Annotated in this window: 75 protein-coding genes; 41 read left to right on the top strand and 34 right to left on the bottom strand. The window is 59.3% G+C overall.

The genetic code is table 11. From position 1 onward, the window contains the following. The 6 genes from KQ940_RS17045 to KQ940_RS17020 form a co-directional block, all read right to left on the bottom strand. The coding region (locus KQ940_RS17045) for a tripartite tricarboxylate transporter permease (RefSeq protein WP_217414998.1) at positions 1-338 on the bottom strand (338 nt) is incomplete at its 3' end. A gap of 2 nt (positions 339-340) precedes the next feature. Beyond that, positions 341-862 (bottom strand): tripartite tricarboxylate transporter TctB family protein, encoded by a 522-nt coding sequence (locus KQ940_RS17040; RefSeq protein WP_217414997.1) that lies wholly within the window; start codon positions 860-862, stop codon positions 341-343. A gap of 95 nt (positions 863-957) precedes the next feature. Next, positions 958-1950 carry a tripartite tricarboxylate transporter substrate binding protein gene (locus KQ940_RS17035; protein WP_217414996.1) on the bottom strand — a complete coding sequence of 331 codons (993 nt, stop codon included), beginning with the start codon at positions 1948-1950 and terminating at the stop codon, positions 958-960. 289 nt (positions 1951-2239) lie between these two features. Further along, the gene (locus tag KQ940_RS17030; RefSeq protein WP_217414995.1) at positions 2240-3064 is read right to left on the bottom strand and encodes a sugar phosphate isomerase/epimerase family protein; all 825 of its coding nucleotides are present in this window, start codon (positions 3062-3064) and stop codon (positions 2240-2242) included. Positions 3065-3128: 64 nt separating this feature from the next. Continuing rightward, the gene (locus tag KQ940_RS17025; RefSeq protein ID WP_217414994.1) at positions 3129-3746 is read right to left on the bottom strand and encodes an NIPSNAP family protein; all 618 of its coding nucleotides are present in this window, start codon (positions 3744-3746) and stop codon (positions 3129-3131) included. A 12-nt stretch (positions 3747-3758) separates the two neighbouring features. Beyond that, a complete protein-coding gene (locus KQ940_RS17020; protein WP_217414993.1) occupies positions 3759-5480 on the bottom strand; it encodes an FAD-dependent oxidoreductase in 1722 nt (573 codons plus the stop codon). A 266-nt stretch (positions 5481-5746) separates the two neighbouring features. Here KQ940_RS17020 and KQ940_RS17015 point away from each other — a divergent pair, with 266 nt between their 5' ends. Both KQ940_RS17015 and KQ940_RS17010 read left to right on the top strand, forming a co-directional pair. Continuing rightward, positions 5747-6580 (top strand): shikimate dehydrogenase family protein, encoded by an 834-nt coding sequence (locus KQ940_RS17015; RefSeq protein ID WP_217414992.1) that lies wholly within the window; start codon positions 5747-5749, stop codon positions 6578-6580. A 93-nt stretch (positions 6581-6673) separates the two neighbouring features. Further along, positions 6674-8422 carry an FAD-dependent oxidoreductase gene (locus tag KQ940_RS17010; RefSeq protein ID WP_217414991.1) on the top strand — a complete coding sequence of 583 codons (1749 nt, stop codon included), beginning with the start codon at positions 6674-6676 and terminating at the stop codon, positions 8420-8422. A gap of 120 nt (positions 8423-8542) precedes the next feature. Here the strand turns inward: KQ940_RS17010 and KQ940_RS17005 are convergent, their stop codons facing one another. From KQ940_RS17005 to KQ940_RS16970, 8 genes are all read right to left on the bottom strand, one after another. Beyond that, on the bottom strand, positions 8543-9334 hold the full coding sequence (locus KQ940_RS17005) for an IclR family transcriptional regulator (protein ID WP_217414989.1): 792 nt from the start codon (positions 9332-9334) through the stop codon (positions 8543-8545). Between the two features lie 73 nt (positions 9335-9407). Further along, on the bottom strand, positions 9408-10319 hold the full coding sequence (locus tag KQ940_RS17000; protein WP_217414988.1) for a helix-turn-helix domain-containing protein: 912 nt from the start codon (positions 10317-10319) through the stop codon (positions 9408-9410). 61 nt (positions 10320-10380) lie between these two features. Then, positions 10381-11667 carry a TRAP transporter large permease gene (locus KQ940_RS16995; protein WP_217414987.1) on the bottom strand — a complete coding sequence of 429 codons (1287 nt, stop codon included), beginning with the start codon at positions 11665-11667 and terminating at the stop codon, positions 10381-10383. After that, positions 11664-12176: a TRAP transporter small permease gene (locus tag KQ940_RS16990; RefSeq protein WP_217414986.1), complete on the bottom strand. Its 513-nt coding sequence runs from the start codon at positions 12174-12176 to the stop codon at positions 11664-11666. The genes KQ940_RS16995 and KQ940_RS16990 overlap by 4 nt, the downstream gene beginning before the upstream one ends. A gap of 25 nt (positions 12177-12201) precedes the next feature. After that, positions 12202-13224 carry a TRAP transporter substrate-binding protein gene (locus tag KQ940_RS16985; protein WP_217414985.1) on the bottom strand — a complete coding sequence of 341 codons (1023 nt, stop codon included), beginning with the start codon at positions 13222-13224 and terminating at the stop codon, positions 12202-12204. A 103-nt stretch (positions 13225-13327) separates the two neighbouring features. Beyond that, entirely contained in the window at positions 13328-14323 is a 996-nt protein-coding gene (locus tag KQ940_RS16980; RefSeq protein ID WP_246590150.1) for an aldo/keto reductase, read from the bottom strand. A gap of 108 nt (positions 14324-14431) precedes the next feature. Next, on the bottom strand, positions 14432-15385 hold the full coding sequence (locus KQ940_RS16975; RefSeq protein ID WP_217414984.1) for a Gfo/Idh/MocA family oxidoreductase: 954 nt from the start codon (positions 15383-15385) through the stop codon (positions 14432-14434). 228 nt (positions 15386-15613) lie between these two features. Next, positions 15614-16837: a LysR family transcriptional regulator gene (locus KQ940_RS16970; RefSeq protein WP_217414983.1), complete on the bottom strand. Its 1224-nt coding sequence runs from the start codon at positions 16835-16837 to the stop codon at positions 15614-15616. 229 nt (positions 16838-17066) lie between these two features. Here KQ940_RS16970 and KQ940_RS16965 point away from each other — a divergent pair, with 229 nt between their 5' ends. The 7 genes from KQ940_RS16965 to KQ940_RS16935 all read left to right on the top strand — a co-directional run bounded on the left by KQ940_RS16965 (position 17067) and on the right by KQ940_RS16935 (position 23809). After that, entirely contained in the window at positions 17067-18074 is a 1008-nt protein-coding gene (locus tag KQ940_RS16965; protein WP_217414982.1) for an amidohydrolase family protein, read from the top strand. Positions 18075-18104: 30 nt separating this feature from the next. Next, positions 18105-18782 (top strand): 4-carboxy-4-hydroxy-2-oxoadipate aldolase/oxaloacetate decarboxylase, encoded by a 678-nt coding sequence (locus KQ940_RS16960; RefSeq protein WP_217414980.1) that lies wholly within the window; start codon positions 18105-18107, stop codon positions 18780-18782. Next, positions 18775-19851, top strand: a complete 1077-nt coding sequence (locus tag KQ940_RS16955) for a 4-oxalomesaconate tautomerase (protein WP_246590149.1) — start codon at positions 18775-18777, stop codon at positions 19849-19851. Before KQ940_RS16960 ends, KQ940_RS16955 begins: the two co-directional genes overlap by 8 nt. An 18-nt stretch (positions 19852-19869) precedes the next feature. After that, positions 19870-20745 carry an amidohydrolase family protein gene (locus tag KQ940_RS16950; protein ID WP_217414979.1) on the top strand — a complete coding sequence of 292 codons (876 nt, stop codon included), beginning with the start codon at positions 19870-19872 and terminating at the stop codon, positions 20743-20745. A 70-nt stretch (positions 20746-20815) separates the two neighbouring features. Beyond that, positions 20816-21184, top strand: a complete 369-nt coding sequence (locus tag KQ940_RS16945; protein ID WP_217414978.1) for a protocatechuate 3,4-dioxygenase — start codon at positions 20816-20818, stop codon at positions 21182-21184. Further along, positions 21177-22022: a class III extradiol dioxygenase family protein gene (locus tag KQ940_RS16940; protein ID WP_217414977.1), complete on the top strand. Its 846-nt coding sequence runs from the start codon at positions 21177-21179 to the stop codon at positions 22020-22022. The genes KQ940_RS16945 and KQ940_RS16940 overlap by 8 nt, the downstream gene beginning before the upstream one ends. A 218-nt stretch (positions 22023-22240) precedes the next feature. Continuing rightward, the gene (locus tag KQ940_RS16935) at positions 22241-23809 is read left to right on the top strand and encodes a sensor domain-containing diguanylate cyclase (RefSeq protein WP_217414976.1); all 1569 of its coding nucleotides are present in this window, start codon (positions 22241-22243) and stop codon (positions 23807-23809) included. A 48-nt stretch (positions 23810-23857) separates the two neighbouring features. Here KQ940_RS16935 and KQ940_RS16930 read toward each other — a convergent pair whose 3' ends face one another. The 3 genes from KQ940_RS16930 to KQ940_RS16920 form a co-directional block, all read right to left on the bottom strand. Next, on the bottom strand, positions 23858-25681 hold the full coding sequence (locus KQ940_RS16930; protein WP_246590148.1) for an SLC13 family permease: 1824 nt from the start codon (positions 25679-25681) through the stop codon (positions 23858-23860). Between the two features lie 148 nt (positions 25682-25829). Next, a complete protein-coding gene (locus tag KQ940_RS16925; protein WP_217414974.1) occupies positions 25830-26144 on the bottom strand; it encodes a DUF1840 domain-containing protein in 315 nt (104 codons plus the stop codon). 179 nt (positions 26145-26323) lie between these two features. After that, the gene (locus KQ940_RS16920; RefSeq protein WP_217414973.1) at positions 26324-27163 is read right to left on the bottom strand and encodes an SIR2 family protein; all 840 of its coding nucleotides are present in this window, start codon (positions 27161-27163) and stop codon (positions 26324-26326) included. Between the two features lie 452 nt (positions 27164-27615). Between KQ940_RS16920 and nifH the strand changes: the two genes are divergently transcribed. The 7 genes from nifH (at position 27616) to KQ940_RS16885 (ending at position 33847) form a co-directional block, all read left to right on the top strand. Then, positions 27616-28491 (top strand): nitrogenase iron protein, encoded by an 876-nt coding sequence (gene nifH, locus KQ940_RS16915; protein WP_217414971.1) that lies wholly within the window; start codon positions 27616-27618, stop codon positions 28489-28491. Positions 28492-28615: 124 nt separating this feature from the next. Then, complete coding sequence (gene nifD / locus KQ940_RS16910) at positions 28616-30097, top strand: nitrogenase molybdenum-iron protein alpha chain (RefSeq protein WP_217414970.1); 1482 nt, start codon at positions 28616-28618, stop codon at positions 30095-30097. A gap of 98 nt (positions 30098-30195) precedes the next feature. Continuing rightward, a complete protein-coding gene (gene nifK, locus KQ940_RS16905) occupies positions 30196-31767 on the top strand; it encodes a nitrogenase molybdenum-iron protein subunit beta (protein ID WP_217414969.1) in 1572 nt (523 codons plus the stop codon). Between the two features lie 130 nt (positions 31768-31897). Continuing rightward, the gene (gene nifT / locus KQ940_RS16900; RefSeq protein WP_217414968.1) at positions 31898-32107 is read left to right on the top strand and encodes a putative nitrogen fixation protein NifT; all 210 of its coding nucleotides are present in this window, start codon (positions 31898-31900) and stop codon (positions 32105-32107) included. A gap of 12 nt (positions 32108-32119) precedes the next feature. Next, entirely contained in the window at positions 32120-32836 is a 717-nt protein-coding gene (locus KQ940_RS16895) for a dinitrogenase iron-molybdenum cofactor biosynthesis protein (protein ID WP_217414967.1), read from the top strand. After that, positions 32833-33108, top strand: coding sequence for a DUF6129 family protein (locus tag KQ940_RS16890; protein WP_217414966.1), 276 nt, complete (start codon positions 32833-32835; stop codon positions 33106-33108). The genes KQ940_RS16895 and KQ940_RS16890 overlap by 4 nt, the downstream gene beginning before the upstream one ends. Beyond that, on the top strand, positions 33098-33847 hold the full coding sequence (locus KQ940_RS16885; RefSeq protein ID WP_217414965.1) for a 4Fe4S-binding leucine-rich repeat protein: 750 nt from the start codon (positions 33098-33100) through the stop codon (positions 33845-33847). Before KQ940_RS16890 ends, KQ940_RS16885 begins: the two co-directional genes overlap by 11 nt. A 64-nt stretch (positions 33848-33911) precedes the next feature. On the opposite strand, the gene KQ940_RS16880 is transcribed toward KQ940_RS16885, so the two are convergent. The 3 genes from KQ940_RS16880 to KQ940_RS16870 form a co-directional block, all read right to left on the bottom strand. Further along, positions 33912-34838, bottom strand: coding sequence for an electron transfer flavoprotein subunit alpha/FixB family protein (locus KQ940_RS16880; protein WP_217414964.1), 927 nt, complete (start codon positions 34836-34838; stop codon positions 33912-33914). Between the two features lie 15 nt (positions 34839-34853). Next, on the bottom strand, positions 34854-35618 hold the full coding sequence (locus tag KQ940_RS16875; RefSeq protein WP_217414962.1) for an electron transfer flavoprotein subunit beta/FixA family protein: 765 nt from the start codon (positions 35616-35618) through the stop codon (positions 34854-34856). Between the two features lie 88 nt (positions 35619-35706). Then, entirely contained in the window at positions 35707-37758 is a 2052-nt protein-coding gene (locus KQ940_RS16870; protein WP_217414961.1) for an NADH:flavin oxidoreductase, read from the bottom strand. 203 nt (positions 37759-37961) lie between these two features. Between KQ940_RS16870 and KQ940_RS16865 the strand changes: the two genes are divergently transcribed. From KQ940_RS16865 to nifS, 13 genes are all read left to right on the top strand, one after another. Then, entirely contained in the window at positions 37962-38591 is a 630-nt protein-coding gene (locus tag KQ940_RS16865) for a TetR/AcrR family transcriptional regulator (RefSeq protein WP_246590147.1), read from the top strand. A 355-nt stretch (positions 38592-38946) separates the two neighbouring features. Continuing rightward, positions 38947-40380 (top strand): nitrogenase iron-molybdenum cofactor biosynthesis protein NifE, encoded by a 1434-nt coding sequence (gene nifE / locus KQ940_RS16860; protein WP_217414959.1) that lies wholly within the window; start codon positions 38947-38949, stop codon positions 40378-40380. Then, positions 40373-41755: a nitrogenase iron-molybdenum cofactor biosynthesis protein NifN gene (nifN, locus tag KQ940_RS16855; protein ID WP_217414958.1), complete on the top strand. Its 1383-nt coding sequence runs from the start codon at positions 40373-40375 to the stop codon at positions 41753-41755. The genes nifE and nifN overlap by 8 nt, the downstream gene beginning before the upstream one ends. Before the next feature lies 1 nt (position 41756). Next, on the top strand, positions 41757-42230 hold the full coding sequence (locus KQ940_RS16850) for a NifB/NifX family molybdenum-iron cluster-binding protein (RefSeq protein ID WP_217414957.1): 474 nt from the start codon (positions 41757-41759) through the stop codon (positions 42228-42230). Positions 42231-42291: 61 nt separating this feature from the next. After that, positions 42292-42759 carry a NifX-associated nitrogen fixation protein gene (locus KQ940_RS16845; protein WP_217414956.1) on the top strand — a complete coding sequence of 156 codons (468 nt, stop codon included), beginning with the start codon at positions 42292-42294 and terminating at the stop codon, positions 42757-42759. 30 nt (positions 42760-42789) lie between these two features. Continuing rightward, positions 42790-42996 (top strand): CCE_0567 family metalloprotein, encoded by a 207-nt coding sequence (locus tag KQ940_RS16840; protein ID WP_217414955.1) that lies wholly within the window; start codon positions 42790-42792, stop codon positions 42994-42996. A 29-nt stretch (positions 42997-43025) separates the two neighbouring features. Then, positions 43026-43325, top strand: a complete 300-nt coding sequence (gene fdxB / locus KQ940_RS16835) for a ferredoxin III, nif-specific (RefSeq protein WP_217414954.1) — start codon at positions 43026-43028, stop codon at positions 43323-43325. A gap of 43 nt (positions 43326-43368) precedes the next feature. After that, entirely contained in the window at positions 43369-43692 is a 324-nt protein-coding gene (locus KQ940_RS16830; protein ID WP_217414952.1) for a (2Fe-2S) ferredoxin domain-containing protein, read from the top strand. A gap of 63 nt (positions 43693-43755) precedes the next feature. Beyond that, a complete protein-coding gene (locus KQ940_RS16825; RefSeq protein WP_217414951.1) occupies positions 43756-44130 on the top strand; it encodes a hypothetical protein in 375 nt (124 codons plus the stop codon). A 10-nt stretch (positions 44131-44140) separates the two neighbouring features. Then, complete coding sequence (locus tag KQ940_RS16820) at positions 44141-44548, top strand: hypothetical protein (protein ID WP_217414950.1); 408 nt, start codon at positions 44141-44143, stop codon at positions 44546-44548. Between the two features lie 256 nt (positions 44549-44804). Further along, the gene (locus KQ940_RS16815) at positions 44805-45128 is read left to right on the top strand and encodes a HesB/IscA family protein (RefSeq protein WP_217414949.1); all 324 of its coding nucleotides are present in this window, start codon (positions 44805-44807) and stop codon (positions 45126-45128) included. A gap of 38 nt (positions 45129-45166) precedes the next feature. Then, positions 45167-46069, top strand: a complete 903-nt coding sequence (gene nifU / locus KQ940_RS16810) for a Fe-S cluster assembly protein NifU (RefSeq protein WP_217414948.1) — start codon at positions 45167-45169, stop codon at positions 46067-46069. A 2-nt stretch (positions 46070-46071) separates the two neighbouring features. Continuing rightward, positions 46072-47295 (top strand): cysteine desulfurase NifS, encoded by a 1224-nt coding sequence (gene nifS, locus KQ940_RS16805; RefSeq protein ID WP_217414947.1) that lies wholly within the window; start codon positions 46072-46074, stop codon positions 47293-47295. 77 nt (positions 47296-47372) lie between these two features. Here the strand turns inward: nifS and KQ940_RS16800 are convergent, their stop codons facing one another. Further along, positions 47373-47828: an Lrp/AsnC family transcriptional regulator gene (locus KQ940_RS16800; RefSeq protein ID WP_217414946.1), complete on the bottom strand. Its 456-nt coding sequence runs from the start codon at positions 47826-47828 to the stop codon at positions 47373-47375. Between the two features lie 124 nt (positions 47829-47952). Between KQ940_RS16800 and KQ940_RS16795 the strand changes: the two genes are divergently transcribed. Further along, complete coding sequence (locus KQ940_RS16795) at positions 47953-49053, top strand: PLP-dependent cysteine synthase family protein (protein ID WP_217414944.1); 1101 nt, start codon at positions 47953-47955, stop codon at positions 49051-49053. A gap of 14 nt (positions 49054-49067) precedes the next feature. Here KQ940_RS16795 and KQ940_RS16790 read toward each other — a convergent pair whose 3' ends face one another. Next, on the bottom strand, positions 49068-49628 hold the full coding sequence (locus KQ940_RS16790) for a ZrgA family zinc uptake protein (RefSeq protein ID WP_217414943.1): 561 nt from the start codon (positions 49626-49628) through the stop codon (positions 49068-49070). Between the two features lie 344 nt (positions 49629-49972). On the opposite strand from KQ940_RS16790, the gene KQ940_RS16785 reads away from it, so the two are divergent. Next, positions 49973-50584 carry a TetR/AcrR family transcriptional regulator gene (locus tag KQ940_RS16785; protein WP_217414942.1) on the top strand — a complete coding sequence of 204 codons (612 nt, stop codon included), beginning with the start codon at positions 49973-49975 and terminating at the stop codon, positions 50582-50584. Next, positions 50577-51185 (top strand): DNA-3-methyladenine glycosylase I, encoded by a 609-nt coding sequence (locus KQ940_RS16780; RefSeq protein WP_217414941.1) that lies wholly within the window; start codon positions 50577-50579, stop codon positions 51183-51185. Before KQ940_RS16785 ends, KQ940_RS16780 begins: the two co-directional genes overlap by 8 nt. A gap of 100 nt (positions 51186-51285) precedes the next feature. On the opposite strand, the gene KQ940_RS16775 is transcribed toward KQ940_RS16780, so the two are convergent. The 6 genes from KQ940_RS16775 to KQ940_RS16750 form a co-directional block, all read right to left on the bottom strand. Then, positions 51286-51468, bottom strand: coding sequence for a hypothetical protein (locus KQ940_RS16775; RefSeq protein ID WP_217414940.1), 183 nt, complete (start codon positions 51466-51468; stop codon positions 51286-51288). A gap of 493 nt (positions 51469-51961) precedes the next feature. Beyond that, complete coding sequence (locus tag KQ940_RS16770; protein WP_217414939.1) at positions 51962-55138, bottom strand: NAD-glutamate dehydrogenase domain-containing protein; 3177 nt, start codon at positions 55136-55138, stop codon at positions 51962-51964. Positions 55139-55316: 178 nt separating this feature from the next. Continuing rightward, positions 55317-56624, bottom strand: coding sequence for a TRAP transporter large permease (locus KQ940_RS16765; RefSeq protein ID WP_217414938.1), 1308 nt, complete (start codon positions 56622-56624; stop codon positions 55317-55319). Beyond that, positions 56624-57142 carry a TRAP transporter small permease gene (locus KQ940_RS16760; RefSeq protein WP_217414937.1) on the bottom strand — a complete coding sequence of 173 codons (519 nt, stop codon included), beginning with the start codon at positions 57140-57142 and terminating at the stop codon, positions 56624-56626. Before KQ940_RS16760 ends, KQ940_RS16765 begins: the two co-directional genes overlap by 1 nt. 57 nt (positions 57143-57199) lie before the next feature. Then, complete coding sequence (locus tag KQ940_RS16755) at positions 57200-58171, bottom strand: TRAP transporter substrate-binding protein (protein ID WP_217414936.1); 972 nt, start codon at positions 58169-58171, stop codon at positions 57200-57202. Between the two features lie 255 nt (positions 58172-58426). Beyond that, positions 58427-59332, bottom strand: coding sequence for a LysR family transcriptional regulator (locus KQ940_RS16750; protein WP_217414934.1), 906 nt, complete (start codon positions 59330-59332; stop codon positions 58427-58429). 124 nt (positions 59333-59456) lie between these two features. Between KQ940_RS16750 and KQ940_RS16745 the strand changes: the two genes are divergently transcribed. The 4 genes from KQ940_RS16745 to minE all read left to right on the top strand — a co-directional run bounded on the left by KQ940_RS16745 (position 59457) and on the right by minE (position 61635). Next, positions 59457-59678 carry a hypothetical protein gene (locus KQ940_RS16745; protein ID WP_217414932.1) on the top strand — a complete coding sequence of 74 codons (222 nt, stop codon included), beginning with the start codon at positions 59457-59459 and terminating at the stop codon, positions 59676-59678. A 79-nt stretch (positions 59679-59757) separates the two neighbouring features. Further along, positions 59758-60516, top strand: coding sequence for a septum site-determining protein MinC (minC, locus tag KQ940_RS16740; protein WP_217414931.1), 759 nt, complete (start codon positions 59758-59760; stop codon positions 60514-60516). Positions 60517-60568: 52 nt separating this feature from the next. Beyond that, a complete protein-coding gene (minD, locus tag KQ940_RS16735; RefSeq protein WP_217414930.1) occupies positions 60569-61381 on the top strand; it encodes a septum site-determining protein MinD in 813 nt (270 codons plus the stop codon). After that, on the top strand, positions 61381-61635 hold the full coding sequence (minE, locus tag KQ940_RS16730) for a cell division topological specificity factor MinE (RefSeq protein ID WP_217414929.1): 255 nt from the start codon (positions 61381-61383) through the stop codon (positions 61633-61635). Before minD ends, minE begins: the two co-directional genes overlap by 1 nt. A gap of 11 nt (positions 61636-61646) precedes the next feature. Here minE and astD read toward each other — a convergent pair whose 3' ends face one another. Together astD and KQ940_RS16720 are read right to left on the bottom strand one after the other, a co-directional pair. Next, the gene (gene astD / locus KQ940_RS16725) at positions 61647-63122 is read right to left on the bottom strand and encodes a succinylglutamate-semialdehyde dehydrogenase (RefSeq protein WP_217414928.1); all 1476 of its coding nucleotides are present in this window, start codon (positions 63120-63122) and stop codon (positions 61647-61649) included. Positions 63123-63133: 11 nt separating this feature from the next. Then, entirely contained in the window at positions 63134-64366 is a 1233-nt protein-coding gene (locus KQ940_RS16720; protein WP_217414927.1) for an aspartate aminotransferase family protein, read from the bottom strand. Positions 64367-64544: 178 nt separating this feature from the next. Between KQ940_RS16720 and KQ940_RS16715 the strand changes: the two genes are divergently transcribed. Next, the gene (locus tag KQ940_RS16715; protein WP_217414926.1) at positions 64545-64862 is read left to right on the top strand and encodes a hypothetical protein; all 318 of its coding nucleotides are present in this window, start codon (positions 64545-64547) and stop codon (positions 64860-64862) included. Positions 64863-65018: 156 nt separating this feature from the next. Here KQ940_RS16715 and KQ940_RS16710 read toward each other — a convergent pair whose 3' ends face one another. Together KQ940_RS16710 and KQ940_RS16705 are read right to left on the bottom strand one after the other, a co-directional pair. Next, positions 65019-66605 (bottom strand): methyl-accepting chemotaxis protein, encoded by a 1587-nt coding sequence (locus tag KQ940_RS16710; protein WP_217414924.1) that lies wholly within the window; start codon positions 66603-66605, stop codon positions 65019-65021. Positions 66606-66838: 233 nt separating this feature from the next. After that, positions 66839-69094 carry an arginine/lysine/ornithine decarboxylase gene (locus tag KQ940_RS16705; protein ID WP_217414923.1) on the bottom strand — a complete coding sequence of 752 codons (2256 nt, stop codon included), beginning with the start codon at positions 69092-69094 and terminating at the stop codon, positions 66839-66841. Positions 69095-69274: 180 nt separating this feature from the next. Between KQ940_RS16705 and KQ940_RS16700 the strand changes: the two genes are divergently transcribed. The 3 genes from KQ940_RS16700 (at position 69275) to KQ940_RS22780 (ending at position 73477) form a co-directional block, all read left to right on the top strand. Continuing rightward, positions 69275-71038 carry an acyl-CoA dehydrogenase family protein gene (locus KQ940_RS16700; RefSeq protein ID WP_217414922.1) on the top strand — a complete coding sequence of 588 codons (1764 nt, stop codon included), beginning with the start codon at positions 69275-69277 and terminating at the stop codon, positions 71036-71038. A gap of 254 nt (positions 71039-71292) precedes the next feature. Beyond that, positions 71293-72978 (top strand): S8 family serine peptidase, encoded by a 1686-nt coding sequence (locus KQ940_RS16695; protein ID WP_217414921.1) that lies wholly within the window; start codon positions 71293-71295, stop codon positions 72976-72978. Between the two features lie 142 nt (positions 72979-73120). After that, a complete protein-coding gene (locus KQ940_RS22780; RefSeq protein WP_343222674.1) occupies positions 73121-73477 on the top strand; it encodes a reverse transcriptase domain-containing protein in 357 nt (118 codons plus the stop codon). Here the strand turns inward: KQ940_RS22780 and KQ940_RS16685 are convergent. Both KQ940_RS16685 and KQ940_RS16680 read right to left on the bottom strand, forming a co-directional pair. Continuing rightward, entirely contained in the window at positions 73455-73832 is a 378-nt protein-coding gene (locus KQ940_RS16685) for a hypothetical protein (protein ID WP_217414920.1), read from the bottom strand. The two genes, KQ940_RS22780 and KQ940_RS16685, sit on opposite strands and share 23 nt — an antisense overlap. A gap of 35 nt (positions 73833-73867) precedes the next feature. Continuing rightward, positions 73868-74434 (bottom strand): tetratricopeptide repeat protein, encoded by a 567-nt coding sequence (locus KQ940_RS16680; RefSeq protein WP_217414919.1) that lies wholly within the window; start codon positions 74432-74434, stop codon positions 73868-73870. 253 nt (positions 74435-74687) lie between these two features. Between KQ940_RS16680 and KQ940_RS16675 the strand changes: the two genes are divergently transcribed. Next, a partial coding sequence (locus tag KQ940_RS16675) for a hypothetical protein (protein ID WP_217414918.1) occupies positions 74688-85774 on the top strand: 11087 nt, incomplete at its 3' end.

The following is an 85774-nucleotide window of genomic DNA, read 5'->3' as shown; positions in this document are numbered from 1 at the left end:
ACCGTGGACAGGCCGATGGCGCGCCCGGCTTCGCCCTTCTGCGCCATCGGGTAGCCATCCAGCGCGGTGGCGATGGCTGAGGGCGCACCGGGAATGTTGAGCAGGATCGCCGTGCGCGAACCGCCGTACACCCCGCCCATGTAGACGCCGACCATCAGGCACAGGGCGTTGTTGATATCCCAGGAGAAGGTGAACGAGATCAGGATTGACACCGCCATGGTGACCGACAGGCCGGGGATGGCGCCGACATAGATGCCGAGGAAGGTACCCAGGGCGGTGAGCACCAGCAGCTGCGGCGACAGCCAGGCCATGGAGAAGTATTGCAGTGCCTCAAGCATGCTCAGTGTGCTCCCGTGTTAAACAGATCGGACAGCGTGGCCAGGATCTCGCGCTCGGGGATGATCCCTTCCGGCAGCACCACCTTGAACACCAGGCGGAACACGACATAGATCAGCACCAGGATCATCAGCGACAGCAGGGCGGTGCGGATGACGCCGCCGCGATGCAGGAACTTGATGCTCAGGAACAGGAAGCCCAGCGCGGTGGGGATGAAGCCGAGGGTGTTGAGCACCACGGCGAAGATCAGGATCACCGCGATCATCAGCGCCACCACCGGCGGCAGGATCTCCTTGAAGAACCGGCCCTGCACTTCGGAGGGCAGGCGCAGATTCTGCACGCAGGCGATACAGGCGGTGATCACCATCAGCGCGGTGGCGGCCAGCGGGAAGGCGCCGGGCGAGCTCAGGGATTCGAAACCGGCAATGTTGTAGGCCTGCCAGAACAGAAACACGCTGAGGGTCACCATCAGGAAGCCGAACAGGGTTTCGCCGGGCTTGGTGTAGCTATGCTGGGTATGTGACATGGTGATGGATTCACTCTCGTTATAAGCGGTTGGAAAGCGCAGCCAACCGGTGGATCGGGTAACCAAAGCCGGGCCAAAGCCCGGCACCGGTTGGGTTATTCCGGACGCTTGATGCCGAACTCCTCCGGCGAGTGCTTGGCGAAGCCGGCGTCGTAGACGATCCAGGAGGAGACGGAGCGGTAGCTGTCGAGGAACTTGGCCGCTTCATCACCGGAGATGTTCATAATGGTGAAGCCGCGCTTGTCCATCAGATCCTTGAAGTCCGGATGTTCAGCCGCTTTGGCGTAGGCTTCGACCAGCTTGTTGACCGCCTCATCGGGGGTTCCCTGCTTGACGAACACACCGAAGAACGGGCCCCAGGGCAGGTAGCTGTTGAAGCCGGGGAACGCTTCGGTGATCGGTGCGGTATCCGGCAGCAGCGGGTTGGCCTTGGTGTCGACCAGGCCGATCACCTTCATCCGGCCGGCCTTGATGTGCTCGATGGCGGCGCCGAGTACCGCCGGCATGATATCGATGGCACCACCCTGCAGCGCGGTCAGTGCCGGACCATCACCGTCGTAGGGTACGCCGGTGATCTCGATATCGGTCTGCGCCTTGAGCATGGCCAGTACGATGGAGGTTAGGCCGCCAGGGCCGGTGGAACCGGTTTTCAGTTCGCCTGGGTGGGCCTTGGCGTACTCGACCATCTCGGTCATGTTGTTGTATGGAGCATCGTTGCGCGCCACGAAGATCGGGATGCCGCGGGCGAGGACGTTGATCGGAATCATATCGCCGTAATCGATGTCGGCCAGACCCAGCACCTTGTACATCTGCGGGTTCTCGGCGCCCATCAGCAGGGTGTAACCGTCGGCCTTCATGGCGTTGACGTACTTGGTGGCGATGGCGCCGACGCCGCCGGTCTTGTTGGTCATGATCACATCGCGGCCGAGCACTTCCTCGGCGTGAGGGGTTACCGAGCGCATGACGGTATCGGTCGAACCCCCGGCACCCCACTGGATGATCCCCTGCAGATCCTTTTCCGGAAATTCGGCGTAGGCCGTAGCCGAGAGGGTAAGGGCGGCAAGGGCGGTTATTATTGTTTTCTTCATCTCTAGTCACTCCGTTTTATGAAACCCCTCAAGGGGGCGGCGCGCGCACCGGGCGTCGCTCCTGTTTCAGTTTAGGTGCAGATTCCGCTTTCTCCATCGCTATCGTAGATCGATTTCAACAAGATAGCGGGAACTCTTTTAATATCTGCTAAGTGATATCTAATTTAACTAATCCTACTTATAGGCTTTTGACGGTTCTGTTGGTAGTTGTTTTTTTCTCTCTGTTATAAGTTTTTGAGGTAGCCATTGAATGGCTCCAGGTCGACAAATGCTCAAGTCGTTCTGGTGGCTATTCGCGATCGATATGGCGGCTAAACCAGGATTTGGTTGCTTCCAGCGCCAAGCGGGCCCGGTTTCCAGCGTCTCCCAGGTGAGGCGATGGGATCTCGACACAGACCGGCATCTCCTTCGGCAGGCGGCTGAATATCGCGTCAAGCGGTATTCCACCCGCTCCAGGCAGTAGCCGCTCCTCTCGCGCCTGACGAATCACCTCCGCTTCGCTGCTCGGTTTCTCGGCCGGCGCGTCGCAGATCTGGGCGTAGTGCAGCTGCTCGACGGGAATCCGTTGGATATCGCTGACCAGGCTGTGGGAGCGGTCGAAGTGGATCGCATCGATAAGCACCCCCGCATTGGGACGGTTGATGGATGCGACGATATTCATCGCCTGGCGCAGATCCTTGACCTCGGTCCAGGGCATGAACTCCAGGTTGGGTTTCATACCGTAGGGCTGGCAGGCATCGCAGAATGCGGCGAAGTTATCACTGAAGCGACTAAGGTCCGGGTCGTCACCGGCCACCAGGACGCACTGCGCGCCCAGCTCGGCACCGGTATCGAGAAAGGCCTTATAGCCATTGGCGTCGAACTGCTCGTTGATCCGCACTATCTCCAGATCGTACACCCGTACACCGGTCTCGCTCATGCATTGCAGCGTGCGTGCGAGCAGCTGCTTGTCCTCGATCAGCGGATGGTAGATACCTCCGGGTGTGGAGGGTAGCAGGCGCAGGCCGACGGCATCATACCCGGCATGTGCTGCAACCGAGATGATCTCCGGCGCGCTGAGCTCAAGTACCGTGAGCGGGCCGAGGGTATAAGAGCGGATATTTGAATTCGACATCGCTGTCTCCGTAAAAGAGCAGCTGCGGCGGAGGTCGCTCCGCCACAGCTGCCAAGAGGCGAACTTACTTCAGCGGCGATACCGCAGTCGGTACCGCAACCGTGGATCTCATATCCAGCTCCAGCCAGTCAGGTCCGCCCACCGGCGGCCAGGCACCGGCCTTGACCGATTCGGTACGCGCTCTGGTGCGCTCCTCCAGCGACTTGTAGGGCCAGATGTGCGTGATGCGCTGGCTGCCATCGACCGCATACATGCTGATCGTCAGAGGCGAGAATTCGCTGCGCTTGGGCACCGCCTTTTCCCAGGCCGCAATGGTCGGTTCCAGGCCGCCCTGCTTGAGCTGATAGGTGCGGATCTCGTAGATCGGACCATCTTCGGCCGGGGTTACCGGCGGCAGGAAGGGGAAGGGCGCGTAACTTTCCAGTGACATATCGGTCATGAACTCGCCACAGCCGAATGGGTTGCTGCTAAGGCGTACCGCTTCGCGCTCCGCTTCCAGCGCTTCGACGCTGTTGAAGCCGCGGAAGATGATCAGCTGATTCAGCTGGCCGATATCGGAGAACCAGCAGCCGAGCAGGGTACCCTTGCTCTCGGCCGAGTCGGTATAGGTCTTGACCGCCTCGGCGGCTTTGGCGGTGGTGCCCATATAGATGGTCAGCGTCGCGATTTCATAACGTAGCATCTTGATGACTCCTCAGATCCTGTTCTTCGATTGCAGTAGTGATGCGACGTGGTTCGCCGCAATATAGCCAAAGGTCATACCGGGGCCGAGGTTGATGCCGCCGGCCGGATAGGTACCGCCCATGATGCTGGCCATGTCGGTGCCGACGGCGTAGAGACCGTCGATCGGTTGTTTCCCGGTATCCAGAACCTGGGCATGCCGGTTGGTCTGCATCCCCGCGAAGGTACCCAGGCTGCCCTGCTCGACACGTATGGCGTAGAAGGGGCCCTTCTCGATCGGACGTACGCAAGGGTTGGGCTGGTTTTCCGCATCGCCCTGGATGCGGTTGTAGAGCGTGTCGCCGCGCCTGAACAGGGGATCCTCTCCCCGCTGCGCATGGCGGTTGTACTCGGTCATTGTCTGCTCCAGCGCTGCGGCATCGATACCGCAGCGCCCGGCCAGCTCGCGCAGGGTTTTGCCGCGCTTCAGATAGCCGGCGCGAATATGGCCGGAATAGGGCAAGGGGAAAGGCTTGACGTTGCCGAGACCAAAGCGACGCAGGAATTGGTGATCGCAGATCAACCAGGAGCTGCAGGGCTTGCCCTGCTCGGTCGCGGCCAGTTGCGCGCAGGTATAGTCGTGGTAGGACCCCGCCTCGTTGACGAAACGCCGGCCGTTGGGCAGCACCGCAATGACGCCGGGCTTTGCACGCTCCAGCAGGTGCGGAAAGTGTGCGATCTCGCCATCCGGTCGACGCACCAGGGATACCGGCGCGTAGGCAGCTGCGGCTTTAAGGCCGGTATTGATCCATGCACCAACCGATTCACCCAGGCGCAGGCCATCGCCGGTATTGGTTTTCGGTGCCGCGGAAAAGTGCTCCGTGCCGGTCGGGCAGTGCGGCAGTAGTGCCTTTAGGCGCTCCTTGTCGTGGGGGAACCCGCCGCAGGCCAGTACCACGCCACCCTTGATATCGATCGCCAGCGGTGTGCCATCTTGCTGCTGCACGCTGACCGAGCTGACGCGCCCATCGGTGTTACGGGTTAACGCGCTAACTGAGGTCGACAGACGCAGATCGACACCCAGATCCAGTGCAGACTTGGCCAGTCGGGCAACCAGGGCGTTGCCGTTGACCAGGGTCATGCCGCGGCCGTGGATCAGCAGGTCGAGCAGGTGGCGGGTAACTCGCTTACAGACATACCAGGTGGAGCTCGGTGTGCGCAGGAATTTGAGAAAGTGCGCCAGGTCCTGTCCGGAGGCAATACCCATGCCCCAGAACGAGATTTCACGCAGAGGCTTACGCAGTTGTTTGACCGCCTTACCCAGTGCGCGTGCATCTAAGGGTTCGGCGGTCACACTGCGACCGCCGGTGCCGGCATTGATCTGGTCACCGTGAAAGTCGGGTATCGCGTTGCCGGGCAGAAACTGCAGTGAGGTATTGTCGTGGAAGAACCGTACCATCTCCGGGGCGGTATCAAGGAAGGCGTCGACTCGCGACTCATCAAACTGGTCGCCCAGCTCGGCTTGCAGGTATCCCTTGGGTAGCGCTTTCTCCTCGATGATGCCTGCGGCCTGGGCCAAGTGGTTGCGCGGTATCCAGAGCCAGCCGCCGGACCAGGCCGAGGTTCCGCCGAATACGGCTTCTTTCTCGATCACGATCACCTTGAGTCCCAGCCAGGCGGCGCGCACGGCAGCGGCAAGCCCCGAAGCGCCGGAACCCACCACCAGCAGATCACACTCTGTCCGTTCAATGCTCATCTTGTTCTCTACTTCTTGAATTGACCCGTTTGCTCGTCGCTGCCGCTCCGGTTGGGTGGTACAGACAAAAGACTGTTCCGGGCTGCGAGTTGTAAAAAAGATAACACTCTTCAAAATGGAATAAAACATAAAACTTGAACAAAGTTCTAAATAATATCATTATTCAATTCGTTCACGGCTGCCTGGCCCCGCTGCAGATACCGGGGTCTGGCTGCCTTGTTAAGGCATAGGTTTCTGAAAAATAAGTAGTTTTGTGGAGGGTTGAGATGACATCTATTGATGCAGGTGTGCAGAAACTGAGCATTCAGTTGGATGGAGCCACTGAGTTGATTCCAATCGTGGGCTCCCCTATCGCTCAGGTTCGCTCTCCGGCAGGCATGACGGAGGCGATGCAGGCTAATGGGCGCAACGCCATCATCGTCCCGTGCCATGTATTGCCTGAAGACTGTGCCGAGTTCTTCAGCCTGATGCGCCGCATGCCCAACGTCAGCGGGATTATCGTTACCGTTCCGCACAAGATTCCCGCCGTCGAGGCCTGTGATGAAGTGTCTGAGCGCGCCCGCCTGCTTGGCGCAGTGAATATCATGCGCCGCAGCGAAACAGGGGGCTGGTATGGCGACATGTTCGACGGCGCAGGCTACGTAGCCGGATTGCAAGAAAATGGCTGCAAGTTGGAGGGCCGGCGCGCGTTGCTGGTCGGAGCCGGCGGTGCGGGTATCGCCATCGCCCATGCGCTGCTGCTGGCCGGTGTCAGCGAGTTGAAGGTGTTCGAGCTGGATAAACAGCGGCTGGATTCGCTGTTGGCGCGACTGTTGCCCGGGTCAGATCGTTTGCAGGCGTCACCATCGTCTGATCCCGCCGGTATGGATCTGGTGATCAACGCGACACCCTGCGGTATGCGCGAATCCGATCCGATACCGGTGGTTGCAGAGAACCTCAGTTCCAGCATGTTCGTCGGCGATGTGATCACCAAGCCGCCGGTGACGCGTCTACTGCAGATGGCTCAAGAGCTGGGCTGCGGCACCCAGACCGGCGCTGACATGTATCGTGGCGTGCAGAAACTGATGACCCGTTTTCTGTTGGGCGAGACGATCGGCTGAACAGTCGGCGAACGAGTGCAGACGAATCTCGTTTAACGAGGCAAATATTTGAACAAGCAGGCGCGTCTGAATAGGTCTGCAGGAGGATGGGCGATGGCAGCTGATGCCGATACATTCATTCATGGGCTGGTCAAAGGCACCGAATACGATCTGGTGGTGGTCGGTGCCGGCGCCGCCGGTATGGCGGCGGCACTGTATGCGGCGCTGGAAGGTGCTCGCGTATTGTTAGTCGAGCGCACCCCCTATCTCGGCGGCACCTCGGCGCTGTCCGGCGGTACCACCTGGGTACCGCTCAGTCAGTATGCCGAGCAGGGCGAAGACAGTTATGACAATGTCAGTGCTTTTCTCGACCGCGCGGTCGGCGAGCATGCGCCGAAGGCGATGCGGGAGGCGTTTCTAAAGGCCGGACCGGAGGCGATCAGCACTCTGACCGCCAACACCGATGTGGCGTTTCGCAAGTGCGCCTTTCATCCCGACTATATGGCGGATCTGGAGGGCGCTACGCGCTGTGGGCGTGCGCTGGAGCCGATACCTTTTATTACCCGTCATCTGGGCCGGAAGTTGAAGCTGCTGCGACCGCCGATTCCGGAATTTACGGTGCTGGGTGGGATGATGATCAATCGCGAGGATATCGGTCATCTGCTCAACCGCTTCAAGTCGCCGAAATCCTTCCTCTACACCGTCAAGCTGGTGCTGCGCTACGCCTACGACCGCTTGGTCCACCGTGCGCCGGCGCGCAGTGTTATGGGCCATGCACTGATCGCGCGGATGTTCTCCTCGGCGCTGAAGCTGGGTGTCGATATCAGCGTGGAAACCGAGCTGACCGAGATCACCCCGCTGGGGCAGGGGCGTCACCGGCTGCGGCTGAAGCAGGGGGCGACAGCGCGGGAGGTGATCGTCAACGGCGGCGTCGTACTGGCAAGTGGTGGCTTCGGCCGGGATCCGCTGAAGCGGGCGACGCTCTATCCGCAGGGTATGCCTCCCTACAGTCCGACGGCACCGGGCCATACCGGCGTGGCGCACCGGCTGGTGGAGACCCTGGGCGCCTACTACGGCGACGGCGAAGACCAGCCAGCGTTCTGGGCACCCTGTTCGATCCGGAGGCGCAAGGATGAGAGCCTGGCGGTGTTTCCCCATTTCGTGTTCGACCGCAGCAAGCCGGGCACGGTCTGTGTCGACCAGCAGGGCAAGCGTTTCGTCAATGAGAGTCTCTCCTACCATGAGTTCGGCAAGGCGATGCTCAGCAGTGGTGGCACGGCGAATCCGGCCTACATCATCACCGATGCCGCTGCGATCCAGAAGTATGGGCTCGGCCTGGTGCGTTTGGGGGGCGACAGGCTCGAGCCCTACATTCGAGACGGCTACCTGATCGAAGCGAACTCTATCGAGGCTCTGGCACAGAAGCTGGGTATGAAGCCGGAAAACCTTCAGGCCAGCATCGCGCATATGAATGCGGCAGCCAAGAGCGGGATGGATAGCCAGTTCCACCGTGGCGAAACCGTCTATCAACGAGCCAACGGGGATCCTGCGCATGGGCCCAATCCGACGCTGGGGCCGATCGCGACCCCACCATTCTATGCCGTCGAACTCTATCCGGCCGACATCGGTACGGCCAAGGGGTTTATGGCCGACGAGAATGCGCAGCTGGTGACGTCCAATGGCACGCCTATCGAAGGTATCTACGCGGCGGGCAACGATCTTAATTCGATCATGGGCGGCACCTATCCCGGACCGGGTATCACCATCGGGCCGGGCATCGTGTTCGGCTACCTGGCTGCCAGGCATGCGGTTGCCCGCAGCAGAAACGCGCTTGTCGAGTCAGAGAGGTCTGCCGTGGCCTGAGAATTCGGCGCAGGAGGGGGAGTCCTCCATTATTCCCGGCCTTACATGCTGTGCCGGGTATCACCTTTGGCGCGTCCTTAAAGGCGCGCCTTTTTTGCGCCTGCGTCGTACGGTCGGAGATTACGCTGGGGGATGGCGCAGGTACTCGGACAGGTGGCTGAGCTGACTCAGGTTGTACGCGCTCTCCTTCAGCGCATCGAGATGTTGGCGGATCTGCTCTTCTGCCAGGCGGGCGGTGGGCGCGCCGATCACCAATGAACCGATGCAGTGCTCGCCGCCGCGGTCGAACACCGGTACGGCAACCGCGGCCATCCCCGGAGCCGACATATCGCAGACGTAACAGTAGCCCTGCGTTCGCGTCTTTTGCAGGTAGGGCAGGATCTCAGCGGGGGTCGCCAGCAGGTTGGGGCCTCTCAGCGTGCTATCCATGGGGCCGTCTGCCGCGATTCTGGCCAGCGCCTCTTCATCATCGAAAGTGGACAGCCAGGCGAAGGCGGTTGCGGTACAGTAGAGCGGCACCTTCTCATAGGGCTCCGGGTCGTAACGAAGTCCGGCTCTCATCCCTTGGGCCTTGGCGACGAAACTCAGCCCCTGGCCCTCGGCAACGGCAAGACGTACCAGTTCGCCGCATTGAGCAGCCAGCTTATCCAAGTGCGGCTGGGCCACATCATTAGCACCGCGATCGGCCAGGTAGCGCATCGCCATGGCCGATAATCGAGTGGTCAGCAGGAAACAATCGCGGTGGCTGTCGTAGGCGACATAACCCAGCTCTTCCAGCTCATTCAGTAACCTCTTGGCACCCACCTTGGGCATGGGGAGCTGCTGTGCAAGGGCGTTGAGCGTTATACCGCCGGAGGCTGAGGAGAGCAGCTCAAGTGTGTTAAGTGCCCGTTGCAGGAGGCTGGTGGCCATGAACTATGATCCGTACGAAATTGAACGTTGTTCAGTATTTGGCCTTAATCATATCATTAATGCAAGACCTGATTCAGCCGCGATCGCGCATCTCGCGAAAGCTGCTCGGTGCTGTGCCGGTACGCCGCTTGAAGAAGCGCGAGAAGTAGGCCGGGTCGCCGAAGCCGAGATCGTAGGCGATCAGCGATACGGGTACGGAGGAGTAGATCAGCATCCGCTGTGCTTCCAGCGTCAGCCGGTCGTGCAGCAGTTCGCTGACGTTCTTGCCGGCCACGGACGAACAGGCGCGGTTCAACGAAGTGGTGGTGGTATGCAGCTGCTCTGCATAGAAGGTGGCCGGTTTGTGCTCCCGGTAGTGCTTCTCAACTAGCTGGCTCAATCGGCGGTAGAGACGCTCGTAGTGATCCTCCTCCCGCGTGCGATGGCTGGCGTGGACCCGGCGGCCCACCTTCAGCAGCAGGGCATAGAGCAGCCACTCGAACATCTGCTTCTTGCCGGTACGGCTGTCCCGGTACTCCTCTTCCAGTTGGGCGATGATCTGTTCAATGACACGGGTGTCTTCAGGATGGCGTTTGAGCGATAGCACCTGTGCCGTACGCAACATCTCGTCACCGAACGGAAAGTCGCGCTGGAACTGCTCATCCAGCAGCACCAGCTGGGAGACGGTGACCACCGAGCCATTGGTGTTCTCCTGCCCGAACTCGAAGCCGTGGACCACCGAAGGCGGGATGGTGATGATACAGGGGGCTTGTTCGGTCCGCTCCTCACCGTCGATATGGATACGCACATGGCCGCTTCGCACATAGATCAGCTGATACATGCGCGGATGAACGTGGATATTGATAGTCCAGTCGAACAGGCGCGCGCGAGAGCGGATATCCTCGATATGGATAAACTCAGGGTCGTCGGCCGACTGCGCTTCACTGTACAGCGCGTAGTTGGAGATACCGCGGGAGGAGGGTTTGCCGATCGCTGTTGATTTCATCCGCTGCAACCTGCCGATGGGCCGGACGTCAACAGACGCCCGGCCGACTCACTAGCCGGGATCAGAGCAGTCCCAGCGCCAAAACCGGGAAGGAGATGATCAGCGCCAGGCGCACCAGGTCGGAGATCACAAAGGGCATAACCCCCTTGTAGATCGAGCCGATCGAGATATCGGGCGCGAACGCCTTGATCACGAATACGTTCATCCCCACCGGCGGGGTAATCAGCCCCAGTTCCACGGTGATAACCGCGATTATACCGAACCATACCGGATCAAAACCCGCCGCTTCTATCAGCGGATAGACCACCGGCACCGTCAGCAGCAGCATCGCGAGGCTGTCCATGACGCAACCCAGCAGCATGAACAGGATCAGAATGCTGATCAGCACGGCGAAAGGCGTCATATGCAGGCTGTCGACAAAGCTTACCAGTTCGAACGAGATACGGGACACGCTGAGGAAGTAGCCGAAAATCTCGGCACCGATGATCATGAAAAAGATCATGATCGAAGTAACAAGGGTTTCCTGCAGCGACTCGCGGAACTGGGCGAAGTTCATGCCGCGTACGATGGCGATTACCAGTGTGGCAAAGGCGCCGATGGCGGCGGCTTCGGTCGGTGTGAACAGGCCGGTGTAGATGCCGCCGATGATGATCACGAACACCCCGGTGAAGGGGATCAGCCCCTTGAGACCGATCAGCTTCTCCTTCAGGTTGGTGGCATCGCCCGGGGTTGCCAGTTCCGGCTTCCACTTCACCATGATGCTGATCGTTACACAGTAGAGCACCAGGCCCAGCAGGCCCGGAACCAGGCCGGCGATGAACATGTCACCCACCGACTGCTCGGTGATCAGTGCGTAGAGCAGCAGCGCGATCGACGGCGGAATCATGATACCCAGCGTGCCGCCGGCGGCCAGCGTACCGGTGGCCAGGGAGTCGGCATAGCCGTGCTTTTTCATCTCCGGCAGTGCCACTCGTGACATGCTGGCGGCGGTTGCCACCGATGAGCCGGAGATGGCGGAGAAGATGCCGCAGGAGAGGATCGCCGACAGCGCGATACCGCCGCGCCAGGCGCCGAACAGGGTGCGGGCACCGGAGAACAGCTGATCGGACATCTTCGCCCGCGAGGCGAATACCCCCATCATGATAAACATCGGGATGGGGCTGAAGCTATAGTTGGAAAGGGTCTCGAACGGACCGCTCTCAAGGATGGCCATGGCCGGATCGAAGGCGATGATCCAGGCAAAGCCGAAAAAGCCGATGGCCGCCATCGACAGCGCGATAGGTGCGCGCAGGGCCATCATGACCAGCATCAGTCCGATGCAGACCAGTCCTATCATCGATGAGCTCATGCCTTATACCCCATGGCTGTGCACAGACGCTGCTTGGCGACCAGCAGTGAGCGGATGGCGAGCACTGCGGTCGCGAAGGTTGTCAGTACGTAGATATAGTTCATCGGGATCAGCAGATCCTGCGTGGTTTCACCGCTCATCGCGGCGTTTCCGATCGCATGGTAAAAGCGAATTGTCATACCGGTTCCCAGCACCGCATAGCCGACAAAATAGATGCTTTCCAGAAAGGCTTTCTTCGGATCGGTCAGCTTCTCGGTAAACAGATCGACCACGACCTGAGATTTGTCGACACAGTAGGGCAGGGCGAACAATACGGTGAACAGCAGGCCGAATTTGATCAGCTCGATGCCACCGATAAAGGTGAGGTCGAGGCCGCCGTCGGTCATCCTGAACAGGGCGCGAGAGGTGACGTCCAGCAGGACCGTCACCATCATCGACACGAGCAGCAGGCCACTGATCAGCTGCATATAGGAGCTGACGGCGTCCACCAGGCGTGTAATCTGTTTCATCACAAACTCCGCTTACAACGAGGTTTTACTGACACAGTTTCGACAGCTCAAGCGTGCGCTTGTAGACGTCGCGTGCCGGCAGTCCCTTGTCCTCGAGCTCCTGCAGGTAGCTTTCGGTTGCCGCATCCAGAACCGGTTTCCATTTCGGGTTCTCGGCACCGCCTTCGATGGTCACGATGGTGTGGCCTGCTGCAACGGCATCCTTGCGGCCTTCGCCGTCGATCTGGTCGAACACCGCTCCGGTTTTATTAGCCCAGACCATGCCCGAGTTTTCATCGATCACCTTCTTCAGGTCATCCGGCATGCTGTCGTAGACACGCTTGTTCATGGTCACGATGAAGGTCAGGCTGTAGAGTCCGCCGACCTCGGTATGGGTGTTGGCCAGCTCATTCAGACGGAAGGATTTCACCCCTTCCCAGGGCAGGGCCACACCGTCGATAACGCCACGCTGCATCGCCTGGTAGGATTCCGGGGCCGGCATGCCGACCGGCTGAGCGCCCAACCCTTCAAGCAGTTTGCCGACCACGGCGGTGGGGCGGCGAATGCGCAGTCCAGCCAGATCCGACGGCTCCTTGACCACTTTGTCGGTCAGGTTCAGGTGGCCCTGACCGTGGGTGAACAGGAACAGCGGATGGGTCTCCTTGAACTCATCGGCGATCACCCCCTCTTCGTAGAGCTTTTCGACCACGCAGGAGCCCTGCTGGGCATCCTTGACCACGCCCGGCAGCTCCACGATCTGGGTCAGCGGGAAGCGGTTGGCGGTATAGCCCAGAACGGTGGTGGTCATATCGGCGATACCGTTAACCACGGCATCGTACTGCGCCGGCGGCTTGGCCAGCGTACCACCGGGATAGATCTGCACCTCGATACGGCCGTCGGAGGCTTTGCTGACCGACTCCGCCCAGGCTTCGAACACTTCCTTATGCACGGAGGAAACCGCTGGCCAGAAGTGAGCGAATCGGAGGGTGTAGTCGGCTGCCTGAGCGGGGGCACTGATCGCTGCCGAAATCAGGGTGCCGAGAGCTGCTGCCTTGAGCGCTTTTTTCATTCGTTGTCGCCTCGTGTCACTGTCGTTATCGTTATGGTTATTGCTTTTGTATTAGTTGGAGTTGTTGCTTTTTCAACGTTTTGTCGGCGGAGCCGCCATCGGTTCAGGCGAACTCCTCGGTATCGATCTCGGCCTGCTGAGCACTGCTGTAGCGCGGGCCGTGAACGGTTTTCTGGTTGATCAGTTCATCGAGTTTGCCTAGCGTCTCGCTGTCCAGTTGGACGCTGGCGGCGGAGAGGTTCTCCTCCATATGTTCGATGTGGCGTGTACCCGGGATCGGTACGATGTGGCCACCGCGTGACTTCAACCACGCCAGGGCCATCTGGGCCGGTGTACAGCCGGCGGTCTCCGCCAGTGTCAGGTATTGATCCAGCAACTGCAGATTCCGCGGATAGTTGTCCGCATTGAAACGCGGCATGTTGTTGCGGATATCCTTCGGCTCCAGTGCCGAGATATCGCGCAGGCCGTTGGCCAGAAAACCGCGTGCCAGCGGGCTGAATGCGACGAATGCCGTACCGCTGTTTCTGGTCGCCTCCAGCACGGCAATTTCGGCATTGCGCGACCAGAGCGAGTATTCGGTCTGCAGCGCCGCGATCGGGGCCTCTATCTGGGCGCGCGCCAGGGTGGTGGCTGATACCTCGGACAGACCGATAGCGCCGATCTTGCCCTCTTGGACCAGATCGGCCAGTGCGCCGACGCTCTCTTCGATGGCTACATTGGGATCAAGGCGGTGCAGGTAGTACAGATCGATATGGTCGGTCTGCAAGCGGCGCAGGCTGGCCTCGCACTGGGCCTTGATGCGGTCCGGGCGTCCGTTGATCTCTTTTTGGCCGCTCTCCTGGCTGATCGCCATGCCGCATTTGCTGGCCAGGAATAGTGAGCTGCGCTTCTCTTTCAGCGCCTTGCCGACCAGAGTTTCGTTTTTTCCGCCGCCATACAGGGTGGCGGTATCGAAGTGGCGATAGCCCATATCGAAGGCGGCATGCAGTGCCTCTATCGCGTCCGGCTCGGCCAGAGGGGAGCCGTAAGCGTGGGACAGGTTCATGCAGCCGAGGCCGATGCCGGGGCTGTTAAAGTAGTTGTTGAGAGCAGTTGCCATCGGTTCTGACCTCGTGTCGCGTATTCAAATCACCCTGCAGATGAGGGGTGAGCCAGCCCGGGGGAAGGCTGGCTCCGGGGACTAAAGCCCCCAGGATGAAGTACCGGATCAGGCGTTGGCCTGCAGGCACTGCTCCAGTTTGTTCAGGGTCTCCATAGCCGGTAGACACTGCGCAACGCTGGAGTTGGGCTCACGACCTTCGCGGATGGCCGCGATAAACTCGCGGTCCTGAAGCTCGATACCGTTGTTCGATACCGCGACACCGCTCAGATCGATCTTGTTGTCATGACCGTCGAACAGGTCGTCATAACGGGCAATATAGGTGCCGTTGTCGCAGATGTAGCGGAAGAAGGTGCCCAGCGGACCGTCGTTGTTGAACGACAGCGACAGGGTACAGATCGCGCCGCCCGGTACCTTCATGCCGATGCTCATATCCATGGCGATACCCAGCTCCGGATGGGTCGGGCCCTCCAGTGCCTGAACGCGGCTGGCGGTTTCGCCGGTCTGGTACTGGAACAGGTCAACGGTATGGCAGGCGTGGTGCCACAGCAGGTGGTCGGTCCAAGAGCGCGCCTGACCCAGGGCGTTCTTGTTGGTGCGGCGGAAGAAATAGGTCTGCACATCCATCTGCTGAACCTTCAGTTCACCGGCCAGGATCTTGTTGTGGATCCACTGGTGGCTGGGGTTGAAGCGGCGGGTGTGGCCTGCCATGGCAACCAGACCGGTGCGCTGCTGGGTCTCGACCAGCTTGCGGGCGTCTTCGATATTGTCCGCCATCGGAATCTCGACCATGACATGCTTGCCCGCTTCCAGGCATTGGATCGCCTGCGAGGCGTGCAGTTGGGTCGGAGTGGCCAGGATCACTGCGTCGACATCATCGCGAGCCAGGGCTTCGGCCAGGTCGGTGGTGTAGTGGCCGACGCCACGCTCTTTAGCGAACTCGCGGATTACATCCTCCTTGGTGCCGACAACCGAGGTCACTTCAGCACCGTCGATGGCGCTGATGGCATCCATATGTTTCATGCCGAATGCGCCGGAAGCGCCTGCTACACAGAGTCTCATTATCCTCTCTCCATTCTTATCGATTCGCTAAACCTTATACCCGGGGTGGTGGGAAAAGGGGGCGGGCCCTTCTAATCCTGATGCGTCAGGCTGCAAATACCTGTCAGCGGATAGAGAAACGGCCAGTGCTATTCGTTTTCAGTGTATTCAATGTAGCACCGGCGATCTGGGTTGGATAATTGAATAACCATTTGGGGTATTCAATTTTTGAAATTTGATTTTTGGTGGTCAGAGGTCTGCGTAGTTCTGTGCTGCTTCACGCAGCATGTCGAGGAAGGCTTTCTGTGTTGGCGTGGCCTGCCAGTTGCGGCGCAGGGTGATGCCGATAGGCCGTCTGGTGTGGCTTAGAGCGAAGGGGATCACTCGGAGCAGACCGAGGGCGCGCTCATATTCGATCTGGTGACTGGAAATCAGTGTCAGTCGATCACTGCCGAGAAGCAGCTCCCGAATAAGTATTTGCGAACTGGTCTCTACAAGTCCGGTCGGGATCGGGATGCCGTTGTCACTGAACAGGGTATCGAAATATGTGCGGGTGGGTGTGCCCAGGCGGGGTACAACCCAGGGATAGCGGGCGAGTGTTTTAAGGTCGAGATTCTGCTCGTACTCCAATGGGTGGCCGCGACGCGCAACGATCGCCAGCGGCGGTGCCAATAGCTCCTCCTGGACGATGTCATCGACGGGTGGCGGAAAGCGCAGGGCGCCGATCAGGAAGTCCAGATCGCCATGGCGCAGGTGATGCAACAGGTCGTTGTAGGGGGCGTCGACGATATTGATACCAACCTCGGGGTGCTCCTTGGCAAAGCGGTTGATAACGCTGGGCAGTATGGAGGTGCGTGCCAGCGGCATACTGCCGACGACGATCTTGCCCACCTCTCGAAACTGCAGCGCGCTGATCTCGAAGTAGCCCTGATGAATCTCGGAAAAGCCGAGCTTGGCCGCGCGAGCCAGTGCCTTGGCTGCCTTGGTGGTACTGATGCCGGTGCTGGTTTTTTCGAACAGGCGCACCTCCAGTAGCTGTTCCAGCTCACGGGCGGCGCGGTGCAGCGAGGATTGTGAGACGCCAAGATTGCGGCTGGCGATGCTGAAGTTTTCCGCTTCTGTCACCGCGATCAGGGCACGCAGCTGGGTGGTGGTCAGCATCGGCAGGATGTTGGTCTGGGCGCTTTGCGTGCGGGCGGGGCTGTTGCGCAGAGCTTCCCGTGCCCCCTGCTCGATATAGTCGATACAGCGCTGGATACGGTTGTACCAGACATTGCCTGCCGGCGTCGGGTACATGCCATCGGTATGGCGCTCGAACAGCTCGGTACCGAGCAGCTTTTCCAGCTTGGCGATTGCTTGGGTAATGGCTGGTTGCGAGAGGAATACTCTCGGCGCAGCCTGGCTGATGCTTTTGCAATCGGCGACCTCCAGGAATACGCGCAGATGTCGCAGATTTGGAATGACAAGCTGCATTTGAGATCGCCTCCTGTATTGGTGTTCGTTCCGGTAGTTATTAGGTGCTATATCAAAATCTAATAGGGTTTCGGCGAAATTGAAATAGCCAACTTACAGGGGCAGGACAATACTGTAGCCATGTCAAAAGCGGGAAACTGTCTGTTTCACGGCCGATTCCGATGCGGTTAAGCCGGCGTCAGCCGAACCGCGGCAACCTCTAACAAGCGTAAATAAAAAGGTTCAAGCAATGATAATCGACTGCCATGGCCACTACACCACCACGCCGCCCCAGGTGGGCGAGTACCGTGAAAAGCAGAAAGCGGCGGTAGCCAAAGATCCGAACTTCGTCGGTGAAAAGGGCAGTATTGTCATCAGCGATGATGAGATCCGCGAGTCGATCGAGAAGAACCAGCTGCGCCTGCAGCAGGAGCGCGGCACCGACCTGACTATCTTCTCGCCCCGTGCCAGTTGGATGGGGCACCACATCGGTAACGAGCACACCAGCCAGTTCTGGACCGAGCATCAGAACGACCTGATCCGCCGTGTCTGCGATCTGTTCCCGCAGAACTTTGTGCCGGTGGCGCAACTGCCCCAGTCTCCGGGTGTCGATCCGGCCAAATCGGTGCCGGAGATCGTACGTACCGTCGAGCAGATGGGCTTCATCGGTATCAACCTGAACCCGGATCCCAGCGGTGGCCACTGGAACGGTTCCTCCCTGGCTGACCGCTCCTTCTATCCGATCTACGAGAAGATGGTCGAGTACGATATCCCGGCGATGGTGCATGTCAGCGCCGCCTGTAACGACTGCTTCCACACCACCGGCTCGCACTACCTGGGCGCGGACACTACCGGCTTCCAGCAGTTGATGATGTCTGACGTGTTCAAGGACTTCCCAGAACTGAAGATCATCATTCCGCATGGCGGCGGTGCGGTGCCCTACCACTGGGGCCGTTTCCGCGGTCTGGCGCTGGATCAGGGCTTTGACCTGGAAGAGCGTGTGCTGAACAACATCTATTTCGACACCTGCGTCTATCACCAGCGCGGTATCGACCTGCTGCTCGACATCATCCCGACCAAGAACATCCTGTTCGCCTCCGAGATGATCGGTGCCGTGCGCGGTATCGACCCGGAAACCGGCCACTACTTCGATGACACCAAGCGTTACATCGACGGCAACACCGTACTCTCCGCCGAACAGAAGCAGCAGATCTTCGAAGGCAACGCACGCCGTGTATTCAGCCGTATGAAGGTCTGATGCCAGCGACAGGAATTCAGGGGTAAAACGATGAAAGAGACAGTTGTTGTACAGAATATCGAACGTGCCGACCAGGCGGTGATCGACGGCCTGGCCGAGTGCGGTGTGGCGACCATCCATGAAGCCCAGGGCCGCGTCGGTCTGCTGGCGCATTACATGCGCCCGATTCAGCAGGATGTGGCGGTCGCAGGCTCCGCCATCACTATCTCCGGTGCTGCCGGCGATAACTGGATGATGCATGTAGCGATCGAGCAGTGTAAGCCGGGCGACATGCTGGTGTTCGCACCGACCTCGCCGTCGGTACACGGCTTCTTCGGCGATCTGCTGGCGACTTCCGCCCAGGCGCGCGGCGTGGTTGGGCTGGTGATCGACGGCGGTGTTCGCGATACCCGTGACCTGCGCAAGATGAACTTCCCGGTCTGGTCCAAGGCGGTGTTCGCCGAGGGTACGATCAAGGAGACCGTGGGCTCCGTCAACGTGCCGCTGGTGTGTGCCGACGAGTTGGTCAATGCCGGGGACGTGATAGTCGCCGATGACGACGGTGTCGTTGTCGTGCGTCGCGAACACGCCGCTACCGTGCTGGAAAAAGCCCGCAAGCGTATGGAACTGGAAGAGGCCAAGCGCGTGCGTCTGGCCAACGGCGAGCTGGGTCTGGATATCTACGACATGCGCCCGCGCCTGAAAGAGAAGGGCCTGAAGTATGTCTGATGCCTTCGGTGAAGGGATCCGCTGCATGTGGATGCGCGGCGGCACCTCCAAGGGCGGCTACTTCCTCGCCGAGGATTTGCCGGTCGACACCGCCGCGCGTGACGCCTTCCTGCTGCGGGTGATGGGTTCGCCCGACCCGCGCCAGATCGACGGCATGGGCGGTGCCGACCCGCTGACCGCCAAGGTGGCGGTGGTGAAGCGTTCCGAACGTGACGATGCCGATGTGGACTATCTGTTCCTGCAGGTGTACGTCGATCAGCCGATCGTCACCGACGCGCAGAACTGCGGCAACATCCTCGCCGGCGTCGGACCCTTTGCCATCGAACGCGGACTGGTCGAGGCCAACGACGGCGAAACCGATGTGCGCATTTTTATGGAGAACACCGGGCAGATCGCCACAGCGCGGGTCTGCACACCCAACGGCAAGGTCAGTTATGTCGGCGATGCCCGCATCGACGGCGTGCCGGGTCATAGCGCACCGGTGCCGATCACCTTCGAGGACACGGCAGGTTCCAGCTGCGGATCCCTGCTGCCGACCGGCAACACCGTCGACCTGATCGACGGCGTCGAAGTGACGATGATCGATAACGGCATGCCGGTGGTGATCATGCGTGCCAGCGATATGGGGATCAGCGGAAGCGAAACCCGCGAAGAGTTGGAAGCCAATGACGCCTTGCGTGCCAAGCTGGAATCGATCCGCCTTCAGGCGGGTCCGCTGATGAACCTGGGCGACGTCAAGGACAAGTCGGTACCGAAGATGACCATGGTCAGCCCCGCCACTAACGGCGGCGCACTGTCCACGCGTACCTTCATACCGCACCGCTGCCACGCCTCCATCGGGGTGCTAGGCGCGGTCAGCGTGGCCACTGCGGCGGTGCTACCCGGCTCGCCGGCGGCGGCGGTGGCGACTGTACCTGAAGGCACACGCAAGACGCTGGCAGTAGAACACCCGATCGGTGAGATGACCGTGATTCTCGACGTAGATGAAGCCGGAAAGCTGGGCCCGGCAGCTTTGCTGCGCACCGCGCGCAAGCTGTTCGACGGTCAGGTTTTCGCGCACGATAACTAATTACACAGGTACTGCAAGATGATGGATCCCGATTACCTTCCTTTTCACCCGAACCCAAGCAAGCCTGAGTTCAAGGCGCCTGCCGGTGCCGTTGATGCGCACTGCCACGTGTTTGGTCCGGCGGACAAGTTTCCCTACCACCCGAAGCGCAAATACACCCCCTGCGATGCGCCGAAGGAGAAGCTGTTTGCACTGCGTGATTACCTCGGCTTCAGCCGCAACGTCATCGTGCAGGCCTCCTGCCATGGCACCGACAACGCGGCGTTGATCGATGCGCTGGAGTCCGCCGGTGAGCTGGCCCGCGGCATCGCCGTGGTCGATCCGAATATCACCGTCGAAGAGCTGGAAGCGATGGACAGGGCGGGCGTGCGCGGCGTGCGCTTCAACTTCGTCAAGCGTTTGGTCGACACCACCCCGAAAGAGGTGTTCCTGTCGGTGGCCGAGAAGATCAAGCCGCTGGGCTGGCATATCGTGGTCTACTTCGAAGCGCCTGAGCTGGAAGAGCTGATCCCGTTCCTGAACGAACTGGACACCTGCATCGTTGTCGACCACATGGGCCGTCCCGACGTGGCCAAGGGCGTAGATCATCCCGATTTCCAGCGCTTCATTGAGCTGATGAAGAGCAACGACAAGATCTGGGTGAAGACCACCTGTCCCGAGCGCCTGACGCTGACGCCGCCGGATTACAGCGACGTAGTACCGTTCATGAAGAAACTGGTTGAGCTGTTCCCGGATCGCTGCCTCTGGGGTACCGACTGGCCGCACCCGAACATGAAGTCCCACGTGCCGGACGACGGCAAGCTGGTCGACGTGATCCCGCAGATCGCGCCGACCGCCGAGCTGCAGCAGAAGCTGCTGGTCGATAACCCGATGCGCCTTTACTGGGAGCGTTGAGGCATATCCGGCGTTCGTCGCCGCTCGCCGAGCCGGTGACGAACAGCATCCCCAACAGGAGGGCAGAACAATGACAGATTACAAAATGAGGCCGGTTGAAGGCACCATCCATTTCGATGGCGCCCAGTCGACCAAGGGCTTCAACTTCAACAAGATGTGTTTCTCGTTCAACAACGAAGAGGCACGTCAGGCGTTTCTGGCAGATCCGGAAGCCTACATGGAGAAGTACCGGCTCTCTGAAGAGTTCAAGCAGGCCCTACGTGACAAGGATCTGAACAGGTTGCTCGAACTGGGAGGCAGTATCTACTACATGGCGAAATTGGCCGGCATCTTCGGTTGGAACATGCAGGTGATCGGTGGCATGCAGAGCGGTCGCACAACCGAGGAGTTCCAGGCATATCTCGACAGTCAGGGCAGGGGGAAGACAACCAATGGCTAAAATAATCGGTGGTATTACCACATCTCACATTCCGGCCATCGGTGTCGCCATCGACAAGGGGCTTGAAGATACTCCGTACTTCCGTGACCTGTTCGCCATCTATCCGCCGATCCGTGGCTGGCTGAACGAAGAGAAGCCGGATATTGCCGTGCTGTTCTACAACGACCACGGCCTGGAGATGTGGCTGGACAAGAAGCCGACCTTCGCTATCGGTTGTGCACCCCAGTATGAAAACGCCGATGAGGGCTGGGGTATCAAACCGATTCCGCCGCTGACCGGTGAAACCGAACTGAGCTGGCACATCGTCAACCACCTGATCGAGAACGACTTCGATCCCACCGTATGTCAGGATATCAAGGTGGATCATGGTGCCACTGTACCGATGACGCTGCTGTGGCCAAACCATAGCTACCAGGGTATCAAGGTGATTCCGGTTGCGATCAACTGCGAACGTCACCCAATGCCAAAGCCGAGCCGCAGCTACGCCTTCGGTAAAGCTATTGGCGATGCGATCCGTTGCTGGGAGAAGGATGCCAAGGTTGTGTTACTGGGTACCGGTGGTCTGTCCCACCAGCTTGATGGACCGCGCGCCGGTATTCTCAATGCTGACTTCGACAGTTACTGCATGGACAAGCTGGTTTCAGATCCACAGGAACTGTGCAAATTCAGCAACGTCGATCTGATCGAAAAAGGTGGCGCACAGATGGTAGAGCTGGCCATGTGGTTGGCCATGCGGGGTGCGCTGGGTGACGGTATCCCGGAGGAGCGTCTGCGTAACTATGTAGCGCCGATCTCCAACACCGGCGTTGGCGTACAGTTGCTGATCCCGAAAGGCTGATCTCGAAAGAGTAAGGGCTCAAGCGGGTAACGTAAGAAAAGGCGGCGTTCCGACAGGGCGCCGCTTTTTTCATTTAAAGGGTTGGCAGAGCCTCTAAGTGGCATGCGGGGGCAATAGGAGGAGATGTATATCAAACGCTGTAATTGAATGTCTTTCGGGTTTGGGACTATAGTGGAAAACGTACTCTGAAAATGTATGGTCTTTCATACAAAAAGCAGATGTTGAAGCCACGGGATAATACCGTTCATGCTGAGTCGATCGGGCTGGCTGCCCAGCGACAGCACTCTCTCCCCAGGGTGGAGTCGGCCTCGTTTACCGCTGAGCAGGTCAGATTGCTCTGCTCCAACCTGCGCTCTTCCATTGTCATCAGTCTGGCCCTTGCATCGATCTTCATTGGCGTGCAGTGGGCTGTATTAGCGCCTTCCAAGCTATTGCTATGGTCTCTGCTGCTCGGTATCACCCTGATATATAGAGCGGCGCTGGTGGTTCGTTGGAAGGATGACAAGCTTCCGTTTGGCACGAAGGAAGCGGAACTAAGGCTGCTGCTGTTTCGGATCGGTGTGTTTGCCACGTCACTGGTTTGGGGCGCCGCCGGGGTTTTTCTGGTGCCGACCTCTGAGCCTGACCATATGGTCTACACCTCGTTTGTATTAGCCGGTTTGAGTTCAGGCGCCGCTACAACCCTGGCGATCGATCGCGTCTCCAGTTTTACTTTCCTGCTGTTGGCTATGGCGCCGCACTCCCTCTTTCTCATGTTTCAGGACGGATCGGTCTCCTGGGGCATGGGGACCATGCTGCTGCTGTTCATGTTTTTTCTGCTGGGAACGACCCACCGTCTGCATCAGCAACTTGAGGAGAACTTCGACTTGCGGCAGGGGGCAGTGGAGAGTGCATCGCAGTTACGGCAGATGCTCGAAGCCAGTCCTATTGCGACCCGCATAGAGGATCTATCCAACAAGCGGGTTCTGTTTGCCAATAGCCGCTATATATCGCTGGTGGAATCCACCGCGGAGGAGGTGTTTGGTCAGGTGTCTCCCGGCTACTACATCAATCCGGATACGCATGGCGAGATACTCGAAAAGCTGGATCAGGGCGAGTGCATCACCGATAAGCTGATCGAACTCTGTACCTTTGATGAGCGGGCGCCGGTCAAGTGGGCGTTGGCATCCTTCTCGCCTATCGAGTACGAGGGACGCTCGGCGATTCTCGGCTGGTTCTACGAGATCACCGATCGCAAGATCATGGAGGAACAGGTCGAACATATGGCCTATCACGATACGCTGACGGGCTTACCGAACCGGTTATTGATCATTGACCGACTGCATCAGGCGATTACCAATGCGGAACGTGAACGGGAGAACGTGGCGGTACTGTTTGTCGACCTGGATGAGTTCAAGCCGGTTAACGATACCTACGGTCACAATATCGGTGATGCACTACTGAAAGCCATTGCCGTCCGGATCTCGGACTGCCTGCGCAAATCAGACTCCGCGTCCCGTTTTGGCGGCGATGAGTTCGTGATTCTGCTGCCCTCGGTCAAGGACAAAGAGAGCGCAGTGGAGGTGGCGGAGAAAATACGGCATGCCCTGGTTGAGCCTTTCGACGTTGAGGGCCTTACCCTGAAAATATCGTCAAGTACCGGCGTGGTGCTGTATCCCGAACACGCTGAAGAGGTCAAACAACTGCTTAAAAGAGCGGATATGGCGATGTATCACGCCAAGGGCGAGGGGCGCAACCGTGTCAAAGTGTTCCAGCCCGATATGTTCACGCAGATTGACGACACCTGATTGTCTGGACCCTTTCGTTATGGGGGAGACCTCACTCTGTCTGACAGGTCAGGCAAGCCCATAAAGCCGTGGCAGCAACCAGGACAGCACCAGCCAAACGATAATCGTCAGCGGTATCCCAACCCTCATAAAATCCGAAAAGCGATAACCTCCTGCACTCATAACCAGGAGGTTGGTCTTGTACGCCATCGGTGTGGCGTAGCTCATATTGGCGCCAAACAACACCGCCAGCACAAAGGGTTCGGGCGACAAACCCAATTGCTGGGAGATACTGAAGGCGATAGGGGTGCCGATTACGGCGGCCGCATTGTTGGAGACGATATTGGTCAGTATTGCCATGATCAGCATAAGCCCGGATAGCATGACGGGGGGCGATGTTCCTGCGGCTAACGCAACATACAGCTCGGCCAGATAGTTGGCGCCACCGGTTTTCAACAACGCCATACCCAAGGCTAAACTGGCGACCACGATCATGATCACCGGAGTGCTAAGCGCCTGCACCACATCCTGCCAACGCAGGCAGCGGGTGAGAATCATCAGCAGGACACCCGCCACGGCACTGATGGCAATCGGCACCAAGCCAAGTGCTGCGACAACGACGATGGCAGCCATAATCGTCAATGCCAGTGGGGCTAGCCGGGTATGCGGCAGGTCGCTGGTTGCGTCAAGTACCAGCAGTTCAACACTTTGTTTTAGCGACACAATCTGCTCCTGGCTGCCCTGCACCAGTAGTACATCGCCTATTTTCAAACGGATGTCGCCTAAGTCGGCGCTCAATGTCTGCAGTGTTGTACCTGGGCGATGCAGTGCCAGAATCAGCATATGGTAACGTTCGGCAAGTCTGGCGTGGGCCAGGGTGGAGCCCTCCAGGAGTGAGCCTTGGGTAACGACGATCTCGGCGATCTGTTGATCGTCGGCTCGTAGCGGGTTCTCGTCATCTACCCGAACCTCCCCGGCAAACAGCGCGGCATCCAGGGCACTGGAGAACTCAGTCAGATTCTCCGGCGTGTCGCAGATTCTCAATCTATCGCCGGCCCTGAGCATGGCATCCGGAAGTGGCATGATCAGCGTGTCGCCGCGGCGGATAGCGCTGATACCCATTTTGTTCCCAACCTTCTCTTGCAGCTCCGACAGCTTGCGGCCATCGGAAAAACCATCCTCCTCAATATGTAACTGGGCAGTAAACTGGCGAGGTGAACGGTCATCCAGCGACGCCTCACGCACTGGTAAAATGCGTGGGGCCACCAGCCACAGGTAAAGGATTGCCACGCTGGCGGCTATCGCCGCGGGAAGAAAGAAATCAAATACCTGAAAATGGCGCATGCCAAGATCGGCAGCCACCGCGATGACCAGCAGATTTGTGGAGGTGCCGATCGTGGTGCCCATGCCCCCTACCAGAGTCGCAAAGCCCATGGGCATCAGCATCCCGGATGCGGGTTTGCCAGTGCGCAATGCAACACTGACCAGAATGGGAAGCAGCAGCACAACGATGGGGACATTGTTGATGAATGCACTCAGAAGTGCTCCGAGCACGAGTGTCAGTAACAGCGAGAACATCGGACTGACTGCCCAGAAACGTGCTAATAACCGACCGATCGGCTCCAGCGCTCCGGTGCGCACCAGCCCCTGACCGGCAACCATTAAGGCACAAACCGCGATTAGCGCTTCATGCCCAAAACCATGGAAAAGGTCTACGGGGTCAACAAGTTCGCCATTGTATCGGTAGGGAAAGAGTGCAAAGCCAACGGTCAGTACAACGAGCACCAACAGGCTTGACGTTTCAAGCGGAATCTCTTCTCGGGTAAATATGAACAGTGCTATTACGATCAACAACAGGACCGCTATTCCATGCCCATCGGGTAATGCCGGCATTATGCTATCCATCCACCCGCCTCAAAAAATATCACGTTGCATTCCGTATGCTGAAGAACAGGAGCACTTCGCGATGCTTACGCCTGCCAGTTCCAAACGCAGAGCCGGATAAGGGCTTACGGCCGCTCGACAGTCCAGTACAAGGCAGTTATTTATCCCACATTACGTCGCACTCATTCTTGGCGGCTGCGGCCAGCAATTCGAGTAGGGGGTAGGCGCGGTTCGCGAGACTCACCTTTTGATTCTCATCCTCCTGTTCGGCCGTCGTACCGTCAGTCAGGTCGGCAGGCATCGGTTGTTCGTCGATTGCGCGCTGCAGATTGTTCATCGCCTTAGGCACGTCGGCGGCGAGGATGGCTCCGGGCACCACATCGTTGTGCCCCATCAGGCGGATCATGGTAAGTGCCACATCGCCTAACATCGTGATATTGGCGTAGGCATCGGTGCGAAAGGTAATCAGCATGAACACCTCGGGAGGGTACGGGGTATGGCCTAAGTGTAGTCCAGTCAGATGCGGTTGTTACCGTTGGGAGGATATGAGGGAGTCGGGTCGGTTATCCCGCTTGCGAAGAGTAGGCACTGTCTATAGTGGTTGGAGCTACCCCGCTCCAGTCATCCACCGACCGGAACGGGAAAGCTGGATTACGCCGTTGTCATTGAGGTTTCGGCACTGAGCAGCACGTCCCAGTCCTGTTCGATAATCTCGATCTTCTTCAGCTTGCAGAAGCGGCGCTCCTTGTCGGTGGGCTCGGGGATAAAGGCCCAGCCGGCCGGCGTATCGGCGGCGTAGATGATGTCGCTCATCACCATACGCTGGGTGTCGCGGGTGAAGCGCATCCCCAGGAACAGATACTGCTTCTGCTTGCGGTACTCCTTGAGGAAGGCCGGGATGGCAAAACCGCCCATCAGCTCCGTGATGTAGTCGACGAAGTCGGCGTCGGCGGCGATGTAGTTGGCTTCCGGCCTGGGCGCGCCGTGCGGCTTGAACAGGATCGGCAGGGCGGGGTTCACCGCGTTCAGCTCAATCGCCTGGTACGCAGCGCCGTTGTAATGGAACAGCTTGAACCGGTATTCGCTGGCCATGATACGGGCAACGCCCATGATCAGGGTATGTTCGGTATCCGCATAGCTGTCCAGCAACTGGGTGTCGCGGTTGATGTCGATGACGTAGTGCGGCTTGATCTCGGCCAGCCAGTCATGCAGTTGGCCACGGCTCCACAGTTTCTCGCCGTAGGTTTCGTTGAGGAAGCGGGTGACGAAGCTGCGGCCTTTCTTGTTTTCCATGCTCATGGCGGCGCGGGGAAACTCATACATCAGACGCGGCGCCATCGGCTGACCGTTGTTCATCGCCAGGATCAGGCTGTCGCTGTCGGCGGGGATGGGGCTGCCATCCAGTGTATTGGTGACATCCTTCAGCGCGCCGGCGCCGAGGTAGGGGACGATCTTACCGCTCTGAATACCATCTATAAGCTCTTTGTACATGCCGGTACCTTCCCGAGAGAGTGTGATTTTCTGCGCCGTACCACCGATCGTGCTTTCCAATGTGAGTGCAGTAGCAACGGCCTCTTCTCCAGGCAGTGCAATAGTCAAGCCATGCTTAAGTGATTGATATTGGGTTCAAATGTAGGTCGCTTGAGGCAAGGAGGGGGAGGAGTGTGCGGTTTTGTCGCATTTTCGACAGGTTGATATGGCCCGACAAAGGATAGGGTTTTTTGTTGGTGTTACGACAGCCTCGGGTGGGTTTGTCGCGCCAAAAACCGCCTGGGATTTGCCTGTCCGTTTAAATAGTTCATATAAAACAGCATGTTATAGGTGTGTGCTGAAATTGGTACAGCTTTCGCAACGCTCCTGGCGAAGTTACGAAGGCCGAGGCGCTCACAGTGAAAGCTGGGGGCCTGGGCTCGGAAGCTAAGTCCGAAACGAGGAGCAACACCATGGCAATGCGTCAATGTGCAATCTACGGTAAAGGCGGTATCGGTAAGTCTACCACTACTCAGAACCTGGTAGCCGCTCTGGCCGAAGCCGGCAAGAAAGTAATGATCGTCGGCTGCGACCCGAAGGCTGACTCTACTCGTCTGATCCTGCACTCCAAAGCCCAGAACACCATCATGGAAATGGCTGCCGAAGCGGGCACCGTTGAAGATCTGGAACTGGAAGATGTTCTGAAAACCGGTTACGGCGATGTTAAGTGCGTCGAGTCCGGTGGTCCGGAGCCCGGTGTTGGCTGTGCAGGTCGCGGTGTTATCACGGCTATCAACTTCCTCGAAGAGGAAGGTGCTTACGAAGACGATCTCGACTTCGTTTTCTACGACGTACTGGGTGACGTTGTCTGCGGTGGCTTCGCCATGCCGATCCGCGAAAACAAGGCTCAGGAGATCTACATCGTATGTTCCGGCGAGATGATGGCGATGTATGCTGCCAACAACATCTCCAAGGGTATCGTGAAGTACGCCAACTCCGGTGGCGTGCGTCTGGCTGGCCTGATCTGCAACTCTCGTAACACTGACCGTGAAGATGAGTTGATCATGGCTCTGGCCGAGAAGCTGGGCACCCAGATGATCCACTTCGTTCCGCGTGACAACGTGGTACAGCGCGCCGAGATCCGTCGTATGACTGTTATCGAGTACGACCCGTCTGCCAAGCAGGCTGATGAGTACCGCTCTCTGGCGAACAAGATCGTCGCCAACACCAAGTTCGTCATCCCGACTCCGATCACCATGGACGAGCTCGAAGCTCTGCTGATGGAGTTCGGCATCATGGACGAAGAAGACACGTCCATCATCGGTAAGACTGCGGCTGACGAAGCCTAAGTACTACTCACTTAAGTAATACACGTTGTCGGCAGGATGGGCAGCCCGTTGGCTGCCGCATCCGAGGACGGACATGGGGCAGATTAGCCTCTGTTCGCAACCCAACATGTAAAGGAGACAGGTTATGTCTGTCATGTCACGCGAAGAGACCGAAGCGCTCATTAACGAAGTGCTTGAAGTCTATCCTGCTAAAGCCAAGAAAGATCGTGCCAAGCACCTTACCGCCAACGATCACGAGATCGAGCAGTCCAAGAAGTGCATCACGTCCAACAAGAAATCCCTGCCGGGTGTGATGACCATTCGTGGTTGTGCATACGCGGGTTCCCGTGGTGTGGTCTGGGGTCCGATCAAGGACATGATCCACATCTCTCACGGTCCGGTCGGCTGCGGTCAGTACTCTCGCTCTGGCCGTCGTAACTACTACATCGGTACCACCGGTGTGAACGCCTTCGTCACCATGAACTTCACCTCCGATTTCCAGGAGAAGGACATCGTATTCGGCGGCGACAAGAAGCTGGCCAAGCTGATCGAAGAGATCGAGCAGCTGTTCCCGCTGAACAAGGGTATCTCTATCCAGTCCGAGTGCCCGATCGGTCTGATCGGTGACGACATCGAGGCCGTCGCCAAGAAATCTACCGCGGCTACCGGCAAGACTGTGGTGCCGGTTCGCTGTGAAGGTTTCCGCGGTGTGTCCCAGTCCCTGGGTCACCACATCGCCAACGATGCGATCCGCGACTGGGCGCTGGACAAGCGTGACGACGACAACAGCTTCGAGACGACGCCTTACGACGTTGCGATCATCGGTGACTACAACATCGGTGGTGACGCCTGGTCTTCCCGTATCCTGCTGGAAGAGATGGGTCTGCGCGTTGTGGCTCAGTGGTCCGGTGACGGCACCATCTCTGAGATGGAGCTGACGCCGAAGGTCAAGCTGAACCTGGTTCACTGCTACCGCTCGATGAACTACATCTCCCGTCACATGGAAGAGAAGTACGGCATCCCGTGGATGGAGTACAACTTCTTCGGCCCGACCAAGACCGACGAGTCTCTGCGCAAGATCGCCGCTCACTTCGATGAGTCTATCCAGAAGAAAGCGGAAGAGGTGATCGCCAAGTACAAGGCTGAATACGATTCCGTAATCGCCAAGTACCGTCCGCGGCTGGAAGGCAAGAAAGTCATGCTGTACATCGGTGGTCTGCGTCCGCGTCACGTGATCGGCGCTTACGAAGATCTGGGCATGGAAGTGGTCGGTACCGGTTATGAGTTCGCGCATAACGACGACTACGACCGCACCATCAAAGAGATGGGTAACGCTACCCTGATCTACGACGATGTCACTGGCTACGAGTTCGAAGAGTTCGTCAAGAAGATCAAGCCGGACCTGATCGGCTCTGGTGTTAAAGAGAAGTACATCTTCCAGAAGATGGGTATCCCCTTCCGTCAGATGCACAGCTGGGACTACTCAGGCCCGTACCACGGTTACGACGGCTTCGCCATCTTTGCCCGTGATATGGACATGACCCTGAACAACCCGTGCTGGAAGCAGATTCAGGCACCTTGGAAAGCAGATGCCGCTGAAGAAGCCGCAGTTGCTGCCAGCGCTTAATTAAAGCTGCTGATGGTTCACGGCCCGTCGGTCGTGAACCCCACTACCCACTTTGACCCGTTTGTTCACAGATTGGTGGCGCGGGAGGAGAGAATGAAATGAGTCAGTCAGTTGATAACATCAAGCCGAGCTATCCGCTGTTCCTCGAAGATGAATACCAGGATATGCTGGCCCGCAAGCGCGACGACTTCGAAGAGAAGCATCCGCAGACCAAAATCGATGAGGTCTTTGAATGGACTACGACCAAGGAGTATCAGGAGCTGAACTTCGCTCGTGAAGCTCTGACTGTCAACCCGGCCAAGGCTTGTCAGCCGCTGGGCGCCGTCCTCTGCTCACTGGGCTTCGAGAAGACCCTGCCTTACGTGCACGGTTCTCAGGGTTGTGTGGCGTACTTCCGTACCTACTTCAACCGTCACTTCAAAGAGCCTATCGCAACCGTTTCAGACTCCATGACCGAAGATGCCGCGGTATTCGGTGGCCAGAAGAACATGTTCGATGGCCTGGAAAACGCCAAGGCACTGTACAAGCCCGAGATGATCGCCGTGTCGACCACCTGTATGGCCGAGGTTATCGGCGACGACCTGAACGCGTTCATCAACAACGCGAAGAAGGAGGGTCACGTCGAGCAGGACTACCCGGTACCGTTCGCGCACACTCCGAGCTTCGTCGGCAGCCACACCACCGGCTGGGACAACATGTTCGAGGGTATCGCACGCTACTTCACCCTGAACTACATGGAAGACAAGGTTGTCGGCTCCAACGGCAAACTGAACTTCGTTCCGGGCTTTGAAACCTACCTGGGTAACTTCCGCGTCATCAAGCGCATGATGGCCGACATGGACGTAGACGCTTGCCTGCTGTCCGATCCGTCTGAAGTGCTGGATACCCCGGCCGATGGCAAGTTCCGCATGTATGAAGGCGGCACTACCATGGACGAGATCAAGGATGCGCCGAACGCTCTGAACACCATCCTGCTGCAGCCCTGGCAGCTCGTGAAGACCGAGAAGTTCGCCAAGAACACTTGGAACCACGAAGTGCCGAAGTTGAACATCCCGATGGGTCTGGAGTGGACCGACGAACTGCTGATGAAGGTCTCCGAGATCACCGGTAAGCCGATCAGCAAGGCGCTGGAGACCGAACGTGGTCGCCTGGTCGACATGATGACCGACTCCCACACCTGGCTGCATGGCAAGAAGTTTGCCCTGTACGGCGATGCCGACTTCGTCATGGGCCTGACCAAGTTCCTGCTGGAGCTGGGTGCCGAGCCGATCCATATCCTTTGCAACCACGCCAACAAGCGCTGGAAGAAGGCGATGGAAGCGATTTTGGCAGCCTCTCCGTACGGTGCCGGCTGTGAAGTGCATATCGGCAAGGACCTGTGGCACATGCGCTCCCTGTGCTTCACCAACAAGCCAGACTTCCTGATCGGTAACTCCTACGGCAAGGATATCCAGCGCGATACGCTGTACAAGGGCAAGGCGCACGAAGTACCGCTTATCCGTCTGGGCTTCCCGATCTTCGACCGTCACCACCTGCATCGCCAGACAACCCTGGGTTACGAAGGTGCCATGCAGATGCTGACCACCATCGTCAACGCTGTCCTGGATCGTCTCGACGACGATACCCGCGGCATGCAGACCACCGACTTCAACTACGACCTGGTTCGTTAAGTGATCTGGTTGGGTTGATCGAAACCGGGGCTTGCACCAGCCCCGGTTTATGTACAGGACGTACGGTGTGCCGCGCGCGCATGGATGCGCATGAGCGGCTTTCTCCCCACTCTGCAAGCCGAGGTAGTCCATGCCAAACGTAATGATCCGCCACAACGAGGGCAAAATGACCCTCTACGTTGCCAAGCGAGACCAGGAGGACGAGATCGCATCGATCGAGTTCAACTCCGAGGATAGCTGGGGCGGCACCATCGAGCTGACCGACGGCACCAAGTACTACGTCGATCCGCTGGATGCTCCGCCGAAGCTGCCGATTACGCTGCGCGCCAAACGCGGATAAGAGGGTAGAGCCATGGCAGACACACTTTCCCCCGAAGTTGCTCTGCGTATCGGGCTTGCCGCCCGGGCGCTTCCCGATACCGATCCGAAACGGTTGATGATGGTTCTGGTCGATGCGCTCGGCCTGCCCATTACGCCGACCAAACTGGGCCGCCTGAAGGTGACCCGGCTCAAGGCCGCCGCCGACGGTGAACTCGGCGAAATCGATACCGCCTATCTGAAACAGGCGGTCAGTCTATTGAGAGGGATAGGCGTCCCAACCGACGAGGCGCCCGAGCCTCTGCCGGAGGTGCAGGACTATGCAGAGGGTGACATGCCCGGCTCGATACGGGTGGCGTGTGCGTCGAACCACGATACCCAGATCGACGGCCATTTCGGTTCCTGCGCCCGCTTTCTGGTCTATCAGGTGTCCGAATCCGAGGTACGGCTGATCGCTATCCGCAAGGCCGGCCATGCACCGGATGAGATGGACAAGAACATCTACCGTGCGAACCTGATCGAGGATTGCCAGCTGCTCTACACCGTCTCCATCGGTGGCCCTGCGGCGGCCAAGGTGGTGCGTGCCGGTCTGCATCCGATCAAGCTGCCCGATGGCGGTGAAGCGACCGAGCTGCTGGATCAGCTCAAGGGCGTTATCGGCAACAACCCGCCACCCTGGCTGGCCAAGGTGATGGGGTTCGGGGCCGAAGAGCGTATCCGTTTTATCCAGGACGAGGAGGAGTACGCATGATCGCCGAAGCCACCCTGAACGAGATCTGCGATTTCGCTTCGACCATGGTATTGGATGAGGCGTTGATCGCCGAGCTGCGCCGCCGCTACCCCGATTACCACTTCACCTGGTGTTTCGAGGACGATATCGGCGCCACCGCCATACCCTGGACCGAGCGCGAAACCTTCAACCTCTACCTGGTCAACTCCAGCGACCACTGCTCGAAACTGTCCAACGATGCCGAGAGCGCGTCCGGCATCGTGCTGGCGGAGGTGTTCCCGGATGACAGATGAACCTGACAAAGGCGACCTGACACCGGTCGCCGACTGTCGCTTCTGCCGCTACAAGGCCGACCTGCTGCTCTCCGGCCGCTGTATACCCGGCGATGTCTGTATCGCTGCACACAGCGGGCGGCAGATCGACCGCTTTCTGCGAGTCAATTCGCATCTGGCGCTCTACTACCTGCAGGATGCGTTCTGGGAGCGTCGCGCCATCGCCGTGCGCTATGCCCCTTTGGACGCGCTGGACAAACTGATCAAAGACCCTGACGAGGCGGTGCGCCGCGCGGTGGCCTACCGGCTGCCGCGCGAAAAGCTGCTGGCTCTGATCGAGGATGAGGATCGCGAGGTGCGGATCACCGTCGCCGACCGCATCCCGGTCGAGCATCTGGAAAAACTGGCCAACGATCCCGACTACCTGGTGCGCGCCTACGTTTGCCAGCGCCTACCGGAAGGGCGCCTGTTCCGCATGATCCGCGACCCCGATCGCCAGGTACGCAAACTGGTGGCCAGACGCCTGCCCGAAGTCAGCCTGGGATTGATGATGCACGACCCCGAAGCGGAGGTACGTCGCATCGTTGCCGACCGTCTGGAGGGGGAAGCCGTGGTGCCGATGCTGAAAGACGATGACTGGACGGTGCGCCTGGCCGCCGCCATGGATGCGCCGCTGGAGGCACTGAAGGCGCTGGTCGATGATCCGGACCCGGAGGTACGGGATCTGGTGGCGTCACGGCTGGCTGAGCCCGACGTCTGAACCGCAGCAGCGGCAGACGCGGGCTATCGAGCAGACCAGGTGACGAACTGCCACCTGGTCGCAGTTACAGACTTCGTTCCAACTCCGGTAGTGCTTCGAACAGATCGGCGACCAGCTGGTAATCCGCCACCTGGAAGATCGGTGCATCTTCATCGCTGTTGATCGCCACGATCACCTTTGAGTCTTTCATCCCCGCCAGGTGCTGAATCGCGCCGGAGATGCCGCAGGCGATATACAGCTCGGGCGAAACGATCTTGCCTGTCTGGCCTACTTGCCAGTCGTTGGGGGCGTAGCCCGCGTCCACGGCAGCCCGGGACGCGCCCACCGCTGCCCCCAGCTTGTCAGCCACCGGCAGAATCACCTCTTTGAACCTATCGGCAGAGCCGAGGGCACGGCCGCCGGAAATGATCACTTTTGCCGACGCCAGCTCCGGGCGGTCCGATTTCGATAGCTGATCGGCCAGATGGGCGGATAGCTTATCGCCGGTCATCGCGTCGATCCGCTCGATTGGTGCCGAGCCTGTCCTGGATGTGCTATCGAAACTGGCGGTGCGAACGGTGATTACCTTGACCGCTTCGTGGGAACGCACGGTCTGAATAGCATTCCCCGCATAGATTGGACGTTTGAAGGTATCTTCCGACACCACCTCGATGATCTCGGACAGCTGCATTACGTCCAGTTGTGCCGCCACCCGGGGTAGGGTGTTTTTGCCGGTCGTGGTTGCAGCTGCGACGATGGCGGAGTAATCCTTTGCCAGCGCCAGTATCGTGTTGGCCATCGATTCGGCCAGTTGATGGCCCAGCTCCGGGTGGTCAGCCACCAGCACCTTACTGACGCCTGCCAGCTGCACCGCTTCATTGGCTACCGCTGAAACGTCATGGCCGGCCACCAGCAGGTGTACCTCACCCAGCTTCAAGGCGGCGGTGAGCGCTTTCGCGGTATGGCTGGAGAGGCGGGTGTTGTCGTGATCGGCGATTAACAGTGTGGTCATGATCTTTCCTCCCGCTTAAAGCACGCCGGCTTCGTTTTTCAGTTTGTCGACCAGCTCGGTGACGCTGGCCACTTTTATGCCCGCCGTGCGTGTTTCCGGCGCACGGGTTTCAATCACCTCCAGTCGTGGGGCGATATCGGCTTCGCTCAGCCCAAGGTCCGCCAGCGTCGGCTTGTCGACTGGCTTTTTCTTCGCCTTCATGATGTTGGGCAGCGAGGCGTAGCGCGGCTCGTTCAAACGTAGGTCCGTGGTGACGATGGCGGGCAGCTTGAGCAAGACCTTTTGCAGGCCTCCATCCACCTCACGGGTCACCCTGGCACTGGTCGCGCTGACCACCTCAACGACGGAGGCAAAGGTGCCCTGCGCCCAGCCGAGCAGGGACGCCAGCATCTGTCCGGTCTGGTTGCAGTCGTCGTCGATCGCCTGTTTACCCAGGATCACCAGCCCAGGGTCCTCCCGCTCGACCACCTTTTTCAACACCTTGGCCACCGCCAGAGGTTCGACAGCAGTGTCGCCCGTATCAACCAGGACGCCGCGGTCGGCCCCCATGGCCAATGCGCTGCGCAGCGTCTCCTCTGATTTACTGGTGCCTATCGAGACCACGACGACCTCGGAGGCGGTGCCCGCTTCCTTAAGCCGAATCGCTTCCTCCACGGCGATCTCGTCGAACGGGTTGATGGACATCTTGACGTTGTTGAGTTCGACACCGGAGCCGTCACTTTTGACCCGGATTTTTACGTTGTAATCGACTACACGCTTAACGGTGACTAAGACTTTCATGCGCTTAAACTTCTCTCTAAAACCGGGTGTTCAGGGGGCGCCAGATCTTTCGCTAGCCATTCGGACTAACGTCAGAGCGGCCGGCGATTCAGATATCCTTCATCAGACGCAGTGCGTCGTAGATGGCGGCGTGGGTGTTGCGGGCCGACACCGCATCGCCGATACGGAACAGCTGGTACTTGCCCTCTGGGTTACGCTCGACGGACTGCGGCGTACCGTTGATCAGCTGATCGTGGGATATCTCGCCCAGGTTGGATGAGTGCGGCTTCAAATCGAAATACAGATCATCCATTGGAATCACGCCGTGGCTCACCACCACTTGGTCAAATTCGCGTTCTTGGGCGACGCCGCCCTCGCCGTTGCCAAGATAGTCGCTACCGATATGGACCTTGAGACCTGTCGCGGTTTTCTCCACCGACTGCAGGCGATAGGTCACGGTAAAGCGGGTATCCAGTTTCTGCAGGGTGCGCATGTAGGGCACCAGGTTCATCGCCATTACCTCGGGAGCGAATGAGCGGTCCGGCGTCATGATCTCGACCTTGGCGCCGGTTTTGGCGATCACCTCCGCGGCCTGCAGTCCGGAGTGGTCGCCGGCATCGTCATAAACCAGGACGTTTTTACCGGGTTTCACATCGCCGGAGATGATCTCCCAAGTAGAGATCACATGTTCGTTACCGCGAGACAAAACCTCGGTATGGGGGAGGCCGCCGGTGGCGATGACAACCACATCGGGGCTTTCCGCTTCGATCTCTTCACTTTCTGCGTAGGTGTTGAACTGAAAGCGCACGCCGAGGCGTTCACACTGGGCCATGCGCCAGTCGATGATCGAGATCATCTCGCGACGCCGCTCACTCTGTGACGTCAGGCGTATCTGACCACCGGGCTGGTTCGCGGCTTCGAACACCACCACCTCATGGCCGCGCTCTCCGGCAACACGGGCGGCTTCAAGACCGCCAGGACCGGCACCGACGATCACTACCTTCTTGCGTATCTCGGCCTTGGCGATCTCGTGCGGCATCGTCTCTTCACGCCCGGTTGCGGCGTTGTGGATGCAGTAGGCGGAGCCGCCCTGGTAGATACGGTCCAGGCAGTAGTTGGCGCCGACACAGGGGCGAATCTCATCTTCGCGCTTCTCGATGATCTTGCGCACGATATGCGGGTCGGTCATATGCGCACGGGTCATGCCGACCAGATCGACCTTGCCCGAGGCGACGGCATAGCGAGCGGTGGCGACATCGGAGATCTTCGCGGCATGGAACACCGGGAAGTCGGTGGCAGCGCGGATCTCGCCGGCGAAATCCAGGTGCGGGTTGTTCTGCATCCCCTGGATCGGGATGGTGTCGGTCAAACCGGCATCGGTGTCGATGTGACCACGCACCACATTGAGGAAGTCCACCATGCCGCTCTCTTTCAGACGGCGGGAGATCTCCAGGCCATCCTCCTGGGTCAGGCCGTTGGGCAGCAACTCGTCACCGGTGTAGCGCATGCCGACGATGAAGTCGTTACCCACGCGTTTACGGATCTCGCTGAGCACATCGAAGGTGAAACGCAGGCGATTATCCAGTGAGCCGCCGTAGGGACCGTCCAGCTCGTTGGTCAGCGGCGACCAGAACTGGTCCATCAGGTGGCCGTAGGCCTGAAGCTCGATGCCATCCATGCCCCCGGCCTTCATCCGCTCGGCGGCATCGGCGTAGTCCTTGATGATGCGCTCGATATCCCAGTCTTCCATCTTCTTCGGGAAGGCGCGATGTGCCGCTTCACGATGATGTGACGGCGATACCACCGGCAGCCAGTTGCCCTTGTCCCAGCGTGTACGACGGCCCAGGTGAGTGAGCTGAATCATGATCGCAGCGCCCTGTTCGTGTACGGCGTCGGTCAGGTCCTTCATCCAGGGTACCACTTCATCTTTGTAGACCAGCAGGTTGTTGAACACCGGAGGGCTGTCTTTCGATACCGCCGCCGACCCCGCGGTCATCGTCATCGCAACGCCACCCTTGGCGCGCTCCACATGGTAGGCACGGTAGCGCCCCTTCGGCATGCCGTCCTCGGGATAGGCGGGCTCGTGGGCCGTCATGATGATGCGATTGCGCAGGGTCAGATTTTTGATTGTGTATGGCTGCAAAAGCGGGTCATTGGACATGATCGGGCTCCGGCTCAATGTCTGTTGTTTGGACCGATGTCTCGTGTTGCAGGACGTCGTTCGGGTTGATGGGACTGATCCTAGGTGGAATGTACAGATGTGTCAAGAAAATGTACTTTTGTGTTTATTGTCGCCCGCTGCGTGTACATTTTGCCGGTTGATTGGGTATAAAGACGGCTATGAATAAGGCTATGAACAAGAACATGACGAGTGAGAGCGGTTGGCGCGGATCTCCCGATCTCTGGCTGGATGCGGCCGGTGAGATCCTGCTTGAGTCGGGTGTCGAGGCGGTCAAGATCGCGGCCTTGGCGAAAAAGCTGAAGTTGTCACGGACCAGTTTCTACTGGTTCTTCCAGGACCGGGAGGAGTTGCTGGATGCGCTGGTGAAGAAGTGGAAAGACAAGAATACCGGCAACCTGATCCGGCAGTCGCAGGCCTATGCGGATTCGCTGGCCGAGGCCACGCTCAACGTATTCGATTGCTGGCTGGATCAGAGCCTGTTCGACTCCCGGTTTGAGTTCGCCATGCGCAGCTGGGCGCTGCAATCGAAAGCGATACTGGAAGAGGTGCAGCTCGCCGACAGGCAGCGGCTCGAGGCGTTATGCACCATGTTTCAACGCTATGGCTTTGATGAAACAGCGGCCGATGTTCATGCAAGAACAATCTACCTGGTGCAGATCGGTTATATATCGATGCAGACCGATGAATCGCTCGAGGTCAGGATGCAGCGTATTCCCGAGTACGTGAAGACCTTCACCGGCGAGTATCCGAAGAGAAACGAGCTGGAGCGTTTCTACTTCAAACACCGCTATACGGAGACAGGGGCCGAATAAGGTCTATACATTCGTTGTCGGCGGGGCGGCGACGATCCCCACTATTGTCAGCTAGGATTCTGCTATCTATCCGGTTACCTGGACGGGGGATAGCTGCCCCTGTCCACCTCCAGCCCCCTGATACACTAGTCGTCGTGCTGTTTGATCCTGTACCGCTGAGTCGGCAATCGGTTTTGTTGCGTTCCTTCCATACCTTTCCCTGTATGTGACTTTGTTGCCTTTCCAACATCGGTTTGTACGGGTTGTATATCGTTAAATCAATAACTTATGTCTGGCATATCGGTTGCAGGTTGATTACGGACAGAGGCTTTTACTGTGTCTGAAAGCTATCAACGCCGTGTAACCGGAGGGTCCGATGAAAGCCAAGGATATCGCCGAACTGCTGGACGAACCGGCATGTGAGCACAACAAGAAGGAGAAGTCCGGTTGTGCCAAGCCCAAGCCTGGCGCCTCTGCCGGTGGCTGCGCCTTTGATGGCGCGCAGATCGCGCTGCTGCCGATCGCCGATGTGGCGCATATCGTTCACGGCCCCATCGCCTGTGCCGGCAGCTCTTGGGATAACCGCGGCACCCGCTCCAGTGGCCCGACCCTCTACCGCATCGGTATGACCACCGACCTGACCGAGCAGGATGTGATCATGGGGCGGGGCGAGAAGCGCCTGTTCCACTCCATCAAGCAGGCGATCGACAACTACAGTCCGGCGGCGGTCTTCGTTTACAACACCTGCGTCCCCGCGCTGATCGGCGACGACGTGGATGCGGTGTGCAAGGCGGCCACCGAACGCTGGGGCACGCCGGTGGTGCCGGTGGACGGCGCCGGTTTCTACGGCACCAAGAACCTGGGTAACCGCATCGCCGGCGAGGCGATGTTCAAGCATGTGATCGGCACCCGCGATCCCGATCCTGTGCCCGAGGCGGGCAGGCGTGAGGGGATCAGGGTGCATGATGTGAACTTGGTCGGCGAGTACAACATCGCCGGTGAGTTCTGGCATGTGCTGCCGCTGCTCGACGAGTTGGGTATCCGCGTGCTCTGTACCCTGTCCGGCGATGCCCGCTTTCGCGAAGTGCAGACCATGCACAAGGCGGAGTGCACGATGATGGTCTGCTCCAAGGCGATGCTCAACGTGGCGCGCAAGATGGAGAGCAAGTATGGCATCCCCTGGTTCGAGGGCAGTTTCTACGGCATCACCGATACCTCCCAGGCGCTGCGCGACTTCGCCCGACTAATCGATGATCCGGACCTGACCACGCGCACCGAGGCGCTGATCGCGCGGGAAGAGCGCCGTATCCGCACCGCTCTGGAGCCCTGGCGTGAGCGCCTCGCGGGCAAGCGCGTACTGCTCTACACCGGAGGGGTGAAATCCTGGTCGGTGGTCTCGGCGCTGCAGGACTTAGGGATGAAGGTGGTCGCCACCGGTACCAAGAAGTCTACAGAAGAGGACAAGGCGCGCATCCGCGAGTTGATGGGCGAAGACACCAAGATGATCGAGGAGGGCGGCGCCAGGGAGCTGATCAATATCGTGCATGAATACAGGGCCGATATCCTGATCGCCGGCGGCCGTAACCTCTACACCGCGCTGAAGGCGCGCATCCCCTTCCTCGATATCAACCAGGAACGCGAGTTTGGGTACGCCGGCTACGAAGGGATGCTGGAGCTGGTCCGCCAGCTGGCGCTCACCATCGAGAGCCCGATCTGGACCTCGGTACGCGAACCGGCGCCTTGGGGCGACTACGGCGACAGTATCGAACCGCTGCAACTGACCGATGTGCCGGAGGTGATCCATGGCTGAGATCAACAAGCGTAAAAAGCCGTTGGCGGTCAGCCCACTGAAGGCGAGCCAGACCATGGGCGCGGCGCTGGCCTACCTGGGCTTTAACCGCAGTATGCCGCTGATGCATGGCAGTCAGGGCTGCACGGCGTTCGCCAAGGTGTTCTTCGTGCGCCACTTCCGTGAGCCGATTCCGCTGCAGACCACGGCGATGGATCAGGTCAGCTCGATCATGGGCGCCGACGACAATATCGTCGAGGCACTGAAGACGATCAGCGAGAAGCAGAAACCGGCCCTGATCGGCCTGTGCAGCACCGGCCTGGCCGAGACTCAGGGCTGCGATCTGAACGGCGCGGTGGGTACCTTTCGCCGTCGCCATCCGGAGTTCGACAAGGTTGCGGTGGTGGCGGCCAATACGCCGGATTTCAGCGGCTGCTTCGAGACCGGTTACGCGTTGGCGCTGAAGGGGATCATCGAGTCGCTGGTGCCGGAATCCGATCGCGCCGGACGCCGCCAGCGTCAGGTCAATGTGCTCTGTGGCTGCTACCTGACTCCGGGCGATCTCGAGTACATCTGCGACACGATCGAGAGCTTTGGCCTGCGCCCGCTGCTGATCCCCGACCTGTCAGGCTCGCTCGACGGCCACCTGCCCAGCGAGGAGTACTGTCCGCTGACCAGCGGCGGTCTCACCCTGGATGAGTTGGCCACCTGCGTCGAAAGCCGGGCCACGCTGGTGATCGGTGCTTCGCTGGCCGAGTCCGGTTGGCTGTTGGAGCAGCGCAGCGGTGTGAAAAGCTACAACTTCTCCCATCTGCACACGCTGAAAGCGGTGGATCGCTGGTTGATGACGCTGGCGGAGATCTCCGGCAACGAGGTCCCGAGCCGCTGGCGCCGACACCGCGCCCAGCTGCAGGACGCCATGCTCGATACCCACTTCATGCTTGGACAACTGCGTGTTGCCATCGCGGCCGATCCCGATCTGTTGCTGTCGATGCACGATCTGGTAGTCAGCATGGGCGCCGAGGTGGTTACCGCTGTCGCGCCGGCGAAGGGGCCGGCGCTGACCGAACTGGCGCTGCCGCAGGTACAGATCGGTGACTTGGAGGATCTGGAACAGGATGCCCGTGAATACCGCGCGGAACTGCTGATCGGCAACAGTCATCTGGCGGAAACCTCGCAGCGGCTGCATACACCGCACCTGCGCGCAGGGTTCCCGCAGTACGACTATGTCGGCGGCTTCCAGCGCGTCTGGTGTGGCTATCGCGGCATCCAGCAGATACTGTTCGATATCGCCAACCTCAAGCTGTCGCAGCATGAGGAGATCAGGCCCTATCACTCGATCTATGCCCAGAAACAGGATGGCGAGCCTCAGATGAGGATGGCCGCGGGAGCCTGATATGACACCGCTGACACGGCGGCTCGAGGTCGTCGGAAGTGCACGGGAGCTGGAAATTCTACGTGTCGCCTTCGCGACCACGGATCGGGAGACGGTAAACCAGCACTTCGGTTCGGCGCTGGCTTTTGCCATCTACGGCGTCAATGACCGCACCTCCTGGCTGATCTCGGTGTGCGAGTTTGCCGACGTCAGCGAGGAGGACAACGAGGAGCGGTTGCCTGTGAAGATCGCGCAGCTCTCCGGCTGTGCCGCTGTCTATTGCCGGGCCTGCGGCGCATCGGCGGTACGCCAACTGCTGGAGAACGGCATCCAGCCGGTCAGGGTGACCGATGAGGCGCCGATCGGCGAGCTGCTGTCGGCGTTGCAGGATGAGCTGCGCGAAGGGCCCTCCAGCTGGTTGGCCAAGGCGATTCGTCGGCAGCAGCACGCGCTAAAACGTTTTGATTCGATGGAAGCCGAGGGCTGGGACGAGTAACCGGTCCCGATTTCCGATAACAGGTTCCATATAACAGGTTCAAATCCTTTGGAGAACAACGATGAGCGATATGACGATTGAGCCTGGCTCAGCCTCTCTGGCCGCGCCGTTTATCAAGCAGATGATCGTCCAGCTGCGGGCGATGGATAGCTACGGTACCTACGATACCTGGGGGGACGAGAAGGTGCTGGACCCGATGATCCTGACCAAGGCGCGTCGCCGCGAGATTCCGGTGGTCGGCGATCCGGACGAGGTGGTCGTGTCCCGCGTCAAGGCGTACTACAACGCTATCGCGGTGCGTGTAGAGCAGGAGTGCGGTCTGATGGCGGTGCCGATGATTAACCTGAGCCATGAAGGTTTCGGTCGTGCCCTGATCATGGTCGGCAAGCTGGTCGTCATCGACAAGGCGCTGCGCGATGTACACCGCTTCGGTTTCGATTCCGTCGAGAAACTGGACGAGGAGGCGGAAAAACTGGTCGCCCGTGCGCTGACCACGATCGAGAAGTTCCGCGCCGCCGCCGAGGACTGAACCACATTTACAGTTGAAGTAGGGGGAGCTATGACCGACGAAGAACTGAAGAAACTGCAGAAAGAGGCGCGCAAGGCGAAGCGCATCGCCACCGAATGCGCCTCGGCGGTCCACGATCTGGTCGAGGACAGCCTCTGGACCGATTATTCGAGCCTGCCCGAGTTGGCGCAAAAAACCGTCGATGCCTGCCTGGCCTGGAGGTCCGCTCAGGACCGGCTGGACGCGCTCGAAGGCTAATGGAACAAGGTAAATCAGGAGTCCGTGAAATGTCTGCAGAGCTTATAACAGGGCGCACCCGCGGCGGTGCCGAGTGGGTGCCCAGTTTCGTCAACGATCTGAACCAGAAAACCTGTATCGGTTGTGGTCGTTGCTACAAGGTGTGTCCGCGCGATGTGTTCGAACTGGTCGAGCGAGGCGAAGCCCTGGCCGATGATGACGACGATTTCGATGACGACGACGAGATGATGGTGATGTCGATCGCCAACTCCGACGATTGCATCGGTTGTCAGTCCTGCTTCCGAGTCTGTCCGAAGCAGTGTCACAGCCACGAGCCGGCTGCGGCCTGACCGTAGGCGCTAACCCGTAGTTGCTAACCAGAGGAGCAGGATCATGCCAAGACCTCAAGCCCATGTATTCGTCTGCAGTCAGCAGCGCCCCGAAGGCCATCCCCGTGGCAGCTGCGGCGCCGCCGGTGCCTCCATCGTTGTACAGGCCTTTTCCGAGGAGATTGCCAAGCGCAACCTGTTCCAGCAGTTCGCGGTCACCGCGACCGGTTGCCTCGGCCCCTGCCATCTCGGTGCCAACGTGCTGATCTATCCGGGCTCGCACCTGTACAAGGCGGTCAAGCCGGCGGACGTTAACCGTATTATCGAGGAGCACCTGCTCGGCGGTAATCCGGTGACCGAGCTGCTGGCGCCTGAAGTTGAGTGGTAAGAGCGGAGTGGTAAGTGAGTGATCAGCGAGCAATAACCGCACTCATTTGACGGGGGACAAACGATGGATAGTGCCACCCAGGCGCTCCTGGACAGCTATCGAGCGCTGCTGGATGCGGCCTGCGTAGCGGGGCGTGAACGGCTGCACAAGACCGGTCTAGACATGGCGATGTTACCGGATACGGACCAGTTTCGTTTTGAACAGCAGGCCGATCCGTACACCGGCGAGCCGACCCTGAACGGCCGCTGGAGCCTGGATGGCAGCCAACGTCGTGCTCAGTTGGTGATCAATGCCGACGGCTCGCTGCTGCTGGAGTGTGATCTGCTCTGCCCACATCCCGCATATGAGGGGCGCTGGGCGGAGCAACTGAGCATCTGGGGACGTGATCGCGACAATCTCAAGTCGGAGATCGCACTGTTGGCAGAACTGGAAGGGTGATCGCCAAGAGATGCGCGTAATCGTTGCCCACCTTCACGCCATCAGCGCGCGGCTGCACTTCTGGCTGGTGGAGTACGACACCGGCCCTTCGGTGTGCCTGCCCACCCCTCTGGCCAAACTCTCCATACTGCATGACGACCACGAACCCACAAACCTCGTTCCGCACCCGGCACAGATGGTCCGGGCTATCGCAGAGCTGATTGGATTGAAGCCGGAGCAGCTGAGTGTGGCCAGTGCCACTCTGGGTTGGGTCGAGCAGCCGGGTGAATGGACGCCCGTGGCACTGCTGCGGATCAACGGCGACCAACTGCCGAACCTGGAGGGCGGGCGTTTTATAACGCTGATGGATCTGCTGCAGTTGCCGATCACCGAACGGCTGTTGCTGCGCAATGCCTACGAAGCCCTGTTGGGTGACTAGGTTAGGTGGCTAAGTTAGGTGACCACGTCAGTTGAATAAGTCGGGTGGGTAAGCCGGGCCTTTGGCCGGCATGTAGCAAACCCGACACTCCCCACCAAAACCCACCAATGTTGTTCTTTGGACGCCGACAAAAATACACGTAAATAATGTGTGTATATTGTTATCTGCATGAAATAAAAGGGTAATTTTTGTTTCCTGTCGCTGGCACCCCGATTGCACCGGTCTAGGCAAGCAACGATCCGGCGAGGAGAACGCAATGATACAGCTCACAGAAAACGCAATCGGTGCAGTCGCCCGTTTCATTGAGAATGCCAGCAAGCCTGTCGTAGGGCTGCGGATTCGTGTCGATGGCGGCGGCTGTTCCGGCTTCCAGTACGGTATGAAGTTGGAGGAGAGCGCCGCCGAAGACGATCAGGTCGTTGAGGTCGGCGGTCTCAAGATTCTGGTCGATCCCGCCAGCCAGCCACTGCTCGACAACGTGACCGTCGATTTCCTCGACGGTCTCGAAGGCAGCGGCTTCAAATTCGAAAACCCGAACGCCACCCAGAGCTGCGGTTGCGGCAAATCGTTCGCGTGTTAATGGCCTAACCGGCAACAATCGACTCAGGAGTTCAAGCGATGTGGGATTATTCTGAAAAGGTACAAGAGCATTTCTACAACCCGAAAAATGCCGGGGCAGTCGAAGGGGCCAACGGGGTAGGTGATGTAGGTTCGATCAGCTGTGGTGATGCGCTGCGGCTGACGCTGAAGGTGGAACCGGAGACCGAAGTGATTCTGGATGCCGGTTTCCAAACCTTCGGTTGCGGCTCCGCTATCGCATCCTCTTCCGCACTGACCGAGATGATCAAGGGGCTGACCCTGGATGAGGCGCTGAAGATCAGCAACCAGGATATCGCCGACTATCTGGATGGCCTGCCGCCGGAGAAGATGCACTGTTCGGTGATGGGGCGTGAAGCGTTGCAGGCGGCGGTCGCCAACTACCGTGGCGAGGTTTGGGAAGATGATCACGAAGAGGGCGCGCTGGTGTGCAAGTGCTTCGCGGTTGACCAAGTGATGATCGAAGACACCATTCGCGCCAACAACCTGCACACGGTGGAAGAGGTGACCAACTACACCAAGGCCGGTGGCGGTTGCTCATCCTGCCATGAAGGGATCGAGAATATCCTGACCCGCGTGCTGGCCGAGAAGGGGGAGACCTTCGTTGCCGGCGTTGCGGCAGTTGCCAAACCTGCTACTGCCAAGGCGCCGGAAGTGCCGAAGCTGGGTACCCTGGCCCGTATCCGCAAGATCGAGACGGTGCTCGACTCTATCCGTCCGGCGCTGCAGGCCGACAACGGTGATGTCGAGCTGGTCGATGTGGATGGCAAGAATATCTACGTTCACCTCACCGGCGCCTGCACCGGTTGCCAGATGGCGGCGATGACCCTGGGCGGTATCCAGCAGCGTCTGATCGAAGAGCTGGGCGAGTTCGTCAAGGTGATTCCGGCGTCCAAAGAAGCACTCGTTAGCATGGAGGGCTGAGCATGAACACTACTCACCTCGAGGATATATATCTCGATAACAACGCAACCACGATGGTGGACCCGGCCGTCTTTGAAGAGATGAAGCCCTACTTCTGCGAGCAGTTCGGCAACCCCTCCTCATTGCACAGCTTTGGCAACAAGGTCGGTTTTGCCCTGAAGAGGGCACGCAAGCAGATCCAGGATCTGCTCGGTGCCGAGCATGATTCCGAGATCATCTTCACCTCCTGCGGTACCGAGTCGGACTCCACCGCAATCCTCTCGGCGCTGAAGGCGCAGCCTGAACGCAAGGAGATCATCACCACCCTGGTCGAGCATCCCGCCGTGCTGACCCTGTGCGAGTACCTGGAGACCGAAGGCTATACCGTGCACAAGCTGGAGGTGGACTCCAAGGGCCGTCTGGACTTGGACAAGTACCGGTCACTACTCAGCGACAAAGTCGCCGTGGTCAGCGTGATGTGGGCCAACAACGAAAGCGGCACCATCTTCCCGATCGAGGAGATGGCACAGCTGGCGGCCGAGCAGGGCATCATGTTCCACACCGACGCCGTTCAGGCGGTGGGCAAGATCCCGATCAATCTGAAGGATAGCGCGATCAGCATGTTGTCCCTGTCCGGGCACAAGCTGCATGCGCCGAAGGGGATCGGCGTGCTCTACCTGCGCCGCGGCGTGCGCTACCGTCCGCTGCTGCGCGGCGGTCATCAGGAGCGTGGGCGTCGTGCCGGCACCGAGAACGCACCGGCCATTGTCGGTCTGGGCAAGGCCTGCGAACTGGCGGCCGAGCACATGGCGTTCGAAAACACCCAGGTCAAGGCGATGCGTGATCGTCTGGAGCAGGGGATTCTCGCCGCGGTACCGAACTGCTTCGTCACCGGCGATCCGGACAACCGCCTGCCCAATACCGCCAGCATCGCCTTTGAGTATATCGAGGGGGAAGCGATCCTGCTGTTGCTGAACAAGGTGGGTATCGCCGCATCCTCCGGCTCCGCCTGTACCTCGGGCTCTCTGGAACCCTCGCATGTGATGCGCGCCATGGGCATTCCCTACACCGCCGCACATGGCACCGTGCGCTTCTCCTTCTCCCGTTACAACACCATGGCGGAGGTGGAGCGTGTGATCAAGGAGGTGCCGCCGATCGTCGCCAAGCTGCGCAAGCTCTCGCCCTACTGGGGTGAGAACGGTCCGGTGGAGAATCCGGGAGAAGCATTTGCACCGGTCTACGCCTGATCCTAGGTGGGCAGCAAAACGGAGGCTCTCGGGCCTCCGTTCTTCATCGTGCCCGGCGGCAAAGGCTAGGGCAAAGGCTAGGGCAGAGGCAGGGCGGTGGTGTACTTGATCTGCTCCATGGCAAAGTTGGAGGAGATATCCGCCAAGCCATCGATGCTGCCGATCAGTTTCTTGTAGAAACGGTCGTAGGCGGCGATATCGCTGACCACCACCCGCAGCAGGTAATCCCATTCGCCGGACATGCGGTAGAACTCGACCACCTCGTCGAACCGTGAAGCCGTAGCGGCAAAACGCTCCAGCCAGTCGCTGTCGTGATGCTTGGTCTTGATCTGTACGAATACCGACAGCCCCAGCCCCAGGCGATCCTGATCGAGCAGTGCCACCCGTGCCTTGATATAACCATCCTCCTCCAGCCTCTTGACCCGCTTCCAGCAGGGCGTCGTGGACAGGTTGACGGCTTCGGCCAGGTCCTTCAGTGCAATGGTTGCATCTCGCTGGAGAATGGAGAGGATATGACGGTCGAAATTATCCATTCTTTATTTTGGCTTTTGGTGAGAAAATTTTTCTACATATTAGCGCTTTGATGGAAAAGATAGGAAAAATATTTCGTCGGGATTCCCTAGAATTTTACCTATATCAATCGTCGGGAAATCCAGCATGTCCACCGCCACTCTTTCAGTACCTCGCCCCGAGGTGAAAGTTCGCCAATCAGTCGAGACAGGTAACTGGGCCGGTTGGGCCATGCGGCGTCTGGCCAGCGACCGGCAGCGCAGTGCCGATACCCACCTGATCAAGCTCGAAATCCCGTTGCTGACGGGGATCGATCTCTACCTGAAGGATGAGAGCAGCCATCCCACCGGCAGTCTCAAACACCGACTGGCGCGCTCCCTGTTTACCCATGCGATCTGCAGCGGCAGGGTCAACGCGGGAACGCCGATCGTCGAGGCCTCCTCCGGCAGCAGTGCGGTCTCCGAGGCCTATTTCGCCAGGCTGTTGGGCCTGCCATTCACGGCAGTAATGCCGCTGAGCACGGCAAAAAAGAAGATCGAACAGATCGAGCGTTTTGGCGGCCGCTGCCATTTTGTCAACGAAGCTAGCGAGGTGTACGGCGAGGCGCGCCGTCTGGCGCGTGAAACCGGCGGTCACTACATGGACCAGTTCACCTATGCCGAACAGGCCACCGACTGGCGCGGGGAGGACAGCATCGCCGCCAGCATCGACCGGCAGATGGCGGAGGAGGAGCATCCGCAGCCGGCGGCGATCGTGATGAGTGCCGGCACCGGTGGCACTGCTGCGACGCTGGGACGCTATATTCGCTACCAGGGCTATGCGACCAAGCTGATTGTGGTGGACCCTGAGAATTCGGTGTTCTACGACAGCTATCGCAGTGGCGATCGTGCTCTCAAAGGACTGGGCGGCAGCCGCATCGAAGGGATAGGCCGACCCCAAGTGGAGCCATCGTTCCTGCCGGAGCTGATCGACGCGATGTTCAAGGTGCCTGATGCCGCCAGCATAGCCGCCATCTACTGGCTGGAGCGGATCAGCGGTCGGCGTGCCGGCGCCTCCACCGGCACCAACCTCTGGGGGGCGCTGCAGCTCGCCGCTGAGATGAAAGAGCGCGGGGAGCAGGGCTCGATCGTTACGCTAATGTGCGATGGCGGCGAGCGCTACCTCGATACCTACTGGAAGCGGGAGTGGGTCGAAGCACAGATCGGCTGTCTTGAGCGCTACGAGACAGTGCTCAGTCAGTATGCCTGAACTGCCTGTTTCGCTCAGGGCAACCGCAACACCGTGTCGCCGGGCGTCAACTGCTGACGGCTCTGCTGCTCTCCGGCAATCTTCACCTGCACGCTTTCCAGGCTGGGGAAGTGCTCGAACAGCTTGACCTGGGCGCTATCGAAGCGTTGCGGATTGGCGCACAGGAAACTGTAGGTGAAGTTGAGGTCCAGATGCTCGGCGACAACCGAGTCGGCGTTGCTGTCCATGATCTCCGGTGCAACTCCGCGCCCGGATATCACATGATGCTTGCCCAGGTGGACCTGGCTCAGCGTACAGCCGGCAGCGGCAGGTAACACGATCCAGTAGGCCGGGTCGCGCATGGCGCGTTCCAGTGCTTGATCTTTAGCACTTGCTTCGGCGCTGAAGGGTTGATGCTCCGAGCCCAGAAAATCGACGGCGGCGCCACGCAAGTAGATAACCAGTTCCAGGTTTCTGAACGCCAATTGCAGGGTGGCGTTGCCGTGCGTATGGCTGTTGAGGCCGTCTTGCGCAAATGTCGGGCTGGCGACGAGAAAGGCGAGCAGTGCAGTACCGAGCCGTTTAGGTATGGACATCTGGACTCCTTGTCTAAACTGGGTGTTTAAATGCCTATTGTGCGGTTGTCACCTCTAGATAGCCAAGCTTTTCGGCACAACAATGGCTTGGCCATGATCTTGTGTAACGAGAGTCGCGACAAGCGGTGAACTAGCTGCAGACAAGATGCGGTACTTTTCTATCCGTTGATCCGATCTATTGATACGACCGATTGGTTCCGTAGTTGACGGAATAGGACGGGTGTCCTATTTTGGGTTTAGGACATACGTCCTACGAAGTTGCCGCCGAAAAGAGGTATTCGCATGGTCGGGAATCCGATCCTGTTCTACGAAAACGTTAACTCGCGATCGATGGAGGCTATAGGGTGCTAAGGGCCACGCGCGAACAGATTGTGGAGGCGGCGGACCAGCTGTTCTATCAGCAGGGGTACGAGCACACCTCGTTCAAGCATATCGCCGACGCGGTGCAGATATCGCGTGGTAACTTCTACTATCACTTCAAAACCAAAGACGAAATTCTGGCGGCCGTGATAGAGCATCGTCTGGAGAAAACACGAAAGATGTTGGCACAGTGGCAAGCCCAAGGACGAGACCCGGTGGAGTGTATTCGTTGTTTTATCCGCATTCTGATCATGAATCAGAGCAAGATTCTGCAACACGGCTGCCCCGTGGGTACGCTGACCAGTGAGCTGGCGAAGCTTGGCCATGCGGCACAGCGGGATGCCAACGGCTTGTTTACCCTGTTCAGGGAGTGGCTGGCCGGGCAGTTCCGGCGGTTGGGCGCCGGAGCGGCTGCCGACGAACTGGCGATGCATCTGCTGGCCCGCAGTCAGGGGGTCGCGACCCTGGCCAATGCGTTCAACGACAAGGGGTTTATCGAGCAGGAGGTAAAGCAGATGGAGGGCTGGCTGGATAGCAACGCGAAGCGTTTGGCTGAACAGAACAACAAACAGCAAGAGGGTAGAAAATATGAGTAAAACCGTCAATGGACCCGATGGTGAGCCGCGCTGCGGCTGGTGTGGACAGGTGGAGGAATTTTTTCCCTATCATGACCGGGAGTGGGGCTTTCCGGTCGATGATGATCGACGGCTGTTTGAAAAACTCTGCCTGGAAAGTTTTCAGTCGGGGCTGAGCTGGCGCACGATTCTGGCCAAGCGGGAGAATTTCCGCAACGCCTTCCAGCAGTTCGATTTTCACAAGGTTGCACGGTTCGACCAGCAGGATGTGCAGCGCCTGCTGCAGGATGAGGGCATAGTACGCCACCGCGGTAAGATCGAGGCGGTGATCAATAATGCCCAGCGGGCGATTGAACTGGTCGAACGTGAAGGCTCGATCGCCGCTTTTGTCTGGCGCTATGAACCGGATCCGGCACAACACGGTGCACCGCAATCGGTTTCCACCTCACCGGAGTCGGTGGCGATGTCGAAAGAGCTGAAAAAGCGTGGTTGGAAGTTCGTCGGCCCGACCACCGTGTTTGCCTTTATGCAGGCGATGGGGCTGGTCAACGATCATGTCGAAGGCTGCGTAACGCGGGAACAGGTGGCTAAGGTTAGAGAGGGATTCAAGATTCCGCGGTAGCTGGAAAAAAAGTATGCAGTCATGAGCGCCAGGGCGGCAATCTATGCGGATCGACCTCCTGAGGGCCATGCTTGTCGGGGCTGTTTGCTACCCAGCCTCTTCAATTTGAAGAGAGGATAAAACAGCGCTCTTCGTTAAACTCCAGATCTCTAGCTTCGAGGGAGATGTGAGCAATCAATTCTCTCTCGATCAGTTTTTCGTCCTTTGCCTCACTCTGGCGATACAGAATTGACTTGGGGACTTCATCCATTGTTGTCTGGGGGAATGGGGCTGTGCTGTTCATTTTTCAGACACTCCGCTGTCTTTTGTTCTTGGGATATTTAATTCCAAAGTAGTCGTCATATTCGGGCTGTCAAATCACGCTGACGTACGCAGAAGACAGCGGTTGATCTATATCAATAGCCGCTTTCATCTGGTGCTAATAGCCGGACTCAGCACCAGCTCGGTGCACCGCAATCGGTATCCACCTCTCCCGAGTCGGTAGTGTTGCCTGCACGCGATCATATCGATAGGGGGAGGTAAAAATGGGTCGCCAACTGGTGCAAGCTGACGACCCAAGGGACACGACTCATGGGGGTGCAGTCGGTCCGATCCGCTTCAGTTTGAGGAGCGGATAAAACAGCGCTCTTCCCTGAGCTCCTGATCTCCCACCGTGGATGACCTGCGAGTGGTCAGACCATGCCCGGAGTGAGATCTGTTTACATCCCCGCCGAACACTCGCCTTGTGGATGAGCGGGGGGCATACGGTGTAGCGTCGCTGGAGTACGATTTGGTTTTCATGTGGCGTTTACTCCGTTGTCGGAGAGGTTCAGGTTGGTCAGGCTCTGGGCCAGATAGACCAGCATCGTCAGGTGGCGGCTCGGTTGAGCGCGGATATCGGCGATCCGTTCCTGGAACTGCGTTATTGCCTTGGTCGCCGGACTGGCATCTTCATCGACCGCGGCTGGGTTAGCCAAAGAGACCAGGCTGCATAGGTGGCGCTTGATACTGCGATCGATCAGATCGACCACAGCTTGTTTGGCCTTGCGGTGCCAGCGATCATAGGCAGGGAGCTGTTCGACCTCCCTTCGCAACCAGAACAGTTCCATACGCAGGTTGAGCGAAAGGTACTCGGCGGCGATGAAGCACGGGCTTAACCAGGTTTTCTGCGCCAGGTCGGCGATGTCGAAGGCATAGTAAAGGTACTCAAGTGCGTCGATCTCCGATTCGAGGGGGCTCGTATCGTTGTTGGCGAGCAGTTGCAGTCTGGCCAACTGGATTCGGGTGTGGGCGACGGCGTCGCTGTAAAGCTCGATCAGCGCCTCGGTGCTCTGACTCCAGTCGGCGTTTTCCAGCACCCAGTGGGTCGCTCGCAGCAACGGGTGGTGGATACGCAGGTGCAGATCCATCTGGGCATCGTTGCTGACGCCGAGTCCGAGGGATTCTATCGAGCTGATCAGCGCGGGAACATCCAACGCCTCACGGGCAACCGTGTAGGAGCGGATCCAGCGCGCACAGTTGACGCCAGACTCCTCCAGCAGGCGCAGGCTGAAGGTGGCACCCATGCGGTTCATCACCTGGTTGGTGAGCTGGGTCGCCAGGATCTCCCGGCGCAGCGGATGAGCAGCGATGGCATCGGCATAGTCCTGCTGCAGTCGTGATGGAAAATAGCGGTACAACTCGGCGGTGATATGCGGGTCGTCGATGATATCGCTCTCGACCAGCTTCTCGAACACCAGGCTCTTGGTATAGGCCAGCAGCACGGCGATCTCCGGTCGGGTCAGCCCCTGCCGGTTGGCGATGCGGGTTTCGATCTCGGCATCATCCGGCAACCGCTCCAACTGCCGATCCAGACGTCCCTCCCGCTCCAGCAGTTGAATGAGCTGGGCGTGCTGGGCGATAAAATCCGGTGCGGTATGGTTGGACTGACTCAGCATCTTGCTCTGCTGGTAGTTGTTACGCAGCACCAGTTCCGCCACCTCGTCGGTCATCTCTTCGAGCAGCCGGTCGCGTCGTGTCGGATCGATACGCCCTTCGCGTACCAGTTGGTCGAGCAGGATCTTGATATTGACCTCATGGTCGGAGCAGTCGACTCCGGCGGAGTTGTCCACCGCATCGGTGGTGATCAGTCCGCCACGGCGGGCGAACTCCACCCGAGCGGCCTGGGTCAGCCCCAGGTTGCCACCCTCGACCACCACCTTCGCGCGCAGCTCGGCTCCGGTGACGCGCAGCGCGTCGTTGGTACGGTCGCCCACCTCACTGTCGCGCTCATGCTCGGCGCGGACATAGGTGCCGATGCCGCCGTTCCAGAGCAGATCCACGTCGGCGCGCAGGATCGCCCGGATCAGGCTGTCGGGGTCGAGATGGTCGACCTGGCCCTCGATCCCCAGTGCTTGGCGCATCTGCGGCGACAGCGGGATGCGCTTGGCGCTGCGCAAGAACACGCCGCCACCTTCGGAGATCGCCTCGGCACAGTAATCCTGCCAGCTTGAACCGGGCAGGCCGAACAGGCGTTGACGCTCCTGGTAGGCCGCCACGGGATCGGGCGATGGATCGATAAAGATGTGCTGGTGATTGAACGCCGCGATCAGCCTGATCTGGCGGGAGAGCAGCATGCCGTTGCCGAACACGTCGCCGGACATATCGCCGATACCCACCACGCGGAAGGGGGTGCTTTGAATATCCTTACCGAGCTCCTTGAACAGGCGTAGGCTGGACTCCCAGGCACCGCGGGCGGTGATCCCCATCCGCTTATGGTCGTAGCCTTGGGATCCGCCGGAGGCGAAGGCGTCGCCCAGCCAGAATCCGGCCGCTTGGGCAATGGCATTGGCGGTATCGGAGAAAGTGGCCGTGCCCTTGTCGGCAGCCACCACCAGGTAGGCATCGTCGCCGTCGTGGCGTACCACCCGCGGCGGCGGCAGGATACCGGATTCGTCACGGTTGTCGGTCAGGTCCAGCAGTGCGCGGATGTAGCAGGCGTAGGCGCGACGGACCTGCTCGACGCGCACCTTTGCCGGTGCAGATGGGTCCAGCTGCTTGACCACGAAGCCGCCCTTGGCGCCGGTGGGCACGATCACCGCATTCTTCACCATCTGTGCCTTCATCAGCCCCAGTATCTCGGTACGATAATCCTCCATCCGTTCGGACCAGCGCAGACCGCCGCGGGCCACCTTGCCGCCGCGCAGATGCACACCTTCCAGCAGCGGGCTAAAGACAAAGATCTCGTAGGCGGGTACCGGCTTGGGCATGGCGGCTATCCGGCTTGGCTCGAACTTGAAAGCCAGGCAGCGGTCGGGTTCCGACCAGACCTCCTCGAGGAAGAAGTTGGTGCGCAGCATCGCCTCGATCACCTCGATATAGGCGCGCATAATGCGGTCCTCGTCCAGAGAGGCCACCCTGTCGACAAGTGTCGCCAGTGTGGCACGAATCGAGTCCGGGCAGGGGGCGTCAGGAGCCCGATCGGGATCCAGGCGGACCAGGAATAGCTGCACGATCGTCTGTGCAATCACCGGATGGCGGCATAGCGTTGCTTCCATGTAGCTCTTGCTGAACGGCAGGTTTATCTGGGTCAGGTAATGCGCCACCGCACGCAGCAGCATGCAACCGCGAAGATCGAGCTCGGCCAGCGTGACCAGGCGGTTGAAGCCGTCGTTGTCCACCTGGCCGCGACCGATTGCGAGCAGGGTTTCAACGAAGCGCCCCTGCATGCTGGCCGACTTGAGCAGGGTGCCCGCCTGCGGTCTCAGGCTCAGTGCCACCTGCCACCCGGTTTCGGTCTGGCTACTGCGGGAGGTGAGCACCTCTACGCCCAGGTTCTCGACCATCGGCAGCAGTCTGGAGAGCGCAATCAGCGCTCCCGAACCGTGCACGGAAAAGCCGATGCTGTTCGTGTGGGGTTCAGGATCGGCGAAGTCGCCGCGTTGGATCAGGGGATGGCTCGCGAATGAGTCATCTGCACGAACCTCTGTATTCATGGTGTCTGTCTAACCTCGAGAGGGGAGTTAGGCCCCGTTCATAGTGTGTGAAAGCCGTTGGGTGTCATATGCCGGACAAAAGCCGCCCCGGCACCATTGTCGGGGGCTTGGTGTGATATCGAAGCGGCGTTTGGCGTTGGCGGTCAGGCGAGGTGTCGGGATGTTCAGCTCATACCGATCACCGTTGACTCATGGTCGTGGGCAGGTAGGTGGCGATGGCCGGGAACCAGGTGATCAGCACGATGGCGGTCAGGATCAGCAGGAAGAACGGCAGCGCAGCGCGCGCCACGTAGAGGATATCTTTGCCGGTCAACGCCTGGATAACGAACAGGTTGAATCCGACCGGCGGGGTGATCTGCGACATCTCCACCACCAGCACGATGTAGATGCCGAACCAGATCAGGTCGATATTCGCCTGCTGCACCATCGGTAGCACCACGGCCACGGTCAGCACAACCACCGAGATGCCGTCGAGGAAACAGCCCAGCGCCACGAACAGAATGGTCAGCGCCAGCAGCAACTCGTAGGGCGACAGCGCCAGGGTACCTATCCAGGCGGCCAGCGCCTTTGGAATACCGAGAAAGCCCATGGCCAGAGTCAGGAAGTGGGCACCGATCAGGATCAGGCCGATCATGCAGGAACTCTTGACCGCACCGAGCAGACTCTCGGAAAAACTGGCGCGGCTGAGGCTGCCGGTCAGCTTGGCCAGGATCAGGGCGCCGAATACGCCCAGTGCTGCCGCTTCGGTCGGGGTGGTGAAACCGCCGTAGATCGAGCCGAGCACGAAGACGATCAGCCCGACGATCGGCAGCAGCTTGCGCAGTGCGCCGATCTTGGCCGCCAGTGAGATCTGCTCCTTGCTGTGCTGCGGCAGTTCGTGTCGATTGAACAGCGACCAGACCATGGTGTAGCTCATGAACATCCCCACCAGCAACAGCCCCGGCAGCGCGCCGGCGATGAACAGGCGCCCGATCGATACCTCTGCCGCCACGCCGTAGACGATCAGAATGATCGACGGCGGGATCAGCAGGCCAAGGGTACCGGAACCGGCCAGGGTGCCTATCGCCATGCGGTCGCTGTAGCCCTGGGCCTTCAGCTCCGGCAGCGTCATGCGGCCGATGGTGGCGGCGGTGGCGGCGGACGAGCCGGATACCGCAGCGAAGATGCCACAGCTCAGCACGTTTACATGCAGCAGTTTGCCGGGCAGGCCGCCCAGCCAGGGGGCAAGGCCCTTGAACAGATCCTCGGACAGCCGAGTGCGGAACAGCACCTCGCCCATCCAGATGAACATCGGCAGCGCGGTCAGCGACCAGCCGGTACTGGCGCCCCAACTGGAGGTGGCGAACAGCAGGCCGATCTGCTCGTTACCGGACAGGTACAGGCCGAGCACGCCGACACCCACCAGTGCCAGCGCCACCCAGACACCGGCGGCCAGCATCAGCAGCATTGCCACGGCCAGAACGATCGAAAGCAGGGCGGTATCCATCACACCTCCTCCAGGTTAAGCTCATCTTCATGAGTGCGGTAAGAGGGAGTTCGGCCGCGCAGCATACGGATCAGATCATCGAGCAGCGCCAGATTGAACGCGAACATGCCGAGGGCTAAAGGCACCTGCGGCATCCAGAGAGGAATCGGCACATAGCCGTACGATACCTCTTCAAAAATGTAGGACTCCCACACCATATGACCGCAATAGAAGGTCATGAAACTGACCAGAGCGAAAGCCAGGAGCAGCACGCTCAACTCCTGCAGGTAACGCAGACGCGGCGGCCAGTTCTGGATCACCAGAATGACGCGGATATGACCGCCTTCGCGGAAGGTGTAGGCCAGCCCGAAAAAAGTGGCGGCAGCCAGCGCATAGCCGGAGAAGTCTTCGGCTGAAGGGACGATAAAACCAAAAAAACGACCGACGATCTGGGCCAGGATAATGAGCATGATCAGAATGATGCACAGTCCCGACAGGTAACCGGATGTCAGGTAGAATTTGTCTCGAAGCGACTTCATTTGGGGAGCCTCGCTCGCGTGGCTCCGGGCCGATGCCCGGAGCCCGCGTCTGACCTGTTACTGATTGTACTGGTTCAATATAGCGGACACTTCCTCGGGTGCTTCGTCCTGCCACTCCTTGATCATCACTTCACCGATCTGCTTCAGCTCCTGCACCAGTTCGGCAGAGGGCTCGGTAACGGTAATACCGTGTTCGGCCAGGGACTGGGTGTCTTCGGTCGCCTTCACGCGCACCCCTTTCCAACCCTTGGCTTCGGCGTTGGCAGCGGCTTCAACCAAGGCGTCCTGCATGCTCTTGTCCAGGCGCTTGAAGGCGCGGGAGTTGACCACCACGATGTTCTTCGGAATCCAGGCGTTGATGGCGTTGTAGTGACCCAGGTAGTCCCAGGCCTGACCATTCACGCCGGTGGAGGGCGAGGTGATCATGGCATCGACGATGCCGGTGCTGAACGCCTGCGGAATCTCCGGTACCTGAATGGTGACCGGGGTGGTGCCCATCAGGTCGGCCAGACGTGAGGTGGAGGGGCTGTAGGCCCGCATCTTCAGACCCTTGAGGTCGGCCAGGGTGTTGACCGGTATCTTGGTGTACAGGCTCTGGGCAGGCCAGGGTACGGTGTAGAGCAGTTGCATCCCCTCTTTCGCCAGTTGCTTTTCAAGCTCGGGCTTGGTGGCCGCCCAGAGTTTTTCGGCGTCGTCGTAGGTGGTGGCAAGGAAGGGGATATTGTCGTGCTTGAACACCGGATGGGTGTTGCCCATGATGCCGATGAATACCTCGCCGAGCTGTACCTGGCCGGTCTTCACCGCGCGCGGTATCTCCGGGTGCTCGATCAGCGAAGCACCTGAATGAACGGTGATACTCATGGCGCCGTTGGTCTTGGCCTTGACCTCTTCGGCGAACTCGTAGGCGATCTGGGTCGGCAGGTTGGCATCCCCGTAGGGGGTCGGCATGTTCCATTTTTCAGCCTGGGCGGCGGAGGCGCTCAGGCCGCCGATCAGACAGGCCGAGACCAAGAGTTTCTTTGCAGTCATTGTTTTTCTCCCGCTGTGGTTTTGTATTGTGGATTTTTCTATCTATTTGTTTTTATTGATTTACTTAACCGATAGGCCTCTTTTCTTCTTATATTGAGACTGCCGACCGGGCGCGTGTCTGGAACGAGGCTCCGTGCAGGCGTCCTGTGGCTCCTGATTGTTCGTCGCGGGGGCAACTGGATAAGTGTTTTGGCGCTGTCTTTCATGGTGAAGTTGTTTTTGTCAGTTATGCTGCTGCCGGTAAATCGATAATAGTTATTTATAGTCGGTTACTTGGTGCTGTTGTGCGGTTGTCACCGCCAACTTCGCGGCCACCTCGGCCAAAGGATTGAACGGCGTTACTGGATAGGAGGCGGTAAATGCCAACTCGGACGGCGTCCAGATAGCTCTCACCCTCACCAGTTCACCGCTGTCCAACGCCGGCGTAATCATCTCGTAGGGCAGGGTCGAGATGCCGATCCCGTCCAGCGTCAGGCGGCGACAGGCGGCCAGGGAGCTGGAGGTAAAAAAGCGCGGCGGCAGGCTGTCCAGCTCCCTGAACTTCTGGCTGAGCTCGGCGAACGGCTTGGTATTTCGCGCATAGGTGATAATGGGCCATTCGCTCAGCTCCTCCAGATAGAGCATCCGCTCCGGAAGTTTCAGATCGGGGCTCGCGACCCAGACCAGCGGAAAGCTGCACAGCGGCAGATCCGCTACCGTTGGCTCGGACACCGGCCCCATCAGAAAGGCCAGATCCAGCGAGCGATCGAGCAGGCCTGTGCGCAGGTTACCGGTGACGTCGACCGTCATCTCGACGTCCAGATTGGGCATCTGCCGGTGCAGGGAGCGCAGAAAGTCGGGGAGCCAGGTATGTACCACGGTCTCGGATACACCCAGTCTCAGGATGCCCGACAGCTGCGCGCCGGTGTCGGCGTGCTTGCGCAGCTGTTCGGACATGAAGATGATCTTTTCGGCATAGGGCAGCAGATCCTTGCCCTTGGCGGTCAGAGATATGGGGCCGGGGCCCCCCTCACGCTCGAACAGCTTGACGCCCAGTTCATCCTCCAACCCGGAGATGCGAGTCGATATACCGGGCTGGGTGGTGAACAACCGCTCGGCTGCCTTGCGGAAGCTGCCAAGTGTTGCCACCCAGACAAAGGTTTCGAGCTGCTTGAAATTCATCGCTACCGATCCCGCTTTTCATTGAGTGAATTCGGTGCCTCACCTTGGCTAAACCCTAATACAGACGTGAGGGTTCTAATAATTATTATTAGTATAGAATTTCGATAAAAAATTATTATCAAATATGCGTTATATGAAATTAATGGGCTATTTTTCTTTGGTTTTTATTTATTTTGGTTTTTTATTCCGATTTTATCTCGGCTGTGTGGTGGAATCTAAAATTGATCTTGTTGCAGAATTCAGTCTCTTTTGTGCCCTGAAGCGGCGTGTAGAAGCGCCGGGTGTGAGTGCCAGGGAGGTTTTAACGCGAACCTTATTGCCAGTTGTCGGTCTTACTCGACCGTGACTGTAGTGAGGCGCCATGGCACGTGGTACCCTTGGCGCGCATTTAACCCTTGGATTGGCTCTGCCCGGATAGCAGGTGTATGACCTCAGAGAATCGCTCCACAGACTCCCCCCAGTTCAGATTCAAGAACTCCCGCGTTTCACTCAACGAGCTGATACTGCTCGATTTCGACGCTGAAAGGCTGCGTACCGAGTTGGCACAACACGCCGCGCGTTTGCCCTCCTTGTTTCAGCAGATGCCGGTGCTGCTTAATCTGGAGCAGGTGCCGGCCGACAAGCCGTTACCGCCGCTGCACGATCTACTGGCGATCTGCCGCGACAGTGAACTGAACCCGGTCGGTCTGCGTGGCAGCAACCGCTACGATCTGGAGTTGTGCAGGAGCCTGGGGCTGGCGGATTTTGGTCAAGGTGGGCGAGTCGAGCAGTCGCGCGCCTCGTCTGTTGAGTCTGCCGAAGTGGCAGCGCCCGAACCGGTGACAGCGGTAGCCCCGGAAGCTGCGCCGCGGGCTGAGAGTCGTACCCGGATACTGACTGTCCCTGTGCGCTCGGGGCAGCAGATCTATGTACAGGGTGGCGATCTGATTGTGCTCTCCTCGGTGGGCGCCGGCGCCGAGGTGATGGCCGACGGCAATATCCATGTTTACGGCCCACTGCGCGGGCGGGCGATGGCCGGTGTAAACGGTAACACCGATGCCCGTATATTCTGTCAAAGTCTGGAAGCTGAATTGATCTCAATTGCAGGATATTTCAAGGCAAGCGAAGATCTGCGCAGCGACCACTGGCAGAAGCCGGCTCAGGCCTGGTTGTCAGGTACGCGCCTGGATACGGCCGCGCTGTAGAGTCGGTTCTGAACGAGAATTATGTTAATCCATACTGATGGAAACTGTGTAAATGGCTGAAATTATTGTTGTTACGTCTGGTAAGGGCGGGGTCGGCAAGACGACCAGCAGTGCGGCAATCGGTACCGGTCTTGCGTTGCGTGGTCATAAGACCGTGCTGGTCGATTTCGATGTGGGCCTGCGTAACCTGGATCTGATCATGGGCTGCGAACGCCGCGTGGTGTTCGACCTGGTCAACGTGATCAACAAGGAAGCGACCCTGAATCAGGCGCTGATCAAGGATAAGCGGACCGAGGGCCTGTTCATCCTGCCGGCATCGCAGACCCGGGACAAGGATGCGCTGACCGTCGAGGGCGTCGAGCAGGTGCTGAACGAGCTGTCCGAGATGTTCGATTACATCGTCTGCGACTCTCCGGCCGGTATCGAGAAGGGCGCCCAACTGGCACTCTACTTCGCCGACACCGCCATCGTGGTGACCAACCCGGAAGTCAGCTCCGTACGTGACTCCGACCGTATCCTCGGCGTGTTGCAGAGCAAGTCACGCAAGGCGGAGCAGGGCGGATCGATCCGCGAACACCTGCTGCTGACCCGCTATAACCCGGTTCGGGTTCAGGCCGGTGAGATGCTCAGCGTCGAAGATGTGCAGGATATTCTGGCGATTCCGCTGTTGGGTGTGATTCCGGAGTCCGAAGCGGTTCTCAAAGCCTCCAACCAGGGGCAACCGGTGGTGCTGGATCAGCAGAGCGATGCCGGCCAGGCCTATCTGGATGCCATTGCGCGCTTCCTGGGCGAAGAGCGTGAACACCGTTTTCTTGAAGTGCAGCGCAAAGGGCTGCTCAGCCGCGTATTCGGACGGAAGGGCTAATGGGTATTCTCAGTTATTTCCGCACCAAGAAGCAGAGCTCGGCCAGCGTTGCCAAGGAGCGCCTTCAGGTACTCGTCGCTTACGAGCGTAATCAGCGTAACCAGCCGGATTACCTGCCGCAGATGCAGCAGGAGATCCTGGCCGTGATCGCCAAGTATGTCGACGTGTCGATGGATGATGTGCAGGTCAATCTGGATGAGAACTGCTCTATCCTCGAGCTGAACGTCACTTTGCCGGAAGCGGTGAAAAGCTAAACAGGGTTTGATCAGTCGAACGACAGGTTCAGCCCGGGGCTCAGCGCCTCCGGGCGGGCCAGTCTGTCGCGTTCAAGACTGGACACCGGGTAGGCACAGTAATCGGCGGCATACCAGGCGCTTGGCCGGTGGTTGCCGCTCGATTTCACACCGCCGAACGGTGCACTGCTGCTGGCACCGGTCAGCTGGCGATTCCAGTTGACGATACCGGCACGGATGCCGTGCCAGAAGGCGTCATACTCCTGCGCATCCTCGCTGAACAGACCGGCTGCAAGGCCGAAGCGGGTGGCATTGGCCAGCGTCAGCGCCTGGTCGAAGCTGTCGTAACGCTGTATCTGAAGCAGGGGGCCGAAATACTCATCATCCGGCAGTATGTCGATTGCGGACGTATCGATCAGTCCCGGGCTGAGCATCGCCCGGCACCCCTTGATCCGCTCCATCCTGTTCAGCACCCGGCCGCCTTTCGTCTCCAGCGCCAGTTGTGCGTCGATCATCTGACCCGCTGCGGTTGACGAGATAAGGCAGCCCATGTAGGGCTGAGGGTCATCGTTGTAAAATCCGACGCTGATGCTGTTGAGCGCCTCGCTGAGGCTATCGATAAAACGGTCGCCATCCGCATTATTGGGGACGATCAAGCGTCGCGCACAGGTACAGCGCTGCCCGGCGCTGAGGTAGGCGGATTGAATGGTTTCGTAGATGGCAGTGGGTTGATCACTGATCTTGCCCAGTATCAGCGGATTGTTTCCCCCCATCTCCAGCGCCAGGATCTTTTCCGGCTGACCGGCGAACTGCTGATGCAACAGGTGACCTGCTCGGCAGGAGCCGGTGAACAGCAGACCATCGATGCCAGGGTGAGAGGCGAGCGAGCGTCCGGTATCGGCGCCCCCCTGCAACAGGTTGATGACGCCGGCAGGCAGTCCGGCGGCCAGCCATACCTTGAGCGTTTTCTCGGCAAACCTGGGTGTCTGCTCACTGGGTTTGAATACCACCGTATTACCCGCCAGCAGTGCCGGTACGATATGCCCGTTGGGCAGGTGACCAGGGAAGTTGTACGGACCGAACACGGCCAGCACACCGTGGGCACGATGGCGGATGACCGAGCGTGCATCGGCCAAAGGCTGTTCGGATTCGCCCGCGCGTGCCTCCTGCGATCTAATCGATATCTCCACCTTGGCGATCATTGCGCCGATCTCGGTACGTGATTCCCAGAGCGGTTTGCCGGTCTCCTCGCCCAGCGCCTCGGCCAACGCCTCTTGCTGCTCTTCGAGCAGTTTGGCGAATCGCCGGCACAGGGCAATGCGATCGTCCAGGCCGCTTCTGGTCCAGTGGATGAAGGCGTGCCTGGCGCTGGCGATCGCGTCATCGATCTGATCGGCGCTGGCCGCTCGGCCGCTCCATAACACCCGGTCGCGACCGGGATCTCGGGATTCAAACGGGTCGTTATTCCCCGGTAGCCAGTGGTTATCGATTAGCAGGTATCCGGACATGGGATTCTCCGTCAGCTCTCGGGGCCTTCGCTGATCAGCTGGTTCATGGCGCGGTCGAGCCGGGTCATCGCTTCATGGATATCGTCGTCGGGGATGATCAGCGAGGGGGTGAGGCGCATCACATCGGGGCCGGCCATCAGCAGTATCAAGCCTTGATCGCGTGCCGCGTCCAGCAGCCGGCGAGCCTGGCCCTGCCAATGGTGCGCCAACTGCGCGCCGATCAGCAGGCCTCTGCCGCGTATATCGCTGAACAGCGCGTGGCGCTGGTTCAGCGCATGGAGCTCCTGCAGGAACAGGTCCGATTTCCGTTTCACCTCAGCCATCAACTCGGGGTTGTCCAGCGTATCGATAAGGGCAAGGGCCACCGCACAGGCAAGGGGGTTGCCGCCATAGGTGGTGCCATGGCTGCCGAACCCGAAACTTGCCGCGATGCGCCGGGTGGTGAGCATTGCGCCGATCGGGAAGCCGCCGCCCAACCCCTTGGCAGAGGTGAGGATGTCGGGCGTTACACCGGTTTCCATATAGGCGTAAAGGGCGCCGGTGCGCCCCGCACCGGTTTGCACTTCGTCAAATATCAGCAACGCCTGATGCTGGTCGCAGAGTGCACGTGCGGCTTTAATGAACGCAGGGTCGGCGGGGATGATGCCGCCTTCGCCGAGGATCGGTTCCATTACCACCGCGCAGGTGCGTTCCGAAATCGCCGATTCCAGTGAGGCGATATCGTTATAGGGTAGATGGGTAATGCCGGCGGGTACCGGCTCGAAGCCGACGCGGTATTTCATCTGTCCGCCAACGCTGACGGTGAACAGGGTACGGCCGTGAAAGCTGCCCTTGAACGAGATGATCTCATGTTTGCCGGCGTTCGCTCCCTGGTGGTCCCAGGCGTACTTTCTGGCCAGTTTGAACGCCGCTTCGTTGGCCTCGGCGCCTGAGTTGCAAAAGAACACCTGCTCCGCGAATGTCAGCTCGGTCAGGCGTTTGGCGAGCTTCAGTGCGGGCTCATTGGTGAACACGTTACTCAGGTGCCAGAGCTTGTCCGCCTGCTCCTGCAGCGCCTGCATCAACGCCGGGTGACGATGCCCCAGTGCAGTGACGGCGATACCGCCGGCCAGGTCGATATACTCGCGATCATCCTGGTCCCAGAGCCTTGACCCTTCACCACGCACCGGAATAACCTCCGGCGGCATATAGCAGGGCACCATTACCTGATCGAAGGTTGCTCGGGTTACCTCCGCCTCCTTCATGACGCACCTCATTATTAGGTTCACATGTGTTTGAGTATGAACCTGAGTCTGATTTCGTCCAGAAACGGAGCTTTGCCGCGATACCATTAATTGGTCGTATTTCACAAAAATGTCATATTGGTGGGGGTTGCTAAGGGTAGAATGGCCCCGCAAAATTACATTGAGCTGAGGATTTCCCATGAAGTTCAGCAAGGAAGAGAAAGCATTTGTCATGTGGTGGATCGATCGCCAATTCGCGAACAATCCTCTGTTTCCGTCCAAATGCGTGGTCGACGATACAGAGGGCAAGCCGAGCGTCAGCAAGGGGCATGTGAAGGCGTACAAGGGGTGGTGTAAAACCGCACCCAAGCGTTCGCAGATTCAGGATTGGGTCGACGAGTGGCTGAACAAGGATGATCGTAAGGCACTTAAAGAGGCGCTTGAGGCCTATAGGTTGAAACCCGAGGCCGTGGACATGTCGGCGCAGCCGGACTCCCCATCCCAGGCGGCCGAATAGGACAACCGAACGGGTCGCCCAAAATAATCACAAGAACGGCGACATCACTCCCTTTCCCGGCTATGTTGCTGGTTGCTTTATATGTTTCTGCAAGCACAAGCGGCGCGGCAGAGTTTTAGCTATGGCGGCACTATCCTCGTATTGTGGGATAAGGGGCTAACTCAGTCTTCGTTGCCAGAAATTGACCGACAGCTTCCGCAGTTCGGCGGACAGGTTCGCCAGCGCCGAGGCGGAGGATTCCGTATCCAGGCTCTCTTTCTGAAATAGATCCGAGCTGTCTCGAATGGCGCTCACATTGCGGCTGATCTCTTCGCTGGCAGCGCTCTGCTGCTCTACCGCAGAGGCGATCTGGGTATTGCGGTCGCTGATGCCGTCCACGCTGCCGCTGATCTCCAGCAGTGCCTGGGCAGCCTCCTGCGCTTCCGCCACCGCCTGATCGGCCAGCCCCTTGCTCTCGCGCATCGCCAATACGGCCGCCAATGATTGATCCCGCAGTTGCGTCAACGTCTGTTGGACCTCCACTGTGGCGTGCTGCGCTTTCATCGCCAGGGTTCTGACTTCATCGGCAACGACGGCGAAACCGCGTCCCAGGTCGCCGGCCCGCGCGGCCTCGATCGCGGCATTGAGTGCCAGCAGATTGGTCTGCTCGGCGATGTTGTTCACCGAGTCCATTACGCTGTTGATCTTGTTGGTACCGTTCTCCAGCTCGGTGAGGATGGTTGTTGCGGTCGCTATCTCATCAGCCAGGCGTTCGGTGCTCAGCCGGGCTCTGTGAACGCGGGCGTGGCCATCTCGGGCGAGCTGGCTTGAGCGCTGCGAGCTCTCCGCACTGCTCAGGGCATGTTCTGCCACCTCTTGAATACAGGCGCACATCTCGGTCATCGCGGTGGCGACCTGATCGGTCTCGTTTTGTTGCTGTTGCAGACTCAGCGCGCTGCGCTTTACCGCTGACGCAACGCGGTCGGCATTGGATTTTAGCTGTTCCGACGAGTCGAACAGTCTGCCCGCTATCGCCCTGGCCTCGGTTTGCAGGCTGGTGATAACGAACTGCAGCTGGGCTGCTTCGTCATCCCGTCCGGTATAGATCCGTGTGGCGATCGGGTCCTCCAGGATCTGACGGCTCCAGCCGATCAGCCGGGCAATTCTGCGTACGCTCAACACACCGCCTACAGCACTGACCAGGGCTACCGCGGCACAGACCAGGGCGATCAGTTGAGGGGGGAGATCGGTCAGCAGTCCGAGTATCAGCATGCTCGCAAAGGAGCAGAAAGCGGCATTGAGCAGTTGACGCTCGATCAGTGTGACCGATCCAGCCAGTGATCGACGCAGGGGTTTATTGGCATTGATGCGACGGTAGATCTCCTCGGCACGTTTGACCTGTTCCGTGGCCGGCCGGGTTCTGACCGATTGGAACTCGACGATTTTTCCCTCCTCCATTACCGGGGTGACATAGGCGTTGACCCAGTAGTAGCTACCGTTCTTGCAACGGTTCTTGACGATGCCCATCCAGGAGCCGCCTGACTTGATCCGCTCCCATAGTTGGCCAAACGCGGCCGGTGGCATATCGGGATGACGTACGATGTTGTGGCTGCTGCCGAGCAGCTCCTCTTTGCTGAAACCGCTGATATCGATGAAGCTGTCGTTGACGTAGGTGACTTGCCCTTTCAGATCGGTGGTGGACAGGATGTTGATGTTGTCCGGAAGCCGGACCTCCGTGTCTGTTACCGGCAGGTTTACTTTCATGATGCTCCCTTTTTGTTGTTACCGAGCCTGTTCGGCTCACTTATGACACCGCCCGGTTTGTGCTGGGTGCGGTGTGCAAAAGTGAATGCTATTTAATGCACATTAAAAGTAGGTGAATGTTTCGGGGATGCAAGAAAGAAAGATTGGAAATCTATCAATTGGGCGGAGCAGAAAGAGAAAGAGCGCCGGGCGGCGCTCTTTTGGTCGGTGTTCAGCAGCCTGAAAAGGGCAGATCAGTCTTTGACGACGTCGACGAAGTAGTGGTCCTGACCCTCAATGGTCTCGCGGACCAGGCCGTGCACGTCGGTCTCGAAACCGGGGAAGCGCGAGTTGAAGTCGCGGGCGAACTTCAGGTAGCTGATGATGGTGGCGTTGAAGCGCTCGCCCGGTACCAGCAGCGGGATACCCGGCGGGTAGGGGGTGACCAGCATCGCCGTGACCCGGCCCTCGAGTTCGTCGATCGACACGCGCTCCACGTCGCGGTGTGCCATCTTGGCCCAGGCATCGGCGGGCGTCATCGCCGGTTCGATGTTGGACAGGTACATGTCGGTAGTGATGCGGGCGACGTTGTACTCCTTGTACACGCTGTGGATCGCGCTGCACAGGTCGCGCAGGCCGATCCGCTCGTACTGGGGATGCTTGGCAGCGAACTCCGGCATCACCCGCCACATCGGCAGGTTGTGGTCGTAGTCGTCCTTGAACTGCTGCAGCTCGGTTACCATCGAGTTCCAGCGGCCCTTGGTGATGCCGATGGTGAACATGATGAAGAAGGAGTAGAGCCCCGTCTTTTCGATGATGATGCCGTGCTCGGCCAGGTACTTGCTGACGATGGCGGCAGGAATGCCGTCGTCATCGAACTCGCCATTCAGGTTGAGTCCCGGGGTGATGATGGTCGACTTGATCGGGTCGAGCATGTTGAAGCCCGATTCGATGCGGCCGAAGCCGTGCCAGGTGTCATCCTCATGGATCACCCAGTCGTCGCGATCGCCGACACCCTCTTCGGACTGGGGTGTCGGCCCCCATACCTTGAACCACCAGTCATCCTTGCCGAACTCCTCGTCGGCCCTGAGCATCGCGCGGCGGAAATCCAGCGCCTCGTGCAGCGACTCCTCGACCAGCGCCTTGCCGCCCGGCGGCTCCATCATGGCCGCCGCCACGTCGCAGGAGGCGATGATCGCGTACTGCGGACTGGTGGAGGAGTGCATCAGGTAGGACTCGTTGAAGCGGTGGGTGTCCAGCTTACGCTTGGTACCGTCCTGCACCAGAATCTGCGACGCCTGCGACAGGCCGGCCAGCAGCTTGTGGGTGGATTGGGTGGCGAACACCAGAGTCTCATCGGAGCGTGGCCGGCCCGGGCCGATCGCATGCATGTTGTGATAGAACTCGTGGAACGCGGCGTGCGGCAGCCAGGCTTCATCGAAATGCAGGGTGTCGATGGTGTTACCGAGCATCCCCTTGATCGTTTCCACGTTGTACAGGATACCGTCGTAGGTGCTCTGGGTGATGGTCAGGATGCGCGGTTTCTTGTTCTTCGCCTTGCGGGCGAATGGATTCGCTTCGATCTTCTTGCGGATAGTTTCCGGGTCGAACTCGCTCTTCGGGATCGGGCCGATGATGCCGTAGTGGTTGCGGGTCGGCATCAGGAACACCGGAATCGCGCCGGTCATGATGATCGAGTGCAGGATCGACTTGTGGCAGTTACGGTCGACGACGACGATATCGCCTGGCGCTACGGTGGAGTGCCAGACCACCTTGTTCGAGGTGGAGGTACCGTTGGTGACGAAGAACAGGTGATCGGCGTTGAAGATGCGTGCGGCGTTGGCTTCGCTGTCGGAAACCGGACCGGTGTGATCGAGCAATTGGCCCAGTTCATCGACCGCGTTGCAGACGTCGGCACGCAGCATGTTCTCACCGAAGAACTGGTGGAACATCTGTCCCACCGGGCTCTTCAGGAAGGCGACGCCACCGGAGTGACCCGGGCAGTGCCAAGAGTAGGATGAGTCGCTGGCGTAGTCCATCAACGCGCGGAAGAACGGCGGCGCCAGGCAATCCAGGTATTTGCGTGCCTCCCGGATGATATGGCGGGCGACGAACTCCGGCGTGTCCTCGAACATATGGATGAAACCGTGCAGTTCGCGCAGGATATCGTTGGAGATATGGCGCGAGGTGCGGGTTTCGCCGTAGAGGAAGATCGGGATGTCGTTGTTGCGCTTACGTACTTCCGCGATGAAGTCTCGGATCGCCTTCAGCGCGAGGTTTACATCCTCGTCGCTACCGGTGCCGAACTCCTCGTCGTCTATGGAGAGGATGAAACATGACGCGCGACTGGCCTGTTGAGCAAAGGAGGTCAGGTCACCGTAACTGGTAAAACCGACAACCTCCATCCCCTCTCTGTCGATCGCCTCGGCAAGGTCGCGAATGCCGGAGCCAGAGATATTTTCGGAGCGAAAGTCTTCATCGATGATGATGACGGGGAAACGAAATTTCATCCACTCTGCCTGTTTGATAATGAATTGAGTTTTGCCAGTCCAACTCCGGCCAAAACAAGTCCGGCCAAAAACGGTCTGTAGTGTAGCAGCGAGTCGTTTAAGTATAAACGCGTCTACCCATTGCGGGGTATGGACAGCGGTCTATGCTGAAAAGCAACGAGTTGCCGAGGAGCGATCGCCATGAGCGAGTACACCTATCCGCGCAACGAAGCGCTGTTTCTGTTCAATCGGGTCCTGCGGATTCCTGAACTCTGCCGTCTGGGGGGGCTGGATGAGGTCAACGAAGAGCTGATCACCGCGGTGCTCGACGAAGCTGCCCGGTTCGGCAGTGAGCGGCTGGCCCCGAGCAATCGCGAAGGCGATATTAACCCCGCTCGTATGACAGATGATGGCGTGCAGGAGCCGCCGGGGTTTGCCGAACTGTACCGGGAGTTCTGTGACGCGGGCTGGCCCTCGCTGATCGCACCGACGGAGTTTGGTGGCCAGGGGCTGCCCAATGTGCTGTCCGTTGCCGTGCATGAGATCTGGAACTCGGCAAATCTCGCCTGGGCGTTGGCACCGTTGCTGACCCAGGGCGCCATGGAAGCGCTGGTCGCCCACGGCAGTGAACAGTTGAAATCGCTCTGGCTGGCGAGGCTGGTCAGCGGGGAGTGGACCGGCACCATGAACCTGACCGAACCGGATGCCGGTAGCGACTTGGCGGCGCTACGCACCCGTGCCGACCCGGAGGGCGACCACTACCGGATCAAGGGGCAGAAAATTTTCATCACCTGGGGCGATCACCGGATGGCGAGCAATATCGTCCATCTGGTGTTGGCCCGCCTGCCCGATGCGCCGGCCGGGGTGAAAGGGATCTCCATGTTCCTGGTACCCAAATATCTGCTTGATCAGAATGGTGAGCCTGGAGAGCAAAACGACCTGCGCGCGGTTTCGCTCGAGCACAAGATGGGCATTCACGGCAGCCCCACCTGCGTCATGAGTTACGGCGAGACACAGGGGGCTATTGGCTATCTGATCGGCGAGGAGAACCGGGGGCTGGCCTGCATGTTCACGATGATGAACTCGGCCCGGCAGGCGGTCGGGCTACAGGGGCTGGCGGTGGCGGAGCGCGCCTATCAGGTGGCATGCCGATACGCCCGGGAAAGGGTACAGGGTGAGATCGACGGCCAGCGCGTTGCCATCATCCACCACCCGGATGTGCGCCGGATGCTGGCGCAGATGAAAGCGGCTAACGAAGCGATGCGGGCGCTGGCCTACGAGGCGGCGGCCGAGGTGGATCGTGCACGACTGGCTGAAGACGAGCAGACACGTGCCACCCATCAGGCTCGGGTCGCGCTGTATACCCCCATCGTCAAGGGCTGGCTTACTGAGCTGGCGCAGGAGGTGGTCAGTCTCGCCGTGCAGGTACACGGCGGCATGGGTTATATCGAGGAGACCGGTGTTGCCCAGTATCTGCGCGACGCACGCATACTGCCGATTTACGAGGGCACCACCGGTATCCAGGCGCTGGATCTGGTCGGGCGCAAGATACTGGCGGATGACGGCCGGGCGTTGGCGGAACTGCTCGATGAGATAGAGGCGTCGATTCAAAGCGCCGGCAAGGCGGGCGAGCGGATAAAACAGCGGATGGCGCAGGCGCTGGATACGGCGAGGGAGACGCAAATCGAGCTTAAAGCACTGATGAATTCTGATCCGTTAAGCGCTCAGGCCGGCGCCGTGAGCCTGATGTTGCAGCTCGGTTATCTGTGTGGCGGCTGGATGCAGCTGCGTGCGGCGCAGGAAGCAGGCATGGGGCTGGATGAGGGAGAGGGCGGGTTTTACTCCGCGCGGCAGCTGAGCGCGGAGCTGTACGCCGATCTGCTGCTGCCGCGATGTGAAGCGCTGAAATATGCGGTGCTAAGTGGCGCGTCAAACCTGATGGCACTGGAAGATGAGCAGTTTTGAGCTTTCTGTTTCACATTCTTAACACTTTGCTGCACCGCAAGATGAAAAAGATTCCAAAAGGTTAAAAAACGCGTATATCCGCCGAGAAGATGTACAGAAGTGCTTCGTTTTTTCCACTAGAATTGTAAAAGCTGCGAAGCACAATCCGTCGTTAATAACGAAGTGGGAATACTCAAATGAAGTTCCGTTATCCCCTCGCGCTGGCTCTGTGCGCTCCTCTAGCCATTTCAAGCACAGTGATGGCAGACGATAGGATGCATAACCTGACGGACCAGATAATCGTGCGCTTTTCCGATCCCTACGCCGATGGTGAATTGAAGGCCAACGGATTATCCGCGCAGATCGGTAAGCATCTCGAATTCGTGCGTGAAACCGCGCTTGGATCGAAAATCTATAAGCTACCATCGAAAGAATCTTTGCCTCAGGTGAAAGGCTACGTGCGGGCACTGATGGCCACCTCCGGTGTAGAGTATGCCGAAGCCGACCAGATGATGTTTGCCATCGCTACGCTACAGGACCCGCCCTCCGAAGGCGTGTTAATCTCCGATGGCTCGCCGGTCTATAACCTGCAGTGGCACTATTTTGAGTCCACCGGCGGCATGGATGCGCCGGGCGCTTGGGCGCAACTCGATTCTGCCGACAACCCGGTGCGAGTGGCGGTGCTGGATACCGGGTATACCAACCATCCCGACCTTGATGCCAACATCGATGCTTCCAGCGGTCGTGATATGGTGCACGACACCTATATCTCGAACGATGGCGATGGCCGGGATAACGATGCTCGCGATCCGGGGGACTGGAGCAGCCGTAACTACTGCTACCTCGGCTCGCCAAGCTACGACAGCAGCTGGCACGGTACCCATGTGGCCGGCACCATCTCAGCCGTCACCAACAACAGCAGCGGCGTCGCCGGTATCGGCTATAACCTGATCAAGGTGATCCCGGTGCGCGTGTTGGGTCAGTGCGGCGGTTACAGCTCGGATATCGCCGACGGCATTCGCTGGGCCGCAGGGCTGGAGGTGGATGGCGAAACCCTGGCGAATCCCGCCCAGGTGATCAATATGAGCCTCGGCGGCAGCGGCGCCTGTGCCGCCGACTCGGAGTACCAGTTGGCCATCAATGCCGCGGTTGCCCAAGGTACCACCGTCGTGGTGGCGGCCGGTAACTCTAATACCGATGCAGCCAACTTCACCCCAGCAAGCTGTGCCAATGTTGTCAGCGTGGCCGCTACCGGCAGAACCGGAGCCAGGGCCTACTACTCAAACTATGGCAGCGTGGTGGACCTGGCGGCGCCCGGTGGCGATATGAGCAGCGGTAGCAGCGATGGCGTGCTGTCAACGATGAACAGTGGCGTGACCGATCCGTCAGACCCGAGCTACGCCTACTACCAGGGCACCAGTATGGCGACGCCGCATACCGCCGCCGTCGCCGCTCTGCTTTATAACGTCAATTCAACGATTGTCCCTGCGGAGGTGGAGGCTGTACTCAAGGACAGTGCCCGCCGTTTCGCCGGAACCTGTAACGGTTGTGGCGCCGGCATTCTCAGTGCGGGTAGCGCTCTGAACCTGGCCAGTGGCGGTAGCATCCAGCCAGTGCCCACGGTACCTGATGCACCGTCCGATATTGTGGTATTACCCGGCGACGGCAGCGCCGTTATCAGTTGGCGTGACAACAGCGATAACGAAACGGCATTCGTGATTGAACGTAGCAAGGAGAACAAGAGGAACCGTTGGTCGGGCTTCACCGAAATCGGTACTACCGCAGCCAACTTCTATGATGACTCCGGGCTGGACGGAACCTATATCTACCGTGTCCGGGCCAGGAACGAAGCGGGTGATTCCACCTACGCGGAAAGTGAACTGGTCACGGTTACGGGTTCATCAAGCGGTTCTGGCGACGGTTCGGGCAGCTGCAAGGGGAATGGCCCCAAGTGCCGATAATCGAGTTGGCATTATGCTTGATCTAGTGTGTTAACCCTACAAGGGCCGCTCATGCGGCCCTTTCTCATTTGTGCGCCAGGCATGGCGCGTAGCGCCGTGACAGGCGTTGTTCCGGTGCGCGTGGTGGCGGCCGGATGGCTGGGTGGTGGATCTCGACCTGGAGAAGTTTTTTGATCGGGTCAATCACGACATCCTGATGTCGCGACTGGCACGTCGGATCAAGGACAAGCGACTGCTACGCCTGATACGGCGTTATCTGGAAGCCGGCATGATGAGAGGCGGGCTGGAGACGGCAAGAACCGAGGGGACGCCCCAAGGGGGACCTCTGTCGCCGTTGCTCTCCAATATCCTGCTGGATGAACTGGACCGGGAACTGGAACGTCGGGGGCAACCCCGCCTCCTACCCGATTCGTGCAGACTGCTGTATCCAGAAGCATGCAAAGATGACTGTGATTATCCTTATCCAATGAATGGCCTTACCCCCTCTGTAGCGAGGTGAGCATTTTTCCCAACTTGTCTTTCACGTCCGGATGCTCATGCAGCGTCTTTACGACATCCGACGCAAAATCGGCAAAGTCGGGGTCGGCGAGTAGTTGCTCTCCAAACTCCCAAGCGATAACGGTTTCAACAAAGATCTGCGATCCTTTTTTGCCCCTTAGCTCCTCGTCGGAAAGGGCTTTGATGCGCTCGGCGATCTTTCTCTCAATTTCCTGGATACTGGGCTTCTCCGCCCTCTTGTCGGAAGTAGAGGCATGGCTTCCCGATGAACCGCTTTTCTTCTGCGTTTTTGTGTGCTCAGACAGTTTCTGCCGAAGAATCTGGGTGATCTGACTAAGCCCGTTGATAGGGTCCATGCTCTAGAGTCCTCGCGGTAAGCAGGGCAACGCCTTTAATGCTCTTGCTTTTCGTAGATGGAGAGCAGCATGCGCTGACTGTCACCGGAGTCTGCCGGTTTGCTCGACTCACTGCCAGCAGCATTCTCCACATCCCGCAGTACGCGCCTCATGTCGTTGTTCAAATCTTCGCTGAAACTATTGCGCTCGATGCCCGCTCGAAGCGCTTCGGCACTCTCCTGAAACTCATCGCGGACCATATGCAGCAAACCGGTCTTGAACAGGTGCAGGGCGTGCTCGGTGCCGAGTACCTCTAGTCCCTTCCAGGTCTCTTCGGCATCGTCGATTCTGCCGGCTGTCAGATGGAGTAGCCCGAGTTGAAAGCGGGCGGTATCCGGCAGTTGGGCGTCCAGCTCAAGCGCCCGGGCCATCTCCTCTACCGCAAGATCATGCATACCAATTTCCGCATGCAGCGCCCCAAGAAGATAAAGCGCCTTGCCGTTATCAGGCTCGATCTTGAGCAGCTGCTTTAGATGATCAATGGCCTTATCGGGGGTGTCGTTTTCACTGGCGTAAAGGGCCAGATGCATGAGCTCTTGCGCGTTGAGTGAGGAGGCGTTCATTGACTGTCCTTAAAAGATTAATTCCGTGATCCGTCATCAGATTTCGGTCGGACTATATCACAGCTTTTTTATGTTCGTCAGGCACACGCCGGAGCCGAAAATTTTTTTGATCAAGGCCTAAACGAAATTCCTCTCGCGTGGATAACTTCCCAATAACGGCGACAGGCACCTGCAGTTTTCGCGGGATGAGCATGGACTGTATGCCAACCAATATGCGCATGAGACTCGACTCAAGTACCAAGGAGCAATGGATATGACGGTTATTGTGAGTGGACACGAAACCGGACTTCAGAACACTTCACTGGCGCTGCTGGATCGAAACGATCGCACGTCGAATAACGAACCGGGGCACGGTGAGCAACCGTTCGTTAACGTCTCCAACGGCAACTTGGTCATTCAGCAGCAGGATGTGTTCCTGCCGAGTCTCGGCGATGATTACTTTCTGACGCGAACCTACAACGTGCGCGGTCGTGCCAGCGATGCGCATCAGCATGAGGATGCCCGCTGGACCTTTTCCACTACGGTCAGGCTCAATGTGCGCAACGATGGCGGTACGCAATACTTTGAGGTCGAGTACGGCGACGGTACCTTCTACGATTACCAATTTGACAGCGCTACCGGTCTGTATGTCTCTACTGACGGGGCTGGTGCTTTTGAAACCATCGAAGATTTGGGTACCAACGGTACCGACGAGCCGTCGTATATCCTGACCCGCTCGGACCAGACGGTGCTGAAATTCGACAGCCAGGGTCATCTGCTCCAGTTGGAAGACACCAATGGCGTGACAGTCGATTACGTCTACGAATCAGACCGGCTGATTCAGGTGCTGGATGACCAGGGGCATGTGCTCAATTACATCTATCAGAGCGGTCAGCTGTTCCAGGTCACGGATGAGAACGAAGGTGTGCTGGTCGAATACCACTATGACAGCGGCTTGCTGTCTGAAGTGATCGATCGCTACGGTCATAGCACCCAGTACTTCTATACCAATAACGGCTTCCTCGAGCGTATCGTTCTGCCTAACGAGCAGGTGGTTGATGGTCAACTGGAAACCTACGACAACCGCGAGCTGACCTTCACCTACGACACGGTCAATTGGCGAGGCAACAATCAGGCGACGGCGCAGGTCGTTACCTCGATTACCGATGCCGCCGGCGGGATCACGACCTTTGATTATGATTTCGAGCTGGTGAATCCATCGACCACCAGCAATGGTGTGGGTCATACGACCAGCAACGGTAAAGGGCACTTTAAGCATGGCGACGGTGCAACGACCTCTGATGGCACTACAAGCGAAGACAAGTTCTTTCTCGGCGGTAGCACCACGGTCGTCGATGCGCTGGGTAATAACCGTGCCTACTCCAACGACCAGCAATATGTGGAGTGGCGTACCGCAAACGGCTACTACGCCACCTACGACGCGAACCTGGCAGCGACCGACCCCGGATTTCAGTCACAGGTCGACAGTATCCGCCAAGCCCACGCGCTGACCTACACCTACCGGGACGACGGCTACATCACCGAGGTTGTCGATCAGCAGGGCTTCCATACCGGTTATGCCTACGACGATCAGGACAACCTGATCAGCGTGACCGACAGCAATGGCTGGGCAGCGGCGAACAGCGATAGCGACTACTTCCGCACCCTGCGTGCCGAACTGGGGATCGTCGATGGGGCAGGTAACGGCAAACTGGTGTCCAGTCTCACGCAGTCCGAGATCGATTTCATTCTCGAAGCCTATACCACTCATTTCGAATACGACGACCGGGGCAACCTGCTCAAGCGTATCGATAATGCCGACAACGAGATCACCTTTACCTACACCGCATTTAACAAGGTTGCCTCTACTACCTCGGCGATGGGAAATGCGCTGGTAACAAGCGACGATGCTTTTTATCAGGGTAAGCGCATCGAGCTTGGTTATGCCGCGCTGGTGGCGGATCTGAGTGCCGCCGATGCCCAGGCAATTCTTGATCTGCACACCACCTACTTCGCATACGACGCGAACCAGAACGTGATCGAGCGTCGTGATCCGGGCGGTGATATTACCCGCTACGAGTATGACAGCTTCGGCAACCAGACCAAGCGCATCGTGTTTCTCGACGCCAACGACCTGGTCGATCCGGCGAAACAGCAGGTGACCACCTACGCCTACGATGGTTTCGGTAACAATATCAGCACCACCGACGCCGAAGGTTACCAGGCGTTCAGCGACTACGATCACTTCGGTAACCTGACCCGCTTCACCGATGCCAACGGCGGCGTCACCCTGTTCACCTACGATGCCGACAATCGCTTGTTGACCGTGACAGACCCTGAGGGCCATACCACCGTCAACACCTACGATGCCGTGGGTAACCGCACCAGTGTTACCGACGCCAACGGCCACACCATTACGCGCATCTACGATCTGAACAACAACCTGATCGCGACCATCGATCCGTCGGCGACCGATCCGCTGCAGGACCGTACTACCCAGTTCGAATACGACGTCACCGGCAATCGTACCGCCATCGTCGATGCCGAGGGGCGCCGCACCGAATACACCTTCAACACCCGACGCGAGCTGGTCGAGGTGATCAGTGCCGAAGTGGCCGACCAGAACGGCAGCCCGGTGCACTACAGTTCAACTTTCAGATATGACGCTGAAGGTAACCGGATCAGCACGACCAACAATCGCGGTTTCACCACTGACATCATTTACACGCAGAACAACCTGATCCGTCAGCAAACGGATCCGAACGGCCATGTTACGCGTATCGAATACGACGCCAACAACAACCAGGTCAACATCATCGCCGGTCTGCAACTGCCCTCGGCGAAGCGCCAGATTCTCCAGTTCAGCTACGACGAAGAAAATCAACTGGTTACCCAGACCGATGCGGAGGGTAACGTTACCCAATACGCCTACGATGCGCCGGGTAATCGAGTTGCGGTTATCGATGCCAACGGCCATACCACCGAATTCGAATACGACGGCAACAATCGCCTGATCAGGGAGATTCTGCCGGAGGTGATCGATCCGATCTCCGGGCAGCCGGTGCGCTACACCGTCGAGCACCGCTACGACGGTAACGGCAACGAGATCGAGACGATCGACGAGAACGGCCACAGCACTAAATTCACCTTTGATCGTGACGACAAACTGGTCATGGTCGAAGATGCCAACGGCATCAAAACCGTCTTCGAATACGACAGCCGCCACAACCGCACCGCCGTGATGATCGGTGTGGAGGCCACTGCCGACAGCAATGGCCATGTGACGGTATCCGATGTCAGCGAAGCGCAGACAACCCGCTTTACCTACGACGAATTCAACCAGCTGATCGCCCAGACCGACGGCGTAGGCAACGCCCTGGCCGAGAGTGACGCGGCCCTGTATCAAGCCCTGCGCCAGGACCTGGGGTATGCCGCGCTGGTGGCAGACCTCAGCGCCGCCGACCAGACCGCTCTGCGTGAGCTCTATACCCAGCACTTTGCCTACGACCGCGTGGGTAACCAGATCACCCGTACCGATCACCTGGGGCGCACCACCGACTTTGCCTATGACGCATTGAATCGTCTGACCACGCGAACCGATGCTGCTGGCCAAGTGACCGGGTTCCGCTACGACGGTAACGGCAACCGCACCTCACAGACCGACGCCGAGGGACGGGTAACCCAGTTCGCCTATGACAGTGTCGATCGGCTGACGGACACCACAGATCCGTTGGGTGTGGTGACGCATCGAGACTACGACGATTTCGGCAACCTGTTGAGTGAAACCCGCGCATTCGGCACGGGCGATGCCCGCACCAGTACCTTTGTTTACGATCTGAACAACCGTGTTGTTGCCCAGACCGATCCGGAAGGCCATACCCAGAGCTTCGAATACGATGCCGTGGGTAACCGTCTGCGTGTCACCGACGGACGTGGAAACGACACCCAGTACGTCTACGACGCCCTCAATCGCAACGTCAAGCTCATCGATCCGCTGAGTTTCGAGACCCGTTTCGAATACGACGGTGTCGGCAATCGCATCAGTCTGATCGACGCCCGTGGTGGCGTGACGCGTTTCGATTACGACCCCGGTAATCGCCGCATTGCCACCACCGATGCCGAAGGGCGGGTTACCACCTTCTCTTATGATGTGCGCGGCAACCGGATCGAGCAGCGCACTGCGGCCGGTACGGCCGACGAAGAGATCACCCTGTTCGACTACGATGCCGAGAACAACCTGCGCCGGGTGACCGATGCCGAGGGTGGTATCACCGAACACGGCTATGACCGGGTCTACAATCGTACCGAAACCACCGATGCCAACGGCCACACCACGATCACCGAGTTCGATGCCGTTGATCGCGTGATCCGGGTTACTGATGCGGAAGGGCAGGTTACCGAATTCGCCTACGATGCCGTGGGCAACCGCCTGAGCCAGACCGATGCGCTGGGCCGGGTTACCCAGTTTGTCTACGACGACAATGATCGTCTGATCCGTCAGGTCGCCGCAAACGGTGTCGAAACCCACTTCGGCTTTGATCGGGTCGGTAACCGCACCAGCATCACCCATGCGGCCAATACCGCCGATGCTGCTACCGATACCTTCGTCTACGACCTGGATGACCGTCTGATCAGCCAGACCGATGCCGAGGGTAACACCACCGGCTTCGTTTACGACGCCAACCACAACCGTACGGCGGTCACCGACGCCAACGGCAACACCACGATCTATACCTACGATGCCGATAATCGCGTCGTGCAGATCGATGACCCGGAAGGCAATACGGTTGTTTACGCCTACGACGGCAACGGCAACCGGGTCCAGGTCACCGATGCCCGTGGCAACAGTGGCACCACCTACTACAACGCCAACAACGAAGTCACCCTGTCGGTGGATGCAGAAGGCTATGCCACCAGCTTCGTGTATGACAATAACGGCAATGTGGTCAGCCAAACCCTGCATATGCAGGCGCTGGCACTGCCGCTCGATCCGGCCGTAGTGCCGACACCAGTAACCAGTGCAGAAGATCAGACCACCGCCTTCGAATATGACCGCCTCAACCGCGTTACCGCGCGGATCGACGGTGAAGGCTATCGCACCGAATTCGTTTACGACGCGGTAGGCAACCGCCTGGAAACCCGCCAGTTCCGCGACCTGGCCGGTACCGATCTGGCCATCACCCACAGCTACTATGACGACGTGAATCGCCAGGTGGCTATGGTCACAGCGGAAGGCTATCTGACCGAGTACCGCTACGATGCGGTCGGCAATCGCATCAGCCGTACCCAATACGACGAACGGGTCGCACTTCCCCTCGACGGCGCACCCGCACCGCTCGTCGGCGACACCGGCCGAACCGACACCATGGCCTACGATGCCGTCAACCGCTTGGTGCGCGAGACCAGCCCCTTGGGTGTGCACACCGACTTCGAGTACGACGCGCGCGGTAACCGTACCGCCATGATCGAGGCGGCCGGCACGGACGATCAGCGCCGTAGCGAATACGTATATGACGCCGCCGACCGCCTGGTGCAAAGTATCGATGCGCTCGGCACGGTGACCCAACTGACGCTGGATGGCAACGGCAATGTGGTCGAGCGCCGCGAAGCGCTGGGTACCACCGACGAGCGTTTGAGCAGCTATGTCTACGACGGTAATAACCGTGTGGTCAGCCAGACCAACGCCATCGGTATCACCAGCACCCTGACCTACGACGGCAACGGCAACCTGGTCAGCCGCACCGATGCCCTCGGCCTGCCAGAAGAGCGCACCGAGACCTTCGAATACGACCGCAACAATCGCCGCATCGCCGAGGTCAACGGTGAAGGCGAGCGCACCGAATCCACCTACGACGGCGCCGGTAACCGTGTCAGCCTGACTCTGGCACCGGGCCTGCCGGAGCAGCGCACCAACACCTTCGAGTTCGACCGCGACAACCGCCTGATCGCCGGTACCGATGGCGAAGGCGTACGCACCGAGTACCGCTACGACGGTGTCGGTAACAAGGTCGAAACGATCCAGGCCGTGGGGCTGCCCGGACAGGAGCGGCACAGCCTCTACCTGTACGATCTGGACAACCGCCTGGTTCAGGTGACCGACCCGATGGGCGGCGTCACCCACTACACCTACGACGTGCTGGGCAACCAGACCGAGATCGTCGACGCCAACGGCGGCGTTCAAACCAACACCTTCGACGCCATCGGACGTCTGATCAGCAGTCTGTCCGCGGGCGATGTGCTGACCACCAACAGCTATGACTTGCGCGGCAATATCATCAGCACCACCCAGTCGTTCGGTGATGGCAGCGATAGCCGTACCACGACCTACGGCTATGACCTGCTCGATCGCCAGACGCTGGTTACCGATCCGGAAGGGTTCAGCACCCGGATCGATTACGATGCCTTCGGCAATCAGCTGCTTGTTACCCACGGCCTCTATCTGCCACAGGCCGGCGATGCCGGTTACGACGCCGACAAGGCGGCTCGAGCCTTCCCGCAGAGCAACAGCTTTGTCTACGATGCCGCCGACCGCATGCTCAGCCTCACCGATGGCGAAGGCAATGTCACCGCCTACACCTACGATGCGGTCGGTAACCGTACCAGCATGACCGAAGCGGCCAATACGGCACCGCGCACCACCACCTACAGTTACGACCTGGCCAACCGCCTGCTGGAAACCGTCACACCCGAGGGCGGGATCAGCCGTAACGCCTATGACGAAACCGGTCTGCGCATAGCCGAATCGATCCTGCAAAGCGACGATGGCGTCACTCAGATCTGGATCGATCGAAGCTTCGAGTACGACGGCAACGGCCGACTCACTGCGAATATCGATCCCTACGGTGTACGTACCGAGTTCGAGTACGATGCGATGGGTAACCAGACCGTGCAGCGTCTGGCGGCCGGTACCGCCGATGAGCGTGTCACCCGCATGGAGTACGACCTGAACAATCGGGTCAGCGCCGAGATCGACGGCGAAGGCAACCGTACCGAATTTGCCTATGACAGCCTTGGCAACCGCATCAAGGTTACCGACGCCCTGGGCCGGGTGGCACGTTACTACTTCGACGGCGCCAACAACCTGGTGGCGATCCACGATGCCGAAGGTTATATCAACGGCTTCAGCTACGACTCCGCCGGCAACCGCACCGGCGAAACGATCTACATGACCCGCTACAGCGGGCCGGTGGGCGACCTGACCGCGCCTGTCCCGCCGACATCCGCGGCCGACCGCAGCTTCACTACGATATACGACGGCAACAGCCGTGTGGCCCAGCGGATCGAATCCGACGGCAGCACAACGAACTACATCTATGATGCCGCAGGTAACTTGCTGCAGGAGACGCAGTTCGCCAATAGCGCTTCACCACGAGATCTGTTCTACCAGTACGACCTGGACAACCGTCTGGTGCAGTTCACCGATGTGGACGGCACCGTTACCACCTTCACCTACGATGGCGCCAACAACAAACTCAGTGAAACGCTGACCAACCCCAGCGACCCGAACGCCGTCCGCCAGACCGTTTACGAGTATGACCTCAACAACCGCCTGGTGCGTGAGGTGTTCGATCCGGCCGGACTCAATCTGGTACAGACACTGAGCTACGACCTGGCCGGTAACGTCATCGCCCAGACCGACGCCAACGACAACCTGACCTGGACCGAGTACGACCTGAACAACCGGGTGGTGCGCACGGTCGACGCCCTGGGTAACGACACTCTCTACGCCTACGATGCGGTGGGCAACCAGATCGCTGTTACTGACGCCAACGGCTACACCACCGAGTTCGTATTCGACAACAACAACCGTGTGGTGCAGGAGATCCTGCCGGAGGTCACCCTCTACACCCTCGATGGCGGCTTCGAAACCCGTCGTCCCACCCTGAGCCACAGCTACGATGCGGCCGGAAACGAGATCCAGACCGTCGATGCGGCCGGTAACCTGACCACCCGCTACTTCGACAGCAATGACCGTCTGGTGGCCGAGATCAACGGCGATAATGCCCTCCGTGAATGGGGCTATAACGCCGCCGGCGAGCAGGTCAGTGAAACCCGGTACATGACACGCCTTGCTGCCGGTGCTCACGATCCGTTTGTGCGCCCCGGTGCTCCGGCAGGAGAGGCACGTGTTACCAACCGCGAATACGATCTTGGGGGCAGAGTCACCCGTATCGTCTATCCGCAGGTAGAGATCACCACCCTGGCCAACATCGAGTCGGGCAGCCCCACCTATACGACCGCGCTGGTCACACCGGAGGAGCGGTTTGTCTATGACGCCTTCGGCAACCGGATCGAAACCATCGATCGCAACGGTAATCGTACGGTCGCCTACTACGACGCCAAAGACCGGCTTATCGCGCAGGTGGACCCGGAGGGTTACCTCACCGAGTTCGACTACGATACGCAGGACAACCTGTTGGAACAGCGTGTCTATACTCAGCGACTCGATACAGGCGGTCTGACAACCGATAGCCTGCCGACCCCGCCCGCCGGCGACGTCTACCAGACCAGTCGCCTCTACGATGCCGCCAGCCGCCTGATCGAAGAGCAATCTCCGTTCGTCGAGGTGTTCGATCCATCGACGCTGAGCACCGTGCAGGAGCGGGTGATTACCCGCTACACCTACGATGGCGTCGGCAACCAGCTGAGCAAGACCCTGGCCGCCGGTTCCGTTCAGGAGTTTACCGAATACAGCTACTACGATGCCCTCAATCGCCAGGTGGCGGTGATCGACGGCAACCGTGTGGTCAGCCGCTTCGGCTACGATGCCAACGGCAACCAGACGCTGGCGAAACGCCACTTCAATACCGTCGATGCCGGTATCGATCTGTCCACTCTGGACGGCACCACCAACTTTGCCGCACTGGTCGGCAGCAATGTCAACGACCAGCAGCTCAATCGCATCTATGACGCGCTCAACCGCCTGGCCAACCAGACCGAACTGATGGGCGAGGGCAGCGCCGACGACCTGATCCAGCAGTTCGGCTACGACGCCAACGGCAATCGCACCCGAGCGGTGGACGAAGACGGCTTCATCCAGCAGTTCAGCTACGATGCATCGGGCAACGTCACCAAGTCCATCGGTCCCGATGGCAGCGGTACCGTGTACGAGTACGATGTGGCGGGCAACCAGATCCTCGCGTTCACCGGGCAGCTGGACAGCGTCCCTGCACCGGCGAGCAACCTTAGCCTAGGCCTGGGCGACGGCGGGCTGACCATCGGCTGGGATCTGCCGACCGATGCCAATGTGCAGTCCTATGTGGTCTATGACAGCCTCAGCCATACCGATATCAACGCTTACGCCAACCAGAGCAGCGTACAGGGCACCTGGTTCAGTGACAGCGGGTCGGTCACCCTGCCCACCGACAACCTCAACGCCGGTGACAGCCTCTACTACCGCGTGGTCACGCAGGATGCCGCCGGCAGCCTGACCTGGAGCGGTGAGCAGGTCGTCACCCTTCCGCCGAGGTTGCTGGATGTGGCCGTGACCCAGACCGGCCCCAACAGCCTGACGGTTACCGCCGAGTTCGAACCCGGCACGGCTACCCCCCAACTGCTGTTCGGCATGCCCGGCGCCACCAATAGCGCGGTCGACTTTGTGGACCAGGGCAACGGCGTCTATACCGCGACGCTCAACGGCATCAACAACCCGCAGGAGCTGGTGTACCGGGTGAGCTGGGCGGATGCCGTCGGCAGCACCTACACCAGCACCGAAACCCCCTTTGAAGCCCAGGGCGGCCACACCGGTATCAGCACCACCATCAACGAATCCACCGTGATCAGCGGCAGCGATACCTTCTACAAGCTCGCGCTGGACAGCACCCTGCCCAGCGATATCGCCGCGGACCTGTTGACCCTGTCCGCCTCCTGGCAGCGCACCGATATTGCCGACGGCACCAGCGGTAACGCCAGTGTCGAAGGCGTGGACAGCGGGCTGGGATACAGCACCTACAGCCTGGCGTTCGGCAGCGATAGTAGCCCGCTGGAAGCGGGCACCTACAGCGTCACCCTGACCGGCGTCGGTGAAAACGACGACACCGTGCTCGATACCTTCGAGATCGTCGTCGGCAACGGCGCGGTCACCACCCGGCAGGGTGTGAGCTGGACCATTCCCGCTGTCGGTGACGATCAGGTGGTGATCGTCGATGGCCAGCGGGTAGACACCAGCCGCAGCGGCGAGTCCGGTGATCGCCTGCTGGTTGATGCCAACCTCACCGAGGTCGGCAGCGTCGACTACAGTGCGTTCTACGGCACCGCCTTTGCCGATGAGCACAGCACCACTGTCACCTCGACCGAACTGTTCGATACCGATAACAGCACCACGCCGCCGACGGTGACCAGCCTCGGCTTCGATATCGATATCGCAACCACCCTGAGTACCGCCGAGAGCGCCAATATGGCTGGCGATCTTCACCTGGCCTGGCGTGACGCCGGCAGCGGCACCGACTTCACCAACGACATCGTACTGAGCGCCGCAGGCGATACCTACTCCACCACCCTGGCACAGCTGCCGGCCGGCGAGTACGACCTCAAGCTCTACTACACCGATGCCAACGGCGACGAGGTGATCGTCGACTGGCTCAGGGCCGATACTGCCGAGGCGAGCACCCTCACCACCGGCCGTTCCGTTGCGGTCGAGGCCAGCGAGGTCGACGGCACCCTTACCCTCGACGCCAACAACCTGATCAGTGTCGACGCTGGCCTCTACAGCGGTCCGGTCGGCGACATCCTCGGCGACCTGGCCCTGGCCGGCACCGCCACCGGTAACCTGGGCGACAGTCTGGCCATGGACGGCAGCGATACCGGCTACTTCACCGAGAACCGGTACAACGCCCTGGATGCGCAGATCGCCACCAACGCACAGACCGGTCTGTGGCGTGAGTTCGGCGTCGATGGCAACGGCAACGCCCTGGTCACCGAGAACTACGGCCTCGACCGTAGCGGCACCCCGATCACCACCTTCTCCGTCTTCGATGGCCGCAACCGTGAGGTGGCGCGCTTTGCCGCCGAGACCACCCAGAGCGACGGCACCAGTGCCCGCGCGGTGACCCGCACCGAATACGACGTACTGGACAACGTCACCCAACAGACCGACGCCAACGGCGGCACCACCAGCCGCAGCTGGAACGCCCTTGGCCTGCAACTGACCGAGACCGATCAGCTTGCCAACACCACCACCTACCGCTACGACCGTCTGGGTAACCGCACCGCCGAGATCGATGCGCTGGGCAACGGCCAGTACAGCTTCTACGACAGCGTCGGCAACCTGGTGCAGAAGGTGGATGGCGAAGGCAACAGCACCACCCATGCCTACGACGTGTTCGGTCGCCGCATCCAGGTCACCAACGCCCTGGGGCAGCG

The sequence above is a fragment of the Marinobacterium ramblicola genome (assembly GCF_019084545.1).
Classification (GTDB): domain Bacteria; phylum Pseudomonadota; class Gammaproteobacteria; order Pseudomonadales; family Balneatricaceae; genus Marinobacterium_D; species Marinobacterium_D ramblicola.
Note: the sequence above shows the minus strand (reverse complement) of the source record. Positions and strands in the feature narration are given on the sequence as shown.

What these genes read in the sequence shown, in the direction of transcription:
- KQ940_RS16830 (WP_217414952.1), top strand. Translation starts at nt 43,369, where the DNA reads ATGCCAAGACCTCAAGCCCATGTATTCGTCTGCAGTCAGCAGCGCCCC.
- KQ940_RS16895 (WP_217414967.1), top strand. Translation starts at nt 32,120, where the DNA reads ATGGCAGACACACTTTCCCCCGAAGTTGCTCTGCGTATCGGGCTTGCC.
- KQ940_RS16705 (WP_217414923.1), bottom strand. Translation starts at nt 69,094, where the DNA reads ATGAAATTTCGTTTCCCCGTCATCATCATCGATGAAGACTTTCGCTCC.
- nifD (WP_217414970.1), top strand. Translation starts at nt 28,616, where the DNA reads ATGTCTGTCATGTCACGCGAAGAGACCGAAGCGCTCATTAACGAAGTG.
- minD (WP_217414930.1), top strand. Translation starts at nt 60,569, where the DNA reads ATGGCTGAAATTATTGTTGTTACGTCTGGTAAGGGCGGGGTCGGCAAG.
- KQ940_RS17015 (WP_217414992.1), top strand. Translation starts at nt 5,747, where the DNA reads ATGACATCTATTGATGCAGGTGTGCAGAAACTGAGCATTCAGTTGGAT.
- KQ940_RS16795 (WP_217414944.1), top strand. Translation starts at nt 47,953, where the DNA reads ATGTCCACCGCCACTCTTTCAGTACCTCGCCCCGAGGTGAAAGTTCGC.
- KQ940_RS16820 (WP_217414950.1), top strand. Translation starts at nt 44,141, where the DNA reads ATGCGCGTAATCGTTGCCCACCTTCACGCCATCAGCGCGCGGCTGCAC.
- KQ940_RS16935 (WP_217414976.1), top strand. Translation starts at nt 22,241, where the DNA reads ATGTTGAAGCCACGGGATAATACCGTTCATGCTGAGTCGATCGGGCTG.
- astD (WP_217414928.1), bottom strand. Translation starts at nt 63,122, where the DNA reads ATGTCCGGATACCTGCTAATCGATAACCACTGGCTACCGGGGAATAAC.
- KQ940_RS16750 (WP_217414934.1), bottom strand. Translation starts at nt 59,332, where the DNA reads ATGAATTTCAAGCAGCTCGAAACCTTTGTCTGGGTGGCAACACTTGGC.
- KQ940_RS16960 (WP_217414980.1), top strand. Translation starts at nt 18,105, where the DNA reads ATGAAAGAGACAGTTGTTGTACAGAATATCGAACGTGCCGACCAGGCG.
- KQ940_RS16940 (WP_217414977.1), top strand. Translation starts at nt 21,177, where the DNA reads ATGGCTAAAATAATCGGTGGTATTACCACATCTCACATTCCGGCCATC.
- KQ940_RS16880 (WP_217414964.1), bottom strand. Translation starts at nt 34,838, where the DNA reads ATGACCACACTGTTAATCGCCGATCACGACAACACCCGCCTCTCCAGC.
- KQ940_RS17040 (WP_217414997.1), bottom strand. Translation starts at nt 862, where the DNA reads ATGTCACATACCCAGCATAGCTACACCAAGCCCGGCGAAACCCTGTTC.
- KQ940_RS16760 (WP_217414937.1), bottom strand. Translation starts at nt 57,142, where the DNA reads ATGAAGTCGCTTCGAGACAAATTCTACCTGACATCCGGTTACCTGTCG.
- KQ940_RS16865 (WP_246590147.1), top strand. Translation starts at nt 37,962, where the DNA reads ATGACGAGTGAGAGCGGTTGGCGCGGATCTCCCGATCTCTGGCTGGAT.
- KQ940_RS16710 (WP_217414924.1), bottom strand. Translation starts at nt 66,605, where the DNA reads ATGAAAGTAAACCTGCCGGTAACAGACACGGAGGTCCGGCTTCCGGAC.
- KQ940_RS16965 (WP_217414982.1), top strand. Translation starts at nt 17,067, where the DNA reads ATGATAATCGACTGCCATGGCCACTACACCACCACGCCGCCCCAGGTG.
- KQ940_RS16930 (WP_246590148.1), bottom strand. Translation starts at nt 25,681, where the DNA reads ATGCCGGCATTACCCGATGGGCATGGAATAGCGGTCCTGTTGTTGATC.
- KQ940_RS16980 (WP_246590150.1), bottom strand. Translation starts at nt 14,323, where the DNA reads ATGGCAACTGCTCTCAACAACTACTTTAACAGCCCCGGCATCGGCCTC.
- KQ940_RS16970 (WP_217414983.1), bottom strand. Translation starts at nt 16,837, where the DNA reads ATGCAGCTTGTCATTCCAAATCTGCGACATCTGCGCGTATTCCTGGAG.
- KQ940_RS16790 (WP_217414943.1), bottom strand. Translation starts at nt 49,628, where the DNA reads ATGTCCATACCTAAACGGCTCGGTACTGCACTGCTCGCCTTTCTCGTC.
- KQ940_RS16950 (WP_217414979.1), top strand. Translation starts at nt 19,870, where the DNA reads ATGATGGATCCCGATTACCTTCCTTTTCACCCGAACCCAAGCAAGCCT.
- KQ940_RS16850 (WP_217414957.1), top strand. Translation starts at nt 41,757, where the DNA reads ATGACACCGCTGACACGGCGGCTCGAGGTCGTCGGAAGTGCACGGGAG.
- KQ940_RS16800 (WP_217414946.1), bottom strand. Translation starts at nt 47,828, where the DNA reads ATGGATAATTTCGACCGTCATATCCTCTCCATTCTCCAGCGAGATGCA.
- KQ940_RS16685 (WP_217414920.1), bottom strand. Translation starts at nt 73,832, where the DNA reads ATGGACCCTATCAACGGGCTTAGTCAGATCACCCAGATTCTTCGGCAG.
- KQ940_RS17005 (WP_217414989.1), bottom strand. Translation starts at nt 9,334, where the DNA reads ATGGCCACCAGCCTCCTGCAACGGGCACTTAACACACTTGAGCTGCTC.
- KQ940_RS16700 (WP_217414922.1), top strand. Translation starts at nt 69,275, where the DNA reads ATGAGCGAGTACACCTATCCGCGCAACGAAGCGCTGTTTCTGTTCAAT.
- KQ940_RS17035 (WP_217414996.1), bottom strand. Translation starts at nt 1,950, where the DNA reads ATGAAGAAAACAATAATAACCGCCCTTGCCGCCCTTACCCTCTCGGCT.
- KQ940_RS17025 (WP_217414994.1), bottom strand. Translation starts at nt 3,746, where the DNA reads ATGCTACGTTATGAAATCGCGACGCTGACCATCTATATGGGCACCACC.
- nifT (WP_217414968.1), top strand. Translation starts at nt 31,898, where the DNA reads ATGCCAAACGTAATGATCCGCCACAACGAGGGCAAAATGACCCTCTAC.
- KQ940_RS16745 (WP_217414932.1), top strand. Translation starts at nt 59,457, where the DNA reads ATGCGTTATATGAAATTAATGGGCTATTTTTCTTTGGTTTTTATTTAT.
- minC (WP_217414931.1), top strand. Translation starts at nt 59,758, where the DNA reads ATGACCTCAGAGAATCGCTCCACAGACTCCCCCCAGTTCAGATTCAAG.
- nifH (WP_217414971.1), top strand. Translation starts at nt 27,616, where the DNA reads ATGGCAATGCGTCAATGTGCAATCTACGGTAAAGGCGGTATCGGTAAG.
- KQ940_RS16920 (WP_217414973.1), bottom strand. Translation starts at nt 27,163, where the DNA reads ATGTACAAAGAGCTTATAGATGGTATTCAGAGCGGTAAGATCGTCCCC.
- KQ940_RS16995 (WP_217414987.1), bottom strand. Translation starts at nt 11,667, where the DNA reads ATGAGCTCATCGATGATAGGACTGGTCTGCATCGGACTGATGCTGGTC.
- KQ940_RS16840 (WP_217414955.1), top strand. Translation starts at nt 42,790, where the DNA reads ATGACCGACGAAGAACTGAAGAAACTGCAGAAAGAGGCGCGCAAGGCG.
- KQ940_RS16975 (WP_217414984.1), bottom strand. Translation starts at nt 15,385, where the DNA reads ATGAGACTCTGTGTAGCAGGCGCTTCCGGCGCATTCGGCATGAAACAT.
- nifN (WP_217414958.1), top strand. Translation starts at nt 40,373, where the DNA reads ATGGCTGAGATCAACAAGCGTAAAAAGCCGTTGGCGGTCAGCCCACTG.
- KQ940_RS16955 (WP_246590149.1), top strand. Translation starts at nt 18,775, where the DNA reads ATGTCTGATGCCTTCGGTGAAGGGATCCGCTGCATGTGGATGCGCGGC.
- KQ940_RS16890 (WP_217414966.1), top strand. Translation starts at nt 32,833, where the DNA reads ATGATCGCCGAAGCCACCCTGAACGAGATCTGCGATTTCGCTTCGACC.
- nifS (WP_217414947.1), top strand. Translation starts at nt 46,072, where the DNA reads ATGAACACTACTCACCTCGAGGATATATATCTCGATAACAACGCAACC.
- KQ940_RS16870 (WP_217414961.1), bottom strand. Translation starts at nt 37,758, where the DNA reads ATGTCCAATGACCCGCTTTTGCAGCCATACACAATCAAAAATCTGACC.
- KQ940_RS17000 (WP_217414988.1), bottom strand. Translation starts at nt 10,319, where the DNA reads ATGAAATCAACAGCGATCGGCAAACCCTCCTCCCGCGGTATCTCCAAC.
- KQ940_RS16720 (WP_217414927.1), bottom strand. Translation starts at nt 64,366, where the DNA reads ATGAAGGAGGCGGAGGTAACCCGAGCAACCTTCGATCAGGTAATGGTG.
- KQ940_RS16825 (WP_217414951.1), top strand. Translation starts at nt 43,756, where the DNA reads ATGGATAGTGCCACCCAGGCGCTCCTGGACAGCTATCGAGCGCTGCTG.
- KQ940_RS17010 (WP_217414991.1), top strand. Translation starts at nt 6,674, where the DNA reads ATGGCAGCTGATGCCGATACATTCATTCATGGGCTGGTCAAAGGCACC.
- KQ940_RS16680 (WP_217414919.1), bottom strand. Translation starts at nt 74,434, where the DNA reads ATGAACGCCTCCTCACTCAACGCGCAAGAGCTCATGCATCTGGCCCTT.
- fdxB (WP_217414954.1), top strand. Translation starts at nt 43,026, where the DNA reads ATGTCTGCAGAGCTTATAACAGGGCGCACCCGCGGCGGTGCCGAGTGG.
- KQ940_RS17030 (WP_217414995.1), bottom strand. Translation starts at nt 3,064, where the DNA reads ATGTCGAATTCAAATATCCGCTCTTATACCCTCGGCCCGCTCACGGTA.
- nifK (WP_217414969.1), top strand. Translation starts at nt 30,196, where the DNA reads ATGAGTCAGTCAGTTGATAACATCAAGCCGAGCTATCCGCTGTTCCTC.
- KQ940_RS16770 (WP_217414939.1), bottom strand. Translation starts at nt 55,138, where the DNA reads ATGAATACAGAGGTTCGTGCAGATGACTCATTCGCGAGCCATCCCCTG.
- KQ940_RS16985 (WP_217414985.1), bottom strand. Translation starts at nt 13,224, where the DNA reads ATGAAAAAAGCGCTCAAGGCAGCAGCTCTCGGCACCCTGATTTCGGCA.
- KQ940_RS16885 (WP_217414965.1), top strand. Translation starts at nt 33,098, where the DNA reads ATGACAGATGAACCTGACAAAGGCGACCTGACACCGGTCGCCGACTGT.
- KQ940_RS16990 (WP_217414986.1), bottom strand. Translation starts at nt 12,176, where the DNA reads ATGAAACAGATTACACGCCTGGTGGACGCCGTCAGCTCCTATATGCAG.
- nifE (WP_217414959.1), top strand. Translation starts at nt 38,947, where the DNA reads ATGAAAGCCAAGGATATCGCCGAACTGCTGGACGAACCGGCATGTGAG.
- KQ940_RS16715 (WP_217414926.1), top strand. Translation starts at nt 64,545, where the DNA reads ATGAAGTTCAGCAAGGAAGAGAAAGCATTTGTCATGTGGTGGATCGAT.
- KQ940_RS16845 (WP_217414956.1), top strand. Translation starts at nt 42,292, where the DNA reads ATGAGCGATATGACGATTGAGCCTGGCTCAGCCTCTCTGGCCGCGCCG.
- KQ940_RS16755 (WP_217414936.1), bottom strand. Translation starts at nt 58,171, where the DNA reads ATGACTGCAAAGAAACTCTTGGTCTCGGCCTGTCTGATCGGCGGCCTG.
- minE (WP_217414929.1), top strand. Translation starts at nt 61,381, where the DNA reads ATGGGTATTCTCAGTTATTTCCGCACCAAGAAGCAGAGCTCGGCCAGC.
- KQ940_RS16775 (WP_217414940.1), bottom strand. Translation starts at nt 51,468, where the DNA reads ATGAACAGCACAGCCCCATTCCCCCAGACAACAATGGATGAAGTCCCC.
- KQ940_RS16780 (WP_217414941.1), top strand. Translation starts at nt 50,577, where the DNA reads ATGAGTAAAACCGTCAATGGACCCGATGGTGAGCCGCGCTGCGGCTGG.
- KQ940_RS16695 (WP_217414921.1), top strand. Translation starts at nt 71,293, where the DNA reads ATGCATAACCTGACGGACCAGATAATCGTGCGCTTTTCCGATCCCTAC.
- KQ940_RS16765 (WP_217414938.1), bottom strand. Translation starts at nt 56,624, where the DNA reads ATGGATACCGCCCTGCTTTCGATCGTTCTGGCCGTGGCAATGCTGCTG.
- KQ940_RS16875 (WP_217414962.1), bottom strand. Translation starts at nt 35,618, where the DNA reads ATGAAAGTCTTAGTCACCGTTAAGCGTGTAGTCGATTACAACGTAAAA.
- nifU (WP_217414948.1), top strand. Translation starts at nt 45,167, where the DNA reads ATGTGGGATTATTCTGAAAAGGTACAAGAGCATTTCTACAACCCGAAA.
- KQ940_RS16925 (WP_217414974.1), bottom strand. Translation starts at nt 26,144, where the DNA reads ATGCTGATTACCTTTCGCACCGATGCCTACGCCAATATCACGATGTTA.
- KQ940_RS17020 (WP_217414993.1), bottom strand. Translation starts at nt 5,480, where the DNA reads ATGAGCATTGAACGGACAGAGTGTGATCTGCTGGTGGTGGGTTCCGGC.
- KQ940_RS16815 (WP_217414949.1), top strand. Translation starts at nt 44,805, where the DNA reads ATGATACAGCTCACAGAAAACGCAATCGGTGCAGTCGCCCGTTTCATT.
- KQ940_RS16945 (WP_217414978.1), top strand. Translation starts at nt 20,816, where the DNA reads ATGACAGATTACAAAATGAGGCCGGTTGAAGGCACCATCCATTTCGAT.